Annotated in this window: 92 protein-coding genes, 1 tRNA gene, 1 pseudogene, 1 riboswitch and 1 other annotated feature; of the genes and pseudogenes, 23 read left to right on the top strand and 71 right to left on the bottom strand. The window is 45.2% G+C overall.

Annotation, left to right across the window (positions count from 1 at the left end):
- Nucleotides 1-223 precede the first annotated feature (223 nt).
- From cysS to IV71_RS03390, 4 genes are all read right to left on the bottom strand, one after another.
- Nucleotides 224-1630, bottom strand: coding sequence for a cysteine--tRNA ligase (gene cysS, locus IV71_RS03405; protein ID WP_010691987.1), 1407 nt, complete (start codon nucleotides 1628-1630; stop codon nucleotides 224-226).
- Between the two features lie 78 nt (nucleotides 1631-1708).
- The gene (gltX, locus tag IV71_RS03400) at nucleotides 1709-3205 is read right to left on the bottom strand and encodes a glutamate--tRNA ligase (protein ID WP_010691988.1); all 1497 of its coding nucleotides are present in this window, start codon (nucleotides 3203-3205) and stop codon (nucleotides 1709-1711) included.
- Between the two features lie 101 nt (nucleotides 3206-3306).
- A complete protein-coding gene (gene radA, locus IV71_RS03395) occupies nucleotides 3307-4674 on the bottom strand; it encodes a DNA repair protein RadA (protein ID WP_010691989.1) in 1368 nt (455 codons plus the stop codon).
- 3 nt (nucleotides 4675-4677) lie between these two features.
- A complete protein-coding gene (locus IV71_RS03390) occupies nucleotides 4678-5151 on the bottom strand; it encodes a dCTP deaminase/dUTPase family protein (RefSeq protein ID WP_010691990.1) in 474 nt (157 codons plus the stop codon).
- A gap of 88 nt (nucleotides 5152-5239) precedes the next feature.
- On the opposite strand from IV71_RS03390, the gene IV71_RS03385 reads away from it, so the two are divergent.
- The gene (locus IV71_RS03385; protein WP_010691991.1) at nucleotides 5240-5548 is read left to right on the top strand and encodes a GNAT family N-acetyltransferase; all 309 of its coding nucleotides are present in this window, start codon (nucleotides 5240-5242) and stop codon (nucleotides 5546-5548) included.
- Nucleotides 5549-6158: 610 nt separating this feature from the next.
- On the opposite strand, the gene IV71_RS03380 is transcribed toward IV71_RS03385, so the two are convergent.
- The gene (locus tag IV71_RS03380; protein WP_010691993.1) at nucleotides 6159-7151 is read right to left on the bottom strand and encodes a YeiH family protein; all 993 of its coding nucleotides are present in this window, start codon (nucleotides 7149-7151) and stop codon (nucleotides 6159-6161) included.
- A gap of 115 nt (nucleotides 7152-7266) precedes the next feature.
- Here IV71_RS03380 and IV71_RS03375 point away from each other — a divergent pair, with 115 nt between their 5' ends.
- Nucleotides 7267-8079 carry a LysR family transcriptional regulator gene (locus IV71_RS03375; protein WP_010691994.1) on the top strand — a complete coding sequence of 271 codons (813 nt, stop codon included), beginning with the start codon at nucleotides 7267-7269 and terminating at the stop codon, nucleotides 8077-8079.
- A gap of 152 nt (nucleotides 8080-8231) precedes the next feature.
- Here the strand turns inward: IV71_RS03375 and IV71_RS03370 are convergent, their stop codons facing one another.
- Together IV71_RS03370 and IV71_RS03365 are read right to left on the bottom strand one after the other, a co-directional pair.
- Nucleotides 8232-10355, bottom strand: a complete 2124-nt coding sequence (locus IV71_RS03370; protein WP_010691995.1) for an AAA family ATPase — start codon at nucleotides 10353-10355, stop codon at nucleotides 8232-8234.
- Between the two features lie 28 nt (nucleotides 10356-10383).
- Nucleotides 10384-10635 (bottom strand): hypothetical protein, encoded by a 252-nt coding sequence (locus IV71_RS03365; protein ID WP_010691996.1) that lies wholly within the window; start codon nucleotides 10633-10635, stop codon nucleotides 10384-10386.
- Between the two features lie 200 nt (nucleotides 10636-10835).
- Between IV71_RS03365 and IV71_RS03360 the strand changes: the two genes are divergently transcribed.
- Genes IV71_RS03360 through IV71_RS03350 form a run of 3 tightly spaced genes read left to right on the top strand, consistent with a single transcriptional unit; the run spans nucleotide 10836 to nucleotide 14217 of the window.
- A complete protein-coding gene (locus IV71_RS03360) occupies nucleotides 10836-12014 on the top strand; it encodes a DUF998 domain-containing protein (protein ID WP_010691997.1) in 1179 nt (392 codons plus the stop codon).
- 8 nt (nucleotides 12015-12022) lie between these two features.
- Nucleotides 12023-13471, top strand: coding sequence for a 23S rRNA (uracil(1939)-C(5))-methyltransferase RlmD (gene rlmD, locus IV71_RS03355; protein ID WP_010691998.1), 1449 nt, complete (start codon nucleotides 12023-12025; stop codon nucleotides 13469-13471).
- 38 nt (nucleotides 13472-13509) lie between these two features.
- Entirely contained in the window at nucleotides 13510-14217 is a 708-nt protein-coding gene (locus tag IV71_RS03350) for a YczE/YyaS/YitT family protein (RefSeq protein ID WP_010691999.1), read from the top strand.
- Between the two features lie 51 nt (nucleotides 14218-14268).
- On the opposite strand, the gene IV71_RS03345 is transcribed toward IV71_RS03350, so the two are convergent.
- The 10 genes from IV71_RS03345 to IV71_RS03300 form a co-directional block, all read right to left on the bottom strand.
- Nucleotides 14269-14850, bottom strand: a complete 582-nt coding sequence (locus IV71_RS03345; protein ID WP_010692000.1) for a folate family ECF transporter S component — start codon at nucleotides 14848-14850, stop codon at nucleotides 14269-14271.
- Between the two features lie 34 nt (nucleotides 14851-14884).
- Nucleotides 14885-14980: riboswitch (THF riboswitch) on the bottom strand.
- Nucleotides 14981-15509: 529 nt separating this feature from the next.
- Nucleotides 15510-15605: a putative holin-like toxin gene (locus tag IV71_RS08550; RefSeq protein ID WP_010692002.1), complete on the bottom strand. Its 96-nt coding sequence runs from the start codon at nucleotides 15603-15605 to the stop codon at nucleotides 15510-15512.
- A gap of 223 nt (nucleotides 15606-15828) precedes the next feature.
- Nucleotides 15829-17340 (bottom strand): peptide chain release factor 3, encoded by a 1512-nt coding sequence (locus IV71_RS03335; RefSeq protein ID WP_010692003.1) that lies wholly within the window; start codon nucleotides 17338-17340, stop codon nucleotides 15829-15831.
- 145 nt (nucleotides 17341-17485) lie between these two features.
- On the bottom strand, nucleotides 17486-19363 hold the full coding sequence (locus IV71_RS03330) for an ABC transporter substrate-binding protein (RefSeq protein WP_010692004.1): 1878 nt from the start codon (nucleotides 19361-19363) through the stop codon (nucleotides 17486-17488).
- 119 nt (nucleotides 19364-19482) lie between these two features.
- Complete coding sequence (locus IV71_RS03325) at nucleotides 19483-20370, bottom strand: ABC transporter permease (protein WP_010692005.1); 888 nt, start codon at nucleotides 20368-20370, stop codon at nucleotides 19483-19485.
- Between the two features lie 11 nt (nucleotides 20371-20381).
- On the bottom strand, nucleotides 20382-21347 hold the full coding sequence (locus IV71_RS03320; protein WP_010692006.1) for an ABC transporter permease: 966 nt from the start codon (nucleotides 21345-21347) through the stop codon (nucleotides 20382-20384).
- 2 nt (nucleotides 21348-21349) lie between these two features.
- The gene (locus tag IV71_RS03315; RefSeq protein ID WP_010692007.1) at nucleotides 21350-22342 is read right to left on the bottom strand and encodes an ATP-binding cassette domain-containing protein; all 993 of its coding nucleotides are present in this window, start codon (nucleotides 22340-22342) and stop codon (nucleotides 21350-21352) included.
- Between the two features lie 2 nt (nucleotides 22343-22344).
- A complete protein-coding gene (locus IV71_RS03310; RefSeq protein ID WP_056995011.1) occupies nucleotides 22345-23352 on the bottom strand; it encodes an ABC transporter ATP-binding protein in 1008 nt (335 codons plus the stop codon).
- A 171-nt stretch (nucleotides 23353-23523) separates the two neighbouring features.
- Nucleotides 23524-24789, bottom strand: coding sequence for an MFS transporter (locus IV71_RS03305; protein WP_010692010.1), 1266 nt, complete (start codon nucleotides 24787-24789; stop codon nucleotides 23524-23526).
- A gap of 131 nt (nucleotides 24790-24920) precedes the next feature.
- A complete protein-coding gene (locus tag IV71_RS03300; protein ID WP_029489929.1) occupies nucleotides 24921-26480 on the bottom strand; it encodes an ABC-F family ATP-binding cassette domain-containing protein in 1560 nt (519 codons plus the stop codon).
- A gap of 90 nt (nucleotides 26481-26570) precedes the next feature.
- On the opposite strand from IV71_RS03300, the gene IV71_RS03295 reads away from it, so the two are divergent.
- Together IV71_RS03295 and IV71_RS03290 are read left to right on the top strand one after the other, a co-directional pair.
- Entirely contained in the window at nucleotides 26571-26903 is a 333-nt protein-coding gene (locus IV71_RS03295) for a hypothetical protein (protein ID WP_010692012.1), read from the top strand.
- A 78-nt stretch (nucleotides 26904-26981) separates the two neighbouring features.
- Nucleotides 26982-27054, top strand: a tRNA-Lys gene (locus IV71_RS03290).
- Between the two features lie 41 nt (nucleotides 27055-27095).
- Here IV71_RS03290 and IV71_RS03285 read toward each other — a convergent pair.
- From IV71_RS03285 to IV71_RS03275, 3 genes are all read right to left on the bottom strand, one after another.
- Complete coding sequence (locus IV71_RS03285; RefSeq protein WP_010690423.1) at nucleotides 27096-27704, bottom strand: helix-turn-helix domain-containing protein; 609 nt, start codon at nucleotides 27702-27704, stop codon at nucleotides 27096-27098.
- A 155-nt stretch (nucleotides 27705-27859) separates the two neighbouring features.
- Nucleotides 27860-29446 (bottom strand): C40 family peptidase, encoded by a 1587-nt coding sequence (locus tag IV71_RS03280; RefSeq protein ID WP_010690422.1) that lies wholly within the window; start codon nucleotides 29444-29446, stop codon nucleotides 27860-27862.
- Between the two features lie 234 nt (nucleotides 29447-29680).
- Entirely contained in the window at nucleotides 29681-30682 is a 1002-nt protein-coding gene (locus IV71_RS03275; protein WP_010690421.1) for an NAD(P)/FAD-dependent oxidoreductase, read from the bottom strand.
- 103 nt (nucleotides 30683-30785) lie between these two features.
- Between IV71_RS03275 and IV71_RS03270 the strand changes: the two genes are divergently transcribed.
- Complete coding sequence (locus IV71_RS03270; protein ID WP_010690419.1) at nucleotides 30786-31745, top strand: nucleoside hydrolase; 960 nt, start codon at nucleotides 30786-30788, stop codon at nucleotides 31743-31745.
- 54 nt (nucleotides 31746-31799) lie between these two features.
- Here the strand turns inward: IV71_RS03270 and IV71_RS03265 are convergent, their stop codons facing one another.
- From IV71_RS03265 to IV71_RS03230, 8 genes are all read right to left on the bottom strand, one after another.
- On the bottom strand, nucleotides 31800-32441 hold the full coding sequence (locus IV71_RS03265) for a deoxynucleoside kinase (protein ID WP_010690418.1): 642 nt from the start codon (nucleotides 32439-32441) through the stop codon (nucleotides 31800-31802).
- 144 nt (nucleotides 32442-32585) lie between these two features.
- Complete coding sequence (locus tag IV71_RS03260; RefSeq protein WP_029489738.1) at nucleotides 32586-33722, bottom strand: S1C family serine protease; 1137 nt, start codon at nucleotides 33720-33722, stop codon at nucleotides 32586-32588.
- Nucleotides 33723-33782: 60 nt separating this feature from the next.
- Nucleotides 33783-35474 carry an ATP-binding protein gene (locus IV71_RS03255; protein WP_234781173.1) on the bottom strand — a complete coding sequence of 564 codons (1692 nt, stop codon included), beginning with the start codon at nucleotides 35472-35474 and terminating at the stop codon, nucleotides 33783-33785.
- A 190-nt stretch (nucleotides 35475-35664) separates the two neighbouring features.
- Nucleotides 35665-36378, bottom strand: coding sequence for a response regulator YycF (gene yycF / locus IV71_RS03250; protein WP_010690415.1), 714 nt, complete (start codon nucleotides 36376-36378; stop codon nucleotides 35665-35667).
- Between the two features lie 200 nt (nucleotides 36379-36578).
- A complete protein-coding gene (locus tag IV71_RS03245) occupies nucleotides 36579-37559 on the bottom strand; it encodes a ribose-phosphate diphosphokinase (protein WP_010690414.1) in 981 nt (326 codons plus the stop codon).
- 115 nt (nucleotides 37560-37674) lie between these two features.
- Nucleotides 37675-38487 (bottom strand): Cof-type HAD-IIB family hydrolase, encoded by an 813-nt coding sequence (locus IV71_RS03240; RefSeq protein ID WP_010690412.1) that lies wholly within the window; start codon nucleotides 38485-38487, stop codon nucleotides 37675-37677.
- 152 nt (nucleotides 38488-38639) lie between these two features.
- Nucleotides 38640-41093 (bottom strand): phosphoketolase family protein, encoded by a 2454-nt coding sequence (locus tag IV71_RS03235; protein ID WP_010690409.1) that lies wholly within the window; start codon nucleotides 41091-41093, stop codon nucleotides 38640-38642.
- A 221-nt stretch (nucleotides 41094-41314) separates the two neighbouring features.
- Nucleotides 41315-42043, bottom strand: a complete 729-nt coding sequence (locus IV71_RS03230) for a GntR family transcriptional regulator (RefSeq protein WP_010690408.1) — start codon at nucleotides 42041-42043, stop codon at nucleotides 41315-41317.
- 78 nt (nucleotides 42044-42121) lie between these two features.
- Between IV71_RS03230 and IV71_RS03225 the strand changes: the two genes are divergently transcribed.
- Nucleotides 42122-42619, top strand: a complete 498-nt coding sequence (locus IV71_RS03225) for an aminoacyl-tRNA deacylase (protein ID WP_010690407.1) — start codon at nucleotides 42122-42124, stop codon at nucleotides 42617-42619.
- Nucleotides 42620-42772: 153 nt separating this feature from the next.
- Here IV71_RS03225 and dnaB read toward each other — a convergent pair whose 3' ends face one another.
- From dnaB to IV71_RS03210, 3 genes are read right to left on the bottom strand one after another with little or no spacing between them, the layout of a single operon-like run.
- A complete protein-coding gene (dnaB, locus tag IV71_RS03220) occupies nucleotides 42773-44257 on the bottom strand; it encodes a replicative DNA helicase (RefSeq protein ID WP_010690405.1) in 1485 nt (494 codons plus the stop codon).
- A gap of 2 nt (nucleotides 44258-44259) precedes the next feature.
- On the bottom strand, nucleotides 44260-44712 hold the full coding sequence (gene rplI, locus IV71_RS03215; protein ID WP_010690401.1) for a 50S ribosomal protein L9: 453 nt from the start codon (nucleotides 44710-44712) through the stop codon (nucleotides 44260-44262).
- A 57-nt stretch (nucleotides 44713-44769) separates the two neighbouring features.
- Complete coding sequence (locus IV71_RS03210; protein WP_010690400.1) at nucleotides 44770-46794, bottom strand: DHH family phosphoesterase; 2025 nt, start codon at nucleotides 46792-46794, stop codon at nucleotides 44770-44772.
- Nucleotides 46795-47453: 659 nt separating this feature from the next.
- Between IV71_RS03210 and IV71_RS07905 the strand changes: the two genes are divergently transcribed.
- Entirely contained in the window at nucleotides 47454-47624 is a 171-nt protein-coding gene (locus IV71_RS07905) for a hypothetical protein (protein ID WP_010690397.1), read from the top strand.
- Between the two features lie 244 nt (nucleotides 47625-47868).
- Here IV71_RS07905 and IV71_RS07900 read toward each other — a convergent pair whose 3' ends face one another.
- The 8 genes from IV71_RS07900 to IV71_RS03175 form a co-directional block, all read right to left on the bottom strand.
- A complete protein-coding gene (locus IV71_RS07900; protein ID WP_010690395.1) occupies nucleotides 47869-48033 on the bottom strand; it encodes a hypothetical protein in 165 nt (54 codons plus the stop codon).
- A gap of 358 nt (nucleotides 48034-48391) precedes the next feature.
- The gene (locus tag IV71_RS03205; protein ID WP_010690394.1) at nucleotides 48392-48973 is read right to left on the bottom strand and encodes a hypothetical protein; all 582 of its coding nucleotides are present in this window, start codon (nucleotides 48971-48973) and stop codon (nucleotides 48392-48394) included.
- 39 nt (nucleotides 48974-49012) lie between these two features.
- A complete protein-coding gene (locus tag IV71_RS03200) occupies nucleotides 49013-49315 on the bottom strand; it encodes a hypothetical protein (protein ID WP_010690393.1) in 303 nt (100 codons plus the stop codon).
- Nucleotides 49316-49513: 198 nt separating this feature from the next.
- Complete coding sequence (gene rpsR / locus IV71_RS03195; RefSeq protein ID WP_010690392.1) at nucleotides 49514-49777, bottom strand: 30S ribosomal protein S18; 264 nt, start codon at nucleotides 49775-49777, stop codon at nucleotides 49514-49516.
- A gap of 27 nt (nucleotides 49778-49804) precedes the next feature.
- Nucleotides 49805-50335, bottom strand: a complete 531-nt coding sequence (gene ssb / locus IV71_RS03190) for a single-stranded DNA-binding protein (RefSeq protein ID WP_010690390.1) — start codon at nucleotides 50333-50335, stop codon at nucleotides 49805-49807.
- A 30-nt stretch (nucleotides 50336-50365) separates the two neighbouring features.
- Nucleotides 50366-50665 carry a 30S ribosomal protein S6 gene (gene rpsF, locus IV71_RS03185; RefSeq protein ID WP_010690389.1) on the bottom strand — a complete coding sequence of 100 codons (300 nt, stop codon included), beginning with the start codon at nucleotides 50663-50665 and terminating at the stop codon, nucleotides 50366-50368.
- A gap of 194 nt (nucleotides 50666-50859) precedes the next feature.
- Nucleotides 50860-52227 carry a Na+/H+ antiporter NhaC gene (gene nhaC / locus IV71_RS03180; RefSeq protein ID WP_010690388.1) on the bottom strand — a complete coding sequence of 456 codons (1368 nt, stop codon included), beginning with the start codon at nucleotides 52225-52227 and terminating at the stop codon, nucleotides 50860-50862.
- A gap of 38 nt (nucleotides 52228-52265) precedes the next feature.
- Nucleotides 52266-53513: an MFS transporter gene (locus IV71_RS03175; RefSeq protein ID WP_010690387.1), complete on the bottom strand. Its 1248-nt coding sequence runs from the start codon at nucleotides 53511-53513 to the stop codon at nucleotides 52266-52268.
- A gap of 244 nt (nucleotides 53514-53757) precedes the next feature.
- Between IV71_RS03175 and zwf the strand changes: the two genes are divergently transcribed.
- Nucleotides 53758-55218, top strand: coding sequence for a glucose-6-phosphate dehydrogenase (zwf, locus tag IV71_RS03170; protein WP_033444823.1), 1461 nt, complete (start codon nucleotides 53758-53760; stop codon nucleotides 55216-55218).
- Nucleotides 55219-55270: 52 nt separating this feature from the next.
- Here zwf and IV71_RS03165 read toward each other — a convergent pair whose 3' ends face one another.
- Nucleotides 55271-55849: a cadmium resistance transporter gene (locus tag IV71_RS03165; protein ID WP_010691158.1), complete on the bottom strand. Its 579-nt coding sequence runs from the start codon at nucleotides 55847-55849 to the stop codon at nucleotides 55271-55273.
- Nucleotides 55850-55989: 140 nt separating this feature from the next.
- Here IV71_RS03165 and IV71_RS03160 point away from each other — a divergent pair, with 140 nt between their 5' ends.
- The gene (locus IV71_RS03160) at nucleotides 55990-56556 is read left to right on the top strand and encodes a TetR/AcrR family transcriptional regulator (protein WP_010691157.1); all 567 of its coding nucleotides are present in this window, start codon (nucleotides 55990-55992) and stop codon (nucleotides 56554-56556) included.
- A 1-nt stretch (nucleotide 56557) separates the two neighbouring features.
- A complete protein-coding gene (locus tag IV71_RS03155; protein WP_010691156.1) occupies nucleotides 56558-57415 on the top strand; it encodes an SDR family NAD(P)-dependent oxidoreductase in 858 nt (285 codons plus the stop codon).
- A gap of 51 nt (nucleotides 57416-57466) precedes the next feature.
- On the opposite strand, the gene IV71_RS03150 is transcribed toward IV71_RS03155, so the two are convergent.
- The gene (locus IV71_RS03150) at nucleotides 57467-58153 is read right to left on the bottom strand and encodes an HD domain-containing protein (protein ID WP_010691155.1); all 687 of its coding nucleotides are present in this window, start codon (nucleotides 58151-58153) and stop codon (nucleotides 57467-57469) included.
- Nucleotides 58154-58378: 225 nt separating this feature from the next.
- On the opposite strand from IV71_RS03150, the gene IV71_RS03145 reads away from it, so the two are divergent.
- The gene (locus IV71_RS03145; RefSeq protein ID WP_010691154.1) at nucleotides 58379-60343 is read left to right on the top strand and encodes an ABC transporter ATP-binding protein/permease; all 1965 of its coding nucleotides are present in this window, start codon (nucleotides 58379-58381) and stop codon (nucleotides 60341-60343) included.
- Nucleotides 60344-60389: 46 nt separating this feature from the next.
- Here IV71_RS03145 and IV71_RS03140 read toward each other — a convergent pair whose 3' ends face one another.
- Both IV71_RS03140 and IV71_RS03135 read right to left on the bottom strand, forming a co-directional pair.
- Complete coding sequence (locus IV71_RS03140; protein WP_010691153.1) at nucleotides 60390-60707, bottom strand: helix-turn-helix domain-containing protein; 318 nt, start codon at nucleotides 60705-60707, stop codon at nucleotides 60390-60392.
- Between the two features lie 206 nt (nucleotides 60708-60913).
- Complete coding sequence (locus IV71_RS03135) at nucleotides 60914-61348, bottom strand: hypothetical protein (protein ID WP_010691152.1); 435 nt, start codon at nucleotides 61346-61348, stop codon at nucleotides 60914-60916.
- Between the two features lie 257 nt (nucleotides 61349-61605).
- Between IV71_RS03135 and IV71_RS03130 the strand changes: the two genes are divergently transcribed.
- Nucleotides 61606-62100 carry a hypothetical protein gene (locus IV71_RS03130; protein ID WP_010691150.1) on the top strand — a complete coding sequence of 165 codons (495 nt, stop codon included), beginning with the start codon at nucleotides 61606-61608 and terminating at the stop codon, nucleotides 62098-62100.
- 67 nt (nucleotides 62101-62167) lie between these two features.
- On the opposite strand, the gene IV71_RS03125 is transcribed toward IV71_RS03130, so the two are convergent.
- The 6 genes from IV71_RS03125 to rbsK form a co-directional block, all read right to left on the bottom strand.
- Nucleotides 62168-64012, bottom strand: a complete 1845-nt coding sequence (locus tag IV71_RS03125; RefSeq protein WP_010691149.1) for a pectate lyase-like adhesive domain-containing protein — start codon at nucleotides 64010-64012, stop codon at nucleotides 62168-62170.
- 32 nt (nucleotides 64013-64044) lie between these two features.
- The gene (locus tag IV71_RS03120; protein WP_010691148.1) at nucleotides 64045-65178 is read right to left on the bottom strand and encodes a WxL protein host-binding domain-containing protein; all 1134 of its coding nucleotides are present in this window, start codon (nucleotides 65176-65178) and stop codon (nucleotides 64045-64047) included.
- 78 nt (nucleotides 65179-65256) lie between these two features.
- Nucleotides 65257-65493 (bottom strand): hypothetical protein, encoded by a 237-nt coding sequence (locus IV71_RS03115; RefSeq protein ID WP_010691147.1) that lies wholly within the window; start codon nucleotides 65491-65493, stop codon nucleotides 65257-65259.
- 159 nt (nucleotides 65494-65652) lie between these two features.
- Nucleotides 65653-66276: a signal peptidase I gene (lepB, locus tag IV71_RS03110; RefSeq protein ID WP_010691146.1), complete on the bottom strand. Its 624-nt coding sequence runs from the start codon at nucleotides 66274-66276 to the stop codon at nucleotides 65653-65655.
- An 82-nt stretch (nucleotides 66277-66358) separates the two neighbouring features.
- Nucleotides 66359-66703: a hypothetical protein gene (locus IV71_RS03105; protein ID WP_010691145.1), complete on the bottom strand. Its 345-nt coding sequence runs from the start codon at nucleotides 66701-66703 to the stop codon at nucleotides 66359-66361.
- Between the two features lie 20 nt (nucleotides 66704-66723).
- Nucleotides 66724-67665: a ribokinase gene (gene rbsK / locus IV71_RS03100; RefSeq protein ID WP_234781172.1), complete on the bottom strand. Its 942-nt coding sequence runs from the start codon at nucleotides 67663-67665 to the stop codon at nucleotides 66724-66726.
- Nucleotides 67666-67816: 151 nt separating this feature from the next.
- Here rbsK and rpiA point away from each other — a divergent pair, with 151 nt between their 5' ends.
- On the top strand, nucleotides 67817-68491 hold the full coding sequence (gene rpiA, locus IV71_RS03095) for a ribose-5-phosphate isomerase RpiA (protein ID WP_010691143.1): 675 nt from the start codon (nucleotides 67817-67819) through the stop codon (nucleotides 68489-68491).
- Between the two features lie 69 nt (nucleotides 68492-68560).
- Here rpiA and IV71_RS03090 read toward each other — a convergent pair whose 3' ends face one another.
- Nucleotides 68561-69157 (bottom strand): TetR/AcrR family transcriptional regulator, encoded by a 597-nt coding sequence (locus IV71_RS03090; protein ID WP_010691142.1) that lies wholly within the window; start codon nucleotides 69155-69157, stop codon nucleotides 68561-68563.
- 181 nt (nucleotides 69158-69338) lie between these two features.
- Between IV71_RS03090 and IV71_RS03085 the strand changes: the two genes are divergently transcribed.
- On the top strand, nucleotides 69339-70700 hold the full coding sequence (locus tag IV71_RS03085) for a threonine/serine exporter family protein (protein WP_010691141.1): 1362 nt from the start codon (nucleotides 69339-69341) through the stop codon (nucleotides 70698-70700).
- 57 nt (nucleotides 70701-70757) lie between these two features.
- Here IV71_RS03085 and IV71_RS03080 read toward each other — a convergent pair.
- Nucleotides 70758-72389: pseudogene (locus IV71_RS03080) on the bottom strand (malolactic enzyme); the annotation flags it as partial.
- Nucleotides 72390-72616: 227 nt separating this feature from the next.
- Between IV71_RS03080 and IV71_RS03075 the strand changes: the two are divergent.
- Together IV71_RS03075 and IV71_RS03070 are read left to right on the top strand one after the other, a co-directional pair.
- The gene (locus tag IV71_RS03075) at nucleotides 72617-73270 is read left to right on the top strand and encodes a LysR family transcriptional regulator (protein WP_010691139.1); all 654 of its coding nucleotides are present in this window, start codon (nucleotides 72617-72619) and stop codon (nucleotides 73268-73270) included.
- Nucleotides 73271-73352: 82 nt separating this feature from the next.
- Nucleotides 73353-74243, top strand: coding sequence for a metal ABC transporter solute-binding protein, Zn/Mn family (locus IV71_RS03070; protein WP_010691138.1), 891 nt, complete (start codon nucleotides 73353-73355; stop codon nucleotides 74241-74243).
- Between the two features lie 37 nt (nucleotides 74244-74280).
- On the opposite strand, the gene IV71_RS03065 is transcribed toward IV71_RS03070, so the two are convergent.
- The 15 genes from IV71_RS03065 to IV71_RS02995 all read right to left on the bottom strand — a co-directional run bounded on the left by IV71_RS03065 (nucleotide 74281) and on the right by IV71_RS02995 (nucleotide 90661).
- Nucleotides 74281-74922 (bottom strand): hypothetical protein, encoded by a 642-nt coding sequence (locus tag IV71_RS03065; protein WP_010691137.1) that lies wholly within the window; start codon nucleotides 74920-74922, stop codon nucleotides 74281-74283.
- 6 nt (nucleotides 74923-74928) lie between these two features.
- A complete protein-coding gene (locus IV71_RS03060) occupies nucleotides 74929-75696 on the bottom strand; it encodes a CPBP family intramembrane glutamic endopeptidase (RefSeq protein ID WP_010691136.1) in 768 nt (255 codons plus the stop codon).
- Between the two features lie 117 nt (nucleotides 75697-75813).
- Nucleotides 75814-76491, bottom strand: a complete 678-nt coding sequence (locus IV71_RS03055) for an ABC transporter ATP-binding protein (RefSeq protein WP_010691135.1) — start codon at nucleotides 76489-76491, stop codon at nucleotides 75814-75816.
- A gap of 1 nt (nucleotide 76492) precedes the next feature.
- Nucleotides 76493-77545 carry an ABC transporter permease gene (locus IV71_RS03050; RefSeq protein ID WP_010691134.1) on the bottom strand — a complete coding sequence of 351 codons (1053 nt, stop codon included), beginning with the start codon at nucleotides 77543-77545 and terminating at the stop codon, nucleotides 76493-76495.
- Nucleotides 77545-78051 carry a TetR/AcrR family transcriptional regulator gene (locus IV71_RS03045; protein WP_010691133.1) on the bottom strand — a complete coding sequence of 169 codons (507 nt, stop codon included), beginning with the start codon at nucleotides 78049-78051 and terminating at the stop codon, nucleotides 77545-77547. Before IV71_RS03045 ends, IV71_RS03050 begins: the two co-directional genes overlap by 1 nt.
- Nucleotides 78052-78171: 120 nt before the next feature.
- A complete protein-coding gene (gene argH, locus IV71_RS03040) occupies nucleotides 78172-79557 on the bottom strand; it encodes an argininosuccinate lyase (protein ID WP_010691131.1) in 1386 nt (461 codons plus the stop codon).
- A 19-nt stretch (nucleotides 79558-79576) separates the two neighbouring features.
- Entirely contained in the window at nucleotides 79577-80782 is a 1206-nt protein-coding gene (locus tag IV71_RS03035; protein WP_010691129.1) for an argininosuccinate synthase, read from the bottom strand.
- A gap of 15 nt (nucleotides 80783-80797) precedes the next feature.
- On the bottom strand, nucleotides 80798-81541 hold the full coding sequence (locus IV71_RS03030; RefSeq protein WP_010691128.1) for an amino acid ABC transporter ATP-binding protein: 744 nt from the start codon (nucleotides 81539-81541) through the stop codon (nucleotides 80798-80800).
- Nucleotides 81534-82997, bottom strand: coding sequence for an ABC transporter substrate-binding protein/permease (locus IV71_RS03025; protein ID WP_010691127.1), 1464 nt, complete (start codon nucleotides 82995-82997; stop codon nucleotides 81534-81536). The genes IV71_RS03030 and IV71_RS03025 overlap by 8 nt, the downstream gene beginning before the upstream one ends.
- Nucleotides 82998-83059: 62 nt before the next feature.
- Nucleotides 83060-83287 (bottom strand) — a binding site (T-box leader).
- Between the two features lie 89 nt (nucleotides 83288-83376).
- Nucleotides 83377-84468, bottom strand: coding sequence for a PTS sugar transporter subunit IIC (locus IV71_RS03020; protein ID WP_114636118.1), 1092 nt, complete (start codon nucleotides 84466-84468; stop codon nucleotides 83377-83379).
- Nucleotides 84469-84871: 403 nt separating this feature from the next.
- Complete coding sequence (locus IV71_RS03015; RefSeq protein WP_010691124.1) at nucleotides 84872-86533, bottom strand: formate--tetrahydrofolate ligase; 1662 nt, start codon at nucleotides 86531-86533, stop codon at nucleotides 84872-84874.
- 89 nt (nucleotides 86534-86622) lie between these two features.
- Nucleotides 86623-87306, bottom strand: coding sequence for a CPBP family intramembrane glutamic endopeptidase (locus IV71_RS03010; protein ID WP_010691123.1), 684 nt, complete (start codon nucleotides 87304-87306; stop codon nucleotides 86623-86625).
- 175 nt (nucleotides 87307-87481) lie between these two features.
- Complete coding sequence (locus IV71_RS03005; protein WP_010691122.1) at nucleotides 87482-88063, bottom strand: hypothetical protein; 582 nt, start codon at nucleotides 88061-88063, stop codon at nucleotides 87482-87484.
- Nucleotides 88064-88074: 11 nt separating this feature from the next.
- Nucleotides 88075-89244, bottom strand: coding sequence for a glycoside hydrolase domain-containing protein (locus IV71_RS03000; RefSeq protein WP_158534687.1), 1170 nt, complete (start codon nucleotides 89242-89244; stop codon nucleotides 88075-88077).
- Nucleotides 89245-89356: 112 nt separating this feature from the next.
- Nucleotides 89357-90661 carry a chloride channel protein gene (locus IV71_RS02995; RefSeq protein ID WP_010691120.1) on the bottom strand — a complete coding sequence of 435 codons (1305 nt, stop codon included), beginning with the start codon at nucleotides 90659-90661 and terminating at the stop codon, nucleotides 89357-89359.
- A 289-nt stretch (nucleotides 90662-90950) separates the two neighbouring features.
- Between IV71_RS02995 and IV71_RS02990 the strand changes: the two genes are divergently transcribed.
- Together IV71_RS02990 and IV71_RS02985 are read left to right on the top strand one after the other, a co-directional pair.
- Complete coding sequence (locus IV71_RS02990) at nucleotides 90951-93176, top strand: copper-translocating P-type ATPase (RefSeq protein ID WP_010691119.1); 2226 nt, start codon at nucleotides 90951-90953, stop codon at nucleotides 93174-93176.
- 96 nt (nucleotides 93177-93272) lie between these two features.
- On the top strand, nucleotides 93273-93992 hold the full coding sequence (locus tag IV71_RS02985; RefSeq protein WP_010691118.1) for an MIP/aquaporin family protein: 720 nt from the start codon (nucleotides 93273-93275) through the stop codon (nucleotides 93990-93992).
- Between the two features lie 42 nt (nucleotides 93993-94034).
- Here IV71_RS02985 and IV71_RS02980 read toward each other — a convergent pair whose 3' ends face one another.
- Together IV71_RS02980 and IV71_RS02975 are read right to left on the bottom strand one after the other, a co-directional pair.
- A complete protein-coding gene (locus IV71_RS02980; protein ID WP_158534702.1) occupies nucleotides 94035-94853 on the bottom strand; it encodes an RluA family pseudouridine synthase in 819 nt (272 codons plus the stop codon).
- A 120-nt stretch (nucleotides 94854-94973) separates the two neighbouring features.
- On the bottom strand, nucleotides 94974-97118 hold the full coding sequence (locus IV71_RS02975; protein WP_056995010.1) for an LTA synthase family protein: 2145 nt from the start codon (nucleotides 97116-97118) through the stop codon (nucleotides 94974-94976).
- Nucleotides 97119-97236: 118 nt separating this feature from the next.
- On the opposite strand from IV71_RS02975, the gene IV71_RS02970 reads away from it, so the two are divergent.
- Nucleotides 97237-98016 carry a TIGR01457 family HAD-type hydrolase gene (locus IV71_RS02970; protein ID WP_029489841.1) on the top strand — a complete coding sequence of 260 codons (780 nt, stop codon included), beginning with the start codon at nucleotides 97237-97239 and terminating at the stop codon, nucleotides 98014-98016.
- A gap of 57 nt (nucleotides 98017-98073) precedes the next feature.
- Here the strand turns inward: IV71_RS02970 and IV71_RS02965 are convergent, their stop codons facing one another.
- The 3 genes from IV71_RS02965 to IV71_RS02955 form a co-directional block, all read right to left on the bottom strand.
- Nucleotides 98074-99285 (bottom strand): DUF2075 domain-containing protein, encoded by a 1212-nt coding sequence (locus IV71_RS02965; RefSeq protein ID WP_056995009.1) that lies wholly within the window; start codon nucleotides 99283-99285, stop codon nucleotides 98074-98076.
- A gap of 582 nt (nucleotides 99286-99867) precedes the next feature.
- Complete coding sequence (locus IV71_RS02960) at nucleotides 99868-100410, bottom strand: YbhB/YbcL family Raf kinase inhibitor-like protein (RefSeq protein ID WP_010691112.1); 543 nt, start codon at nucleotides 100408-100410, stop codon at nucleotides 99868-99870.
- 20 nt (nucleotides 100411-100430) lie between these two features.
- Nucleotides 100431-101453, bottom strand: a complete 1023-nt coding sequence (locus tag IV71_RS02955) for a zinc-binding alcohol dehydrogenase family protein (RefSeq protein WP_056995008.1) — start codon at nucleotides 101451-101453, stop codon at nucleotides 100431-100433.
- A gap of 148 nt (nucleotides 101454-101601) precedes the next feature.
- Between IV71_RS02955 and IV71_RS02950 the strand changes: the two genes are divergently transcribed.
- On the top strand, nucleotides 101602-101952 hold the full coding sequence (locus tag IV71_RS02950) for a winged helix-turn-helix transcriptional regulator (RefSeq protein ID WP_010691107.1): 351 nt from the start codon (nucleotides 101602-101604) through the stop codon (nucleotides 101950-101952).
- The last annotated feature ends 212 nt before the right edge of the window (nucleotides 101953-102164 follow it).

Here is a 102164-nt window from a genome sequence, read left to right as displayed (position 1 = left end):
GTCAACTACTTTTTATTGAGTTTTCTTGCCCTTCGACCTTTGCCGAAGCGCTTGTCCTTCGCAAGGAACAATAATTAGTATACTGACTTTCTTCCTCTTGGTCAATGCTTTTTTTCAAAAAAACAAACAAATCATAATTCATCTGTTATACCATTTAAAAAGCTGAGAAACATTCGTTTCTCAGCTTTTTATTTTTGGCATTCACATCAAATTGTTCGTTATTTTATAACCATTCAATGATTTGACCATCGCGACCATCTTTGACAGCTATTCCGTTTTCCCTTAAGGCATCACGCAACTCATCGGATAACGCGAAGTCCTTTTCCTTGCGTGCTTGTGCCCTATGCTCCAAAAGTCGCTTTACTTCGTCCGATAACTGATGCTCTTCCTCAAAATGATCAATTCCAAAAATATGCAGCCAGTTTTGCAGGTGGTTTTCAATCAGTTGCAATCCCGCTGCTGATTCACCTGCTTCAAGCGAACGGTTTGCCAAAGTCAGCGCTTCAAAGACAACCGTTAGTGCGTTCTCCACCCCAAAGTCGTCATCCATCGCGCCAATAAACCGCTCCTCCAACAAGTGCACCTGCTCCGCTAAGTCGGCAGACACCTCCCCCGTATTTCCAGCTTTCTTAGCCACGGCCCGCATCGTCCGGTAAATTTTTGTTAATTCCTGCTGAGCCTGATCCAAACGTGCGCGAGAATAAGCGACTGGACGGCGGTACTGTGTTTTGGCTAAGAAATACCGCAATCCCTGAGGGTCGATGGAGGGATCTTGCAACAAGTCATGAATCGTTACGAAATTCCCCAGCGATTTGGACATTTTCTCGTCGTTAATGTTCACAAAGCCATTATGCAACCAGTAGTTGACGAACGTCTTGCCATGGTAAGACTCAGACTGGGCCAACTCATTCGTATGGTGTGGAAAGACCAGGTCAATGCCGCCCGCATGAATATCAATGGTTTCACCCAAGAGAACGTCGTTCATTACTGAACACTCCAGGTGCCACCCTGGGCGTCCTGGTCCCCATGGCGATGGCCAGGAAGTGACATTCTCACGGACCTCTTTCTTCCAGAGAGCAAAGTCAGTTGGGTTTTCCTTTTCTTCCTGGTCATCCCCATCCAGACGGCCGGCAGCGTTCTTTTTTAATTCGTCCATGTTTTGGTGCGATAACACGGCGTAATTTTTAAACTGATTCGTCCGGAAATAGACGTTGCCGTTGACCTCGTAGGCCATCCCTTCCGCCATTAATTTTTCGACGAAGTGAACCATTTCTTCCATATATTGTGTGGCACGTGGCCGACTAGTCGCTGCCTCCACATTCAAAGCCGCTACGTCTTCCAAAAAGGCATCGGCGTATTTGTCAGCCACTTCTTCCTCAGTTAAGCCTTCCTTTTCACCCTGAGCAATGACTTTGTCACCCAAATCCGTAAAGTTTGAGACAAAATTTACGTCATAACCCCGCCATTCCAAATATTTCCGAATGGTGTCAAAGGCCACGGAAGAACGAGCATTCCCAATGTGGATGTAGTTGTATACCGTTGGTCCACAGAGATACATGCGCACCTTGCCGGGTTCGATTGGTGAAAAGATCTCTTTTTCCAAACTATAGGTGTTGTAGACACTTTGCATGCTTCTGCTTCCTTTTCGACTTTTTTCTTAATTATAACAAAAAGCGAGAACCAACCGGCTCTCGCTTTTATGTGATGATTACCCCTGATACTTAGCGATAACGTCATCCATTGTCTTCAGTACTTCTTCCTTATCTAAAAGAACAAGCAATTCTGGCAAGTTGGGACCTTGAATCTGATGGGTTGTGGCAATTCGGATTGGGTTCCAAAGATCACGTCCCTTGATTTCCAAGTCGTTTTGAATAGCACGAATCGTCTTCATGTAGGTGTCTGCATCAGTATCGTCAGGCAGTGCACGGTACGCATCATTCCAAGCAGCCAAGACCTTTTGACCGGCTTCTGACGTGAGGTAATCCGTCATTTCATCCGTGATTTCACCCAATTGGAAGAAAGGTTCACGCATCAAATCAACAATTTGACGAGTGTAAGAAATACCATCTACTCCGGCAACGTCAATGGCTTGGACTAACCAATCGTGCTTAGCCTTTGCCTCATCTTCCGTGATAAAACCGGCCTTGACCAATTCATCAATCAGTTGTGGCATAATCTTATCTTTTTCGCGACGAATCCACTGGTTGTTAATCCACTCCAGCTTCTTTTGATCGAACTTAGCGTTTGCTTTTGACAAACGGTGCTCGTCAAACATGTTCTTAAATTCTTCAAGGGAGAAGATTTCATCCTCACCCTTTGGTGACCAACCAAGCAAACCAATGAAATTATCAAGGGCTTCAGGTTGGTAACCCAATTCGCGGTACTGCTCCACGAACTGCAGAACATCGTTATCACGCTTAGACAACTTCTTACCAGTTGCTGCGTTGATGATTAGGGCCATGTGCCCGAACTTTGGAATATCCCAACCAAAGGCATCGTAAACCATCATTTGCTTTGGCGTGTTCGACACGTGATCATCCCCACGCAAAACGTGCGAAATTTTCATCAAGTGGTCATCAACCACAACCGCAAAGTTGTACGTTGGCATACCATCAGCTTTTTGGATAACCCAATCGCCACCAACTTCTTTTCCACCAATGGAAATGTGTCCCTTAACGATGTCGTCCCATTCGTAAACCTTTTCTTCAGGCACACGAATCCGAACAACGGGCTTCAATCCCTGCGCTTCATACTTAGCGTATTCAGCTTCACGCTCTTCTTGTGACATTCCCTCGTATTCGTACACATAGTGAGGAGCCTGCTTAGCCGCCTGTTGCGCTTCACGTTCAGCCTTCAATTGCTCTGAAGTCTTGTAGGACTTGTAAGCCAAACCACGCTTCAACAAATCATCGATGTAGGGTTGGTAAATTCCCTGTTCGTTACGTTCTGATTGGCGGTAAGGACCGTATTCACCAGGGTTTTCTGGTGATTCGTCCCAGTCCAAGCCCAACCACTTTAAGTTATCGAGTTGGGACTTTTCCCCGTCAGCAATGTTTCTGGCAGCGTCAGTATCTTCGATACGAATCACAAAAGTACCGTTGTAATGACGTGCAAAAAGCCAGTTAAACAGCGCCGTACGGGCGTTTCCAATATGCAAGTAGCCCGTTGGTGATGGGGCATAGCGGACACGAAAGTCGTCTGTCATGAATTCTTTTCTCCTAAGTCAGCTTAGCTGAAAATTTCTCTTAATTAGTATACAACAAAAAGGCCGTCTTTTCAGTCGAATCCCCGACTTTACCGGGTTTCTCAACCAAGGGCAAGTTGCAAGGCTTCCTTAATCGTGGAGACCCCGATGACCTTTAAGCCATCCGGCACGTTGACTCCGCCTAAATTGTTTTTGGGAACCACCGCCCTGGAAAAGCCAAGTTTCCGCGCTTCCTTCAAACGGCCTTCCAAATCAGTGACCGAACGAACTTCACCAGTCAACCCCAGTTCACCGATGAAAACATCCGATGCCGGTGACTCCTTATCCTGATAGGAAGAGGCAATCGCCACGGCAATCGCCAAGTCAATGGCTGGTTCATCCAGTTTCACACCCCCAGCCGCTTTCAAATAAGCATCCTGATTTTGCAACAACAGGTTAGCCCGTTTTTCCAAAACCGCCATAATCAGGGATACCCGGTTACGGTCCAAACCAGTGGCCGTTCGCTGCGCATTTCCAAAGACCGATGGTGTGACTAAGGCCTGCAGTTCAACCAGGATGGGTCGTTCCCCTTCCAAAGTCGCGACGATGGCAGAGCCAGTCGCTCCCGCCAACCGTTCTTCCAAGAAAATTTCCGAAGGATTGGCCACTTCAGCCAATCCCTTATCGCGCATTTCAAAGATTCCTAGTTCGTTCGTTGCACCAAAACGGTTTTTGACGGCCCGCAAGATACGGTATTTGTAGTGCCGATCGCCCTCAAAGTATAGAACTGTATCGACCATGTGTTCCAAAATCTTTGGACCAGCGATGGCGCCGCCCTTCGTTACGTGACCAACAATGAAAATGGAAATGTTGTTTGTCTTTGCAATTTGTAACAGGTCCGCCGTGACTTCTCGAATCTGCGCCACCGAACCAATCGGCGATGTCAAATCCGGTTCCTGCATCGTCTGAACGGAATCAATGACTAAGAAGTTCGGCTTCAGTTCTTCCACCTGTTTCTTGATTGCCTCCATATCCGTTTCGGGATAAAGGTAAAAGTCTTCCCCACCAACTTCCAACCGGTCCGCCCGCATCTTAACCTGTGTGGCGGATTCTTCTCCCGTCACGTAAAGGACTTTGCCATGGTTAGCCAACTGTCCAGACACCTGTAACAGGAGCGTGGACTTCCCAATTCCGGGATCGCCCCCAATCAAAACAAGGGTACCAGCAACCACACCACCGCCAAGCACACGGTTTAATTCTTGAAGATTCGTGGCGACTTTCGGTGTTTCTTCCAGCGAAACTTGGTTAATTTTTTGAACTTTAGCTGCTTTACCGTCTAGCCCAACTCGCGATTTTCGAGATTGAGTTTCCGGCTGAATTTTTTCTTCAACAAAAGTCCCCCACTCACCGCAGTTTGGGCAGCGACCCAAGTAGCGCGCTGAAATAAAGTCACAGTTCGAACAAATAAATTGTGTTTTCGTCTTGGCCACGAATTAGGCCTCCCCCGTTGATCCAAAACCGCCGGCACGGACAATCTTGATGTCATCTGCATCTTGGTCCGCTAACAAAAACGGCAAGAAAAGTCCCTGGCCAATCCGGTCGCCTTTCTTAATCTGTAAATCTTCATCCCCAAAATTCAAGAACTGGAAGAAAATTTCGCCTTCATTCTTTTCGTTATTGTAATAGTCAGCATCGACTACACCCACACCGTTTGGCATCATCAACTTTTTCTTGATGGGACCAGAGGAACGGGATACTAGCTGCAAGTACTCACCTTCTTGCATGTACGCTTTGATTCCAGTTGACACTAGGACCGGCTTCAGTGACTCTTGCAGGCCACATGCAGGAATGACTTTATCTTCTGCAGCTTCAAAGTCATAGCCCGCAGCTAACATCGTGGAACGCTTTGGTAAGTTCAACCCTGCCTCTTCATATTTTGTGACAACTTCAAATCCTCGTACCGGCATTTCGCGTTCCCTTCTTTTCTGCTAAACTTTACTTACATGATGACTACCATTATACGTCATTATTTTCATTTCAAAAAGGAGGAAGCACATGGCAATCATTCAAAAACCCGGTTGGTTCTACTACGAAAAGGACGGGGAACGTCTGGGAGAAGTTTCCTACTTAAAAGCAGCGCACAACCAGGTCCTCGTCTTGAATCACACCTACGTTGATCCCAGCCTACGTGGTCAAAACATCGCGCGCCAACTGGTCGATGCCGTCTGCGACCTAGCCCGTTCACAAGGCCAAAAAGTTCAACCCGACTGCCGCTACGCGGCGGCACTCTTCAAGCGTTACCAGGAGGATTATGCCGACGTGGCCTTAGAAGATGGTCCCAAAGCCAATTCCTGCTCAATTTAGTTCGTACTTCGATAGAAAAGGACCCCTATCACCACCTTTTTGGCCACTTTTATTTTCTCCATTCGTACTCTTGATTTACATTGATGTTTTTCTTCCATACGGCGTACTCAGCACTTGGTGACACTCAGTGATTTTCTTGCTAGAAAAGTCATAGACTATTTGGGTGGGAAATAATCATTAATTTTGTCGTTTTGAAATCACAGTTTCGAAACGACTTTTTTATTTTTAAAAATGCTACGATGCACACTTCAATACACTTTAAAGAAGTTTGTATCTCATTGTGTTCAAGCCCATTAAACAAGCGTTAGCCGGAACCAAAGAACTAACGGAGGAACTGTATACCGACCTTCTCTGAAATAATCACTCTCTTAATTAGTATTCCCAAAGTGTTGATCATGCCATTGTCCTGCGCATTGAAAAGCAAGATCATCAGCACAGCTTTCTGCAAATACAATTGGCACTGAATACGATTTACAAAGCCTTTCTTGTTGATTTACCTGATGATCATATCGAGCAATGTTTTAGTTAATTCCGCCAACAAAAAAACACGCCTGGCCAATTCTAATTAGCCATCGCGTGTTTTTTCTCTTTCAATTAACTACTTTTGACGTTATAGAACACATTTAATTAGCACCAAGGCCACAATAACCTGAATCAACCCAACCAAAAATCCGTAGGATAGAACCTTCGCACCACTATTTTTAATCGTCTCCCACTTTAAGTTGAGACCGATGGCAGCTAAATTGACAATTCCTAAAAAGCTAGAAGAGAACCGGACGGGCTGTTCAATATAGACTGGTAGCTTCAAAAGTGAATTAACAATGATTAAAAAGATAAAGGCAACGATGTACCAAGGCAAAATACTTGGTTTCTTTTCAACATCAACATCAGTAATGCCTCGCGACTTTGCAAAACGCGCAAAGAACATCACAACAACGACTAAGAGCATCACGCGGATGACCTTAAACAGTGTCGCATAAGTCACCACGCTCGCATTAATTAAGGAGGCAGTTCCTAAGACTTGTCCAACCGATTGCAAAGTCCCACCGACAATGGCCCCCATCTTAAAATTATCATGTGCGAGTAGAACGGGCGCAACCGTTGGCAGCGTGAACAACAGCAACATTCCCGTCAACGACACAGTGGCAATGGTTGTTCTTCTTTGATCGTCCGTTGCCCCAATAACCGGCGAAACACCGGCAATCGCGCTACTCCCACAGACGGCGTTCCCAGCCGACATAAGGAGACTGCTCTTAATGTCGGCTTTAAAGATCAGTCGGCCGACTAAGTAGGCCGTCGTAATGATAATGGCCATGTTAATGACGGCAAAGGCGACACCCCTCAAACCAACGTTTGTCAGTGTCGTCACGGTTAACGTGCCACCGAGCAAGGCAATGGATATTTCAATCGGATACTTTTCGGACCACTTAATGCCCGATGTATACTTTTTGTGTGAAAAAAGCGTGTTGCCCAATATAATTCCAAGAATCATTGCAATACTTTCAGCGCCAACGCTCGGTATGAAGATTGCCAAAACTTGCGAAATGATCGTCACGACCACCACCAAGGCGATTCCTAAATACTGTTCCTTACGTATTTTCAAAATAGTCCCCCATTCATTAATCGACGTGTTTTGAATTAACAAGCTAAGTATGACATAATTATTTTATTCTGTAATACGATTTTAATGCATTGTCTAATCGAAAAGGTCGATTAAAATGATACCGAATTTGAATACCTTTCTAACGGTTTATCAAACCAGAAGTTTCAATAAAGCGGCAGAAATTCTCTTTATATCCCAATCAACCGTGTCAACCCAAATCAAAAAGTTGGAAAACAAGTTGGGACAACCACTCTTCGTTCGTCATAAAAGAGAACAGGTTCGGCCAACCAGTGAAGGGGATCGGCTCTACCCCCAGGCGCTTGAAATAGTCACCAAATGGAACGACATCAAAAACGCCTTTACTAATCAATTAGGCGCAAAGGTTCAAATTGTAGCCTCGCATTCCGCAGCCCATTTAATCATTCCAGACATCATGCCTTTGATTGATAATGACCAGAGCAACATTTCAATAGCCGTTTCAAATTCGAACGATATACTAAGGGCCGTACTAGACGAAAAGGCCCAAATCGGCTTTGTCGAAAAACCCCTGAGTCACGAAAACATTGTTCAACTACCCATTTTCAATGATGAATTGGTTCTGGCTGGTGACTCTTCCAGCAAGACGCTCTTCATTCGAGAATTAGGTTCTGGTGTGCGCTTCTATAGTGACCGATATCTTCAAGAAAGCCATCCTGATCAGCATCTATTGGAAATTTCCGATAATAGCTTGATTCTCGACCTAGTTAAACGAGGTCTCGGCCAGTCCGTCCTCTCTAAAAACTTAATTGATCAAGACACGCCTTATCAGACTTTAGGGCCCCAATTTAAGCGGGAAATCAACCTCATCTATTCAAAGTCTGAAACCAGCTACCAAGTAAAAAAATTCATTTCAGCGATTAATCACTTATTTAAAAAGAAGGATTCCTAATCCAAAGCCTTTTACCAAAGCAAACAGCACTCAGACTACTTTATTTCTCATCATTGATGAAAAAGGTATGTTTTGTGCACAAAAACACGCCTCCAGCGATTTACTTCGCCAGAAGCGTGTTTTTATAATACTTATTTAGAAGTAATTCCTAATTACTTCTTTGCCTTCTTTTCTTCGATGGCAGAGATAACAACCTTACCATCAACCAAGTCGGCGGACAATTCCTTCTTATCAGGGTTGTCCAAGTAGAAGTCCGTTACTTGGTCACGGATTTGTTGCTCGATAACACGGCGCAATGGACGTGCACCAAGGGCTTCATCATAACCATCTTCAATCAAGTGCTCCTTGACTTCGTCAGAGATTGTCAACGTGATATCCTTCTTAGCCAACGTTTCGTTAACATCGTCTAACATCAAGTTAACAATTTGCTTCAAGTCATGCTTCGTCAAAGCCGAGAATTCAACCACACCGTTGAAACGGTTCAAGAATTCTGGACGGAAGAAGTGTGATAAGCGATCCATCAAATCGCCCTTTTCGACTTCCTTGTTACCGAAGCCGGCGTTCGAAGTGGCGATAACAACCGTGTTCTTGAAGTTAACCACGTTTCCTTGACCGTCCGTCAAACGACCATCATCCAAGACCTGCAAGAGCAAAGTCAAGACTTGTGGGTTGGCCTTTTCAATTTCATCCAAGAGGACGATTGAGTAAGGATTACGACGAACTTTTTCAGTCAAAGTGTGTGAGTTATCATCATAACCAACGTATCCGGCAGTGGCACCAATCAACTTTGAAACGGCTGTTTGGTCAGAGTATTCTGACATGTCCAAACGGATAATGGATTCTTTCGTACCGAAGAGATCCTTAGCCAATTGCTTTGCCAATTCCGTCTTACCAACACCAGTAGGTCCGACGAAGAGGAATGATCCAATTGGACGGTTTCCTTCATCAAATCCAGCACGGTTACGACGGATTGCGCGAGCAACCATGTTAACCGCTTCATCTTGACCGATTACCTTTCCGGCCAAGCGCTTGTCAATTTGCTTCAAGTGTTCAATATCTGAAGCACCCATCTGTGAAACAGGAATTCCAGTCAAACGCTCAACAGACTTGGCAACGTCGTTAGGAGTTGCGGTTACCTTCTTGGCTTCCTTTGTCTCCTTCAATTCGTGCTTGATGTCTTTGATTTGCTTCTTGATTGACAAAGCCTTCTCGTAATCCTCTTCGGCTACGACGCGGTCTTGTTCAGCTTGCAAATCAGCCAAACGCTTTTCAAGTGAAACCTTGTCCGTTGCGGGGTTCTTCGCTGACAAGTGAGCGGCCGTCATATCAATCAAATCAATGGCCTTATCAGGCAATGAACGCTGTGGAATGTATTGCACTGAGTAATCCACGGCTGCCTTCAAAACATCATCAGGCAAAGCCACGTTGTGGTGCTTCTCGTACAATGGCGCAATACCCTTCAAAATCTTCAAGGTATCTTCCGCAGAAGGAGCGTTGACTTTCACTTCATTGAAACGACGGGCCAAGGCAGCGTTCTTCAAAATCGTGTTCCGGTATTCGTCTTGGGTAGTGGCACCAATCAATGACAACTCACCACGTGACAAAGCTGGCTTCAAGATATCAGCCAATCCCTTACCACCTTCGCCGTCACCGGTTGAACCGGCACCAAGGATTTGGTGGATTTCATCGAAGAAGAGGACAACGTTTCCAGCCTTCTTAACTTCGTCAATCAACTTTTGAACGTTCTCTTCGAAGGCACCACGGTACTGGGTACCAGCTTCCAACTGAGAAATGTCAATTGAGTAAATCTGCTTGTCTTGGATAGCGGCAGGAACGTCATCGGCAACAATTGCCTGTGCCAAACCTTCGATAACCGCCGTCTTACCAACACCGGCATCCCCAACCAAAACTGGGTTGTTCTTTGTACGACGAGATAAAATCTCAGCCGTCTCTTGGATTTCCTTGTTACGTCCAATCACTGGGTCGAGCAAGCCATCCTTAGCTTCTTGAGTCAAGTTACGGCCAAGCTTTTGGAGCATGCCGTCTTGCTTTACTTTACCAGCTTGTTGACTAGCACGACCGTTCCCGGCAGTTTGTGCTTGGTCCATGTTTGGCAACTTACCTGTTTGCTTGTATTGTGCAAACTCTTCAGGGGTAACTTCCCGTCCGTTGATGAGGTAACGACGGTTTTCAGAGTTCATGCCACCGAGGCCGCCCATCATGTTGTTAAAAATATCATTCATATCTGAGTTAAAAGGATCGTTTTGGTATGCCATAATCTTACCTACCTTTATTTATAGTTTATTATTTGACTCGGTTACTATCATCTTGCACTTCACTATAGCCCTCTTCAAGTTCCTGCAGAACTTGCCACATCGCGAGATGCTGAGCCTTAGCTAATGCATCCAAGTCGCGAACGTTCATCGACGTTGCTTGCGACTGATCTTTATTAAAAGACCGATGGATGGTGGTGTAGCCATATCCTGATTGCTTGGACACTCGATAAATCGTTAACGATTTATCGTCCAAGTAACGCTTAATATTGAATCGAACCATATGCAGCCTCCATTTCACTATTTGCTGTCATATTCTTTACCATCCTGTAACCACCTCAACAATTAGTATAACACATCTGTGTTATAACACAAGTGTGCTATATCTATTTTTTAAAATTTCCATTAAACTAGAAGAAACAATACCAGAAAGCAGGATGCTGACTGGTTTTTCTTTATTTTTCCTATTTAAGAGGTAAGCCCGTGGCGAACAAACGTTTTGAAATCGAACTACCAAAAGAAGCTGTTGATGAGCTCCATCTCAAGGATGGCGAGCAATTCGATATTCAGGTTAGCAACCAAGCCTTTAAAGTCTTACCAAATCGAAAAACGGAACAAAATCAAAACCAGCAACTGTCCATCCGTCGCTTTTTAATTCCCTCTATTTTAGCTAGCGCTTTCTTTGCCTTCTTTACTATTTGGCAAAATGAAAACCTAGTGCCACTGACTGGGACAAACTCCATCGCCACTTGGGTGATTTTCTTAGGCGAAATCACCGGAATGGCGACCTTTATGTATACCCATCTTCAAAGTATCCGGATAATGGTCGATCCAGTCAAGAAAAAAGTCGCCCGCCGCTTGGCCCCAACCCTTTTCTTTTCCTTCGCCCTCATTCAGGCCTTCACTTCCGTTGCCCTCTTCTGGGCCATCGGCTATCTGTTTCAGGCGGCCTCCTTTGATTCTCTAACAGCAACACTCATTTTCTTCATCTTCATTTCGGTCGAAAACTACGTCATGATTTACTCAGCGACGTTAATCTCGACGACTTTCATGATGTTTTTGCTCATTATCACCATTGTTTGTGGTGTTTTGGTGGCCATGGTCACCAATTCGCGCCTCCTCTGGTGGCAGCACAACTTTTCTTTTCTCGGCACGGCCAAGGCTGACTTTTCATGGACTTTTAACGCCACATTGATGGTGGCTGGATTGCTTTGGGCAACCTTAATCGATTACCTCTTTGTCCCCATCCAGAACCGAATCCCCAGAAACTGGCGACTCATTTTACTACGTGCTTTTTTGACTTTTGATGCACTTTGTCTCTTTGCCATCGGCGCTCTGCCAAACGACCCCGGCATTTTGCACATTGCCCATGACACCGCCGCCAATTTTTTGATTCTCGGCACCGGCCTACCGATGATTAGCATCCGCTTCTTATTACCCAATGCCTCACGGGAGTTCTTTATCTTCTCCTTTTCAACGGCTATTGGTATGTTGCTATCCTCGCTTCTTTTTTACGGCATCCATTATTTCTCACTAACAGCCTTTGAAATCTTCGTGCTAACGATGGGCATTTCCTGGCTATTACTACTCATGCAAAACATTCACGAACTGTACGAAATAAAAGACAATACTTATTCCTTTACACTCAAAGCCCTCAACTAGGAGAGATTATGTCAGCATACCAAAAGAACATTAAATCAAAAAAACAAACCGCTAAAGGTCCAGACACTCACCGACGCTACCAGCCCCGTCAGGGCGAGGTTTCTGTCAAAGTCGGTCAAAAGTTTCCCTTAACAATCAAGCGCATGGGCATTAATGGAGAGGGAATCGGCTATTTCAAACGTAAAATCACCTTCATTCCCGGCGCATTGCCTGGTGAAGTAGTTACCGCAAAAGTCACCAAGGTTACCGATAAATACTTAGAGGCCAAGATCGTGACAGTCCGTGAACCTTCGCCTGACCGAGTGGTACCCGAGGACCCTGCCGCTGACCTAGTCGGTGGTTTTGAATTGGCTCACCTCTCTTATCCGGCCCAACTGGCCTTCAAAAAGGACTTAATCGTTCAAGCACTGGAAAAGTTCCAACCAAAAGGCTTTCAACAGATTCAGATTCTAGACACTTTGGGCATGGCTAATCCCACCCATTATCGTAATAAGGCTTCGTTACCAATCCGTAAGCTGAAAGGCCAGCTGACCATTGGTCTTTACAAGCGGGGCACCCATGACTTGGTTGACCTACCCGAAATGGCCACTCAAGATCCTCGTACGCTAAAGATTATCCGCCACCTTGGACAAATTCTTGACAAACATTCACTCTCCTTTTACAACGAAAAAACCAAGAAGGGATTAGTGAAAACACTCATCGTTCGGACTAACGAAGAGGGACAGGCCCAGGCCACCATTGTGACCACGGACGATCGATTGCCAGATGAAGACCTCATTATTCAGGACGTTCAGAAGGAACTACCAGAAGTTCAAGGCCTCTTTCAAAATCTAAATGACGGTAGCAACTCGCTCATTTGGGGTGATGAAACTTGGAAACTCTGGGGATCTGACTATCTAAAAGAGGATATCTTGGGCTTAACGTTTAACTTTTCCCCAAGAGCCTTTCTGCAACTCAACTATGAGCAGATGGAAAAAACCTACGAAGTGGCGCTGTCCGCTCTCGATTTGCAGTCAACCGACCGTTTGGTCGACGCCTACGCCGGAGTCGGTACGTTAGGTCTTTCCATGGCTTACAAAGTCAAAGAAGTCCGCGGGATGGAAATCATCCCCGAAGCCGTGGCCGATGCCGAACTGAATGCTCAAGAAAACGGGATTCAAAACGCCCACTACGAAGTCGGTTCCGCCGACCGCGTCTTTAAGAGCTGGGCCAAGGATGGTTTCAAGCCAACGGCCCTAGTCGTTGACCCACCCCGTCCGGGCCTAGAGGTTGACTTAAAACGCGCCATCCTCAAAGCCCGACCAGAAAAGTTTGTCTATATTTCTTGCAATCCTTCGACTTTAGCACGTGACCTACGGGATTTGGATTCCGCTTACAGGGTTGATTACATCCAGCCCGTCGACATGTTTCCGCAAACGCCACGCTGGGAAGGTGTCGTTAAGCTGAGCTTAAAGTAGACTTTATCACCCTTTTTATTACACAGGAGGCAGTTTACATGCTTAATCATGATGGACAGTACTTCGAGCTTTCCTTCAAACAATTTCTTTTTTATTTCATCCTATCGTTAACGCTCGATGCGCTCGGAAACGGCCTCTCCGTTTCTACCAACTTGGGTTCCGCGCCCTGGACAGCTGGCGCCGCGAACTTAGCTAACGTGACGGGCCTCCCCATCACCTTATTTTTGGCCCTAACAACTGTCTTAGTGGCCGTTGCCAACATGTTCTTTGCTCACAAACTTGATTGGCGCCGCTTCTTCGGAAACATTCTCTTTGGCCTGCTTTTCTCATTTCTGGCTGGCTTCTTTACAGGATTTTTCAATCTTTTCCATCTAGTTGCCTACCCACTCTGGGCCAAAATTATTTTGGACATGATTGGTCTAACCACCATCGGCATTGGGATTTCCATTTACCAGCGCGTCAATGTCATCTTGCATCCCATCGATGATTTGACCAACATTCTCCGTTTTTCTTACTTCCACGGATCAGCACCGAAAGCCCAAATGTCCAACTTCGTCGTTGGAATTATGATTTCCTTAGTTTGTTGGTTGCTTTCCGGAACCGTTGTTGCCCTAAACATCGGAACCGCCTTTGCCTTCTTCTGTCAGGGACCAATCATCGCCTGGTCAGACCGCCATATCTTTCCGATGCTTGTTCACGGAAACTTGGACAAGTCTCATAAGGATATACCACAACAACCCCACTAATCAAAATAAAAGGAAGCCAATCATTAGACATGATTGGCTTCCTTTTTTACCTTATTTGTATTGGAAAAAACGCTTTGATAAATCAAGAACAACCCGATTATTCAATATCCAATAGGTCAACACCAGTTGAATTGGATAAAAAATCACGGACTTCAGCAAGCGTGGTGAAAGCATCCCCATAAATACCGACCATGAATGGTGAGGCGAGTATAAGAACATAATCGCCAGGGTATTAATCACGAGATTAATTAACACCGTAATAGCCAAAACGGCCAGCGCAATGGTTAGCCAAGACAGCTTTTGATCTTGGCGCTCCCGATAAAAGAAAGCACCATAGATTAAACCAGCCAAAGCAACCCCAATCGCCATCACCGGCGACCAGGTCCCTCCCGAGATAAAGGTGACTTTAACAAAGTCCGACAAAACCATGACCAGCATAGTCCAGATGGGACCAAACCACTTTCCCATCAAAGAGGATGCCAGGAACACAAACGAGATTCGAAGAATCTGCGTTGTGATTGATACCCGACCCAAGATGAAGGAAAGGGCGATCAGAGCAGCCAGTAAAACCAGTTGCTGGACGGACAAGATGGGCAGTCCCCACCTTGAAAAACGCGTGCGTGTATTGTTCATATGATTGAACCTCCTCAAAGGAACGTTCACCTGGATTGGTGAATGCGAAACCCGTACCGCACATTAACTGTTTCGTCGCTGGCCCACATTCCGTTTCCAGCGCACTTAACGCACGGGTTCCTACCCCATAAATTGTTGGCGTTCGCTAGCAGAACGCCGCTTCCTATTATAGCAGGTTTTATAAAAGCCCCTCGACCAAAGTCATTTCGAAAAGCTCCTAAAATACCTATGCTATACTAAATAAAACAATCAATACAATATCCCAACTTATAAAGGAGACAATTTCATGAAAAAGTTCCTCGAAAAACACTTTATCTGGTTTTTATTGGCCATCATGGTACTTGAGGGACTCAACTTGTTCAGCCCACTTGGCAAAAATCCGATTATTAGTATTTTCTTCAATCTGGCAATCTTAATCTGTTCCGTCCTTCTTATAATTGGCGTCCGTTCGAATAAGAAGAAATAATTATTAATCACTTCGATGACCATTCGTCATATAGGCCAAGTAACTTGCTAGAGAAAGGGGCTACTATTATAATAAAGGCAAAGGAAAAAGCGACTGAGCGCTAACTCAACCGCTTTAAGTAGACCCACAAAGTGGTGGCGGCCCCTTTTAATAATGACTTAGTAATCATCTCGACCGGTCAAAGCGGAGATGGTTATTTTTTTTGGCTTAACTTAATAAGTTCAACAACTAACGTGATGAGCATGACGATAAGAATCGCAAAAGCTACCACCAGTTGAAGAGTGTCCATCACTGGAACCACCCAGGCACCTCCTTTCCATAGGATTGAACGTTATGGTCGTTGACCATACGCATCACCTCCTCTTAGGGGGAGCGCCACCATCTTCACTTGTCTACTATGCCGTCATTATAGCAATCAAAAAAATAAAAATCATCGATTATCCCTATTATGCCAACGTTTATTGAAAATCTAAGTTTTAAAAAAGGACAGGTTGATTACCTGTCCTTTTCATTTACATCTTTGCTTCCAAATCAACGTCCGGATATTTATCCTTAAACCAATTCAAAGCAAATTGGTTTTCAAAAAGGAAGACTGGCCGGTCATAGCGGTCTTTCACCAAAAGGTTACGTGATGAGGCCATCTTTTCGTCAACCTGGTCTGGGTTGATCCAACGTGCGACCTTTGAACCGATTGGTTCGAATTGAATGGCCACGTTGTATTCGTTTTCCATTCGGAATTTAAACACTTCGAACTGCAATTGTCCGACAGCACCAAGAATGTATTCGTTGGAGTTCCAAGACTTATAAAGCTGAATCGTTCCTTCCTGTACCAACTGGGTGATTCCCTTGTGGTAGGACTTCTGCTTCATGACATCCTTAGCAATGACTTTGTTAAAGTATTCTGGCGTGAAGGTTGGTAAATCAGGGAAAGTCAGCTTTTTCTTACCCGAATAAATCGTGTCACCAATCTGGAAATTCCCGGTATCGTAGACCCCAATGATATCGCCAGGAACGGCATCTTGAACGTTTTCACGTTCTTCGGCCATGAACTGGGTCACGTTGGCCAAACGAAGCTTCTTGCCTGTTCGAGACAATGTGACATCCATCCCCTTCTTGAATTCACCCGACACAATCCGTACGAAGGCGATGCGGTCACGATGTCGGGGATCCATGTTGGCCTGAATCTTAAAGACAAAACCTGAGAACTGGTCATTGGTTGGCTCAATTAACTGATCATCAACCGTTTCAACGGCAGCTGGTTCCGGTGCGTACTGCAAGTATTGCTCCAAGAATTCCGTCACACCGAAGTTAGCCAATGCAGATCCAAAGAAGACCGGGGTCAATTTTCCATGTTCCACGGCATCCTTGTCAAAGTCGTTTCCAGCATCTTCAAGCAATTCCACTTCATCCATCCCCTCAGCCATCACTTCGGGCTGGTCAGAAGCGTTTTTAAACGGAATTAATTCCTTTTGGCGTAGATCGTAAATTCCTTGCAAAATCTGTCCCGAACCAATGGGCCAATTCATCGGGAAGGCTTGGATTCCAAGCGTCGTTTCCAATTCATCAACCAAGTCCAACGGTGCTCGAGCGTCGCGGTCAATCTTGTTAAAGAAGGTAAAGACCGGAATCCCACGCTTTGAGACAATCTCAAAGAGTTTCTTTGTCTGGGGCTCGATTCCCTTGGCCGCATCGACAACCATGACAACCGAATCCACGGCCATCAACGTTCGATACGTGTCTTCCGAGAAATCTTCGTGTCCTGGTGTGTCCAGAATGTTAATTCGCTTCCCATCGTAGTCAAACTGCAAGACAGAAGAGGTAACCGAAATTCCACGCTGCTGCTCGATGGCCATCCAATCAGATGAAGCCAGCTTCTTCGCGCCACGCCCCTTGACCGTTCCCGCTTCACGAATCACACCACCATGGAGCAAAAGTTGCTCCGTCAAAGTCGTTTTACCCGCATCAGGGTGAGAGATAATGGCGAATGTTCGCCTTGTTTTCAATGCTTCTTTAAAGTCTGTCATAATATCCTTATTCTACCGGAAAAAAGCAGCTAGGGCTAGACGCAATGTCTGCCTTAGCTGCTTTTTGTGGATTCTTTATGAGAAGAAATTTCTTTACGAACTTGTCTTTCGTTTAATTTAGAAAAGCTATTCTAACTTAAACCTTTTACTTACGAGGGTTTCCAGACTTCGTTGGGGTATCTGAAGTAACACCAAGTTGAGCATAAAGGTCGTTACCAGCATTTGTTGTCAATCCCGTTGCATTGTCTGATGTAAATCCTGTAACGCGGCCGTTAACCAGTGAAGCGTTTATTGGGGTCGTCGTTGGGATGACGTAAGCGTTATCATCAACAACAGTCTTCTGGAAGTCCTTGATGTCTTGAATCATAGTGCTGTCTGAACTTGCATTATCCGTGTCGCTAAGGTTCTTAGCAACCTTGTCTGAAACAACGTGACCCATGTTGTACTTAGCTGACGTCGCCCAGAGCTGTCCGAATGAAGGAACCGTTCCCTCGGACCAACCGGCAATTGTCACATCCCAATCCTGGTTCGTTCCAGTCGTCATGATGGATGACCAAGTTGCGAAGTCAATTAACTTATCCTGATAGAGCTTTGCATCGATACCAGCAGCCTTCCATGCTGCGATGTAGGCCTTTGCCTGGGCCTCCGATGTTGTGCTTCCAGTACGAGCCATGAAGGTAATTGTCAGTTTCTTACCATCCTTGTAGTAGTAACCATCAGATTCCTTCTTGTAGCCAGCCTTCTTCAGATACTCGCCAGCCTTTTCAGGATCACCTGAAGACTTAGAGTTGTATCCCTTAACGGACTTGTTGTAGAAGTCCTTCTTCAAATCAGACTTTGAAACGATTGTGTTTGTTGCTTCTTGGAAGCCATTTGAGTACTTCTTGGCGATGTCACCAGTGTTCATGGCATAACCAATGGCCTTACGGACGTTCACATCTTGAAGCGGTGTCTGACGATCTTGTACGTTGGTCTTCTTTTCCTTGTCGTAGTGGCCAAGGTTAAAGTATGCTTCATAGTACTGAGAAGCATAAGAACCAACAGAAGCATAGCCCTTCGCATTGTTGTACTTAGCCAACTGATCCTTATTACCATCTTTCCAAAGGGAAGATGGTACAGAAGTAACCACATCAAACTTCTGCTTTGACAAGTCATTTTCAAGCTTTGACTGGTCATCGTTAACATGATACTCAATTCCACTCAGGCGAGCAGCCTTACCCCAGTAATATGGGTTACGCTCGTACTTAACAACAGAATCAGAAGAAACTGACTTTACCTTGAAAGCGCTAAATGACAGTGGGTGCTTCGTTACCTTATCAGAAGTTGCCACCTTATCGTCAGCAACATCCTTCAAATCGTGGTATGGAAGGGCGTATGATGGCACACCATCACCCCAGTTCACACCAGCTGGAAGTGAGCTGTAAGAAACCGTCAACTTCTTGCCGTCTTCTCCGTTATCAAACTTGATTCCAGAGATGGACTTGGCTTTACCATTTTGGAAGTCTTCCATTCCCTTAATTACAAGGTAACTAGAAGTGAAGTTCTGTGATGCCTCTTCGTTCGTTGCAAGCTTTTCCAATGAGTACTCGACGTCCTTGGCCGTCACATCCTTGCCGTCCGACCACTTCAAGTTGTCACGCAACGTGATGGTAACTGTCTTGTTATCCTTGTCAACCTTCATGTTGGCAGGACCGCCATCCTTCACCTTTCCATTACTATCCGTATAGAAAATTTGATTACTTGCAGGTGCTAACTCACTCTGAACAGCTGCTGCCTGAATAAATTCGCTGTACCCGGAAAAAGTAACGGGGTCCGAAGCGTTTCCAGGAGTTGAAACCTTCAAGACGCCACCTTTAATTGGTGACTTAGAGTTTTTAAAATCTCCCTTGAACGATCCAGCTGATACGGCCTTTGAGGCTGTATCATAGCCCTTTGAATTCATGGCGAACACTCCGAAGCCCACAGCAGCAACAATTAATGCGCCACCAACTCCGAAGGCCACCTTCTTTTTTACACTTACCATGTGGTCCTTCCTCCAATAAAATATGACGCGAATCGCTTCAAGTCATTTAGGTTGTTTTTATCATAACCATGTGTCATGAGAATGTCAACATTTTTTAATATTATTTTAATTAAAACGTGTTATTTCATTGTTTGACGCTGATCTAATGCTCTTCGACATACCTGTCCAAGGACAACAAATCCGAAAGTCAGAACAATCAAAATAATTGTTACCGGTACCCAAAGCCACCAACGAGCATAAATCGTCGAGGCCGAACCATTCAAAACTTGCAGCATAGATCCAAGTGAACTAGTTCCGTGCTTTAAACCAAATCCCAGGAAGGTTAATCCCGTTTCAATTCCAATCGAACCAGCCAAAGTTAATGAATAGTCCGAAATGATTGTCGATGAAATGTTTGGCAAAATACCAGAAAAGATAATCTTGTACCACGGTGTTCCAGAGATTTTAGAAGCCTGAACATAATCACGGTTAACCTCTGAAAGTGTCAATGTTCGAACCAAACGAACATTGGCTGGCCAAGAAATGAGTGACAAAATTAAAATCAGAGACCAAATGCCCATTCCCTTTGAAGTGGAGAAGATAATCGCCAAAATCATGATCAAAGGCATAATTAACCAAAAATCAATGATTCGCATGGCTAACCAGTCTGCCCATCCGCCAAAATAACCAATAATCATACCGAAGAAAATGGAAATGGCCGTAATCAATGTCGCCACACCAACTCCAATAATCAGGGAATTCTTAGCAGAAGCAATTAAGGTCAAAATAAAATCGGCACCAGAATCCGTTGTTCCTAAAATATGACCACCTGTCAAAGGTGGCAAATCAGCATTCAAAATATCGGACATTGTTCCGATGTTTGAAGGAACGAAGAATTGTCCAACAAAAATAATAACGAATAAAGTGACCAACATGATGAGAGCGGTCAAACCCAACCCATCGTGTTCAAGTTCGGCTGAGAAGTTTTTAAAAAAACGTGAGCCAAAACGTTGTTTTGATTTTTCCATTTTAAAACTCCTTACTTTACTCGAATACGTGGATCAACCCAGGCAGAAATAATATCTGACAGGAGACCACCAAATAGTGACAAAATTCCTTGAAGCAGCATCAAAGCCGTAATAATCGTGTAATCACGACCTGACAGCGCTTGAACAAAGAGGGCTCCTAATCCTGGATAACCAAAAACAGTTTCAGCAAACATGGCTCCCCCTAGAACACCAGTGATGGAGTAGCCAATTCCAGAAGCAATTGGCAGGAAGGCATTTCGCAGAATGTGCTTACGGAAAACATCCTTAATTTGGACACCCTTTGCACGGGCTGTTCGAACGTAATCCTGCGCTTGTTGATCCAGCAAGTTAGAACGTAGGTATTGAAAGACACTGTTCGTTGAGAACAAGGCAATCGTTAAGGCTGGAAGGAAAGCGTGATAGAGGTTCCCAAAGAAATTCGTAAAGAATCCCTGAGTTTCATCAATTCCTGTTCCAGAACTTGGAAAAATCGGAATAACATAGACAAACAAAACCATCATCACAAAATAAAAGACAAAGGATGGCACGGCTGATGTCAACGTATTCCATACAACCAAGAATTTATCGATACGCTTGTTCTCATTCCGTGCTGAAATAAGTGCCTGGCTCATGGCAAAGAAGTAGGTCAAAATCGTTGCAATGATTCCCATTGAAACAGTTGGCCAAATACGCTGACCAATAATTTCTGAAACAGCAACACCCTTGTTAACGGTGTAAGAAGTACCAAAGTCACCATGGAATACGTTAACAACCCAGCGAACGTATTGTTCGTACCATGGCAAATCAAGACCTGCGGCATGCCGCATTCGCTCAATTGTTGCCACATCAGAGTTAGGGTTCAAGTTTCCGTAAAATGGATCCCCAGGCATTAACTGGGCCAACATAAAAATCAAAATCGAAACGAAGAAGATTTGTGGCAGCATAATTAATACACGCCGTACAATTGTTTTAAACATAATTACTCGTTCTCCTCTCGTACAGCGACAAAGTGTGTACCCGTCCGTTGGACTAAGCCATATGCACGAAGTGGGGCACTATTTTCTTCGTAATAAGCCCACTTCTTCTCATCAAAGTCACGTTCGTTTGCTTCTCGTTCAGCGCGCTTCGCTTCACGACCAGCAACTGTTTGACTTGGAATGGCTGCCAACAGACGCTTTGTATAGATATGTTCTGGATGTTCAAAAATATCTTCCGTCGTTCCAACTTCAACGAAACGTCCATGGTGCATGATTGCAATGGTATCAGTCATGTAACGAACAACACCCAAATCGTGCGAAATGAAAAGGAAAGAAATACCATAAGTCTTTTGAATTTTCTTCATAAAATTCAAAACCTGCGCTTGCACTGACAAGTCCAAAGCCGATACAGGTTCATCCGCAACAATCAACTTTGGGTTTGTTGCTAACGCACGAGCCACGACGATTCGTTGCCGCTGCCCACCAGAGAATTGGAAGGGATACTGACTAACCGTTCGTTCAGGAAGACCCACAATGTCTAGCAATTCAAGCACTCGTTCGTCAATTTTTTCTTTATCAAAGGAACGCTCATTCTCTGATTTTCCAGCACCAATTTTAGCTGGCACTCCAAAATTTTTGAGGGGTTCTGCCAAAATCTCACCAATTGTTTTACGAGGATTCAAAGACGATTGACTGTCCTGGAAAACCATCTGAACTTCCTTGTTAAAATTGATCTTCCTTTTTTGCTTGATTGTCGTGACATCCTGGCCCTTATAAAAGATCTTGCCAGCTGTCGGATCTTCTAATCCAACAATCGTCTTCCCAATCGTACTCTTACCAGAACCAGATTGACCAACCAATCCATATGTCTTTCCTTCTTCAATTGTCAAAGACACATCATCGACTGCCTTGATATAACTAACAATTCGGTTAAAAAAGCCGGCCCGTTCTGGATAGTAGACTTTTAAGTGTTCAATTTTTAGTAAGTCTGCCATGACTAGTCCTCGTTCCTATTTACATCATCAAAGCTAAAGTCCTTCCAAGCTGTTCCACGAACAAAATGGCCTGGTTCCACCTCTTCCATCTGTTCAGGAACATCGGCGTTAACGACTTTTTCGTCTAACCAAGGAACCCGCTGCAAGAAGGAATCCTTATTAAAGTCCATTTCTGCAAGCGATGGCACCGTTCCTGGAATGGAATATAATTCTTCTCCTGGACGCACATTATTGGGATCCGCCTTCAACAGTGAACGCGTGTAAGGATGCTTAGGGTTTTCAAAAATTTGTTCAACCGATCCTTTTTCAACAATTTGACCCGCGTACATAACTGCAACGTCATCCGCTAACTCCGAAACAACGTCCAAATTGTGAGTGATTAGCAGCACTCCAGCATCCTTTTTCTTTTGAATATCCTTAATTAACTCAAGAATCTGCGCCTGAATAATAGCATCGAGGGCAGTTGTTGGCTCATCGGCAATAATCAAATCAGGTTCGTTAGCAAGCGCAATGGCAATCATGACACGCTGACGCATTCCACCTGACAATTGGTGAGGATACTGATCAGCTACTCGTTTTTCTTCATCGATTCCAACATCATTTAGAAGCGTTCGAACACGATTTTTAACTTCTGGGTTGTTCTTATCATGAACCGTAATCGCTTCCGCAATTTGATCACCAATTTTCATCAACGGATTTAGTGATGAAAGCGGATCTTGGAAAATCATTCCCACGGATACGCCACGATAATCATCAAATTCTTTTTCCGATAGTCCGACTAATTCTTTGCCAGCGACCTTAATCGATCCTGACACCTTAGTATATTCTGGATTATGAAGTCCCATAATACTTGTTGCAAAGGTGGACTTTCCAGAACCAGATTCACCAACAAGTGCTAAAACTTTTCCACGGTTAATTGTAAGATTAATACCTGAAATTGCTTTTAAATATTCATTGTTAATTCGAAAATCAACTGAAACATCATTTGCTTCCAATAATTTTTCTGCCATCGGCCATAACTCCTCGTTGGATTTAAAGAAATTATATCATCTATTTTTAATTAAAATCCAGATAAAAAGCTACTTTTTCATTTAAATTTAATAAATAGGCAATAGACTTTATATTAATACGCATTCTTGAACAAAATAAAAAAGCCCATATAATGGGCTTTTTGTCTAATTTCATACAACTGTACTTCTGAAATTCTTAGCCAAATAAATGGTATAGACAAATCCAACCATAATCGTCAGCAACATGGCCAACCAAGCAAATTGATCCGAAATCATTGCAGCAATTCCTGCAACAGCCGGACCAGCTGGAACACCTAAGCCAACAATGGACATAAAGGCGCCTAATCCACCGCCGATTTTATCGTCTGGTAACAAGTGGACAAGGAAAGCATCCAACTTCGGACCAGAAACCCCTTGTAAATAACCGTCAAGTAGAATAGCGACAATTAAAAAATACACCGATGGCGCCCAGAGAAAACTAACGGGAACTAGAGCAAACACAAACATTTCAATGATAAAGTTCTTCTCTAAAGGCATTTTGAACAAAAACGGCATTGGGAAAATAGAGCCAACAATCAATCCAAGCACAAAAGCTGCCTGAACAACACCAATGGTGAAGGCATAATTACCAATGAAAAAATCTGACCGATGAATAAGAGTAATGCTAGCCAAAGTATTTTGATACGAGCCCACTAAGTTAAAAAGAATGAACAGCAAGATAAAATGCTTCATTTGCGGAATCGAATTCACTAGCGCAAAATTTCCTTTCATCTCATGGAAAAAGTTCACTGTGACTTTTCTAAGGGAATCTTTTTCTTCTTTCTCCGCGGGAATGTCATTCACTTTTACATCTTTATCTTCCTTCACTCCACGTAAAATGAAGAACGAAAATAAGTAGGAAACGGCATTAATGACGGTAAAGAGCGCAAAGTCTTGGTGCACGGCAGCTAATAAAATCGCGCCCAGCGGTCCTGCCACTAACTCCATTGTCGAAGTCACCCCAGACTCAAAGCCACGAACACGAGCTAAGTCTTCTTTTGTTGTAAAGCGCTTTAACAAAATCGTTGCTAAGGACATACTAATCTGTGCAAAGAAAGAAGAAGAGAAGATGATCAATAGAACTAGTCCAAAGATTAACCAACTTTCATTGACGTTAATAAAGCAAGACATCACAAGGTAGGCAGCAAATTGAAAAATACGAACCCAAAGCATCCCCTTAACTTTATTCTTAATTCGATCCGCAATGTGTCCAGTTAAAAATGCCAATAAATACGGCAGTGTCAAAATCGTTTCAGCCGTTGCAATGGCCAGTTTTGCGTCTGGCGCTTTCGAGGCATAAACGATGAAAACGATGCTAAACAGTAACGAGCCAACCATGTTGACAATTATGGAAAAGAACATCCGCTGAACGGCCGCCTTTTGTCTAAAAATTATCATAATACTCTCTCATTTTTATCTCATTTATATAGAGTAAATATATGTTATTTAGCATTTTATGTCAATTTATATTTTCTAATACAAAAAAAAGTCATCACACCAATTGATGTAATGACTTTTTCATTTAGTAATTAAGCTTCCGGATTTTCCTTGTAGGACAAGGCCGCCACGTTCAGTGTTTTATCGGCGAGGTCCTTGGTGAAGGAGGTTTCGTGGGAAACGATGATGGCGTTTCCTGGGAAGGCTTTGATGGCCTTGTAAAGGGCGTTTTTCGTTTCTTCATCCAAGTGGTTGGTTGGCTCATCGAGGATGAGGAAGTTGGATGGCTTCATCTCCATGATGGCCAGCTTAACCTTGGTCTGCTCCCCTCCAGACAACTGGAACAGGGGCTTTTGCGCGTTTTCGGCATTGATGCCGGCACCTGCGAGGCGCTGACGCAATTCTTTGGGCATGATGGTTGGAAAGAGGTCCTGCATCGCCTGTAACGGCGTCTGCTGGTCGTTATCCCAGTCCAGGTCCTGATCAAAGTAGTTCACTTTGGCGGATGGTGAGAATTCCACCGTACCACCCAGTTTCGGGATGTCCCCCAGAATGGACTTGATCAATGTTGACTTACCAGCTCCGTTGAATCCAGCAAAGACTAACTTTTCTTCCGTACGAATTGAGAAAGTCACGGGTTCCAGAATTGGCTGGTCATACCCAACGGACAGGTTGGTCACCGTCAAAGCAGCGGCAGACTGTGAGTTCACGTATGGGAAGTTAAACTTCGCCTTCAGGTTCTCCTGAGGTGGTTCCACCTTATCCATCCGGGCCAGCATCTTTTCACGAGAACGGGCCTGCTTCGAAGTTGAGGCACGGGCCTTGTTCTTCGCAATGAATTTTTCAGCCTTAGCAATCTCGTTTTGTTGCTTCTCGTATTCACGAATTTGCTGGTCGGCGCGTTCAGCTTTTTGTCGCATGGCCTTTTGGAAAGAACCACGGTACTTGGTGATCTTTCCGAAGGAAACGTCCGCGATGGCGTTCGTGACTTTGTCTAAAAAGTCAAAGTCGTGGGAAATAATCATTGCCGCACCCTGATAGTCCTGCAAGAATCCTTCCAACCATTCGATGTGGGCCACATCCAAGTAGTTGGTGGGCTCATCCAAAATGATGACGTCATCGTTTTCAAGCAGGAGCTTGGCCAAGATAACCTTGGCACGTTGACCACCCGACATGTGTTCGAGTTCGCGGTCACGGCCAATGGCTTCCAAGCCCAAACCAGAAATCACGCGCTCGATTTCGGTGTCGACATCGTAAAAGCCGGCAGCGTCCAGCTCTTCTTGAAGCCGGCCGGCCTTTTCGAGGAGTTTATCCTCGGCCGTGGCGGCGTACTTCTCGTAGAGCGCCGTCATTTTATCCTGCTTATCGTAGAGATCTTGGTAAGCGGTATGCAAAAAGTCCACCAGGGTCATCCCCGCTGGAATCTCCGCGTACTGGTCCAGGTAACCAATCTTCAGGTTCTTGGCCCAGTCAATCTTTCCCTCAAGTGGCAACACCTGTCCGGTTAAAATCCGGATTAACGTTGATTTACCAGCCCCGTTTTGACCGACAATTCCCATGTGTTCGCCGGCCTGGAGCTCCAGATCCGCCTTATCGTATAATGTTTTTTCTGCGTAGGCCATCGTGAGCCCACTTACTTCTAATAATGCCATAAGCCTAATTCTAGCACATTTTGCCCCATTTCCATAGCAAAGCAGCACGGCATGCCCTATACTAATACGTGATACGAAAGGAAGATCCGAATGAAAGCACGCAAATTAAACAAAAAGACCATTCCCGCCCAAGATAAAAACCGGGCCTACCGTTTCTGGCGGGACGTTTTTGACCTTCCACAGGTCGGTGCACAAAGTGAACGGCGTCTGGCCGTTGATCACGAAGAATTGACTTTTGTTGATGGTCCGGCCGAAGCTGGTTTTGAACTACTCGTTCGCGATCACGAAAGCACCCTTCAGCAACATTTTAAGAACAACTTTGTCTCGGTGTTGCAACGTGAAGAACGCTTTGGTCACAAGGTTGCCTTGACGGTTCAAGACTCCGAAGGAAACCAGGTGGTTGTCGAAGGAAACCTTGATTAATTTCCCTTTTTTTCAGTAAAAATACTTGCCTAGTACTAGTTGTCATGCTACAATAATATCTGTTGTTTGAAACAAACTGGTTAGTTAGCTCAGTTGGTAGAGCAACGGACTCTTAATCCGTGGGTCCAGGGTTCGAGCCCCTGACTGACCATCATAAAAAAAGACCAACACTTCGGTGTTGGTCTTTTTTTATTATTTTTTTGTTCGGAACAATTGCGGAACTTGCGGAATAAAGTAAACCACGCTCATCTTCAAAAACAACGAAAACACACTTCCCATCAACATACCCAATGAAAAACTGGTATTAACAGCTGTCGGAATACCATCAATTTGGCTAATGAAGTATAGGAAAGCAATGGCCAATGCTAGTAGGGCCCACTTATTTCGATAAATCACCACCGGCTTTTGTACCGTTAAATAAAGCGTGATAACTGATACCAATAGAATAATTGCCGCCACGGTTGTCACTTGGCTCGGCAAAGTAACGTAGCGTGACAAAAGACCGATTGCCAAACAGACAATACTGATGCAATAGGCTAATGCATATAGGTACTGTTGCCGGACAGACTGCCGATCAACGCTTTCAAAGTGTGCTAACATTTCTTGATCCTCCTTCAATAATTCATCTAAAGAAACATGATAACGGTCACTAATGGTGACGATATCTTGAATACTGGGGTAACTCTTTCCCTTTTCCCAATTAGAAATTGTTTGTCTGGTTAGATGTAAATCTTGCCCGAGTTCTTCTTGCGTTAGGTTAAAAGTCGTTCGGATTCGTTTGATCTTTTCTCCGATTTGCATGCTGTACGCACCTCCCATGCCTCTAAACTAGCAATAATTGGCTGATTTTGGTAGCAAAAGAAGTTAACATTGCCTTTGTTAACGACTTTTCCCTGCTAATAAGAAAAAACACCAACCGTTTTGTAACAACCGCTGGTGCTTTTCCAAAATTGTTTCTACTGACGATATACTGCGTAATCCATGTTACCACCGTTGTAAGCATAGGCCGTCTGGTAGTTCCAAACCGAAACCGCCGCACCTTCCTGCTCACCGTGTGCGTAGTTAACTGAAATGGCGTTTTGACCATCCGTCATAACCTGAACGTGACCAGCCGATCCCGCCGATGCACCGGGCGTTCCCCAGATGACAATATCGCCACGCTGGGCATCCCAGGGTTGGTTATTGGCAATTAACTGGTACCCGTTTTGAGTAAGATAGTTCGGTAACGTATCCGTATTGTATAGGTATGCCGGCTTCGATGCCCCGGCCTCGTACAACGCTTCGGTCATTGACCCTGAACAATCGGCCGTACCATCGGTCCCATTACGTGAACCGGACATATCATAAGTCAGCTGACCCATGTGGTTGTAGAACCAGTTGATAACAGCTTCGGAATCAACGCCCTGTCCAGTCGTTGTGTTAGCCGTTGGCACTGCTGTCGCCTGGCCAGCCTCATCTGCTCCACCCACCGCAGCGGTCACCTCCGTGTTAGTGGGTGCTGTCGGTTCCTCTTGGTTGGCCACGGCTGGCTCAGCTTGGCCCGCTTGACCAGTGGCAACCGGATTGGCCATTGGCGTAACCACTGGCTGACTCTGCGTTGCATCCGCTGACAAAGTCGTTGGCGCAACAGCAGCAATAGTACTTGTTTGTTGAGCAACAGGCTGTGCAGTTGGCTGTTCTGCCGCTGTCGTTTGGCTAGCTGTTGTCTGCTGTGCCTGTGCTGGAGCCGCTTGGCCATCCGCTACTTCAGCCGTGCTGTTGGTAGCCTCTTGCCCCTGACTGGCAACGGAATTATTGGTCTGTTTCGTGCCAGACTGGCTCGCATTCCCATTCGTCGCGTCCTGTTCCGCTGTGGCCGTGGCTGTTTTCGCGTTTAGCTGAGCAGCCTGTCCGGACTGAGGCTGAGTCGTTTGCGTTGTAGCTTCCGTCGTTTGGTTAACGACCGTCTTCGCCTGCTCAGCACTACTTACCACTGGTTGTACGGCAACTGAAGGCTGTCCTTCCAGGTTAGTGTTCTGACCGTTCGATTGTTGGTTTGCCTCCGTTGACACGGTTGGCGTTCCCGGCTGCACAATCACAAGGTTTTGATCGCCATGACCGAAATCAGCTTGTACCGCTTGCTGGTTATCGTTCAGCAAACCGGCTGCTTGTAGCTTTTGAATCAATTCAGCCTGTTGCCCCAGTTTTTGTCCGGCAATCAGTAAGCCATGGTCGGTCAAGCCGAGTTCCCCTGCGGCCGTATCCGGCGTCGTTTGAAAAGCCTGAGCAATGGCCGAGAGCGTATCTCCCCACTGCACCTGGTAATCAGCTAATTGACTAACGCCCTGCTTCTGCACAGCTTGTTGCACGGTGGCAACGGAATTCGCCGTCCATGAAGTTTGCGTCGTTGTTTTACCATTACCCGTCGACAAGTCATTGGCCGAAGCGGTTGAAAAATTAACGAGCGCACTTCCTGCCATGACAGCACCCGTTGCCGCCAGGGCACTGGCTCCAAGCGAGACAACTTGACGCTGACGAGGCGCCTTTTTCTTTTTGTTCTTCATGTTTTATTCCTCCTTTTGTTTCGAACTAGTCTTCTCCAGCCTAGCAAAATTTCGCACGGCAATTGCTTAAAACAGCCAGTCTTAAACACAGCTTAACCATTTTTGCTAAAAGGAAAAAAGATTAACTTGATCGGAACAAGTTTGGCTTTGAAATCAACCTTTTCTGCTTAACTACTTGACTTTTTACCGATTCATTAAGCACAAAAAAAGCAGCGCAATGCGCTGCGGAATCCGTTAATCTTGTATATCGAGCGATGATGAGTGCCCTGGACCAGCCTGTTCAGGATTGTAATAGGCAATGGCCGCGTTCACAGCCGCCGGTGCCTGGCCAAAGCCCGTGGCAATCAAATCGACGTGATCAGGGTACGACGTGACATCCCCGATCGCAAACAGACCCGGCTGCTTGGTTTTCACATGGTCTTCGACACGCAAGCCAGCCTGGTCCCAATCGAGGTCAATTGCCCAGTGGCGCTCCGCTTGACCGGCCGTTTTGAAACCGTACTGAACGATGAGTCGGTCAACCGTCAACTCTTCGCTCTGTTGATCATCCTTCGGATTGGTCAACGTTAAGACAAGTTGCCCGTCTTTTTTTGCCACCGCCTCACTCACCTTAAAGGGCGTTTTTTTCGTCACCTTGGCCGATGCCAGTGCCTTAACGGACTGTTCCAAAGCTCGGAAGGCCTCCCGACGATGAATCAAGTAAGTTTTATCCGCAACGGATGCTAACTCCGTTGCCAAATCCACCGCTGAATCACCGCCCCCTAAAACCGCAACCGTTTGCCCTTGAAAAGCGGCTAAATCGGGTGCCGAGTAGGAAAGTCCCGCCGTTAATAGTTCCGCTTCGTTTGCCACCTGCAAACGCCGTGGTTCAAAGGCCCCCTTACCAGTTGCCAGAATAACGGACTTACTTTGCAGGATTTCCTCGCCATCATTAATGGTTAATTGGTAGCCACTGTCAGTGCGCACAAGGTCCGTTACGCGACACCCCCGTTGAATCGGTAAGTCGAAGCGTTTTGCTTGCTTGACTAAGCCATCAATCAATTGGCGACCTGTATCGCCAGCCAAGCCAGCCACATCCCAAATCTTTTTATCTGGATAAAGAGTGGCCACTTGCCCACCCAAAGCATCCTGCGCCTCTAACAAGAGCACGTTCGCATCCCGTAGGGAAGCGTAATAACCAGCAAAAAGGCCAACTGGTCCGGCACCAACGACAATAATATCGTACATTTTTGACATTTTTATCCTCATTATACGGAAAAAACCGTTTTTATCTGTTTTTAAACCCAAAAAATCAAGAAATTTTGCTATACTTATTGTACCGAACCTAAGGAGACTTTCAATGGCACAATACAAAATGATTTTAGACCTTGATACCGGTATCGATGATGCTTTAGCCCTGGCCTATGCGGTTGGACATCCAGACATCGAACTAATCGGGATTATCGCTTCCTACGGGAATAACCTAACGGACGTGACGGCTCAAAATTCCCTCAATCTCTTAGACCTCTTGGGAGCGTCTGACGTACCCGTCTTCTATGGTGCCAGTCATTCGACGACCACTGACGACTTTACCGTCATGGAAGTTTCCAAGACGATTCATGGCCAAAACGGTGTGGGTGACGTCGAGGTGCCGACTTCGCCTCGCCAGTTGGCTGAACAGTCCGGCATTGACTTTTTGATTGATGCCGCCCATGAGTTCAAAGACCAGTTAGTTTACTTGCCAACTGGTCCCATGACAAACCTAGCCTTGGCCCTTCAAAAGGATCCAAGCATTGCCCAATTGATTGGTCAAACGACGTTGATGGGTGGGGCGTTAACGGTGCCTGGTAACGTCACTCCGTTCACGGAAGCCAACATTAACCAAGACCCTGAGGCCGCTGACGTTGTCTTCCGAAAGCAAGAAAATCTGACAATGGTGGGCCTCGATGTCACCCTCCGCACGCTCTTAACCAAGAAACATACGGCTGAATGGCGAGCACTGGGGACACAAAAGGGGCAACTCTATGCCGATATGATGGACTACTACATCGACGCCTACTTCAACCTTGATATCGATAAGCGTGGGGCTGCTCTCCACGATCCGTTAGCCGTTGCCGTGGCTGTTGAACCCGACTATGTCGAGACACTGCCACTCAACATGAAGGTAACCACTGACCGTGTGTCCGGCGATTATGGTCGAACAATCGGAAATACCGACAAGCTCTTAGACAAAACCACATCAAAGGCTGCTGTTTTGGTTGACCAAGACCGTTTTGTTTCTGACTTCCAGCAAATGATGCTGACCGTTCTCTCAGATTAAAAATCTTTTCAAATAAGAAAGGCTTCGCCAATTGGCGAAGCCTTTTTCTTTTACTTACTTTCCTGAAACTTCGGCTAATTTGTCGTCAATCATTTGCAAGACTTTTTCACGAGCCGCTGCGTCTTCCACAAAGTTCAGTTCGTCGCCATTAATCAACAACTTAGGGGAACGATCATACTGGTCAAACCAGTTTTCATATCGGGCGTTCAAGTCCTTATAGTATTGATAAAGCTCAGGGTCCTGGTCCACTTGTTCATATGGTCGACCACGTTTGGCGATTCGTTCCAGCATCGTTTCTAACGAAACACGCACGTGAATGAGAAGGTCCGGCGTTTTCAACCGGTTGTCGTCATCCACTTCTTCCAGGACATTGTTGACAAGATCCTTATAAATCTCAACTTCTGTTTGTGTGGCACGACCAAGGTCAGCGTTTAACTGAAAGAGCAACGAGTCTTCGAAAATCGAACGATCGATAATCGCCCGTTCTTCTTCCTGCGCTTCCGTGATTTGGTCCAAGCGACTGTTTAGGAAGTAAACCTGTAGTAAGAAGGCATATTTTTTAGGGTCTTTGTAAAATAAAGGCAGAATTGGGTTGTTATCAACACTTTCATAATAAGCCTTCGCATCAAGGTGTTCGGCTAAAATTTCCGTTAACGACGTCTTCCCCGCACCAATTGTTCCTGCCAATACAATCATGATTTAATCTCCTAAACTTTCACTTTTTTTAGTATAGCAAAGTTATTCGAACACCAGTAGTCTTGACTTTTCGAAATCGCCCTTAACCTCAATCAAAAACGCTCAAGCAGGCTGCCTGAGCGTTTTTTACAGTTTCATGACTTTTTATGATTGTAACGTTTGGTTCAACTTGATTGTTACCGTCTTCTTCTCACTACCACGGTAATACGTCAACTTCACCTTATCGCCAACCTTATGCGTATAGAGCTTCTCGCGGAGATCAGCTTGCGTTGACACGCTCTTGCCGTCAATGCCAACAATCACGTCGTACTTCTTTAAACCGGCCTTATCAGCAGGAGAACCATCATTGACCTTATAGACAACGACACCACCTGACACGTCGGTTGGCACCTTCAACGTCGATTTTTGCTCATCGGCTGGAACCTGTGACAGGTTAATCATTGAAATTCCAAGGGCAGGACGGGTCACCTTACCGTACTTGACCAGCTTATTCACAATGTTGACAACCTGATCGGAAGGAATGGCAAAGCCAATGCCTTCAACGGCCGTCCCCGACGACGAAGAAGACAACTTCATCGAATTAATACCAATAATTTGCCCTGCTAGGTTAATCAATGGTCCCCCAGAATTACCGGGATTGATTGCCGCATCGGTTTGGATAACCGTTGAACCACCATAGTTGGCGTTCGACGTGTCCTCAGAACTTACCAAGCGCTTTGTGGCGGAAATGATTCCTTCCGTTACCGAAGAAGCGTATTCCGAGCCCAAAGGCGATCCAATCGCCAGTACCTTTTGACCAACGGCAATCTTTTCCGAGTCACCAAACGAAGCAGCGGAAAGGTCATCCGAGTCCGCGACTTTTAAGACAGCCAAATCAGTTAACGAGTCCTTCCCCACTAAATCAGCTACCACTGTTTTACTATTGTTGGTGATAATCTGAATCTTAGCCGCGCCATCAATCACGTGATTATTCGTGACGATAAAGGCAGAACCATTCGCCTTCTTATATACCACACCGGAGCCTTCGGACGATTCCGTAAAAGTCGTGCCGGACTTTTTGAAGTTAATGACTGACACAACGGCATTCGCCACCTTGGTATAGGCTGACGAGGCTGTATCGGAGCTATTCAACTTCTTGGTTGTATTGGCTTCGGTTAACACCTTCGAATGGGTCACTTGGTAGTTTTGGTAGATTTCCTGCCCCGCAAGAACAGCCGAACCACCAATCAAACCAGCAAAGGCACCTGCCAAAATCAATTTCGTGAGCTTACTTTCCATAATGCACTCCAAATTTTGCTCTTTTTAGCTTACGAGTTAGCGATTAATTAAAGATTAACGCCATTAATCCTCATCCCACTGCTTGTCCGATGAAAGTAAATCGTCATCTACATAATCAAGCTCTAGTCGGAAGGTTGAGCCTTCCCCTTCTTTTGACTCTACCCAAATTTTACCACCAAATGTCTCAATCACTTCCTTGGAAATGGCCAATCCCAGCCCAGTTCCGCCCATGGCACGCGAGCGAGATTTGTCAACACGGAAGAAACGGTTAAAGACCTGTTTTTGATCCTTTTCAGGAATACCCAATCCCTGATCACGAATGGTGATACGCGCTCTTTTCTTAACTTTTTCAAGCGAAACGGTAATGACTCCCCCGTCGGGAGAATACTTGACCGCATTATTTAGCAGGTTATCCAAGACTTGGATGACCTTATCATGGTCGACATCAATCCAAAGTTCCTCATCGAGAATGTGGCGAACAATTTGTAAGGGCTGACCGTTCTTGTTAGCATTATTCGTCTTAATAATCATGTCAAACCGATTTAAAACAAAGTTTAACAAAGCGTTCAGATTAACTAACTCGGTTTTAACTGACATCGTCCCCTGATCGAGCCGCGAAAGTTCGAGCAAATCCGAGACCATGCGAGACATTCGTTCCGTTTCAGTCTGGATAACCGATAGAAAGGCGTCTAGCGTCTCTGGACTATCCTTGGCGCCATCGATTAAGGCTTCAATGTATGAAGTGACCGTTGTTAGCGGCGTCCGTAGTTCATGCGACACGTTCGAGACAAAGGCCTTCCGCTCGTCTTCGGTCTTCAATTGAACCGTGACATCACGAAGAATCAAGATTAAGGCCTTAATCATTCCCGATGGATCCTTGATCATTGAAATTCGCACTTCAATAATGCGATCCCCCAAGTCGATGGTAAACGGCTTTTTATTTTTGATCAGGTCACGAATGTTTTGGTATTCCGGCATGTTCATGACATCGAAAACCGGTTGACCAAGGGCATCGTACTCATTGACTTTTAAAAAGTTTGAAGCCGCCTGGTTAATGATGGTTAAGCGCCCTCTGGCATCGGTCAACAAGACGCCATCGTTCATGTGATGGAGTACCGAGTAAAGTCGGTTCTTTTCATTCGAAATTAACTCGGTCGACGACGCAATTTTTTGCGACATGACGTTCACTGAACGAGCCAACACGGCAATTTCATTGGAACCAGCAATTTTGTTGACCATGGCATAATCACCAGCAGTAATTCGCGCAGTCTGCTTAGCGATTTGTTCGATTGGTCGTGTCACCGTCCGAGAAAGAACATAGGACAGATAGAGAGAAGCCAAAACGGTCAAAATCCCGGCAAAAATAAAGACCCACATCACGCGACGAGCGTTGGCATAGACTTGATGGAGGTTACCATAGACAACCACCACACCAATGATTCGGCCATCCTCTTTTAGCGGGGTGGTAACAATTACTTCCTGCCCCTTTGCCCGGTCATTTGTTCGAACAGCCCGGTAAGCCGGACTATTGGAAAGAGCAAGCTTCGTGTTAGCATCAAAGCGGGTCGTCATGGCCTTTTGACTTTTCAGACTAACTTGATCGGTAACGATTTTCCCATCTCGATTATAGACAACGACATTATCGACCATTCGGTCATCAAAACTTTTCACGGCCGACGACATGTTGTTTTTTGACTGTTGATTGTCGGTATGAACCAGTCCCTCAATGACCTGATCTTTCAGATAGGTCGGCATCGTCAGTCGTTGACGCGAAGTGAGCAAATCCGAAGACTCAATCTGGTGAACGAAAAAAATCCCGACTGACTCAAATAAAATCACAAAAAAAAGGACAAAGACTAGCGACAGTCTAAAGCGAATCGATTGTAAAACATTAGTAAAAAAATTCATATTCGCGAACTGGCTAAAGCCTTGTCCCCCTCAATTGTCATTGCTGTCCATTTTTTCCGGATGACAGGAAGTATCCGACACCACGGCGTGTTCCCAACCAAACTGGGTGAGAAGGCACGTCTTCAATTTTTTCACGTAAGCGGCGAACCGTCACATCCACAGCACGGACGTCACCAAAGTAGTCATAACCCCAAACTTGACGAAGCAAATTCTCACGATTCATAACCTGACCGATGTGTTGAGCCATGTATGAAAGCAATTCAAATTCACGGTGCGTCAACTCAACATCGACTCCGTCCTTTGTCACCATGTAGGTTTTAGTATGAATCACCAAATTACCTAATTGAATATCGTCCTGACTGGAGGAAGCATCGTTCCCCTGTCCAGCCGCTTGTCGGTTACGTAAATTAGCCTTCACACGAGCAATCAATTCACGGTTTGAGAAAGGCTTCGTGATGTAGTCATCCGCCCCCATCTCCAATCCGATGACCTTGTCGATCTCGGAATCTTTGGCCGTAACCATAATTACCGGCGTCTTGTCCTTTGAACGAATTTGACGAAGTACTTCAATCCCCTCAATTTCGGGCAACATTTGGTCTAAAAGTACCAAATCAGGATGTTCTGAGTGGTACATGTCCAAGGCTTCCTGACCATCACTAGCCGTCACAACCTCGTAGCCTTCTTTAACCAAATTAAATTTAATGATATCCGAAATTGGCTTTTCGTCGTCAACAACTAAAATCTTGTACATAAACGCATTCCCACCTTAAAAATTTAACACATATGGGTTATTGTATCATACTTACAACAATGGTTGATTTTTTTACACAATAACTTCACAAAAAAAGCAGCCGTGCTTAGCTAAAAAAGTCGCAACACCACTGCCTTTTATCTTAAAAAATGAATTAACGTTAACAAAAATCAGAATAATTGTTACGTAACGAACGAGCTTTACTGATTACGACGACGGAAACGGTGCTTGAACAATGGACTGATGGCTTCGTTCATTGACACACGACGAATGGCTTCACCAATCAATTCACCAACTGATACAATTTCCAACTTCTCGAACTTCTTCGAGTCCGGCAAGTTAATGGAGTCCGTCACAATGACTTTTTTGAAAACGGAATTTTGCAAACGTTCTAAGGCTGGCCCCGAGAAGACGGCGTGAGAAGCCACAACATAAACTTCCTTCGCTCCGTGTTCCATCACCAATTGAGCCCCCTGTGTAATCGTTCCGGCCGTGTCAATCATGTCATCAATCATGATGGCTGTCTTACCGGCAACATCACCAACAATGGAACCCACTTCAGCAACATTAGGCTTAGGGCGGCGCTTGTCAATAACGGCCACGGGCGCATCCAAACCAAGCATGTTGTTCAAGTTCCGGGCACGAGTCATGCCACCATGGTCGGGTGACACCACAACAGCGTTTTCCTTATCCGCAATACCCGTTTCAATCAAGTAATCAGCCAACAAAGGCGCTCCCTGCAAGTGATCCATTGGTAAATCAAAGAATCCTTGAATTTGAGCAGCATGAAGGTCTAAGGCCATTACACGAGTTGCCCCCGCACGTTCAATCATGTTGGCGACAAGCTTGGCCGTGATTGGTTCGCGAGAACGGGCCTTCCGGTCTTGACGAGCATAACCATAGTAGGGCATCACAACGTTAATTTGCTCAGCTGAAGCGCGCTTCAAGGCATCAATCATGATGAGCAATTCCATCAGATTATCATTAACGGGCTGTGACGTCGACTGAATGACGAAAACGTTTGCACCACGAACCGATTCTTCAATATTAATCTGAACTTCACCATCGGCAAAGCGCTTAACAGAAATATCCGACAACGGCACGCCAACCTCTGCTGCAATTTTTTCAGCTAAGGGATGGTTTGAAGAGAGTGAAAAGAGCTTGATATTTGACTGTGACATAGATTACTCCAGGAATCCTTTGCAATATTTCTCTTTTATTATAACAATTTTTCCTTTAAATCTGGGTAAAAAAAGACCGATTTTATCAATCAGTCTTTTGGTAAACGCTTTGCTCTCACAAAGCGTACTTTTGAATGGCATTGGCAACACCATCATGATTATTATCCGTTGTTTGAACGTCAGCCGCTTCTTGAATCATCGGTACTGCGTTTCCCATAGCGACCCCAATACCAGCCTGCTGAATCATCGTGATATCGTTTTCTTGATCACCGATGGCCATCGTTTCTTCTGGTTTCACTCCCAGCTTTTCTGCCAGCGCCAACATGGCCGACCCCTTAGAAGCGTCCCTATTCATGAACTCAAGGTTATTCGGTGTCGAGCGAACCACGTTGGCTCGATTCAACAAATCGGCCGGCACGCGACTTTGCACTTGGTCAACTTGATCCTGAGCCCCAATGATAAGCGCTTTAACAAAGCCGGTATTTTGCATTTCAGCCAGCGAGTCAACCACACGTAGGGGGAGTTGCACCACGAAATTTTCCTGTGAAACAAAGACGTTTTGCAACCGATCCAACGTATAGGCACTAACATCCGATTCAAGTTGCAAATAGGCTCCCTGATCTAGGGCAAAGGCCTGGGCCTCTTTGTACAAATCCCAGGAAAGTGATTCATGGTAAACAACCTTTGAGTGATCCGTCGTTTGTGCCATCCCACCATTGTGAGTAATCACGTATTGCTTATCCGAAACAAGACCAAGTTCCTCAATCACGTCCTTAACACCAGTCGCCGGACGTCCTGTTGTAATGACAACATAAATACCTTTTTCTGAAGCCTCTTGAACAGCCTTCTTCACTGCTGGCGTAATTTCACGGTTATCATTCAACAAGGTACCATCGATATCAATCGAGATTAATTTAATGTTTTTCATGGCGAATCCCTTTCCTCAATTAGGGCTATTATAGCATTTATTCCCGTCCATCTGCCTCTTTAAAAAGTCATTCTACGGGTATAAATAACTATTTTATGTATTAAAAAAGAACGAAGCCGGAGCCCCGTTCTTTTTTCAAAATGACGGTTTGCTTACTTCAAAGCAGACCATTGCCACTTCGTGAATTCTTCGATATCACGACCTTCTTCACGAGTAACCTTCATGTGCTTTGCCAAGATGTCATCCATCTTAGTGATGAATGTATCAGCAGCAGCTTGATTGATTACGCCGCGGTCAGAAAGAACTGCGACAGCTTCCTTAGCTTGATGGAAGCGGTCAAGGTGTGAGTATACACGCATGTCATAAGTCGTTGTGATGTCACCATCTTCACGGTATCCGTGAACGTATACATCACCGCGGAACTTACGCTCGAAGAAGAATGATTCAACCAAGTCTTCGTATCCGTGGAATCCGAAGATAACTGGTGTATCAGCTTGGAAGAACTTGTTGAATTCGTCAGCAGACAATTCACGTTCGTCGTTTCCAGCAGCTTCAGACTTCTTTTGCAAACGAAGCAATTCAACAACGTTTACGTAACGGAACTTAACTTCTGGGAATTCTTGGTTAACCAACCAAAGGGCAGCCAACGTTTCGATTGTTGGTTCAGTACCTGCAGATGCGAAGGTAATGTCAACCTTGGCAGAAGGTGCGGTAGAAGCCCAATCGATAACAGCCAAACCTTCGTTAGCAAGAACTTCAGCTTCAGCAGCTGAGAACCATTGCTGACGTGGTTGCTTTGAGATAACCATGTGGTTAACCTTTGAGTGTTCTGAGAACGCACGGTCCATCACGGCCAAAGTAGCGTTACCATCAGCTGGCAAGTACTGGCGAATGAAGTCTGACTTCTTTTCGGCCAAGTGAGTCAACATACCAGGATCCTGGTGAGTGTAACCGTTGTGGTCCTGCTGGAAAGCAGTAGAAGTAGAGATCAAGTTCAATGATGGGTAATCATTACGCCATGCTTGTTCTGAAGCGTGACGCAACCACTTGAAGTGCTGAGTAATCATTGAGTCGACAACGCGGAGGAATGATTCGTATGAGGCGAAGATTCCAACACGACCAGTCAACGTATAACCTTCCAACCAACCTTCAGCTTGGTGTTCAGACAATTGAGCATCCAAGATACGGCCTTCTGGGGCTTCGTATTGGTCGTTTGGTTCCTTCACTTCTTCCATCCACTGACGGTTCGTCGTGTCGAAGAGTGACCACAAACGGTTTGACATGGTTTCGTCAGGTCCGAAGAAACGGAATGACTTAGGGTTCATTTGCATTACCTTTTCAAGGTAAGTTGACAAAGTGAACATGTCCATGTTGCGGTTACCATCTGGCAACAACGTTCCACGGTTGTCAGCAGTAATGTCGTTTGTGTATTCGTGCCAATCTGGCAAGTCAAGATCCTTAAGATCTTCACCGCGCTTACGTCCACCGTTCGTGATTGGGTTAGCAGACATACGCTTGTCGCCCTTAGGAGCGATTGCCTTCAATTCATCCTTCAATGAACCGTCAGCGTTGAACAATTCTTCAGGCTTGTATGAGTTCATCCATTCTTCGAATTGTGGCAAAGTCTCCAAGTTGTTTTGACCAAGAGGCAATGGAACTTGGTGGGCACGGAATGAGTTTTCAATTGGCATTCCCTTTTGGTCCTTACGTGGACCACCCCAACCCTTAGGCAAGCGAGCAATGATTACAGGCCATGCAGGGATTGTACCATCTTCATACTTACCGTCTTCACGGGCAGCCTTTTGGATAGCTTGGATGTCTTCGATGGCTTGGTCAAAGATTGACGCAGCCTTTTCGTGATAAGCCATGTAGTCATGGATGTCGTCGTTTTCGATGAAACGAGCTGAGTAACCAAGACCCTTGAAGAAGTTTGTGATTTCTTCATCTGACATACGAGCAAAGACAGTTGGGTTAGAAATCTTAAATCCGTTCAAGTCCAAGATAGGCAACACAGCACCATCATTCTTAGCGTTCAAGAACTTGATTGAGTGCCATGAAGTCATTGATGGACCAGTTTCGGCTTCCCCATCACCAACAACCGCGAAAGCGATTTGGTCAGGGTTATCCAAAACAGCACCGAAGGCGTGGGACAATGAGTATCCCAATTCGCCACCTTCGTGCAAAGAACCTGGCGTTTGGGCCGTCATGTGCGAACCAATTCCACCTGGGAATGAGAAGCGCTTGAACAACGTTGACATACCCTTCAAGTCTTGTGTAACTTCTGGGTAGTCTTCCGTATATTCACCATCAAGGTAGGCGTTGGTTACCATTACCTGGCCACCGTGTCCTGGACCACCGATGTAGAACATGTTCAAGTCATACTTGTTGATCAGACGGTTTGCGTGAGCGTACAAGAAAGTTTGACCAGAGATCGTTCCCCAGTGGCCGATAGGCTTAACCTTCACGTCTTCAGCTTGAATTGGCGTCTTAGTTACTGAGAACAATGGGTTTGACTTCAAAAAAATCATCCCAGCTGACAGATAGTTGGTAGCACGCCACCACTTGTCAACGAGTTCCAAGTACTCTTTTGAGTTGTAATCAACCATGTAAATAGTACTCCTTTTTCTTTCCACGAAGGACGCTTATGCAATCCTTCGGTTAAATATTTACAAGTATTATTATATCTGCACATTAAATGGGTTTCAAGATAATTGGGGCGATGGAACGAACTTTCTCGATTTTGGTTACACCTGTTTTTATAATTGGACCGTCCCAATTATAAAAAGGACAACTTTTGCCTTTTTGCCCACAAAAGTTGTCCCACTGATCATTCCGAACCAATCGATACGAATGCGTTATAACGTAAGTATTTGTAATGCAGCCGCATGTTTGCGTACTCCAACGGGGTACCATCATCCATGAAGAAAATCCCCTCCATGATGCCAACCGGTTCCGTTTTCTTCAGTTTCAACAGGTGCTGTTCCTCCTCATCGGAAGGTGCGGCCATAATCGTCATGAAGGACCGCGTGACTTTCTTCTGCTTTTCCTTTTCCACGTAGCCATAGATTGACTGGGTCACGTTCTCTTTCTTAAGACCCGGCAGCAGTGAAATGGGCACGTAACCGTACTCAATCATGAAGGGCACCCCGTCCAACTTGCGCAGGCGCTTAATTTCATAAACAAAGTCACCCTCGTTTAGAAAAAGCGCCGACTGCTGTTCCTCATTGGCCTGAATCACACGAAAGTCAAGTAACTCAATGGAGGGCGCCTGTCCATTAATTCGAAAGGAATCCGAAACCCCTAGGTTGGAGCCTTCATGCTGAAAAATGGCCTGATTCTTTAGGTACAAAGGATTCACAAAAGTCCCAGAACCCCTTTTTTTAAAAATAATTCCCTGCTGAACCAGCACCGAGAGGGCACGCTTAATGGACGAACGCGATACCCCATAATCTTCGGCCATGGAGCGCTCATCGGGCAGTTTTAGTTCCGGGTAGGCACCCTGATAAATTTTTGCTTTGATGTCGGCTTGCACCGATACGTATTTTGCTTGTGTCATGGTTTCAGTTTAGCACAAATTGGTCGGACCAGTTTTCCATCTGGTCTCACCCCTTTGCGATTGTGCTAAAATAGACCCATGGCAAAGAAGAAAAAAGACAAAAAAACACTTCCCGAACTTGTTTTAGAAAAGCACGGTGTTTCCTACGAACCGCTACACTTGAACGCTCTTGACCTGACGGAGGAAGAAAAAGCGGCCAAGTTCGCAGAACTCGGCATCCAAGAGTCCGATATCTACAAGACTTTGGCAGCCAAAGGAGATAAAACTGGTCCAATTGTTGCTGTTGTACCACTGACCGAACGGTTGGATATGAAGAAATTCGCCGCCGTTTCCGGCAATAAAAAGGCCCACATGTTACCTGTTAAGGAACTGGAGAAAACAACCGGTTACGTACACGGTGCGAATAACCCAGTCGGTATTTGGCAGAACAAGCATTTTCCGATTTACCTTGATCAACACGCGGAAGAGGCATCCTTTATTCTAGTGTCTGCCGGCGAACTCGGCCGTTCGGATAAACTGAACCCCAGGGATTTAGCGGAAATGATTGACGCTTCCTTTGAAGACTTAACGGAATAATCAGACACTCCTCTGGTCTAAGAGTGGTCAACACGAAATTTCAAAAATACAACATAAAATCACTGATTCTTGATTGACCAAACAAAAAAGAAGCCGAACAAATGATATGTCCTAATTTTAGGGTTCATATCATAAGTTCGGCTTCTTTTTCGATTACCACGAGTTATTCATATTTGCCGGTGGAATGGGTGGCATCCCCGCATCATTGGCTCGGTAGTCCGGCGCCCGATCAGCAAACTTAAAGGTCGGCTTATTAAACATCAAAGTCGCCGTACCCCGTGCACCAGCACGGTTCTTTTCCAAAATAACATCAATCGGCACGGAATCCTGTTCAGGTTCGGCAGGGCCGCCCCCGTCTTCCTCACCGTCATTTCGATAATAATCATCTCGGTAAAGAAAGGCCACGATGTCAGCATCCTGCTCGATTGAGCCTGATTCACGCAAATCCGAAAGAACTGGTCGCTTATCCGTTCGTTGTTCAACACCACGGGAAAGCTGAGCCAATGCGATGATTGGCGTGTGCAATTCCTTCGCCAGCTTCTTGATGGAACGAGAGATTTCGGAAACGGCCTGCTGGCGACTTTCCGTGTTACCGGATTCAATCAATCCCAAATAATCGATCATAACAAGGCCGAGGGGGTGGGGATTTTCATCGCGCTCCTCTTCAGACATGTTCGCCAACAAATCCTTCTCCAACTGACGCAGCTTGGCCGAAATTTGGGCCATTCGGATGCCCGGTGTATCGTCCATATAAATCTTCATGTTCGACAAGGATTGGAGGGCAACCGTTAATGAATTCCAGTCTTCTTCCTGCATCTGACCAGTGGTGATGTGGTTGGAATCAATCGATCCCTCCGCCGCCACCAAACGGGTGACCAAATCAACCGCTCCCATTTCCAATGAAAAGATGACAACGGGCACTTTTTCGGACTTGGCAGCGTTTTTCGCTAAATTCAGCACGAAGGCCGTCTTACCAACGGCCGGACGGGCCCCAATAACAATCATCTGGTCCTCACGGAAGCCGTGCGTCAACTTGTCTAATTCAGGATAACCTGTGGCTAACCCGACAACATCGGACTTGTTTTCCACAGCGGCGGTCAAATTATCATTGAATTCGTCAATAACGTCTTGAATGCGTTGCAGCCCATCATCCCCACGGTTTTCAGCCAACCGGTCAACTTCGTGCGAAACCTCTTCCAAGAGTTCCGTCGAATCTTTGGCCCCGTCATAGGCTAAGGACATGTTTTTCGTCAGCGTCTCAATCAAGCGGCGTAGCACGGCTTTTTCGTGAACGATATCGGCATAATGTTTCAGGTTCGCAGCCGACGCCGTTGATTCAGCGAGTTCAGCCAGGTAGGCAATGCCCCCAACGTTTTCCAACTGCTGGTTCGCGTTTAACTTATCTTGTAAAGTCAACACGTCAATTGGCCGATTTTCAGCGACCAAGGACTGCATGGCTTTAAAAATTTCCTGGTGAGCAGTCCGGTAAAAGTCCTTCGGTTCAAGGATGGCTTCGGCCGTCACCATGGCAGTATCAGAATGCACGTCAAAGAAAATCGCCCCAAAGACGGCTTTTTCAGCTTCGATGTCTTGGGGCGCTTGTCGGTATTCGTTAGCCATTAATGAAACATCGGCCATGATTAACCCTCTTGAACGTGAACACGCAAGTCAGCTTGAACTTGCTTGTGCAACTTCACTGGAACAGTGGTGAAGCCCATGGCGTGAATGGGTTGGTCAAGCAATAACTTGCGCTTGTCCAACTTAACCTGGTATTGCTTTTCCAAGGCTGCCACAATTTGCTTTGAAGAGATGGCACCGAAGAGACGACCGTCCGTTCCGGCTTTTCCTGGAATCGCAACAACGGTCTTCTCGTTTTCGAGCAACTTCTTCAAATCTTCGGCCGCCGCTAATTCAGCCGCTGCTTGCTTTTCTTCAGCCTTTTGGCGACCCTTAACAGCACCCAAGTTCTTGCCAGTTGCTGGTTCTGCTTTTTTGTTCTTGATTAAGAAGTTATTGGCGTAGCCATCGGGAACGTTCTTCACTTCCCCCTTCTTACCACGGCCCTTTACATCTTCCAAAAATACAACTTTCATGCGTGCCTCCCTCTGGGACTATCCCCAATTGCTTTACTCTATTATAACGTAGTTTGCTTAAATTGATGCTTCTTCGGCTTCTTGGCCTTCAATCGCTTTGATCAGTTCTTGATAAGCTTCGTCCGTCGTCACGTCCGCCATTTGCGTAGCAGCGTTCGACAAGTGACCACCGCCACCAAGGTCTTCCATCACTGTTTGAACGTTAAAGTCACCGTTGGAACGTGCTGAAATTCCAACCCGGCCATCTTGGCGCTTCGTCAATACAAAGGATGCCTTCACACCTTCAATTTGCAACAGTTCGTCCGCTGCTTGGGCCGTAATCACCCCGCCATAGACGGTATCGTTGTCCCCAACGGAAATCGCCGTTGCATCACGCACTTCAGCATTGGCAATCAGTTCAGCCCGGGCCTTAAAGTCGCCAAACTTTTCCTTCAAGAAGGATTGAATCAATTCATTGTCGGCACCATTTGCCCGCAAGTAGGAAGCAGCATCGAACGTTCGTGACCCTGTTCGGAGCACAAAGTTCTTCGTATCCACCTGAATCCCACCAAGCATGGCGGTTGCTTCCAGACGTGTGATGGCAGCACCCTTCTGGTTCTGATACTGAAGCAGCTCCGTTACTAATTCAGAAGTTGACGAAGCGTATGGCTCAATATAGGTCAACAAAGGCTTATCAGCCAGCCCATCTTCACCCAAACGGTGGTGGTCAATCACTACTAATCGACCAGCCAACTCATTCAGCAATTCCGGCGCACCGGTTAACTGAGCCTTCGAATGGTCAACCAAAATCAATAGTGATTGATCCGTTGCCCGGTCCAAGGCCTCTTTTTCAGAAATAACCGAAGCACCCAGGTTTTCACCAGGAACTGGATCTTCTGGATCAGCATGCCGAACCGCCCGCAAAAGTGACTGAATATCTGAGAAAATGTGGTCTTCATCAACCACCACAAAGGCCTTTTTATGTCTTGTTTGACTAAAGCGCCAGAGTCCCATGGCGGAACCAATCGCGTCCAAATCGGGCGAACGGTGACCAACCACAAAGACCTGATCGGCCTGATCGATCAATTCGGCAATGGTTTGCGAAATCACACGAGCACGCACTCGCGTCCGCTTTTCCATCGGGTTGGTTGTTCCCCCATAGAAACGGGCCGGTGATTCGTCATCCTTAACAACCACTTGGTCACCACCTCGTCCAAGCGCCAAATCCAAGTTGGTTTGAGCCAATTGAACAAGGGAGTTAATGTCCTTCTCACCGTAAGCAATTCCCATTGACAAAGTCAGTGGTGAATTCTTTTGAGCAGTCGAGTCACGAACCGTTTTAACAACGGAGAACTTATCATTCTCAGCCTTTTGTAAATCCTGCTGATAACCCATCAATAAATAAGTAACCGGAGAAAGTCGGCGAACGTACATGTCGTACTTCTTCGCCCATTCCGTCAGCTGACCAGTGACTTCCGTCCGAAGCATCGACGTCTCTGAATCAGGCATCCCTTCCGTCACTTCTTCGTAGTTATCCACCGAAACAATTCCCGTCACCAGACGGTGATTCTGGAGGTTGGTTTCAAGGGCAACGTTTTCTGACACATCAAGCAGGTAAAGGGTTCCTAAATCTTTTTGATAAACCAACTCAAAGGAATGGTCCAACCAGTTCACCGTGGGGTGACTTTCGTCGTTCATCGCCTTAACCAACGATGGTTCAGAATCCGAAAGCACATCCCCAATCAGATCACGGCCACCCATCATTTCCTGCAAGTAGGGGTTTACCCAGACCACTCGCTCGTCATCCAGCAAAATCACCCCAATCGGCATCTGCAAAACGGCTTCCTGTTGGCCGACTTTGACACGATGAGTTAGTTCTTCCAAATAAGAATCCGAATCTTGACTCGACAGAATCAACTGTCGCACCAAGAACCCGGCCATCACGACCAAAATCAACAGCCATACCAAGGCAAAAATCCAGTTGACCAAAACAGCCAAAACCATGGACAACACAGCCACCAAAGCCGACATTGCCACAGACATGACAAAAGTCTTATTTTGTTGATAGCGGGCTAACGCCCCAATGTTTAAAAAGGTTTTCATGTTTTCCTCAACAATCTTTTATACTTAAGCTCATTTTACCATATTTACCCTTTTCTTAAGAATTTGGTTGGGGAAAGAGACCAGCTGGAGTTTTCTTAGGTAATAAAAAAGCCATCGCTGGCCGGCGATGGTTGCAAAAGAAGGGGTAAGTTCTTCTTAAATAATCTAACGAAATTATAACATCCTTTTTCAGGACGAAGTAAAGCCATTTAGAAGAATCTAAAAGGAAGTAACATCATAAAAAATTTCAACTGGTCGTTGCATTGCCCAATATTGATCATAAAAATTTTTATCCACCAACTAACAATTTTATTCGGAAATTGAATCATCACCCATCAATGAAAACTTTTGGATAGAGAACAAAATATTCCCTAGTTATCTTATCTGTATAACAACACCGATTTTCAAAGTAATGCAAAGTCAGGTAAACTGTTAGTAACAAACAACTCATGGAGCAAGTAAGATGAAGGGAATTTTACAAAATAAAAGGTTATTAGTTACTGTACTCTTTTCAGCTTTTCTGTTCAAAGAATTCGTTCCTCTTCCGGAGTTCGTCCGATGCATATTATTCATTATTCAACTGTCACTGTTTAGCATCCTCATTGGATTGGTAAGTGATAGAACAGACAAGCAGTAGCAAAACACCTTAAGGAGTAAATATGACTAAACAACAAGTACTTGCATGTAAAATCATCATGATTATGGGGATTATTGTAGAGCTAATTTGGTTAGTTATTGATTTAGCGTTAGGACGATTAACCGAAATGACTGTGCCGTCCTCATTACTTGTTTCGCAATCAATGTTATTTTGGATTATTTTTTGGAACTAAAAAAAATAATTCTCATGAAAATTCTCATCAAGGATAACTTCACAAGTAATAAATTGCTATAGGAGGCGGTTATGAGAGCCAGACCAATCTATTGGGAGCGAATTGATCAAGTCGCCTTTTCATAAAAATAAAAAGCGCCCCGATTCCATCGGCGGCGCTTTTTAGCTTGCAATAAAGCAAATTGTGTAAAACACCATCTACTTAATTCTTTTACAAATATGAAAAGTTAGTTATGATGGTGATTTTATTCGTACGTAATCATTCCAATGTAATAAAACCAAAACGAAGCTGACAACTTAACATCTACAATTTTATGACCATTGTCTTGTAGATCTTTTAAACTTTGGTTTATTTTATTATCAAAAGAAGCTGCGGATGTTATGCTGGAAACTGTTTTTGTTTGAATCATTGTTCTCTCCTTGATTGCTATTCTCTAAGTGTACCAATACAAACGGTCAAGTGATGATTTTGATAAGGCACATTATGCTGACTTTGCACTTATTACTTCTTTTCATAAAAGGTACTGGCAAAAAGTGATAGTAAGATAATCAAACAGACAGGCGTAAGTAAATCATTAAATGAAAAACCTCGTACTAGTATCTTTACTATTTCAAATAGATGAAACGTAATTAATAAAAGAGTGCTAACTAAGGCAAGGACAGTAAAAGAATTTTTGTTTTTTAATTGCATAATTAATCCCAGACCGACAACCCAATGAACATAAAAGACCATCGCTAGTCGCTGATGGCCGAACAAAAAGGTAAAACTCACTGCAACTCAACAGGCACTGTGTATCCCGTTCCAATGCGGACAATAAACCATTTATTACTGCGTTTAGTTTGAGAAATGTATGTTTCAAAGAAATTCTTTCGGTAACCTTCATTCTGTTGGTCATCACTAAGTTGCTCGAGCTGTTTTTGAAAGTCACTTGTTTTCACGTAAAAATTGGCAACGTTTTTTATTACAAAATGGATGTACTGGCTTTTGTCCAACTTATCACTGGCAACACGAAATGAGGATGTGACACTAAATAGACCGGTTCCTCCATAGTTTTTACTAGTACATTCTATAACTTCCCTTGAATTTTCAATTGAAGATTCATCCACTGTTTGAATGAGACCTGGCTTTTGCGGTAGTTTTCGCACATCTCGATTAGCTGTCGTCGTTTTACCAATTTTTTCATTTAAGAATTTAGCAATAAATGATCGGAAACTCTGAACAGAGGGATCATCAGGTCTCGTGTAGCGCAAATATAAAAAAACAAAAATCAGTGTGATAACCAAATTGATGGCTGTCGTCAGTAAGTTAACAACAATATCTGCCAATTTATCATAATAGTTAATATTCATGATTCGCTCCAGTTTATAATGGAATCTTAAACACACTTCCTATGCCCAGACCAACAATTCGATGAAGGCAATCGTCACGACAAACCGCACCAGATGATGTTGCCAATGGAAATCATGCAACAGTAAGCCACGAACAACGGCTAAAATTTGGAAAGCAACCAATGACAGGATACTCAGAATAACGAAGTTTGGCCAAGCCAAAAATGTTGCAACTAGAAGTACAATTGCTACTAGATTCGTTAAGTAATTCAACCAGCTTAGATTTGTTTTCTTGGTTTGCCAAGTTGCTAGCATCATTAACGAAGCATAAATTGCTAGCAAAACCCGTATGATTAGTGCCATTCTTCTCTCCTACTCTACTTTCAAATGGTATCCATACGTTTCGTTCAGTCTGAACATGTCCGTATGATTGTTTAAATTATGGCGTACTGCTAAAAGAAAAGCAAATGACACGACCGATAGATCACGTCCCCTTATCAGTCGATTACCCATTCTATGTACAAAAAAAGCGAGACCGTAGTCTCGCTTTTTCTTTTACCATTAGTCTTCAGTAACGAATGGCAACAACGCCATGATACGGGCGCGCTTGATAGCGGCCGTAACTTTACGTTGGTTCTTTGCTGACGTTCCAGTCACACGACGTGGCAAAATCTTACCACGTTCTGAGATGAAGCGTTCCAACAATTCAGTGTCCTTGTAGTCAACGTGTTCGATGTGGTTGGCTGCAATGAAGTCTACCTTACGGCGACGGCGTGGGCCGCCTTGTGGGCGACGACGTTGTGGACGTGCGTTTTGTTCTGACATGAAGATGCTCCTTTCTTAAAAGAATTTTTAGAATGGCAAATCGTCATCTGAGATGTCGATTTCCGAATTTGTGTTGGCTGCGAATGGGTTAGCATTCTGACCAGACGTTTGATTATTAGATTGGCTGTTGCTTGCAAACGGATCAGCTGCGGCGGAGCCGTAGTTGTTGTTACCACCAAACGAACCGTTCTGACCTTGGTCAGCAGAACCATTTTGTGCGCGACGACGTTCAGAATCAGCCTTTGACTCCAACAATGAGAAGTTGTCGACTGAAACTTCGGTCACGTAGACACGTTGGCCGGCGTTGTTTTCGTAGTTACGGGTTTGCAAACGACCTTCGATTGCCACAAGGGCACCCTTACCAGTAAAGTTGGCAAAGTTTTCAGCTGCCTTCCGCCAGATCACGGCGTTAATAAAGTCAGCTTCCCGGTCGCCATTGGCGTTGGTAAAGTTCCGGTTCACGGCAAGCGTGAAGGAACCAACCGCCACCCCAGACTGGGTATAGCGCAATTCCACATCACGGGTTAACCGTCCAATTAAAACAACTCGATTGATCATCTTTTAGGTTCCTCCCGGTGGAATTTCGTTTTACTTTTCGTCTACTTTAACGATCATTTGACGCAAGATATCAGCTGAGATCTTTGCCAAACGGTCGAATTCGTTTGCTGCTTCGTTAGAATCAGCAGTAAATTCAACAACATGGTAAGTACCTTCACGGTAACCAGCGATTTCGTATGCGAAACGGCGGTTAGCGGCCCAGTCAGCTGACTTTTCAATGTTCGCACCGTTGTCAGCCAAGATCTTGTCAAAGCGCTCTACAAGAGCTTTCTTTGCATCGGCTTCCATGTCAGGGCGAATAATGTAAGTTAATTCGTATGCTGTAGTCATCGATTTTTCCTCCTTTTGGTCTCTGGCAACCTGCTGGTTGCAAGGAGTGCGTGCAGAGTCTGCACTCACGTCTATTAAATATACTAAATTTCCACCAATTTAGCAAGGGGTTGCCAAAGGTCCACCTACCTTTTCCTTCCGCACATTAAATGATACGAAAAAAGTCGGTGAGAGCTACCGACTTTTACAAAATATTATGCTTCTTTTTTCGACTGCTTCAAGCCCACACCCGTCAATGCTGACAACAGCGAGAAGACTGGTGACAGTAAGGCTAAGAAGGTGAATGGCACGAAGGACAGCACGGGCACGTGTAGCGTTTGACTAGCAAAGGCTCCGGCAACTCCCCAAGGTACCAAATAGTTGGCAATGGCACCGGAATCTTCCATGGCCCGGGAGAGGGCTAATGGTGAGAGCCCGAAGCGCTTGTAGTCTTCTTTGAAAAGTTGCCCAGGTAACATGGTTGAGAGGTACTGCTCACCAACCAAGAAGTTGGTGGCAATTCCCGTGACCAAGGTTGAAAAGACCAAGGAACGCTGGGATTTGAGTTTTGAAACCAACGGATTCATGACGGCCCGTAGAATACCTAGGTTAGAGAGTAGCCCACCCAAAGCAAGAGCCAACATGATTAACATGATGGTGTCCATCATGGCCACCATCCCCCCACGGTTCAGCAAGGCTGCCAAAGTCGCGTTGTGCGATGTTGTATGGAAACCGTTGACAACCAAGTTCGACCAGGTTTTCAATGAGTGACCAGAAAATAAGTAGTAAGCCGAGCAAACTACCACGTTAATGAGGAGGGAGGGAATGGCCGGCACCTTTTTCATAGCGGTAACGAAAATGAGTAGGATTGGCACAATCGCCCACCAAGTTGGCGTAATCAGATGGGTCATGTCGGACGTCTTCAAGGCGACACTGCCCGCATGAACGCCACTCAGTCCAAAGACGAAGGCGAGCAGCAACGTGACTAGCAAGGCGGGAATCGTTGTCCACATCAAGTTCTTCAAGTGGGCGAAGAGATCGACCTCGGCAACGGCTGCCGCCAGGTTGGTGGAATCTGATAGTGGTGAACTCTTGTCACCAAAAATGGCACCAGAAACCACGAACCCAGCCACAATGGCGGGATTAAAGCCAATGGTTGTCCCAATGCCCATCAAGGCAACCCCAACCGTTGACATGGTGGTAAAAGCGGAGCCAATCATCATCCCCACCAAAGCACAAGTCAGCAAGGCCGTTGGCAAGAACCACTGGGGGTTGATTAACTTAAAGCCGGCCCAAATCATGGTTGGAATGACCCCAGTCCCTAACCAAAGGGCAATCATGGCCCCAATCAAAAGGAAGAGGAAAAGCGGTGCAATCCCGGCTTCAATTCCCTTAATCAAAGCCGCTTGAGCATCCTTGAAGGAAACGCCAGACAGGCGCATCAGTAGAACAACCCAGGCGATGGCCACCAAGAGCGGCGCAATGGGCGCTAATCCAAGGCCGATAATCCCTCCGGCCAAAATAACGACCACGCCAATTAGCAATAGCGTGGCAAATGTACGATTAATTTTATTTGTTGTCATGTTTATCATCCTATTCGTGTTGGACACTTCTCACACGTTTAGTCCGCTTGCGCGACTTTCTTATTTTTTGATACAAAGTAAAGACCAATGTTTACTAACACCATGCCGACAAAGACCGACAGGAACAGACCGGCAAACCAACCGTGATCGAGCATAATGCCCCCATAAACGGGGCCAAGCATTCGGCCGGTCGAAATCATCATGCCGACAAAGCCCTGTGCCTGACCCGAAACGGACTTCGGCGTTACTTGGGCGACCCAGGCCGGCACCTGTGGTGAAGCCAACATCTCCCCCACCGTCAGCAGTTCAAAGACCAAAACAATTTGCCAGAACTGGTCCACGAAAAGCATTAATAGGAAAGAAAGTGCGAAAATCAACCCACCAGCAATCACCGAAATGGCATAGTTGCGCTTGTTGGCCCAGTTTGAAATCATCTTTTGGAAAACGATGATGGTCAACCCATTCAATACCCAAAGGTTGGCATAGTGAGCGGTTGAAATACCGATGCGATGCAGATAAGTCGCCATGACCGTCTCCCAAAGCATGTAGGAAAGGTACATTAATAGAAGAAAAGCTGCAATCCAAATCAGCAGGGCCGTAAATTTCAACTTGGGGCGTTGACCTGACAGAGGCTCAGATACGGTCTCGACCACTTGGCTTTCATCTGAGAGTACCGACTGGTTGTCCGCTTCTTCTTCGGGCAAAACGTCTCCAGCAACGGGATCGGTATCCACGTTGAAGAAGATAGCGACCACAATTCCCAGTGTTAGGTAGAGCAACCCAGCGATTAACATCAACCAGGAAAAGCCATAGTCAAAGAGATACCCAACCACCAGAGTACCCAGAACAACCCCAACGTTTAGCACAATGTACATGTTGTTGAAGACGACTCGTGTGTTTTTCCCAGTCACCGTGGTGGCATAGGCATTTAACAAAGTCGTCACCGACCCGAGACCAATCGACGTCAGCCAAATCAAAAAGGCAAAGACCGGCCAGCCATTATAAAAGAACAGCGTGGTCACCGAGCAAAAGGCAATGGCCGAGGCAATGAGGAGCGAGGGGTAGGCCTTCCATCGGTCAAACAGTTGACCAGCAATGAAAGACCCTAAGACGTTCATCAAAGCCGCCACTAAGAGTACCAAGCCCGATGTCGTTAAAGTCTGTCCCAGCGACAAAGTCATGTGGAGCGTCGTTACCGGCCAAATCATGGCGTGGCCAGTATTGGCGGCCAAGTTAGCAAGCAACAACCATTTTTCATTCAATTTTTTAACCGCTGTTCTTGCCATTTCCCCCTCCAAGCGCTTTATTTCTAGTATAGCATAGGGATGCCGATTCCTTGTGACCTCCCCCATGACAGTCCGTTATCTATTTTAACAGGGGAAAAGCCGAACAGGAAGTGACTTTTCACAAGTGGTTAACAGTGGGAAAGTAAACGTTTTCATCTTTAATCACATTTCCACTTTTCCCACTGATTTTTCGTCAGTAATCGTTTATAATGGAGGGGATAGAGAAAAGAAAAGGGGAATTTTAATGGCTAAAGAATTAAAAACCTTAGTAACGTTTTTCGGTGCAACGGGTGATTTGGCTAAGCGCCTACTTTACCCATCCGTGTTCAACTTGTATAAGAAGGGTTACCTGGTCAATGACTTTGCCATTGTCGGTACTTCGCGTCAAGAATTAACGGATGACGAATACCAAGACATGGTTCGTACTTCAATTTCAGAAGGTCAAGACAAGGACCAAGTGGAAAGCTTTTTGAAGCACTTCTCTTACATCGCTTCGGATGTTACAGAAGCCGAAGGCTACGCCGGTTTGAAGACGAAGATTGAAGAAGAATCTGCTAAGTTCAACGTTGTCGGCAACCGAATTTTCTACCTGGCTGTTGCCCCACGTTTCTTTGGAACGATTGCTCAGTACCTGAAGTCCGAAGGGCTCATGTCGGATGAAGGTTACAACCGCATCATGATTGAGAAGCCATTTGGTACTTCATACGAAACGGCCGAACAATTACAAAACGAATTGACACAAGCCTTTGATGAAGATCAGGTTTACCGTATCGACCACTTCATGGGTAAGGAACTGGTCATGGGCATTGCCCCACTCCGTTTTGGAAATCCAATGCTAAACACAGCTTGGAACAAGGATTACATCAAGAACGTCCAGGTAACTTTGGCCGAAACACTTGGTGTTGAGGAACGTGCCGGTTACTACGACACGGCCGGTGCCCTTTTGGACATGATTCAAAACCACACCATGCAAATCATCGGTTGGTTGGCCATGGAAGAACCAAAGGACTTCTCTGACGTTGCCATCCGCAATGCCAAGAACGCAGCCTTCTCCGCCCTTGAAATTTACGATGCCAAGGGTGCTGATCGCTACTTCGTTCGTGGCCAATACACGGCCAGTGCGACGAATAAGGATCACGTTTCCTATACTGACGAACCTGATGTACCGAAGGATTCACAGACCAACACGTACATTGCTGGTGAATTGCACTTCAACACACCACGTTGGCAAGGTGTACCTTTCTACATCCGTTCTGGAAAGCGCATGGAAGCCAAGACAACTCGGATTGACGTTGTCTTCAAGGCCGGCGCCTTCAAGTTCGGTGGTCAACAGGAACCACAAGAAACGGTTCTTTCAATTGTTGTTTCACCAGATGCCCACATCACAATGTCATTAAACGCCAAGGAAGTTTCCGATGACTTCTCAACGCAGTTGATTGACCTTGGATGGGCACCAACTGATCAGCAAAAGGCTGACACACCTGCCCCTTACGAACGTTTGTTGCACGATGCCATGGATGGTAACGGTTCAAACTTCGCTGACTGGCATGGTGTTGCCACTGCTTGGAAGTTCGTCGATGCTCTTTCTGCTGCATACGCTGAAAACAAGGCACCGCTTTACAAGTACGCATCCGATACAATGGGTCCTAAAGAAGCTGACGAATTACTCGAACGAAACGGCGATTCATGGGTCTTCAAGGGTTAATTTTCCCACTAAAAAAGCGATTCACTCTAACGTGAATCGCTTTTTTTCTGTCTTAAAATAACTTGACGATTAATTCGTAAACATGAACCAAGAAACCGGAATCCAGCAGCACATAGAGTCCAATCAAAATGTAGCAAATCTTCATTAATTTTTCACCGAAACGGTCAATTAATGACGTCACGACTTTGTTATCAGCCACTGCCCGAAGAACAAAGACAATGATTACAGTTAAGACCCCAATGTATAGTAATGTTTCGGCAAAAGTCAGCCAACTTTCACCAAGCAAAACCGGCAGGAAAATCGAAAGATTGCAGCCGGCACATACCGATAAATACGTTCCAAGCACAATCCAAAACGGTGACTTTCCCTTCGCGTCGTCGTCCTCATCGTCATCGTCATCGCGGAAAGCCAAGTAAATTGGTATGAAACCCAGCACACCCAATAACCATTCTGGTAAGAAGGCTTCAAGAACCTGACCCGCAAGAAAACTAGCCATCATTAAGAAAAGGTTCCCAAGCAGGTAAGCCATTAAGACTACTCGAAATGGGTACTTTTTCAAGAGAAAAAGCAACATAATAAAGAAATCGAGGTTAACCGCTAAAAAGGTCAACGTAAGTAATGAAATATTCATTTTCTCCTCTCATATCTAACACATGAATTTTTGTTCATCTTTAATACATGAATATAATATCATATTTTAAAAATGGTGCAACCTCCGCTCGTCATTTTCTAGTCTTGATAAATAACTAAACGTTCAGTTATAATAAAAGCATGCGAAAATATGATAAAGAAAAAGACAAGCGCTTAAAAGACGCACTCATCTCTCTTTCAGCACAGGAGGGTCTTGCTTCACTAACGACGGCCAAGATTGCTAAAAAGGCCGGTATTAGCCCAGCAACTATCTACCTGCGTTATACCAGCAAGGAAGATTTAATTAGTCGAATCTATGAAGAAGTTAAGACAGAATTGCATAGTGGCATAGCGGAAGCCATCTCGACAGAGGCAACCACTGTTGACCAATTACGCGCACTGATTCTGTTCAGCATCAAAAAAACAGTGGAATGCCCACAGGAAAGTGACTTCGTCCGCCAGGCAAGCATTAATCGTTCACTTCTCGATGAAGCGGCACAAAACTTTGTCGAAGAAGAAAACGGCGCCATTGCCGAACTGATGAACAAGCTTGACCAGAGTCCAGCTTTCGTCTACCCAAATCGAGAATCACTCGAAGCCCTGTTGGCTTTTCCAAGCCAGGTTTTCGAGCAAAACCCAAACCAAGAATTAGGCGTTGCCGAAGCCTTAGCAGACATGGCAATTGCCGGTATTTATAAAGGAGAATGACATGACACGAACACTAATCACAGGAGCAACGGATGGTATCGGAAAGATCACGGCAACTAATCTAGCTAAAATGGGGCAGGAAATTATCATCCACGGCCGCAATGAGCGTAAGGCGCAGCAGGTTGTTGAAGAAATTAAACAAGACAGTGGTAACGAAAACATTTCCTACCTCATTGCCGACCTCACAGACATGACCGCCATTCAAGAAATGGTCAACGACTTTTACAAAGAATTTGATCACCTGGACGTTCTCATTAATAACGCCGGTGCGGTTTTAGATGATACCATTGTCAAAACAAAGGATGGCTTGGAAGCGACCTTCGCATTAAACATGATGGCTCCCTTCCTGTTAACTAAGCTCTTACTACCAGCGCTTGAAAAGAGCAGCGATGGTCGTGTGATTAACATGTCATCGGCCACTTATCGCCAAGCTAAACCAAACAAGTCTGATTTCAACTCATTTGAAAACAAATCCGGGCAAAGTCGTTACGGTACCAGCAAACTCTACGTCATTTTGAATACTGAAAGCTGGGCGAAAAAGTTAGCCAGCGAAGGCATTCAGAATGTCACAGTGAACGTTTCCCATCCTGGGGCTGTTGCAACTAACTTTGGACAGAATTCAGACAATGGTTGGCTTAATAATCTCGTTTACAAAATTGCCTTAAAAGTCATGCCAGCCCCTGAAAACGGGGCTATCACCAACACCTTCTTAGCTAGCGACAGCGGGGTGAAAAAGATATCTGGCGCTTTCTTCGACAACAAGAAAAAGCAGATTCAACCAAAAATCAGCGTTGAAGAGCAACAGTTAGCGCAACCACTGTTTGAATACTGTGAAAAAGTTGCCACACAATTTAACTAAAAAAAGCCAGTCTCTCGACTGGCTTTTTTATTCATTAGTACCAAACACCCTTCAGACATTCTCCAAATCAAACGCTTCGTTTTCAAGTAATCCGGTTTCATCATTCAGCGTTTTCAAGAAGGTTTTCATGAACTCTTTTCGCTTCTCTCCTTCGACACGAGCCGCCGGCGTATTTAATTGGGCAGGCAATTTAAAGATTTTTTCGTAAAAATGGTTGACGGAGGGATTTTCGTTCTTACGGTAGGCTGCTTTATCCTTCAGCTCTGTGACCGGCAAGACCTTGGGGTCGGCCAGAACGCGTCCCTTGGCGCCACCATATGCAAAGGTTCTCGCGATGGCAATGGCCCCTAATGATTCAATGCGATCAGCATCTTGCACGTATTGACCAAGTTCGGAAAGCTCATAATGGTGAACCAAATTAGCCGAATAGGACATGTGTTGAATCGTATCCATGACATCAGCAATTTCCTCTGTTGAAAAATCACTATTCGACAGCAACTTTTCCACCTTTTGGATTTGTCCTGGCACATCGTCGACGACTTTGTCATCAATGGTATCGTGCAGGAGCCCCCCCGCACGTAGAACCGCCTCTTCGTCCTCCGTCATGTTGTCGTGATCAGCCAAGAAAAACTTAACCGCCCAGTCACCCACTCGCTGTGCGTGATAAAAGTCATGGCCGGACGCATCCCCGCCCAATGTTTCTTCCGCAAAATCGTAAATCTTCCCTAATTGAACCATGTCGCCCCTCTCCAATTCCATCAACTATCAAAACGTTTTTCTAATTTTAGTATGAAAAATGCTTCATTTCAAGGGAAAGTATTTAAAATCTGAAGAGAAAAAGAATGTTTTTCAAAGCTATCAGGAAAAACGTTCGTTTTTAAGTAGCCAAACTGGTTACCGGACGAGCATGTCCACGCCAAATTTGTTAAACTGGTCTTAATACAGAAAAGAAAAGGAATCCAAATGTCATTTTTAGAGCTTAAAAACATTCATAAGTCCTATTACCTGGGCTCGCAAGAGTTCCCGGTTCTAAAGGGCATCAATCTCGACTTTGACCTCGGCGACTTCGTCTCCATTCTCGGTGAATCCGGAGGGGGAAAGTCCACGTTGATGAACATCATCGGTGGCCTTGACCGTAATTTTGAGGGTGAAGTGCTTGTTGATGGAAAGAAGCTTGATCACAAGCAGGAAAAATCCCTCGACAAATACCGTCGTGAAACAATCGGCTATATTTACCAGTCCTACAACTTGATTTCCCACTTGTCAGTTCTAGACAACGTTTTGGTGTCATTAGACATGACGACTTTGTCAAAGAAAGAACGGGAAGCTCGTGCCAAGGAATTGTTGGTTAAGGTTGGCCTGGAAGGCCAAATCAAGAAGTACCCCAACCAGATTTCTGGTGGACAAAAGCAACGTGTGGCCATTGCCCGCGCCCTGGCATCCGACCCCAAGGTCATCATCGCCGATGAGCCAACCGGTGCGCTTGACTCGCAAAACACCAAGGAAGTCCTATCACTCTTGAACGAGATCGCATCGGAAGGTCGTCTCGTGATTACCGTGACTCACTCCGAAGCCGTTGCCGATGCCGGTACCCGAATCGTTCGTTTGGCTGACGGTCAAATTGAGTCCGACGAACGCATCAAGCCCGCTTACCCTAAGCAGGATAAGGAAATGATTCCGTCTCGAGCACTTCCTCGTCGTGCTTCGATTAAAACGGCCTTCAAACACTTCCGTCATCATCTGGGAACCAATTCACTGATTATTCTCGGCACGGCTATCGGACTTTTCTCTGTTATCTTGTTTTCTGGTCTTGGTAACGGGATTGCCGGCTACATGTCCAGTCAAATCACCAAAGTTGCCAACCCACAGGTCATGTCCGTGAGTCGTTATGTGAAATCAGACGATGATGAGAACAGTGCCTTCTCCGAAAGCAGCAATACACCGGCTTTCACCGCGGCCCAACTCGATCAAATCAAAAAGCAAAAGCACGTTTCAAAGGTTGAATCTTCTTACACAGCCATGAATGCGACCGCTACATACAATAACCAAAACGTCACGATGCGCGCCTTAACAAACTGGACGTCATCCAATTCTGACGATTCCGTTAAAGCCGGACACGCTCCAACCAAGGATGGCGAAATCTTAATTGACCAATCAGCCGTAGCTGAGAAGTTCAATAAGAACAATTATAAGGACTTGATTGGCAAGCAAGTGACCGTTTCCTACCAAGCTCTCAACGCACAACAAGAAAACGTGACCGTTAAATTCACGGCAACCGTTTCTGGAATCGGCCACTCAGATAGCCAGGGTGCCCAGATTAACGCCGTTAACACAACAACCATTCAAAACGCCTTGAAGCAAGCCGGTCTAAGCGCTAATCCGACCGATATTTCTGTTAAGGTGGACGACTTGGATAATGTTGAGGATACAGCGGCTTCCATTGATAAGATTAAGGATGGTTCGAACCGTCTTTACAAGACGTCGACAATTCAAAGTATCATCAAAAAGATCCAGACCTACGTCAACTTAGCAACGTCCATTCTGTCATTGATCGCCGGCATTTCACTGATTGTTTCTGCCCTTATGATCATTGTAACGATGTTCATGTCCGTTGCAGCACGGACCAAAGAAATCGGTATTCTACGTGCACTCGGTGAGTCGAAGCGAGACATTCGCTGGCTCTTTATTTCCGAGTCATTGATTACGGGACTACTCTCCGCTTCCGTTGCCACGTTACTTGCCTACCTGGCACAAGCGGGTATCAACGGTGCGCTGAAGAGTATCGCCAATTACGCCTTCGTCCAAGTCACTACGGGCGACGTCATTACCGCCTTCGTGCTGGCCCTAATCATCTCACTTCTGGCAGCACTCTTACCTGCCCGTCGTGCGGCAAAGCTTAATCCAATTGACGCTTTATCAGCCGAATAAAATCAAAAATCCCGACAAACACAATGTGCTTGTCGGGATTTTTTTACTATATATCAGTCGGTGGTAGTCCATCCAAATACGCTCGAAAGAATGGACAATCAAAAAATACTGCCAATTCTGGGCCATAGAGGTGACAAAAAGTAAGAATCACCAAAAGATCCGGCATCACCTGCCCTGATTCATATTTTGAAATCGCTGATTGCGAAAGGTGCAAACTCGCTGCCACCTGTGATTGCGAATAACCATGCATTAAGCGAGATTTTTTGAGGCGATTGGCCAATTCTTCCTGGACTAACTGACGTAAGGACGTCTCCATCCATTTATGGTCAAATTGGTCAATTGCTGCGGGATGTGCAAGAACCATTTTGCTCCTCCTTTACAATGGTTTCCTGCCTGACTTCCAATTTTCTTCCTACTGTCTGGCCCTATTATAACCAGTCATACTACGTTTTAACAGCAAAAACACGAACAAACGTTCGTTTTATTCCAAACATTCATGCTATCAAACAATCACTGTCAAAGCATATAAAAAAGTCGGTCACACGGACCGACTTTATCAAGTGCCATTAATTAAAAATAAACCCCTGAAATGGGAAAACCAATTGCGACTAAGTAAATGGCCCAACCCCAAAAGAGATAGCTGACGAACGAAACCAGCGTTTGTTGCCATGGATTTTGCCAGAAAAAGCCACGTTTTTCAAAGATTCCTCGGTAAATTTGTTCAATCAACACCCAAACCAAAAAACCCCAAAGCGTTCCTGAACCTGCGGTAATCCCGGTATCAATGTTTGCCCAAACGAGAAAAACGATACTCAACAAGATGGACAACACCAGCATCATCATTTGGCTAATATCAACAAAGGTCCCGCCACCAATGGTTAACGCTTCCGATCGTTTGTCGCCTTCCAACTTAAAAAGTTGCTGAAAGCCGATTCGCACCAGGGCGGACAAAATACCAGCCAGCAAACCAACCCATAACGTATTTAACAATGTTGTTCCAAACATGCAATATCTCCTTCACTTTGCTAATGTCATTCTAGCACTTTTCATGTTATTCACGAAGAATCGACCAATTCTTCAAGCTTTTTTAAATTCGAGGCTTCGAAGTCCAGTTTGACTGACTTTTTGGTATAATTAACTTTTGAAAGGTTCAATAACATCCCCTCAGGGCAGCTGGACCTTTGAGCCAATCAAGCCTATCTGGCTTGTTAAAGTACTTAAGCAGCGACACAAAAAAGTACACCTAAATGGAGGTTTTTCTGTTGAAAGTCAAACGCGAAAACATGGTTGATTACTATACATTTGGTTCCACCGCGGAGCTATTACTTTACTTAGGAATTGAGCGAGAAACGCTCTTTCACCGAGCTAAGTTACGTGGTATCGATTTGAACGGTACCTACACAGAAGAAGATTTGGCTGCCCTCAAACCCGAAAAGAACGCCTACCTTGGTTCTTTGAATGCGGAAACGGAAGCTGAAGTTGAAGTGCTGAAGATGAAACTGCAAATGTTAGAATCTCAGCTAGGTTATAAGAACCAACAAATCGAGGATCGTCAGGAACACATCGACACGCTCAAATCGACGCTCCAAAAGGCCGAACAAAACCTTGAAAAAACGCAAACAACCGTCGACCAGCAACAACACCTCCAGATGGCCACTCTTTCTCAATTGGACAAAGTCACATCACGTGTTCAACGTATCGAAATGGAAGATGAACAAAAGAAGCACTGGTGGTCACGTAAGAAAAAGAAAGATTAACACGAAGTCAGCTCAGGCTGACTTTTTTTGTACAAAAAAAAGAGGAGCTCCTGCTCCTCTTTTGCTTTTAATCAGCACCAACGGCTAGGGTGTAATCAAAGGTTGCTCCCTCGTAATTCGTACCCGACTTTAACGCGTTGGTTGTTTTAAGTAATAAACCGTGGTCATTATCATAGTTGGCTGTGTAATTATAACCAGTGCTATCTTGATTGAACTGGTACCCGGCCGCCATTGACCAAATCGTTATCGGCTTGTCCGAAACAGTCGAAACCGTACCATCATTGCCCTTCCAGAAATAAGAGACAACCCCGTCCTGCTTATTTTTCGTCATGGCAATCTGTACACTAGCCTCAGGATTGGCTTTGGTCGAATTCACCGTAAAGGCCATCCCGTTTTGCCCAGAAATCAAATTTGATAGTCCATAGGACTTCGGCAAGTCATTGGCCGTCAGCGTATAGGCCCGGTTCAACTGGCCCTTTACCAGAGAGACAACCGCTGGGCCAGAGCCAAACTCCATATAGCGAGGGCTCCCCAGCAATAAACGCTGCACAGCCCGACTATAAGCGGGACTAACGTCAAAACTAAAGGAAGTAAAGGAAGTCCCAATACTTCCAGTTGCTGCATCCGTTGTCAAAGAATCCGACCCATCGGCATTTTTCGAAAAACGACCGTTTAGGTTAGATCCGTTAAGATAAATCGTACTACCATAACCAGAGAAAATTTTAGAACCGCCTCGGGCAAGGAAATGAGCATCGTTGCCGAGATTGAGTCCATTGCGGAGCATCCCATCAATGACCGGCGTCGAAGTCGACAGCTTATTAATCAGAAAGGAGCCATTATCCGCTACGTTAATAAACCGACTCCCAAACGAACCGATGTTTAGCCCCCCGGCCGTTGTTAAATCCACCTTGGCGCCTTGACCAACAGTGATGCCGAGATCATTCCCGCGAGACTGAAATAAATTGGTATCGCCCGTATTGCGATTCCCGTTCACAATGAAATTTGCTTTGTCCCCAATGTTCCACATTCGAGAATCAACGGAACCACGGTCAACGTAGCGGGCATTATCAACGTTCCAAATCAAACTCGCCTTATTGGCTACGGATAAAGTCGAGGCAAAGGAACTGGATAAGTAGTGGTAGAAAATATTGCTTTGTTTTGCGTTGATGTTAACAGTCGTTGATCCATCCAAAACATTGACATCGTTGGCCCCATGAATCCAAGAATTCTGTCCGTACTCCGTTGATGGATTGGCTGTCCCAAGCGAAGCCGGGTCTTGCTTTCCAGAACCAAAGTTCTTCCCCGGGGTTCCCGTAATGTTGAAAACATTCTTACCAGAAAACTCGATTCTGCCCTTCCGGTTGACGATTGGTGTCGCGCCGTCGCGTGCCGCCCCGTTCATTTCAGTCACATTATGGTACTGCGTCGTCGCTGCAGCTCCCTTAGATACTTCGAAAATACCGTAGGTAATACTATTAATCCACTGAACGTTTTCCATTCGTAGTGTTGTTGCAGAGGTAACAAGACTACTTTCTGACCAAAAACCTGATCGCTTATCGCCACCGTCAGTAATTTTCACACTCGTTGTCGGGTCTAAAGTAGCAGCAAAAGTCAGGGTGTGATGATTGCCTAAAATCACCAGGCTCTTCCCCTCTTGTATTTCGGTTCCCGTGTAAGCGCTGAAATCACCCGAAACATCAGCCGTTACGTTCAGATAGACAGTTGACTGGTATGAATCCTCATACGCTTCGAACATATCTGACCAAGAAGCAACATTATAATACACTGCCCCAGCATTTCCAGTAACAGACCCATCGGTATCAGTCTGTGGTGTGGTGTCGGCTGAACCACTCAATGAAAGCACGGTTAAAAGGGTTAACAATGCGGTTAGCATCAAAAGCAGCTTTTTCATTGTCTTTCCCTCCTTCCGTGTTAATTAATCAATCAACGGCTTTCCTGATTCGACTTGGAAACGATAACAACATCCATTCCCTCACGACGCATTTGCTTATAGGCCTTATAGGAAATACGACGATTAATTTGCTTCCCCTGTAGGTTTTCGACAACATCCACCATTTTTTTCTGCTTCCGCCAAAGGAAGAACAGAATAATCAACAATGGAATGAGCAACAAGAGCCACAACCAATTATTATTTCGGGTCATTGGGTTCGATGACAGCCAACCCGAAACTGCTGATAAGGAGGACACTTTAAACTCTTTCGTCCAGTGCCAAGTCACGTTGTTTTTATTATCATGAATGGTGATATCCGCCACATAAGTCTTTCCGGACTTTAATTCCTTTGTGGGTACCTGGTAGGTAAAATTGGATCCATTGGCAATCGATTGGTTACTCTGAACATCATTAACCACCGTTGCCGACTCACCCTTTTGGTGGACCTTTACCGTTGAGCTGGCATTCGAAACATAACCATTTTGTTTATTTTGCAAAGCAATGTTAACAATTCCCGATTGGCTTTTTGATTGATAAGAGACTTTCTTTAGGTCTAAATCCGCTTTCGTGACCACATCCGTGTTCGACAACTGAACATAGGTCATATAGTTAAATCGGTTGGTATACCCATTTTGTGCTTGATCAGAACTCGCTACCTGCTTTTGAATGTGGATGCCACCCAACCAAGAACCATCGATTTTAGTTGAAGGCATGGTAACTTGGGCTGGAATTTCCCTTGTTTCGCCAGCCGCCACCGTCACCTTTGCGCTACTTACTTTTAAAATCGAATTCCCGAGACGAAGGGAAGAATTAACGGCATCCTGCACTTCATTAATCGGTCGATTCGCTGACATCACCATGTTACTGCCAGTTTCTGCCTGTGTTGCCGAAATCAAAAAGGTCGCTGGCTTCGTATCGCGGTTAGTTAACGAAACAGCCAGCGTCGTTTTTTCACCGGGATTCAGTTTCAAATCATACCAAGCACGGCTGGTGTCCCCGCGTTCTTTATCACTTTTAACAATCGAGGCATCAAATTTTGAATCCGTTGCGTTATCGGCTGAGACCAGTACTGATGTCAACAAAAACAGACTCATCAGCATGCCCACAGTTTTGATTAACTTTTTCATCTATCACGTCTCCGTCAATATCTCGAAAGAAAAAGCGAACAACTCGTCGCTGCCCGCTATATCATGCCATTGTTTTGCTTAGTCCATGCTTGGGGAAAGCGTGTAGTCAATGGTTCCCTTATATTGACCAGCCTTGATTGTGTTGTCGTTTAACGTCAACAAACCAGTCTTTGGTGCTTCAAAGGTAATCGTTGTGTTTCCTTGAAGACTAGTTGTTCCTTCCGCAACATCATCCGCAAAAACGGACAATGGTGAGATTGCTCCAGCCGTTAACAAAGCAGCAACACCTAAGTTTAACTTTGTAAATGTTTTCATGATGGCACCCTCTTGTTCCTTCTATTTTTACTAATTCCAATCAATAATTATATGATTATAATGACATCTTGTCAATATTACAATCAGGCTTACCAAATTCAAAAAAGCCAGCATCCAAACGTTTTACGATAGGACACTGGCTATTTTTAATGTGGTTGGTTAGGCGAAGTAATGATCTTCTTCCTTGGCGATATTATCCTTAACGGTTGTTGAGTACCAGAACGGCACATGAATCTTACCGATCACGTGTTTCTTCGATACAAAGCCGAAGTAACGGGAATCATTTGAAACCGACCGGTGGTCCCCAAGAACAAAGTAGGAGTCCTTCGGCACTACAGTCTGATTACGGTCACTCACTTTCCAAAGACCAGTTGAAGACAAGGACTTCAAATCCCATGAGGAACCGAATGAAGCGGCTGTTCCAGCGTTTTGCTCGGTTGTACTAATGAAGGATTGGTTCACTTTCTTACCGTTAACGTACAAGACACCATCCTGGTAGGACACTGTATCCCCAGCAACAGCGATTACCCGCTTCACATAGTCTTTATTACCTGCCTTAATTCGCGGATCTTCTTGTCGCGCATCGAAGACAACAACATCCCCACGCTTTAAGTTTTCAGTCTTTTGGACCAAAACTCGTTGCTGATCGAGCAAGTTTGGGTCCATTGAGTCACCAGAAATGGTTACCACATTGATAAAGAAGGTCGTGATCACAACGTAGATTCCTACCCCAATACCAACTGGAATTACCCAATTCCAAATAAATGAGAATATTTTTTTCATAATTATTACCTCGAAGTAAGCTTACACGTTCAAATTTATGGGCGCAAGCGACTTTATCATTTTGAAAGACGAAAACGTTCTGTTACGAACGAACCGTGTTAATCGTGACCAAGTAAGTAGCCCGGTCACGCACTCCTTTTGTTTTGAAGGAGATAATGCCATGTTCCTTCTGCAAATCCGTTAAATCTTGATCCTGCAGGCGTGAAGCGATCAAGCTCAAGGGGTTGGGCCCAGGGAAGGCTTTCGTCCAGTCGATCACGAGGTAATCCTCATACGAAAAACAGAGCACCCGATAATCAAGAACAGGCTCTTCTTCATCCGTCGTTGTGGTTTCTACCATAAAGGACGGACCACCCTCTTCTCGTTCCACAGCCTGCAAAGAAAGCCAGTAGTCCCTCCTGCGCAACTTTAGCTCAGTAATTTTCATCGACTCGCCTCCCCCCTCTTCTAATTTGTTTTTGGTAATTCCGACAAAACAGCTTCTTCATAGGGAATGGAAGGGAGGGCGCCGGCTGAGGCAACTGTAATTGATGAAGCTGCCACTGCATAGCGGATGGCCCCTTCAACGTTATCGAAAGATGGTGACAACCGTGATAACAGTGCCCCAATGAAGGTGTCACCCGCCGCCGTCGTATCAATAGCGGTCGTCTTAATGGCCGGCACCATTACTTCTTTGCCCTTCTTGGATCGGTAGAAAGCTCCCTTATCACCAAGGGTAATTAGCACGTGTTCGAGGCCAAGGTCGAAGAAAAAGTCGGCATTTTTGATTAACGAAGCTCGATCGGTTACCGGGATGTTCGTTATCAAGGCAGCCTCGTGTTCGTTTGGCACAATCAAGTCCGTTTGCTCGAGCAATGACTTGGGCAAGTCTTCTTGATCAGGCACTGGTGCTGGATTTAGCACAGTCGTGACACCCGCTTCCTTCGCCTCTTTAAAAGCCGTCAACGCGGTTTCAAGTGGAATCTCTAGCTGTGTTAGACAAAAATCAGAACCGGTCAGCGCTGCTTTTTGGTCCCAGATGTCCTTGGCTGAAAGGTCCCCGTTGGCGCCCTCATAAACATAGATAATGTTGTCACCCGTTGCTTTCGAGACCGTGATATAGGCCTGACCTGTCTGGAACTTATCCGAGTGCAACACGTATTCAAGGTTTAAATCGTCTTCCTGCACCCGCTGGCTAAGGTCAAAGTCGGCACCGACTTTGGTAACAAAGTTCGCCTTGGCACCGGAGCGGGCAATGGCAACCGCCTGGTTCAAGCCCTTACCACCCATAACTTCTTCTTGATGTTGGCCAATCGAAAGGGTTTCGCCCGACTGCGCCAGCCTATGCACGCGGGTCACGCGGTCGATATTCGTTGAACCGACAATGGTTACTTGCTTTTTCATAGTCATCCTTTTTCCCATCTAATGGGATTGATTTCTCCTCCTATTTTACTAGAAAGACAGGACTTTTCCAGCAAAAATGTACAAAGAAATCGAAGGTGGTTGCGTCGGTCTGCTATAATAGAAATTAGTTTATGTCTTTTTAAATGGAGGGTTTGCTGTGAATGACCATAAAGTAAAAGCTGCTCAAATGGCCGTCGAGTTGATTCCGAATCAGGCCATCGTTGGGCTTGGATCGGGATCGACCGCTTCCATCTTCATCGATTTGTTAGCCAAAAAGGCACACGAAGAGGCAATGGATATCACTTGCGTGGCCACTTCTGGTCAAACCCAGCAGTTGGCCCTTGGCTTTGGCCTCAAAGTCGTGGACATTGATGCGGTTGACCGCATCGATGTCACGGTCGATGGTGCGGATGAAGTCGATCCAAACCTGAACGGCATTAAGGGTGGCGGTGCCGCTCTACTCTTCGAAAAAATTGTCGCTGTTAACTCTCAAAAGAACATCTGGGTGGTTGATTCTTCTAAAAAGCATCCCCGCCTTGGCTCCTTCAAGCTACCCGTGGAGGTAGTTAAATTCGGGGTTCACCACGTCTACAACTACCTAAAGGAACGCGATTTAAAGCCGGTCTATCGGCAGCAAGAGGACGGCAACTATCTCACGACTGATTCGGGTAACTACATTATCGACATCAACATTTCCCGTGTAGATGACTTAGCAAAGTTAGCGGAAGAGCTAAAATCTTTGACCGGTGTTGTTGAGCACGGGCTGTTCATTAACATTTGCGATGTCTTGTTAGACGGTAACACAGGCGAAGCGGTTTACCGAAAAGCCTGATAACCGTTCGCAATCAGTTAATATTAATAAAAACGATGAAAGGGAATGTTCGTTCCTTTTCATCGTTTTTTAGTGGACTTGTTTTTGAAATTGTTCGAATTGACGGTCAATCTGCCGTTCCTGCAACTCACCCGTGAGCGCCAATACGTTCAATCCTTCAATGATGAGCATCAGTTCTTCAGCCAAAAGGCGAACCTTTTCTTTCGGCAAAACACCTTGGTCAGCACCTAAATCGAGCAATGACTGCACCGTTCCTCGCGTAGCATTCACTTGCTTTTGCTTCAGGTGCCGATCTTCTTCGGATTGATGCGTAAAGGAGTATTCATACATTGCACGAATCAACGAAGGACCGCCCGCCGCCAAAACCAGCAAGCGCTGCTTATGCTCGGCTAAATACTCCGCAAAGACGGACTGAAAATCCGGGTTTGATCGCAGTTGCTCCCGCACCAAATCAAACTGATGGACGGAACGACTGCGGATTACCTCAACAAACAGTTCGTCAACGGAGTGGAAATAAAGATACAAACCACCTCGGCTAATCTGACAAGCATCGATAATCCTCTGCATCGTGACTTGTAAAAAGCCTTCTTCAGCGAAGACTTCGCTCGCCTTGGCTAAAATAATTTCCTCTTTGGCTTTTCTTGTTTTGCTCAGCTGCTCTTCCATAGCACCCCTCGACCTCAATAGGCAATTACCTGCTTTCAGTATAATATAATTTTTTCAATTGAAAAAGTCGAGTCAGCTACCCATTCAATGAAGATCCTGGACAAGTAACCAAACTTGAAAAATCACGCTCACAAGCCTATCATAAGGCTATATTCTCAACTTTTAGGGAGTCCAATCAACCATGAACTCAAGCACTAGCCAATCAGCATTAAATGACATTGAAAATCCCGAACGTCTTCACCAGCACATGGCCGTTCGTTGGGAAAAAGTCATTGCAAAAGAAAACAACTCGGCTCGCCACGCCTCGTTACACGTGCGCGCTTCCATTGTTGGTCGAGTCGGCATCATGTTACTTTCGTGCGGAACGGGTGCCTGGCGTGTTCGTGCCGCAATGAACACGGTTGCCCGAGCCCTGGGATTAACCATCTCGGCAGATATCGGTTTTACCGCCATTACACTCACCTGCTTTGATGGGACCGAGTCGTTCACAGAGTCACTCTCATTAGCGGCGACTGGCGTTAACACCCATAAGATGACGTTAATTGAAAAATTTGTTGCTGACTTTGCTGAAAAATATGCCGATAAAAAGCCACAAATCGTACATCAACAACTCGACAAAATCCAAAAACAACCCGGTAATTATTCGGCTTTCATGGCTGGTTTAGCAGCCGCCATCGCCTGTGCTGGTTTCATCTTTTTGCTAGGTGGTGGTCCAATTGAGATGTTTGGTTGCTTTACCGGGGCCTTTGCCGGCAACTTCACCCGCAAGAAATTAGGCGGTCGGCGTTGGAATGCCGTTGCGACAACTGCTCTAGGTGTTGCTGCAGCCTGCTTAACCTATGTGCTGACTCTGTTTATCTTGGGCCAATGGATTCATCTGTCATCCGCCCACGAAGCCGGTTACATCGGCGCCATGCTCTTTGTGATTCCGGGTTTTCCTTTCATCACTTCAATTTTAGACCTGTCAAAAAACGACATGCGCTCGGGACTAGAACGACTGGCTTTCGCCTTAATGATTATCTTCTCCGCCACCCTAATCGGCTGGCTGTTGGCCCTTGTTTTTCATCTGCATCCACAAAACTTTTTACCTCAGGGACTATCGCTTTACCCACTCATCGCCTGTCGTCTAGCCGCTTCCTTCGCCGGCGTCTTCGGCTTCTCAATGATGTTTAATTCCCAACCAAAGATGGCCATTACCGCTGGTCTCATCGGGGCAGTGGCCAACACCACTCGTCTAGAACTAGTTGATCTTTCTCAGATGCCCCCTGCTGCAGCTGCCTTTGTCGGTGCGCTCATTGCGGGCGTGGCGGCTTCACTGCTGAACCGCTACACGGACTTTCCAAGAATCTCACTAACGGTCCCCGCCATTGTCATCATGGTTCCTGGACTCTACATTTACCGTGGTGTGTACAACTTGGGTCTCAATAACATTGGCGCAGGGGCCACTTGGCTCACCAGGGCCGCTCTCATAATGGTCTTTCTGCCATTTGGACTCTACGTCGCCCGTTTCCTCTTTGACAAGGATTGGCGGAAAGTCGATTAAATATAAACACAAAAAAGCCGCCATTACTGGCGGCTTTTCTTTTGCAAAGTTTAAGGATTAGTACTTAGCTTCCCACTTCAAGGCTTCGATGGCAGCCTTAACGTCAGAAATCTTTTCCTTCGTGATGCCTTGGTCAACTGCTGACTGTGCAACAGCGATGGCAACCGTTTCAGAGAACTTTGTCAATTGTGAGACAGGAGGCAAAACAGCGGCTCCTGGCTTCGTACCATCAACAAGACCACCCAATGAGTGGGCAGCGGCTGAAATCATTTCATCATTCAAGACCGTTGCAGTTGAGGCAATCGTTCCAAGTCCAAGACCTGGGTAAACCAAGGCGTTGTTAGCTTGTCCGATATCGTAAGTAACACCCTTGTATTCGATTGGGTCAACGGGCACACCATTGGCAACCAAGGCCTTACCATCAGTCCAGTCAAGCAAGTCCTTTGCAGTTGCTTCAAGCAACTTTGTTGGGTTTGACAATGGGAAGATGATTGGGCGTTCTACGTGAGACGCCATTTCCTGAACGATTTCCTTCGTGAAGGCACCAGGAACAGTTGATGTTCCAACCATGATTGTTGGGTGGATTTCCTTCACAACAGACATCAAATCAGTCAATTGATCAGCATTGGCAAATTCTGAACGCTTGCGAGCAAATGGCTTTTGTTCTGGTGTCAAGTCGTCCATGTCGTCGAAGAGCAAACCTTGCTTGTCAACCAAGTAGATGTGTGACTTGGCTTCTTCTTCTGACAAACCTTCTTGCAACATTTCGTCGTAGATACGTCCGGCGATTCCACATCCGGCTGAACCAGCACCAAATGACAAGTATGTCTGTTCTGACAACTTTTCACCAGTAATGTTCATGGCACCCAATGCAGCGGCCAACGTGATGATACCAGTTCCCTGGATGTCATCGTTAAACGTCGTGATGTCGTTCTTGTACTTGTTCAAGATCTTAGCACCGTTTTGACGGGCAAAGTCTTCCCAGTGCAAGTAAAGGTTAGGGAACGTCTTTTCAGCAGCTTGGACAAAGTCATCAACAAACTTGTCGTACTTTTCGCCGCGAACACGTTCGTGACGGTTACCCAAGTAATTAGGGTTTTCCAACAATTCCTTGTTGTTTGTTCCGTTATCCAAAACAACTGGCAAAACGTCAGCTGGGTTAACACCGGCAGCGGCCGTGTAAACCATCAACTTACCAACAGCGATGTCAACACCGTTAACACCCCAGTCACCGATACCCAAGATACCTTCGGCATCCGTTACAACGATCAACTTGATGTCACGACCGTTAGCAGCGTTCTTCAACGCTTCTTCCATACCTTCTGGTTCGTCAATTGACAAGTAAACCGCGTTTTGTGGGTCAACAAACAAATCTGAGTAGTTTTCAATCGTGTCGGCGATCACGGGATCGTAAACGATTGGCATGAATTCCACCACGTGTTGTGAGAACATGTAGAAGAACAACGTGTGGTTCGTGTTGAAGATTTCCATCAAGAACAAGCGCTTTTCCAAGTCAGATGGCTTTGACTGGTATTGGGCATAAGTTTGTGCTTCTTGTTCTTCCAAAGTCTGCACGCGAGGAGGCAACAAACCGGCTACGCCGAGTTCCTTACGTTCTTCCTTTGTGAAACCTGTCCCTTTGTTCAAGAAGGGATCGTTCAAAATTTCGATTGGTGTCTTCATGTAAGACGAACTCCTTTTTCTCTTTCATCCAGGTCGCATCGTTAGATGCAGTTACTTACCTAAGTTACGAATCAGTTTACGCTGAAAACAGCCATCAGTCAACCTGGAAAGCCCGGTTTTATCGGACAATTTGGCACATTTGTTGCTTTTTGAGTCGTTTTTTCTGATATAATTCTTTTACTTCAACCCTTGTTATTTTTTTAATTTTTTGATTATTTAAAAAGGACAAATTCATGCGCATTCAAGATTTGGAATACTATCTCGCACTGGCCGAACTTGGTTCTTTTTCACAAGTTTCTAAAAGATTTAACATTTCGCAACCAACCGTCTCCCTCGCCATGCAACGTCTTGAGAAAGAATTAACAAGTGAATTGATTTGGCGCGACCCTGGCCACCAAAAAATGGCCTTCACCCATCCCGGTCAAATTCTTTTAGAACATGCCAAAAAAATTGTTCAAGAATACCAGCAAGCACAGGTCGCCATTCAAAAAGAAGCGGAGCAAAAGTTTGCCCTTGGTCTTTCAGAAATGGTTGACTTGGCTTACTACCCGGCCATCAAGGAGCACCTGTCCGACCACTTTTTCACCCACCTTCAAAAGTCCCTCGTCCAACGAAACGAGGGCCTACGCTTGCTCCAAGACGGAAAAGTCGATGCCCTGTTGGTGATTGGTTCCGCCAATCTTGCCGCGCCCTATCGAGTGGAAGAAATTGCTCACCCGGCACTGTTACAACCAAACGGGCAAGCCTTACCAGACTTTACCCTGTCTTTTATCTATCAAGACAGTGGGCAAAGTTCTGAGACAATGACCGCCATTTTATCAGAACTAAAGACGGCAATTCATTCCGCATCGCAAAACGACTTTACCCTTATAAGCAAAACTGAGTAAGCGGTAAAGAGTTGACTATAAGATGAGCGCTCTTCTATGCTTAAGGAGTTGTTTCAACTAACGATTGCATGAAGGAAAAATTATGAAGAAAAAAATCATCTTAATCTCGGGTATGGTCGCCCTTTTAGTTGCCATACTCGCCATTGCACTCTGGCCAAAGTCGTCTGACCAATCAGCCAAAGACGGCAAGTTAACGATTGTGGCTTCCACCAACGTCTATGCCGAATTAGCCAAGACGGTTGCCGGTGACCATGCGCACGTCTCGGCCATCATTACCAAACAATCGGTTTCACCAGAAGACTACGAGCCAACCAACGATGTTGCCAAAAAAGTCTCCAAGGCCGATATTGCCTTTGGCAATGGTCTTGGCTACGATGCCTGGCTCAATAAATTGGCCAAATCATCAAAAAAGACCCAGCTTTTGCTCGTCTCTGACTTGTTGAACAAAGACAGCAAGTCAAATCCACACCTTTGGAACGACCCCGCCAACATGGTTAATGCAGCGCAAAAGTTAGCCAACGAATTGTCAAAGAAGGATCCCGAACACAAGGCTGATTATCAGAAAAACGCAGCTGCCTACAAAGAAAAGCTTCAACCAGTAACCGATAAAATTGCTGAATTAAAAGCAAAAACAGCCGACAAAAACGTTTTCGAGACGGAATCCGTTTACGAATACATGTTAAAGGACTTGGACATGAAGCTAGTCGGTGACGACTTTGCCGAAGCCATTGCCGAAGACTCCGACCCAACGCCAGCGGCCCTGAAGGAAGTTCAAAACGCGCTGACGGAACACAAAGTTGCGTTCGTTGTTCAAAACACACAAACCACAGGTGGTGATGTCGCCAAGTTAGTAAAACTAGCTAAACAGGAAAACATCCCCGTCGTGAACGTCACGGAAACGTCACCAGACAACACCTCTTATGTTGACTGGAAGCTTTCCGAATTGAATCAAATTGAAAAAGCCATTGCTTAATCAAAAAAGGACGAATCGTTAGCGATTCGTCCTTTTATTATGGCGCTGTTGTTTGATTGGTCGGTAGGAAGGTAAACGATTGTGTTGATTTCGATAGATCAAGTAAGTTCGTTAACTGATTCACCTCGTTTACACGACTCTGATAAATGGCAAGCATTTCCGATACATTAACCGAGCCAACTGTCTTCCAATAGGAGTTACTTGGTGTGTAATCAGAAAAAGCCGTTGCCGAGGATTCAATCGTTGCGTAGGAATAAGACCCATCATGATTATCGGTATACATTTCCGCAACAGACGAACTAGCCAATCCACCCTCCCCATCATCAACAACCACAATTTTATCCCGGTCGCCCATATAAACAGAATAATGGGTATTGCTATGGTTATGGAATTGATTAAAAATCAACAAGGCGACTTTTGTAGGGGTGGGTAAGGCGTTGTAGGTAGCCAAATCTGCTTGTGTCGAATTTTGACCGTTATCGGCTGGTTGCTGGGCCGCCGAATCACCACTCGAACTAGTAGAACGAGACGATTGAATCCTTGTCGTTTGGACACTATGTCCCTGCTTGGCTTGATGCTTCGCTCCTTTTCCTTGTCCAATTAAAAAGGCAATCGTTAAAACGAGGCAAAAGCCAATCAAAGTAATCGCAATTTGTCCAAATTTTTTTGACCGAAACATGGTGACCTACTCACCCTCAATTCCGCGAATTCGGCGCGAAAGAACCGGCTCATGCTTCTTCCAGTAAATGAACAAAATGACAATCAACAAAATCTTAAAGTATGAAAAGGCCATCGTCGCATACATGGACAGGTTACCAGTTGCGCCATTCGCCGTTAGAATAAAGTCTTCCACGAAGTGCATGGCAACAGCGGCCCAAATCGAACCCGTTTGAACGTAAATCGCTGCATAAGACAGGCCGGCGATAAAGGCAAGGATGGATTGCAGCAAAACAGAACTGAAATCCATGTGGGTCAAATTCGTAAAGTGCATCAAGGCAAAGGCCAGGTTTGAATACAGGACTCCCTTGACCAAGTTGTGGCGACTGTAGCCGTCCCGCAACAAGTAAACCAGGAACAAGCCCAGTAGCACACCACGGGCCAAGAATTCCTCTGAAAAACCACCCATCATCCCAGTTGCCAGCGCTGTCCAAACATTATCAGCAGACAAGAATGGCAGAACCACAGCCACCATGAAGAGCCAGTAAGCGCCCTCAGAAATGGTCCAACTAGGCTTCAAATAAATTCGTTGCTTGGTAATCAGCGCATTTAAGCCAAGAACGACCAACAATTCGCACATTTTGGCGATAAATTGTGCTGTAAATTGGTCCAGATTAAACTGGTAGAATGCCCAGTTCACGGCTTGGTGAACTAAAACTTTTTGAACAATAATGTCCAACACTAGGAAGCTGACTGTCAACGTCACAAGCTTCTTAAAATCAATCTGTCGATTCATTTTAAATCTCCTCTATACATGTCATAACACTGGCAGTATAGCACAATGCGGTATTAGGCGCTAAAGCAGCAAAGAAAAAGGAGTGATTGCTCTAGACCATGGCGCGAACAAAATCTTCTACGACTTTTCCAATGAAATTTTGCCATCAACCAGCTGGTAGATTCGGTCGGCTTCTTCTTTTAAACGGAGATCATGCGTTACCACGACGACAGCCTTTTCTTCCTTCTCCGCAATGTCTTTCAGCAGGCGTCCAACTTCCTGAACACGTGCGGAATCAAGTGCTGCCGTCGGTTCATCGGCCAAAATAAAGTCTGGGTTAGCGTAAAGTGCTCGGGCAATGGCCACCCGCTGACTTTGCCCACCCGAAAGCTCGCCTGGATACTTGTCTAATAGAGAGGTAATTCCTAACCGATTCAAATCATTATCAAATTGTTTAGGGGGCAAATTGCCGGCTTTTTTTACCTTATCCACCAGTTGGAACTGTTCGGCCACTGTCAAGTAGGGAACGAGACTGTAAGACTGCAAGACGAAGCCAATGTGCTTTAAGCGAAAGTCGTCCGCCGCCTTCCCCCGCTTGCCATCGAAACGGTTCCCGTTAATGAGCACTTCTCCAGAAGTCGGCTGCTGAAGGCCGCCCAAAATTGTCAGCAAGGTCGACTTTCCAGAACCGGAAGGGCCCAAAATGAGCGTTAATTCGCCGGCTTTCGCCTCAAAGTTCACCTGACTAAGCGCTTGTACGCGGTTGGTGCCTGAACCAAACACCTTATTCACATTCTTTAATTCAAGACGTTGCATGCTAACCTCCAATAACCGAAACTGGATCAATCTTTGCAATGATGCGCATTGGAATAACGGCACCGATAATGCCCGTTAAGACCAGAACAACGGCGGTTCCAGTCATCAAAACTGGATCGAAACTCATCGGAACCGCCTTCGGAATCACCAAACCGGTCAAGGCAGACAGGAGCGTTCCCAAACCGACGGAAACAACCATAATCAACACCGTTTGAGAAAGGGTGTTTTGGATGAGGTAGCTGCTTGGTATTCCCTGAGCACGTAGCACCGCCAAATTTTCCAATTTTTGCATCGTCAAGATGTAAAGGAAAATCGCCACGATGACAATTGAAATCACGATAAGGAAGGCAATCATGAACAAGAACGTCTGGTTTTGGGCAGCGTAACCAGGCATTTTATTGAATAGTTCTTTCTTGGAAAGAACCTGTAAGTTGTCATTATCGGTCCTTAACTTTCCCTGACTAACAATGCCGGATCCTGCAAATTCAGAATTGACGCCCTTCACAGCTGGCCATGCGTTCAACGAACCATAGGCCACGGGTGACATATTATAAAGAGCGTTCTTGGCAAAGCCAACCACTGTAAAGGTCTGATTGGAAAGACCCATCGTCACCTTTTGGTTTAATTTGAATCCCTGTTGCTTTAATTGATCAGACAACACCAGTTCAGTATCGTTTTGCAACCAGCGGCCCTGCACTAGCTTGGTTTGCTTTTGAATCTGACTATTATTAGCCAAGCCAATAAAGGTCGCGGACTGACGCGCATCGCCCGCCTTCAAAATTCCCTGAGCCAAGCCCACTTGGTCTTGCTTGGTCGAGGATACCTTCGGCATCTCCTCCTTTGTCAGCATGGACTGCGCCAGGTTCCCGTTGGCATCTTTTGAAAGCAGCACCGACTGACTTTGCCAACTATTGACGGCTGCCGTGTTTTGACTAGCCAATCCCTGTGCCAAAGCAGATAGGATAAAAATGAGATAGGCGATTAGCAAAATCACGCCCATTACTAGCCCGTACCGTAACTTTTCCTTTTTAACTTCGTGTAATGCTAAAAACATTAGGAATTCTCCTTTTCCCATTCTTCTAGTGAGGATAAGCGGCTCAGAATTTCCCCTTTATCCCCAGGATTTAAGAAATACCGCCGAATTAATTCATGAATGGATACTAATACCATCCATTTGTGCAGGTTTTCCTCGCCCGTAGTGATCATTTGGCTTTCACCATTGGCTTCCAAGATCATTTCATTAACCGTGTAGTAATTTTTTAAAAAGTCGCGGTCCGGATTCTTGTCCATGCTTTCAATGAATTGCCGCACCGAGCCGAAGGCGTTTGCGCCCATCATTTGCTGATGCACGCGGATCAGCACCTTACGAAAGACATAGGAGTAGGCATCAACCGGTGTATCAAAGTAGGTGTAAAACGAACCTCGTGAAATACCCGTTACCGCCACAATGTCTTTCACCGAAACCGTTATCAAATCTTTTTCAGAAAAAATTTGATACAAATCCGCTTCCAATTTCCGCCGTTTCTCGTCATTTAATTTATAAAATAGTGGCTTAATCATTTAAACATCCTCCAAATTGACACACTGTCATTTCGTTGACTAGTATAACTCTTTTTGACACAGTGTCAATTAGAAACAAAAAAAGAAACAGAACAATGTTCTGCTTCTCATCTAGTTTTCTTATTGTCGTTGCGCCAAAAGGGATTGTGCAGCGACCACTTCTTTTTCAACATTCGCCATGGCCGTACCACCCGATGACGTCCGCGTATTCACAGCTGTTTGCGGGTCCAATACCACGTAAACGTCTTTATCAATGAGATTAGAAGCCTTCTGCAACTCTTTGAGAGGCATCTCTTCTAACGCTAGTCCCTCTTCGATTCCTTGATAGACGAGCATCCCCACCACGGCGTGGGCTTGCCGGAATGGCAGCCCCTTCTTGGCTAAGTAATCAGCCAATTCCGTCGCATTCGAGTAGTCACCCTTCAAAGCCGCTCTCATCTTGTCCTTTTTCACCGTCATGGTCGAAACCATACCAGTAAAGACTTTCAGTACCGCGATAATCGTGTCAAAAGTCTCAAACACCCCAGCCTTGTCTTCTTGCATATCCTTGTTATAAGCCAAGGGCAAGCCCTTCATTACCGTGAGCAAGCCCATCAAATGACCGTAAACCGCCCCCGTCTTTCCACGGCTCAGCTCAGCAAAGTCAGCGTTCTTCTTTTGGGGCATGATGGAAGATCCGGTTGAATAGCTATCCGACAGTTCCAAGTAGTTAAATTCAAAGGACGTCCAGAGAATCATTTCCTCAGCCATCCGTGACAAATGCATCATCAAAATCGAAGCATTTGAAAGAAATTCTACCGCAAAATCACGGTCTGAGACGGCATCCAAACTGTTGTGGTAAACGTGACCAAAGCCAAGCTGCTCGGCAACAAATTCACGGTCAATTGGGAAAGTCGTGCCGGCCAAAGCAGCGGCACCTAACGGTAAAATGTCGACGTGCTTTTCGTTAAAGGTGAAACGTTCGTAGTCACGCTGGAGCATTTCAAAGTAAGCCAATAAGTAGTGTCCGTAGGAAATGGGTTGTGCATGTTGTAGGTGCGTATACCCCGGCATCAGCGTCCCCACGTTATCAGCCGCTAAGTCAACCAGCGTCGCCTGCAAGTTGCTGATTGCCACCTTGACCACCGGCAGCCGATGCTTCATCCATAGATGAAAGTCCGTGGCTACCTGATCGTTTCGAGAGCGGGCAGTGTGCAGTTTACCGGCCACTGGTCCAATGAGTGCCGTCAACTTGGCTTCAATATTAAGGTGAATATCCTCATTTTTAACGGAGAATTCAAACGTTCCTGCCTCGATTTCTTTTTGAATTTCTTTCAAACCAGTAATGATTTGTTCCAACTCTTCTGCCGTCAAAATTCCCTGCTTGGCTAGCATCGTTGCATGGGCGATCGACCCTTCAATTTCTTCTGCTGCCAGTTGGTAATCAAAGTGGATTGAAGCACCAAACTCATCCACCCAATCCGCTGCTTGACCATGAAAGCGGCCACCCCAAAGTTTATTCGACATGTTTTCCCCAATTCTTTTTCTACTTGTTGCTATGCGTATGATTCACTTGTTCAAAAACCGTTGTTGGTAGGGACCAGAGTTTGATAAAGCCAGCGGCTGCTACTTGATCAAATGAATCGGCATCCGTATAAGTGGCCAAATTTTCGTCGTAGAGCGAGTTCGTTTCGGATTGACGAGCGATGGCCGTCACCTGACCCTTAAAGAGCTTGACTTTGACTTCGCCATTAACCACTTCCTGGCTCTTTTTGATAAAGGCCATGGCCGCATCAAAAAGTGGGGAGAAGTAAAGACCGTTGTATAGCAGTTCCGTCACCTTTTGTTCGATAATTGGCTTAAAATGCGCCAAATCACGTTCCAAAGTCAAATCTTCCAAATCCTTATGGGCCGTCATGATCACCGCTGCTGCCGGTGCTTCATAAATCTCGCGGGATTTGATGCCAACCAGACGGTTCTCAATCTTATCGATACGTCCAATCCCATGCTTACCGGCAACGAGGTTCAGGCTTTCGATAATCGTCACTAAGGACTGCTTTTGCCCATTCACGGCAACCGGTAGTCCCTTTTCAAAAGTCAGTGTCAGTACATCAGTTTGGTCTGGGGTTTCCTCCACGGCTGTTGTCAACGCAAAGGCATCTTCTGGCGCTTCATTCCATGGATTCTCCAAAATGCCCGCTTCATTGGCGCGGCCCCATAGGTTATCATCGATGGAATAGGGCGACTTTTTCCCGATGGGGACAGGAACGCCGTGTTCCTTCGCATAGTCGATTTCTTCTTCCCGCGACCAATGAAAGTCACGGATGGGCGCTTCGATTGCTAAGCTCGGGTCCAAGGCATGAATGGCGGTTTCAAAACGAACCTGATCATTCCCCTTCCCGGTTGAACCGTGGGCGATGGCCTTTGCTCCGGTCTGGTGAGCTAGCTCCACTAACTTCTTAATGATTAATGGTCGGGACAGGGCCGATACCAGGGGATATTTTCCTTCATAAAGGGCATTCGCCTGAATGACCGGGCCAACAAAGTCCTTGGCAAATTCTTCCTTGCCATCAATGACATAGGATTCCACTGCGCCAACCTGCAGGGCCTTTTCTTGAATTTCCTTCAAATTCTTACCAGCTTGCCCGACGTCCAAGACGGCCGCCACCACGTCATAACCCTTATCCTTTAACCAGGGAATGGCAACGGATGTATCTAAACCACCTGAATAGGCTAAGACAATTTTTGTCATGTTGTTTCTCCAATCTTAATCCATCAATACTTGTTTAATAAAGTGCTTCGTTTTTTCTTTCTTAGGGTGACTAAAGAGACTTTCTGCATCGTTTTCTTCAACAATTTGGCCATCGGCCATGAACCAAATCTTATCGGCCACTTGCTTAGCGAAGTGCATTTCGTGCGTCACAATCACCATCGTCATCTTTTCACTGGCGAGTTGCTGAATGACTTTGAGCACTTCCCCAACGTTTTCGGGATCTAAAGCCGAGGTTGGTTCATCAAAGAAGAGCACCTTTGGCTGCATGGCCAGGGCCCGGGCAATGGCCACCCGCTGCTTTTGCCCACCGGACAGGGAATCGGGATAAGCATTAGCCTTCTCTTCCATCCCCACTTGTTTCAAATAGTGCATGGCCTCCTGGTTCGCCTGTTCGTCAGACAACTTTTTCACCCGACGTGGGCCAAGGGTCACATTATCCAAGACCGTATGGTTGGGAAAAAGGTTGAAACTTTGGAAAACCATGCCGATTTTTTCGCCCAGATGGTTCAGCGATTGCTTCCCCGCCTTCGTCAGGTCTTGCCCTTCGAAAACCACCGAACCAGAGCTCGGCGCAGCCAATTGGTTGACGGCACGTAACAAAGTCGACTTACCGGAACCGGACGGCCCGATAATGGCCAGTACCTGGCCCTCGTCGATTTCTCCGTTGATTCCTTTCAAAACCTGGTTCCCATTAAATTCCTTGGTGATGTCTTTTAATTCAATTGCGGCTTTAGTCATGGTTCATTTTCCTTTCAAAGTGGTTCAACAAACGAGTTAGCGTAAAGGTCATCAGGAAGTAAATCACCATGACCACTACGATTGGCGCAACAGCCCGGTAAGTATCGGCCCGAACAACGTTTAATTGGTAAATCAAGTCGGAAACCCCAATGATGGAAACAATCGAACTTTCCTTCACGACCGAAATGAATTCGTTACCAAGTGATGGCCAGATGTTTTTAAAGGCCTGTGGCAAGATGACGAAGCGCATGGTGTCGACTTTGTTCAAACCAATACTCTGAGCAGCTTCCTTCTGTCCCTTATCCAAACTGTTGATGCCACCACGAATGATTTCGGCAACGTAGGCGGCCGAGTTCAAGGCAACGGCAATGATTCCAGCTAAGAGGGCTGGCAAGTTGATAATGGCCCCCAATCCGAAGTAGACAAGCAGGACCTGGACCATCATTGGTGTTCCACGGACAATTTCAATGTAAGCAGTGGCAGGCCATGAAAGCACCTTCCAGGCGGATAGCTTCATCAAAACCAGGAGAATACCGAGCAGAATTCCGAAGATCACGGCCACAACCGCAATCAACGTTGTATTCAAGAAACCGTTATAGAAGTACTTCCAATAGTGCATCATCGAAGTATCTTTGGTATTGTCCTTCATGTACTTCGCAGCCGTCTTCAAGTAATCGTCGGTCAAGTGGTGCTTTTGAATTTTAGCAATACTCTTATTAACAGCAGCGGCTAATGAATCAGATCCTTTGGCAAAGGCAACGGCGGCTCCCGTCTCATTCTTATCCAACGTATAGCCGGCGTTAACCATGGCCAAGTCCTTGTTGTTTTCAACATAGGTAGCGGCAACTGGTGTTTCAACCCCAACGGCATCGAGCTTACCTGACTTCAGAGCAAAGACTAGGTTGGGCGTCTTTTCCATACTTGATAGCGTGCTGTCACTGAAGTACTTCTTTGAGAGGGTCTGTTGCAATGAACCGGTTTGGGTTCCAATCTTGGCCCCGTGCAAGGCTTTGGCACTCTTGTACTTCTTGGCATCCTTCTTTTGAATCAAGAAGGACTGTCCACCGTTATAGTAGATATCCGAGAAATCCACGGACTGCCGACGTTCTTCCGTTGGGTTGACCCCAGTGATGGCCATGTCGACTTTGCCGGTTTGAACCGCTACCAAAGTCGATCCAAAATCCATGTTCATAATCTTCAGCTTCACACCAAGATCCTTAGCGATTTGCTTGGCGACTTCAATATCCATCCCCACATCCTCGGACTTACCATTAATGGTTGCCCGGAACTCAAAGGGTGGGTAGTCTGGTGAAGTTGCCACCTTCAAAACCCCCGCGTCCTTAATCTTTTGCAAGCTGTTATCATCGGCTGACGCCGTCGTTCCCATACCAGCAAATAACATCATGAAGGGCACTAGCAAAATTGCTAGCATGCTCCCTATCTTCGTCTTTCCCATTTTCCTTTTCTCCTCTGTTTTATTGGGCGTAAACAATAAAAAAACGCCCTTTAGTCATTTGACTAAAGGACGTTTACACGCGGTACCACCTTGATTGTGCCCAAAAAGAACACCTCTCATTATTCGATCAAAACTACTAATCGTCAGCTCTTTAATGGGAGCACCCAGCATGGTTTTCATCGCATGCACCATGAGGCGACGTTCGTCTAATCTTACCCTGTGTTTCACACTAACCAACACTTCACTGAGCGGTAAGAAGAAGACTACTACTTCCTCAACAACGTTTTTTATTATTAACTTGTCATTAACTATAACAGAGAATTTTAATTTTGCAACAACTTCATGAGAAAATATTTAATTTATTTTTTATCTTTAACTTTTAAATCATGTCAAGATGGGTCTGACCGGCCTTGATCCAGTTCATCTTACGCATTGCCCAGTAAGTAAAGAATGAGATGACAACTGGGATAATGACAGCAACACCCATGTAGGCAAAGAAGGAAGCGGGTGACTTTCCAAAGAGGGCCAGTGGGACGATGAAGGAGTTAAAGCCGATACCCGCCATCGTGAATGGGACGGTGATGTGGAAAATCATGGTGGCAATTGGGGCAGCAATGGCAGCGCCAATCATTGGTGGAATCAGAATCATTGGGTTCTTAATCACGTTCGGGAACTGAATCTTTGGTGTCACGATTCCTTGGGCAATGGTTGCTCCAATCTTGTTTTCGTGCCATGACATGGCAGGGTATGAAACGAAGACAGCAGTTGTTCCAACAAGGATGGCACCAGCGGCATCAGCAGAAGTAATACCAGTCGCACCGATGGCAACGGCCAGGGCGGCGGCAGAAGCGGGCGTCATTGTCATCGCACCGAAGGCCATGGCAACGACGGCAGTCCCAATGATTGGATTAATGGCAACCATTGACGCGATACTGTGACCAAGCCAAACAAGGAATGGTGTCGTAACAATGGCCAGGTAGTAACCAACAATTGTTCCCACAATGGTCGTAGCAGCCGGCACAATAATCATGTCCAGCGGTGTCTTACCAGACAGCCACTTTCCAAAAAGAACCGCAGCAATTCCAGCAAGCACGGCTGAAATTGGCTGACCAGTCGTCATCACGGCTGACCCAGCAACTTGCGCAGAGGAAAAGCCAGTCATTGTCTTTAAGACCATCGGTGTCGTTGTGAAGAAGACGGCGTTAGCACCGACCGTTGAGGCAGCCATAGCTGAAAACATTACCATTGTGTTCGTCTTCATCTGCGAAGCAATCGCTGCACCAAAGGCGGCTGGCAGGATAACTTTTGTCACCGCACCCATTTGAACCATTGGCCCCCAGTGAATGAAGCCAGCAATCGTTTGCAGTAAGAGCCCCATCCCCAGCGTCACCAGAATGGCGTTCGATACGGCAGCGGATACGTTATAGACGTATTCCTTAACCGATGACTTTTCCGCCGGCTGTTTCTCCATGGCCTGTTCGGCTTGTTCAAAGTCCTTAATGTTCTCTTCTTTTCTTCCGTTAGCAGCCATTGCCGCCTGGTTTCCTGACATATCCATCTTTCTCTTCCTTTCAAATCAAACAAAAAAGTCCCGGTAGTACGTAAACGTAACTACCGGGACCATCATTGGTGAGCAGTTACTAGGTGTCGACACCCTAGTAACTGATTCATACAAAAATCAACTCACTAGGATGTCCATAGCAAGCTCAACAACAAGGCAAATTCAGATGACTTAAATGAAGCGGTATTCTTTGATTGAGAGATAAACATAACGTCATCCTCCTTTCCTGATGTTTTATGATAAATTTATTATAACATGAGAGACGAATTATGCAAAGGAAAATTAAAAATTCTTCATAATTAATGACTTTCTATTAGAAAAGCCCAGTAATCCGGCCTTTTTCATCAATATCAATATCCATGGCTGCTGGGTGTTTTGGTAATCCAGGCATGGTCAGAACGTTTCCAGTCAGAGCAACGAGGAAGCCTGCCCCCAGTTTTGGCACAAATTCCCGCACGTGAATGGTAAAGTCCTTCGGTGCGCCTAACTTTTTGGCATCGTCAGAAAGCGAGTACTGGGTCTTAGCCATGACAATCGGCAACTTATCCCAGCCCTGTTCAGCAAAAGTCGCCAATTGTTTCTTGGCCTTATCCGAGAGTTCAACCCCAGCACCACCGTAGATATTTTGAACAATTTTGTTCATTTTCTCCACGGATGAATCGTTTTCTTCATATAGTGGGGAAAAGTCATGCTTCTCTGCTGCCTTTTCCACCACTAACTCAGCTAAGTCAGTCGCACCAGCGCCACCCTTTGCCCAAACATCGGCCGTCACGGCCTGCGCACCAACTGCTTCCGCAGCTTCGCGTACCATGGCCAATTCCGCTTCCGTATCATCGGTAAAGCGGTTGACTGCTACGACAACGGGGACACCATAGCGTTTCATTGCCTTGATGTTTTGTTGCAGGTTAGCAACACCGGCTTCCAAAGCCGACAGATCTTCCTGCTTCAAATCAGCCAGCGCCTGGCCACCGTGATGTTTCAAAGCACGAACCGTCGCCACCACAACGACCACGTCGGGTTCCTTGCCTAACTTTGGCACCTTGATATCCATGAACTTCTCGCCACCAAGGTCGGCACCGAAGCCAGCCTCCGTCACGGCATAGTCAGCCAAGGTCAAGGCCGTCCGCGTTGCCAGAACCGAATTGGTTCCCTGAGCAATGTTAGCGAAGGGACCACCATGTATGACGGCTGGCGTGTGGGCCAAGGTCTGTACCAAGTTCGGCTTAATCGCATCCTTCAACAAAACCGTAATGGCGCCAGCCACACCTAAATCCTTAACCGTTACCGGTTGCTTGTCAAAGTCATAGGCAACGACAATGTTGTTCACCCGACGCTTTAAGTCCATCAAGTCCGTGGACAAAGTCAAAATGGCCATCATTTCAGACGCAACCGTGATATCAAAACCATCCTCACGGGGCACACCAGAAGTTGGGCCACCCAATCCAATTGTCGTGTGACGAAGAGCCCGGTCGTTAATGTCCAACACGCGCTTCCAAATCACCCGACGTTGGTCAATGTGCAAGGGATTCCCCTGATAAATACTGTTATCTAATGCGGCTGCCAATAAATCATGAGCCGCCGTCAAGGCGTGAAAGTCACCCGTAAAGTGCAGGTTGATGTCAGCCATTGGCACGACTTGGGAATAACCACCACCCGTGGCACCACCCTTCATCCCCATCACAGGACCAAGTGAGGGCTCACGCAAGGCAATCATCGTCTTCTTTCCGACCGCCTGCAGAGCGTCTGCCAGGCCAACGGTGACCGTTGACTTTCCCTCGCCCGCAGGGGTTGGGTTAATCGAGGTGACTAAAATCAGCTTCCCCTCGTGATCTCGCTTCACGTCTTTATCCAGGTTAATCTTGGCCTTATCATAACCATAGGGTTCGATTTCAGATGGGTTCAAGCCTGCCTTTTCGGCGATTTCTGTAATGGGTAAAACTGTCGCCTCTTGGGCGATTTCAATATCGGTTTTCATGGGTTATCTACCTCAGTGCATCTTCCTGTCCAGTATACCGGATTTAAAACGATTACACGAAAAAAAGCCCTTACGGACTTTTTAAAACATTAATGGGCGATAACTAAGGCAAAGTCCCAAAGCCAGTGCATCAAAACACCACCCCAGATACTTCTTGATAAACGGACCGCCATGTACAAACCAAAACCAATGATCATTGTGCTGAAAACCTGCAGGCTCGCCTGAATAACCGGTGCTCCAGCAATAATGTTTGGTAAGTGCCAAAAGCCAAATAAGATAAGGGACAACAAACATGAAATCGGCTCATTAAAACGACGAAGAAATTCAGTCAAGGCAAAGCCACGGAAAACCGATTCTTCGAGTAATCCAACAAAAAAAGTACTCATAAAAGCAAAGAGCAACCGTGCTAAGGAGTTATGATGCCAGTGGTTCAAGATAGCATGTAAATGCTGATAGAGATTAAACAACGAAAAGAGAATCATCGCAATAACAATGATGGCAAAAAGGATTCGAACCCCGCGATGCGCAATCAGAGGTTGCTGCTGGTAAACTTGTCCCAGCCGTTCCATCCTTCTCATCAACAGAAAGAATACCAAATAAGTCAGCGCCATCGGTGCTAACACATGCCAAAAAATCGTATTAGCATCCGCAAACATCGTGTTATACTTCGCCGGTACAAAAACAGAAAAAGCCCGTGAGAGCCCCGTCCACAAAATCGATAAACTAACCGTAATCAGGGCAACACCCCAAAAACTTTTACTTCGTATCGCCATTATTCACGCTCTCCTTTACCCAAACCATAGTATAGAAATTGTAGCATAAATTCAGGTGTGAATTTTTTGGCACTAACCCAAATAAAAAGCCAGCCCCTATAAAATAGAGACTGGCACTATTTGTTAACAAACGACGCTCAATGAGTAAGTTCTTTATGATTACATAAGTTAGTTTTTATAATTTTTCGTAGAAAGAGGTAATCGGAAAAATGTATTTCCTTATTGATCTTTGTTTTCTTTCATATTCTCTTTTTCCCTTACCAATCCACTTTAAAATCAATTTTTGATAAGAACTGTTGGAAATTTCTTTTTTATCAATATCCAAGATAACAATGGAATTACTTTTTGACATATTAACAAAAATGAGCTGAAATACTTTTTCCGTTTCAATGAAACCCCAGCTATAGTAAGACGATCCAGTAGGAATTAAGGCAAATTTTATTAATAATGTCCGATTTTTGTTAAGCCAAAGATTCACATCTCGAATATCATTTAATAATATAATTTCGGTATCACCATTATTTACAATAATTTTATTTAGCTTATGGACAATAAAAGAAAAACGCACGACACATAAATCAACAATAACTGTTACAAGTAAATCAATAAAAGACAAGCCATCAAATTCGCCGTTTTGAAGAATTAATATAGAATAAAAGCTAATAAAAATAACAAAAATAATAAATAATAACTGCCATTTCTTGTTATGAGAATATTCACTCTGCAGCATTTTTATTAGTTTATTATAATTAGCCAAAACAAGCTCCCCTACACACCTGGAATAAAATCTTCAACAAACATAAACAAGATAATCACAAAAATTCCAAAAACGGAAACTTTAGTAGTTACATTTCCTGTAAGTTGATTAGTATCTTGCAATGTTGCGGTAACTGCCCCTGTTAAGGCAAACATTCCCTGTTCGAAAATACTCATACCGCCATTCAGTAATGTTAGCATACTTTGGGCACTTTTTTTAATAAGTACATTTGCTGGATGCGCAATTGTATCGAGTAACTGTTTTCCCATATTATCCCAATTAAATTCAACATCAAAAGCAATCACATCTTCATTGTTAACATCATCTCTTTGGTCTCTAAGGTCCTTATCAGAAAATTCAATCGAAATTTTATTCGCGTATGAAGAACTTTTATTTACTAAAATATTTATTGTTACAAATCCGGATTCTAGGCCTGCTGTAAAGTTCTTCATTGACTCACTCAAATCACCACCAAAGCTAAGACCATTTTTAGCCAATTCCGCTGAAATTGAAGAATCAATTTTGCCATTTTTAATGGGATAAGTAAACGTCAATGGAGTATTTGGATTTAGCGTAGTAACGTTCTTGTAAGAAACTGAAATCTTAATGGATGAATCATTAACTAACACATAAGACTTTCCATTTAATTCAATCTTATGTGATGCAATCAGTTGTTTAATTACCGACCAATTTGAATTTTCAATCCAGTTTATTGGTTTTCGACTATCAATAAGGTTTGTCACTCCTTCGTCTTGGTGAAACACAGCCACCTTGTCACGGCCTGGCAAATCACCTTCTGGACCGGTTTCATCAAATTGATCAAAGGCCCAGTTTAACGGCTGTGAGAATCCTAAGTTCCCTGAAAATCCAGTGGACATGTTGGATACATAGGCATATTTAACGGCTGGCACGGCCTTTGAAACCATTGAGCAGGTGTTACGAGTCCCATATACACCGATTGTGTAGTGGCTCATTACCTTGGCAATGGCAGTGAAGTAAGGAATCGCATGTGCTTCATTTTCATCTTCTGTCATATCGGTATCTACGGCAAAGTAGATGGTATGACCATCTGGAATACCGAGTGCTAACGCTGCCTTCACAGCTTCAGTGGCATCGTGGATTCCGCTGTCATAAGAATAATCGGAAACATCCCCCGTATTATCTTGATAGATTGGAACCAAGCCCAAGTGCGCGTTGATTCACCCGGCCGAAATCATGGGCACTGTTGTGCTATAGAGGCTTATCACTAAAAAAGGCGCAACGATTTAAAATCGTTGCGCCTTTTGTTATGAGTTAGTTGAATGAACGTGACTTTTTCGCTTCCATTACCTGCAAGTAGAACTTAGCTGTTGCAGACGATAGGGCGACAGCAACCGCGAAGATGATGAGGGCGGAGGAATGGAGGTGCGCAATTTCAAAGACCATGAACATGGCCATTAGCGGTGCCTGTTGGGAGGCGGCCAAGAGAGCTACCGCCCCAATGAGAGCGAAGTGCCAGGGCTGGATACCTGGGAGAACACCGGCAAAGACAACGGAGACGACCAGGCCTAGTACAGCACCAAGGGCGATTGAAGGTGTTAGCGTACCACCCGTTCCGCCACCGTAAAGGGTGAGGAAGGTCATGGCAAACTTAGCTAGGCCAAGAATAATGAAGAAGAGAATCAACTGCTCGTTTTCTTGGTGAAAGGCCAGTTGAGCAACCGCACGACCGTTACCCATGATTTCAGGGGCGATCCAAGCGACCATCCCCGTTAGTAGTCCGACTAATGGCATGGTGAGCAAAATGACTTTGCCAGAGGCCTGCTTCTTTTGCGCCCAGGCAAAGCCTTGCTTAGCCCACGCACCAGCGATACCAGCCAGTGGGCCAATCACTAAGGCGGCAATTAAAAGCCAGCGGGAAAAGTCGCCAGAGGCCACCCAGTAATAGGGGGTAAAGCCCTTGGCAATGGAGCCAATCAGGCAGGCAATGGTCGATATCATCAATGAAATCGCGATGTTTTTAATGGAATTCTTCTTTAATAGAAGCTCGACGGAGAAGAGCATCCCCGTAATTGGCGCAATATAAACACCAGCAAAGCCGGCCCCGGCCGCAGCTGCTAACAAGAGCTGTCGGTCTTCATCCGTTAACTTTAAGAAGCCTTTTTTGACCCCAAAATCCTGAACTTGCTGGGAGAGCATCACCCCCAGTTGCCGAGGGGCTAATTCACGCCCAACTGATCCACCCGTTCCGACGTAAAAGATTTGGGTCAAAACATTCAAAATCGTCTTCCAGAAGGGCATCTTTTGCCCCTTCATGGCGCCAGCAATACTAACAATCTTTGGTGCCTTACGCCGAATGGCATACCAGACAAGACCAGCAATCACACCACCAATCGTTACGGAAAGGAGGCGCCGCCAAGCGGGTACGTCCTTCGGGCTGGCTGAATGATAAGATTCATGAAAGTGCATAAAACTATCAGCGATTATGTCCAAAAAATAGGACAAAAGCATGGCCGAAAAACCAATAAAAATGGCTAAGAATATGCTCGTGAAGAGAAGCGAATAAACGTGCTGCCAATCCACCAAGCCTTCTTTTTTTGCTACTTTTGATTGATTCATTTAACTATCCATTCTTTCCTATTAAACTATCGTGACCACTGACGGAATTTTACTTCGCTATTTAATGTACAAAAGTAGGCGCTCAAAAGCAAGGCAACAATCAACCGATAACTATACCAATCTTTTTAATTTTTTGAATCACTAGTTATTTTAAAAGCAACATTTACCACTAGCCTACTGCTTAGCATGTTTAAAATATAATAGGATTGATTCATTCAAAACACTTGCACCTTTTTTATACTTGATTTAAACTAGACCAGTAGATAAGTTACAGCGAAAGGAGTTACTGATGGCTGAAGATAAGCAAAAGAACAATATGCCAAACATGAACCACGGTGACATGAACCATTCTAAGATGAACATGTCGGGTGACAACGATTCAAAGAAGGACATGAACCATGACATGGGTGGTATGGACATGGGTAACATGGACCATTCTAAGATGGATATGTCGAAGATGAACCACGGTGATATGGACCACTCAAAGATGAACATGGACCATGACATGGGTGGTATGAACATGTCCGGCATGAACCACGATATGGGTGGCATGGACATGGGCGGTATGATGAACATGCCTGGCATGATGCACATGGGTATGGACCACGGCGACATGAAAAAGCGCTTTTGGATTAGCTTGATTCTACTTGTCCCACTCGTTTTCATCACGCCATTCATGGGTGTTGATTTGCCCTTCACCTTGACTTTCCCAGGCTCAAACTGGTTAACAGCCATTATCGCCACCGCCATGTACGTGGTTGGAACGAAGCCTTTCTTCACCGGTGCTAAGTCCGAATTAAAGAGCAAGAAGCCCGCCATGATGTCGCTGATTTCAATGGGATTAATTGTGACTTACTGGGTTTCCATGTATTCATTCGTCGCCAACACGTTCTTTGGCCAAATGACAATGGATTACTTCTTTGAATTTGCTAGCCTGGTTGTCATCATGTTGCTGGGGCACGTGATTGAAATGGAAGCAACCATGAAAGCCGGTAGCGCAACGTCAGAATTAACCAAGCTGACACCGCAAACTGCGCACGTCAAGCATGGTGATTCTTTCATGGATATGCCAGTTTCTTCATTAAAGCCTGACATGGAAGTGCAGGTGCAAGCCGGGGAATCCTTCCCAGCTGATGGTGTTGTCCTGGAAGGTTCGTCGCGTGTCGACGAATCCCTCATGACCGGTGAATCAAAACCCGTTAAGAAGGAAAAGGATTCCAAAGTCATCGGTGGTACCATTAACGATGATGGTACCCTGCTTGTAAAGGTGCAGGCCGTCGGTGCTGATTCCTTCATCGGTCACCTCAAGGATACGTTGAACCAAACAGAACAATCTTCTTCAAAGGCGGAGTCTTTGGCGAACAAAGTCGCCGGCTGGCTTTTCTGGGTTGGCTTAACCGCTGCCTTCCTCGCCTTCGTTATTTGGACCGCTATTTCAGGTCCCGCCGAAGCCTTTAACACGGCCGTCACGACTTTGATCATTGCTTGTCCCCACGCTTTGGGATTGGCCATTCCTCTGGTTATTCAGCGGACAAAGGCCATCGCTGCTAAAGATGGTATCTTGATCAAGAAGCACGGCGCTGTTTTGCAAGCAAAGCACCTTGATTACGTTTTGATGGATAAGACTGGTACGTTAACGAACGGTCACTTCCAAGTACAAGACATTCAAACAAAGGATGTTCAAGAAAACGACGCATTGGCTGTTATGGCGGCGCTTGAAAGTCAGTCTTCTCACCCATTGGCTAAGGCCATTGTGCAGAAGGCAACTGATGAAAAGGTCCCTTCAAAGCAGGCTGAAAACGTTCAAACCATTAAGGGCGCTGGTTTAACTGGTGATGTTGATGGTCAGCATTATGCCATCGTTAACGCCCGTTACCTAGATGAACAAAAGATTGCCTACACGGCCATGCAGTCGGACGGATCCGTTTCGTACCTCGTTCAAAATAAGCAGGTCATTGCCGCCATCTCGCTTGGCGATTCATTGAAACCATCCGCCAAAGACTTTGTTAAGGCCTTACAGTCCATGAACATTACACCAGTTATGGTCACCGGTGATGGTCAGCAAACCGCCGATAAAGTCGCTCAAGAATTGGGCATTTCGGAAGTGCGTGCGCAGGTTTCACCTGAAGACAAGATTAACCTTGTTAAGGAGTACCAGCAGCGCGGTAAAGTCATGATGATTGGTGACGGTATCAACGATGCGCCTGCACTGGCACAGGCTGATTTGTCCGTTGCCATTGGTGCCGGTACCGACGTTGCCCAAGCATCCGCTGACGCTGTCTTGATTTCAACCTCTCTTCCAAAGATTATCGATTTGATTAAGTTGGCTCACAATGCCAACCAGAAGGAATTGGAGAACCTCTGGTGGGGTGCTGGTTACAACATCATCGCCATCCCAACTGCCGCAGGAATCTTCTCCTTTGCTGGCATCATGTTAAACCCAATGATTGGGGCCATCGTGATGTCGCTTTCAACCTTAATTGTGGCTGGTAACGCCATGCTTTTGCGGAAATAAATTAAAAATTCCCTTAAAAAACTAATTTTTAACGTTCCTTTATTCCAAGTGCGGTACAATAGGCAATTGTACAGTAAGAATAAAGGAGCTTTTTTTATGCGCAAATATCTCTCAGAATTTCTTGGGACAGCGTTCTTGGTAATCTTTTCAACGGTTGCTTTGATCTATGTTTCAACTTTCTCAATCGGTCAACTCTTTGACGTAATGGCTGTCTTAGGATTGTCCATCGCCATGTTGATGTTCGTCTTCGGGCCTTTCTCAAACGGTGGTCACTTTAACCCAGCCGTTTCATTGGCCGCTGCTTTAAACAAGCAAATTTCATGGAAGACTTTCGGTGGCTACTTGCTATCACAAGTGATCGGTGCCATTGTCGGACTTTTTGTTGCCGTTCAAACGCTGGTCCCTGTGATTAACACACAAATGTCATCGTCATCAACTTCTTCTAGCTCATCATCCGTGAGCGCAACGAAGATTTACGAAACATTGGAACCAGCCGCTTCCGTTGCTTCTTTGCCTGTTTCGTTGACAATCGAAGCCGTCTTCACCTTCCTCTTGGTCTTCGTGACGGTCTTGGCCTTTAAGAAAATGCCAAAGCAAGCACCAGTTGTTGCTGGTTTGACCCTGACTTTGTCAGCTTTCGTTACCTACCCATTGACCGGCGGATTGCTGAACCCTGCCCGTGCCTTTGCCCCAGCCATCATGACTGGTTTGGGATCATCCGCACACCTCTGGTTCTTCCTCTTAATCGAGGTTATCGCCGCTGCTTTGGCCGGTTTGGCCGTTAAGTACTTCGCAAAAGACGAAGCCGCTGCATAAAAGCTTCAATAAAAAGGCCTTCCGCATTCGGAAGGCCTTTTTTTATTGGAAATGTTCCGCTAATTTTACAATAGTTGGTTGATTAGTCCACGGCGTCATAAATGACAGTGCCGTTGACTGCAAATACAATCGGTTAGCCGACCGGCCGCCATACAGGTCATCGCCCACAATCGGATGTCCTGCTGCCGCCAAGTGCAGCCTTAATTGGTGCATTCGGCCCGTTTCTAAATCAAGTTGAACAAGGCTTTCGTGTGTTGAAGCATCCTGGGAAAGCACCTGATAGTGCGTCAGAGCGGGCTGCCCACCCTCCTCCAATGGCCGAATGGCACGCAAACGGCTTTCACTTGGGTGCAGCCCAATCGGCTGGGTAAACGTGCCGACTTTTGTCTTAAAAAATCCGGTAACCTTGGCAATGTAGGTCTTTTTCGCGACTTTATCCTTAATTTGGCGGTTCAGAATCGGGACCGCCAGTGGGTTTTTGGCAATTAATACTAAACCAGAAGTCGCACGGTCCAGCCGGTGCGTCATGAACGCCTTGGCCGGTTGGTTCGCTGATGTACCGTGACTTGCGTCCAGGTAAGCCTGGACAAAGTTTAGCAAGGTGTCTTCCTCCGTCGGCGAATGCGGGTGCATTTTCATCCCCTCCGCCTTATTCACCACCAGGAGGTCCTCGTTTTCAAACACTATCGCCACTTTTTGACTCGAATTGCCCGGGTAGGGTCCCTGTAGGTCGCCATCGTCGATGTCCAAAGTCAGCAAGAGTTCATTCCCCGCCCTCAGTTCTTCAGCCGTTGAAACAATCTGGTCATTGACCCGTATACCGCGTTGTTGCCGGAGCTGCCCGCGGATATGTTTGGGCACAAAAGCACCTTTCAAGTAGGATTTGACCGTTTGACCTGCTTGATTAGCGGCTATTAAAATACGTTTTTGATAAATTCTCTTCATAAGTTTAAAAGAAAAAGCAGGAATTCTCCTGCTTTTTTATTCGATTTGTGCACTGTCGGATTGGTTACTTTCCGCTGCATCCGTTTGGTAATCTCCCAGGGTCGTCTTGTCCCCATTCTTACTGTAGAGAGAAGTCGAATTGGACTGTTGTGATGCTTTTTTCAGTCGCTGAATCGTACTACTCTTCGAATAATCGAAGTTCGCTGCGTCCACGTTTTTAAAGTCGAGCGGGTGATAAAAGCGCAAAAGGTTCTTTTGATTTAGTGAATCCGAAACTGCCAATTTTTCATTAGCATCGGCCTGTAACTTTTTAAAGAGCTTTTGCTGCTCAACCGTTGGTGAAGACACAATGGTATTGGTCCGGCAATCCCAAATTGTACCAGAGATTGAGGCGTATTCCGGCGTAATCCAATCCTTATTGCGCATCACGACTAATTGCGAACGGTTAGTCGATAACAAATCCTGTCCCAATTGCATGTAGCGCTTAGTTGAAATACCCAGCAAGTGCTCAATCGTTGGTGCCACGTCAATTTCACCACCATAAGTCGTTTTCACACCGCCACCCTTCAAGCCGGGCATGTGAATAATCAATGGCGTTCGTTGCAAATTCTCCGTGTCTAAGTCCGTCCATTGGCTCGGATCCTTGCCTAAGAGTGGCGCCAATTCCTGGTTTTCGGTGTTATTAATACCGTAGTGATCCCCATAGAGAACCACCATCGTGTTATTATACAAACCGGACTTTTTTAGATAGTCAAAGAACTCACGAATGGATTGGTCAAGGTAGTGGTTGGTAATAAAGTAATTATCAATATACTTTGAACCAGAATTACTTGTTTGGAAGTTAGGATCCTGGTCTTCTTTATCCAGTTCGAATGGGGTGTGGTTCGTCACCGTCAGATACTTCGCGTAGAAAGGTTGCTGCAGCTGTTCAAGATAAGGAACCGAGTCCTTAAAGAGCAACTTGTCCTTCAGTCCCCAAGCAGTGGAACGTTTACCCGTCGTGTTGAAGTATTCCCCAGAAATCCAGTTCTGATAGCCCATGTTCTTATAAACACGCGTTCGATTCCAGAAAGAACCGTTGTTCCCGTGGAAGACAGCCGAAGAGTAGCCGGCCCGTTGATTCAAGATGGCAGGCATCGCTTGGAAAGTCTGATCATTACCCAATTTCGCAAAAAGCGAGCCCTGTGGAAGCCCAAAGGTTGACGTTTCCAACATATTTTCCGCATCGGAAGTCTTTCCCTGTCCGACTTCGTGGAAGAAGTTGGCAAAGGAAAGCGAATCCGAACTGTGGTAAAGCGAATTCAAAAACGGAGTCACTTCCTGACCGTTCACCTTCCGGTCAATCGAAAATTGTTGGAAGGATTCGAGATGAATCACGATGACGTTTTTACCCTTGGCCTGACCAGCATAGGTAGCGTTCATGTCAGCATAGTGGCTATCAACATATTCCTTAACCGTTTTTAGTTCAGTGGGCTTAGCCGACTTTCGTACCTGAGAAGTTGTAAAGGTATTGTAGGCATCGAGCCCCATGAAGGGACCGAGACCAAGGTACTTAACCAGGTATTCACGGTCAAATTGCCGTGTTAACAGTTGTGGCCGGTCGATATCGGCTAATGTTAAATTAACCATCATGATGAACAGACCAAAAGTCATCAAGAGGGCCCCACGACTCCTTTTCACTATCCGGTTATCTGCTCGAATCTTTTTTCGGAAGAGCAAGTAGAGCAACACGAGAAGGTCAATCCAGAAAAAAACATCCAGATAGCTGAAGGAAACGGCACCGGCGGCTTTGCCTCCCTGATTGACGGAGGAATAGGTCAGAATGGTGTTCACCGACATGAAGTCAGTAAACTCCCGGAAATAGACAACGTTTAAATACAAAAAAGTCGTTAACAGGGCGTTTAATGACAGCATGCCCCCATAAAATAGTGGCTTTTTCTTTAGTAGTAAAGGCAAAGCCATCACCAACATCGTAAAGCCAAGCGGATTAATGATGACTAAAAAGAACTGAAATGGTGTCGAAGCATGTAACCAGCGGAAATCAGTCCCATAAGCAAAGAGCGTTTTTGCCCAAAGTAAAAAGACCATCCAGCCGTAAAAACCAAGACGTGTTTGGCTTTTCTTTCCGGCCCAGATAAGGCCCTTTTTTAACCGCTTTAATTGTTTCTTCAACCATTCCATAATAGATACATTATACCGTTAAACCCTAGTTTTTTCATCGAAAAGCTCTCCCCCTTGAAAGGAATTCTTTTTTAAGGGAAAATAAGAGGCAATGATGTACAGTGATAAGGAGCCATTCATGCCACAATACGATGCTTATTTAATCGATCTAGACGGAACCATCTACCATGGGAAGAACCCAATTCCTGAAGCCAAACGTTTCGTTCATCGCTTACAAGAGGCCAACATTCCCTACCTCTTTGTCACCAACAACTCAACCAAGACCGCAGAAGCCTTTGCGGAGGACCTCACGCGCTTGCACGGTATCAAAACCAGCAAAGAACAGGTTTACACATCAGCAATGGCCACAGCCGACTACGTCGCTTCCGATTCATTCAAAAAAGGCTTGAAAAAAGTCTATTTAATCGGTGAAGCAGGACTAGAGGAAGCCTTTACACGTCCCGAAATTCAGCTCGTTTCATACGACCAGGCTGACTATGTCGTCATGGGTCTGGACCGCTCATTCACTTACCAAAAGCTAATGGAGGCGACGTTCGCCATTCAACGTGGTGCCCGTTTCATTGCAACCAATGCCGATACCAACCTGCCTTCTGAAAAAGGGATGCTCCCAGGAGCTGGTTCACTCGTGGCTGCGCTTAAAACCGCAACAGGAGTCGCACCAACCATTATCGCTAAACCAGAAGCCCCAATTATGCAGGGTGCTTTAAAACGCTTAAACAACCCTAAAAAGCCAATTATGGTTGGGGATAATTATCAAACGGATATTTTAGCCGGTATTCAAAATGGTTTAGCCACACTTCTTGTTTATACGGGCGTTTCCACGAAAGAACAAATTCAACAAAAAGAAATCAAACCGACACACGAAGTGGAGCACTTCGATCAATGGTCTGTCAAATAAAAAATCGCCTGCTGTGACTCAGCCTACTCTTCGCGTCACAATCATCAGGCGATTTTTTTATTTGGCTAATTCTAACAGCCGTTGATTTAGAGCCGGATCAGCAGCGGCTATGTAGAGACCATATTTACCCCGTTTAGCCAAAATGTTTAAAGCGTTTAGCATGAAATCCTGCTTCGCTTTTTCGATGTCCTTGGCGTCTTTTAGGTGGGGCGATTTTTTATAGATTTCTCTGTGGATGACTTTATCAGGGTTCACCCATATTCGGTCATTCTGCGCGTCATATTCAAAGGCCGGGCTCAGCAACAAACCGACCAAGTTCAAATCAAAACCCTGTACCGTATAAATTGAACCAACTTCATTGATTGATTCCGGTCGCCTTGCCCAAGTTAACTCCTGAGGGTCATACTCATCCCAAGGAAGGTCAAAGTCATCCATCACGACGTGGTGCTTGCCACCTTCATCATGGTGAAATCCCGTGGTCGACACAACCCGGGCCATGCCCATTTTTTCGTTTACCCTTTTTAGTTTCGCAAACAAATCGGCAGCACGGTGGAAAATCTCCAAATCATAGCCATTGCGTTCATTCATCTTAGGCAGCGGACGTAACCTTCCTTGAGCAAAATCATCGATCCATGCCTTGACCTGTGGGCTGGCCTGCATTCGGTACTGGAAATCCAAGTGGAATGTTTTATGTGAAACATTTTTAACCACACTATCTAACAACTTTTGGTCCCAGAACATCTTACTCTGGATTACCTGCGCAAAGTCAAAGACCACCACTACGACTTTTGCTAAGCGAATGAGTTCTGTGAGTTGATTGTTTTGCCGAAACTTAATGTAAGGTTCTGGCTTGGTCAACAGCAAATGGCCCTCATCGATGAAAAGCACGTCGAGTTTCTCGCCATTCTTATCCAAGGAATTGATAATGGAAGTGGGCCGTTGATAGTCCTTTTTATAGATATTGGCGTACTTGGCACCCATGTCCTGATAGACTTTTAATAGCTCAGGATGGTTGACCGTAAAAGCCGTTTTCAAACCATAGTAGGGGCTGGTTGGATCCTGCTTGCCATCACGAACTTCTTTAAACAGTCTCGTTAAAATAACGGATTTACCAGTCCCAGCAGCCCCTTCAATAATGGCGACGTGGTGTTCATCAGAAGAAAGAGACGCTTCAATGTAGTTTTTTAAGCGCCCTAATGTTTGAAGCTGATTAGCGGTCAAATCATTACGGTCATAAGCGTCAAGATTTTGATAAATGTTTTCTTTCATAAGTTCAGTATACCTTAGAAGAACCAGCATGTTTTTTAACTTTGACCAAAGGGGCTCTTTTTACGAAATCACCCGGATAATTAGCAGTGACTTTCGAAATTTGAACAACACTCTAATAATCATACCCATATTACACTCTCTTAAAAAAAGAAGCAAAATACGGTAAACTACAAAAAATAACCGCTTTTAAAAAGAGCGTAATTTTAGGGTGATAAAATATTTTATCGTCCTCGATATATTTTTTATCACATTACTAATCGGTCATTACCCGGATAAACGTTCTCATAGAAAATTTCATCAGGAACAATTAATTACACAAAAGTAGCAAGGCTTAGGAAAGCGACTATAAGAACTGTACTAATGCTTTTTGGCCAACATGAGCTGGTTTCTTTATAACAAAAGGACCAACCTCTGGTTTAAGGGGTGGTCCTTTTGTTTTCGCTAATCAACATTGTGTTAACTTATTGATACATATAAAACTTAACTCTCGAATGTAAATTGTGTAGACCGATGCGCCATGTAAGGGAAAAGTAAAACCACACAGTGATTTGGATACTAGACCACACTTTTAGTTGAACTTAACTAAATTTGGGCATAAACAATTTGATATCCACGGGCTAGTTCGTGCCCAATCATGTTGAAGTTCATAAAAGCAGGTGTTGAATCTGGTGAAATATCCAATGTAGGAACGTCTAAAGCAGTCACAACAATATGATATGGATGTGGTTCGTCACCAGCCGAAGGTGCAGCTCCTACATATTGATTCATTCGTGCATCCATCGGCATTGTAATGGCGCCATTAGGTAACTTCTCACTGTTAGCAGAACCTGCATTTTCTGCTAAATATGTAACGTCTGCCGGAATGTCTTTAATTGCCCAATGCCAAAATCCAGATTCAGTGGGTGCATCGGGATCATACATAGTTACTACAATACTCTTAGTTCCCTCTGGAACTTTTCCCCATTGAATTTCTGGTGAAATATCTTGTCCACCTTCAATCCCAAAGATACCCGAATAATTCTTTTTCTCAAAAAAGCCATTTTCAGTCAGTCCTTTGACCGTTACATCAATGTTTTGTGCTTCTTGTAAATTGTTCAATACAACGTCTGTACTTTTAATAGCCATAATAATTTCCTTTTTTAATTTCACTCCCAACCAGTTAAAGTAACTTTCCCAATCATCTTTCCAGATTCCACATCAGAATGTGCTTTTTGCATGTTTGACGCGTCAATTGGCGTGTAACTTTTTGTTGTGATGGGAACCAACTTACCTTCGTCAAATAGATTTGAGAGACGATTTAGGATATGGTGCTGAGAAATCATATCTTCCAATTGATAATATGATTTGCTATACATCCATTCCCAACTAAAAGTAACTCTTTTTTTTGTTAACTTTTGTAGGTCAATTAAGCGACGATTTTCAGTAGACGCTGCAACACAACCATCGGGTTTGATTAGTTCAGAAATTTCATTCCAGTGAGCATCCAAATTGCTTAGGTTCAGAATATAGTCAACGTATTTGAAACCAACTTTTCGCACTTGTTTAACTAAATTAGCATGATGATTAACAACAAAATCAGCTCCCAATTTTTCAACCCACTTAATGGACTCTGGACGAGAGGCTGTTGCAATTACCCGTAGCCCCGCTAGTTTAGCTAACTGAATTGCAATTGATCCAACTCCGCCGGAACCATTAATAATTAGAATGCTCTTACCAACATCTTTTTCATCAATGTGTAGTTTTTCAAATAAAGACTCATAGGCCGTTAGCCCGACCAATGGAATGCCAGCAGCATCTCGATCCTTTAGTGACGTTGGTGCGTACCCAACAATTCTTTCATCAACAAGTTGTTCCCGAGCGTCACTACCTTGACGAGTAAAATCTCCAGCATACCAAACTCGATCACCGACTTTGAACAAGCTAACACTTGAACCAACTTGTGTTACCGTTCCGACTGCATCCCATCCGATAACCTTAGGATGTACTAACTTATTATGACGACCCCCGCGTCGTATAAAAGTATCAACGGGGTTAACAGATATACCATCAACTTTAACCAATAGGTCATGTTCTTCGGGACTCTTAACCTCAGTCATGACATCTTCAAAACTGTGAGTATTTTTGATTGGCAAATGCTCATAAAAACCAACCGCTTTAACTTTTGACATTCATCTTTCCTCCACAACCCGAGTGTATCGCCACTAGATTTCTTTGTGAAGACGTGAATTACTATTCACTTGGTGAATTTAAATTCACCTGACATTTTTAATTAAAGTGATATTATGGATGTAGCTGGACGGGAAGGAGGGCAGAGTATTGAAAAAGTTATATGATTGTGACTTGGGTTGTCCTGTTCAAAACACCTTACAATTCATTTCTGGTAAATGGAAAAGTGTTATTTTGTACCACTTGTTTCAAAACGGCGTGTTACGTTTTTCTGAATTACAAAAAAAATTACCCTATGTATCAAAAAGGATGCTCGCAAAACAGTTGTCAGAACTGGAAAACGATGGAATAATTGACAAACAGATTTACCCCGTTATTCCAATCAAAACGGAATATCGCATCTCATCATTTGGAAGTACTTTATATCCTGTCATTCAGTCAATGGTTATTTGGGGCGATAACTATACAAAAGAAACCAAACAAAAAGAATCTCAAAATTAGCTTTGAGATTCTTTTTGTTTAATCATATTTTTTATAACGAACACTAAAATTTTTCTTGTTTCCTAAATCTATCGTTATTTATTACTCCCGTTAATTACTCTTTGAGCTCAGAATACTAGTTTTAAAATCAATGAGTAAATTAGCTTTACACCAACTTTTACCCACAAAAAAAGCCGACCGAAGTCGACTATCCTCTGATGGGCCATCCTGGA

The sequence above is a fragment of the Fructobacillus fructosus KCTC 3544 genome (assembly GCF_001438695.1).
In the GTDB taxonomy this organism is placed as follows: domain Bacteria; phylum Bacillota; class Bacilli; order Lactobacillales; family Lactobacillaceae; genus Fructobacillus; species Fructobacillus fructosus.
The sequence above is the reverse complement of the archived record's forward strand: the minus strand, read 5'-3'. Positions and strand labels throughout refer to the sequence as shown.

Coding starts and splice junctions, on each gene's coding strand:
- rbsK (WP_234781172.1), bottom strand. CDS start 67,665: ATGACTATGAAAAAGCAAGTAACCATTGTCGGTTCAACGAATATCGAC.
- rplI (WP_010690401.1), bottom strand. CDS start 44,712: ATGAAAGTTGTATTTTTGGAAGATGTAAAGGGCCGTGGTAAGAAGGGG.
- IV71_RS03010 (WP_010691123.1), bottom strand. CDS start 87,306: ATGGCGATACGAAGTAAAAGTTTTTGGGGTGTTGCCCTGATTACGGTT.
- IV71_RS03225 (WP_010690407.1), top strand. CDS start 42,122: ATGGCAAAGAAGAAAAAAGACAAAAAAACACTTCCCGAACTTGTTTTA.
- IV71_RS03240 (WP_010690412.1), bottom strand. CDS start 38,487: ATGAAAAACATTAAATTAATCTCGATTGATATCGATGGTACCTTGTTG.
- IV71_RS03025 (WP_010691127.1), bottom strand. CDS start 82,997: ATGGGAAAGACGAAGATAGGGAGCATGCTAGCAATTTTGCTAGTGCCC.
- IV71_RS03370 (WP_010691995.1), bottom strand. CDS start 10,355: ATGGCATACCAAAACGATCCTTTTAACTCAGATATGAATGATATTTTT.
- IV71_RS02955 (WP_056995008.1), bottom strand. CDS start 101,453: ATGTCAAAAGTTAAAGCGGTTGGTTTTTATGAGCATTTGCCAATCAAA.
- cysS (WP_010691987.1), bottom strand. CDS start 1,630: ATGCAAAGTGTCTACAACACCTATAGTTTGGAAAAAGAGATCTTTTCA.
- IV71_RS03335 (WP_010692003.1), bottom strand. CDS start 17,340: ATGACAGACTTTAAAGAAGCATTGAAAACAAGGCGAACATTCGCCATT.
- IV71_RS03150 (WP_010691155.1), bottom strand. CDS start 58,153: ATGGTTCAATTAGGGAAGATTTACGATTTTGCGGAAGAAACATTGGGC.
- IV71_RS03305 (WP_010692010.1), bottom strand. CDS start 24,789: ATGATAATTTTTAGACAAAAGGCGGCCGTTCAGCGGATGTTCTTTTCC.
- IV71_RS03075 (WP_010691139.1), top strand. CDS start 72,617: ATGCGCATTCAAGATTTGGAATACTATCTCGCACTGGCCGAACTTGGT.
- IV71_RS03145 (WP_010691154.1), top strand. CDS start 58,379: ATGTCATTTTTAGAGCTTAAAAACATTCATAAGTCCTATTACCTGGGC.
- IV71_RS03135 (WP_010691152.1), bottom strand. CDS start 61,348: ATGTTTGGAACAACATTGTTAAATACGTTATGGGTTGGTTTGCTGGCT.
- IV71_RS08550 (WP_010692002.1), bottom strand. CDS start 15,605: ATGGACACTCTTCAACTGGTGGTAGCTTTTGCGATTCTTATCGTCATG.
- IV71_RS03035 (WP_010691129.1), bottom strand. CDS start 80,782: ATGACAAAAATTGTCTTAGCCTATTCAGGTGGTTTAGATACATCCGTT.
- IV71_RS03210 (WP_010690400.1), bottom strand. CDS start 46,794: ATGAAAACCTTTTTAAACATTGGGGCGTTAGCCCGCTATCAACAAAAT.
- rlmD (WP_010691998.1), top strand. CDS start 12,023: ATGTCAGCATACCAAAAGAACATTAAATCAAAAAAACAAACCGCTAAA.
- IV71_RS03200 (WP_010690393.1), bottom strand. CDS start 49,315: ATGGCACTAATCATACGGGTTTTGCTAGCAATTTATGCTTCGTTAATG.
- IV71_RS03090 (WP_010691142.1), bottom strand. CDS start 69,157: ATGGAAGAGCAGCTGAGCAAAACAAGAAAAGCCAAAGAGGAAATTATT.
- IV71_RS03245 (WP_010690414.1), bottom strand. CDS start 37,559: ATGTCACAGTCAAATATCAAGCTCTTTTCACTCTCTTCAAACCATCCC.
- rpsR (WP_010690392.1), bottom strand. CDS start 49,777: ATGTCAGAACAAAACGCACGTCCACAACGTCGTCGCCCACAAGGCGGC.
- IV71_RS02975 (WP_056995010.1), bottom strand. CDS start 97,118: ATGGAATGGTTGAAGAAACAATTAAAGCGGTTAAAAAAGGGCCTTATC.
- IV71_RS03320 (WP_010692006.1), bottom strand. CDS start 21,347: ATGTTTAAAACAATTGTACGGCGTGTATTAATTATGCTGCCACAAATC.
- dnaB (WP_010690405.1), bottom strand. CDS start 44,257: ATGGCCGATGTTTCATTAATGGCTAACGAATACCGACAAGCGCCCCAA.
- IV71_RS03175 (WP_010690387.1), bottom strand. CDS start 53,513: ATGGCAAGAACAGCGGTTAAAAAATTGAATGAAAAATGGTTGTTGCTT.
- IV71_RS03015 (WP_010691124.1), bottom strand. CDS start 86,533: ATGAAAACCGATATTGAAATCGCCCAAGAGGCGACAGTTTTACCCATT.
- lepB (WP_010691146.1), bottom strand. CDS start 66,276: ATGAAAAAAATATTCTCATTTATTTGGAATTGGGTAATTCCAGTTGGT.
- IV71_RS03055 (WP_010691135.1), bottom strand. CDS start 76,491: ATGCAACGTCTTGAATTAAAGAATGTGAATAAGGTGTTTGGTTCAGGC.
- IV71_RS03350 (WP_010691999.1), top strand. CDS start 13,510: ATGCTTAATCATGATGGACAGTACTTCGAGCTTTCCTTCAAACAATTT.
- IV71_RS03255 (WP_234781173.1), bottom strand. CDS start 35,474: ATGCCGACCTATCTGAAAGATCAGGTCATTGAGGGACTGGTTCATACC.
- ssb (WP_010690390.1), bottom strand. CDS start 50,335: ATGATCAATCGAGTTGTTTTAATTGGACGGTTAACCCGTGATGTGGAA.
- IV71_RS03065 (WP_010691137.1), bottom strand. CDS start 74,922: ATGTTTCGGTCAAAAAAATTTGGACAAATTGCGATTACTTTGATTGGC.
- IV71_RS03330 (WP_010692004.1), bottom strand. CDS start 19,363: ATGGTAAGTGTAAAAAAGAAGGTGGCCTTCGGAGTTGGTGGCGCATTA.
- zwf (WP_033444823.1), top strand. CDS start 53,758: ATGGCTAAAGAATTAAAAACCTTAGTAACGTTTTTCGGTGCAACGGGT.
- IV71_RS02995 (WP_010691120.1), bottom strand. CDS start 90,661: ATGAATCAATCAAAAGTAGCAAAAAAAGAAGGCTTGGTGGATTGGCAG.
- IV71_RS03280 (WP_010690422.1), bottom strand. CDS start 29,446: ATGAAGAACAAAAAGAAAAAGGCGCCTCGTCAGCGTCAAGTTGTCTCG.
- IV71_RS03365 (WP_010691996.1), bottom strand. CDS start 10,635: ATGGTTCGATTCAATATTAAGCGTTACTTGGACGATAAATCGTTAACG.
- IV71_RS03230 (WP_010690408.1), bottom strand. CDS start 42,043: ATGACACAAGCAAAATACGTATCGGTGCAAGCCGACATCAAAGCAAAA.
- IV71_RS03345 (WP_010692000.1), bottom strand. CDS start 14,850: ATGAACAATACACGCACGCGTTTTTCAAGGTGGGGACTGCCCATCTTG.
- IV71_RS03285 (WP_010690423.1), bottom strand. CDS start 27,704: ATGCAAATCGGAGAAAAGATCAAACGAATCCGAACGACTTTTAACCTA.
- IV71_RS03275 (WP_010690421.1), bottom strand. CDS start 30,682: ATGTCAAAAATGTACGATATTATTGTCGTTGGTGCCGGACCAGTTGGC.
- IV71_RS03235 (WP_010690409.1), bottom strand. CDS start 41,093: ATGGTTGATTACAACTCAAAAGAGTACTTGGAACTCGTTGACAAGTGG.
- IV71_RS03030 (WP_010691128.1), bottom strand. CDS start 81,541: ATGACTAAAGCCGCAATTGAATTAAAAGACATCACCAAGGAATTTAAT.
- IV71_RS03205 (WP_010690394.1), bottom strand. CDS start 48,973: ATGAATATTAACTATTATGATAAATTGGCAGATATTGTTGTTAACTTA.
- IV71_RS03120 (WP_010691148.1), bottom strand. CDS start 65,178: ATGAAAAAGTTAATCAAAACTGTGGGCATGCTGATGAGTCTGTTTTTG.
- nhaC (WP_010690388.1), bottom strand. CDS start 52,227: ATGACAACAAATAAAATTAATCGTACATTTGCCACGCTATTGCTAATT.
- IV71_RS03375 (WP_010691994.1), top strand. CDS start 7,267: ATGATACCGAATTTGAATACCTTTCTAACGGTTTATCAAACCAGAAGT.
- IV71_RS03390 (WP_010691990.1), bottom strand. CDS start 5,151: ATGCCGGTACGAGGATTTGAAGTTGTCACAAAATATGAAGAGGCAGGG.
- IV71_RS03020 (WP_114636118.1), bottom strand. CDS start 84,468: ATGGAGAAACAGCCGGCGGAAAAGTCATCGGTTAAGGAATACGTCTAT.
- IV71_RS03325 (WP_010692005.1), bottom strand. CDS start 20,370: ATGGAAAAATCAAAACAACGTTTTGGCTCACGTTTTTTTAAAAACTTC.
- yycF (WP_010690415.1), bottom strand. CDS start 36,378: ATGTACAAGATTTTAGTTGTTGACGACGAAAAGCCAATTTCGGATATC.
- gltX (WP_010691988.1), bottom strand. CDS start 3,205: ATGACAGACGACTTTCGTGTCCGCTATGCCCCATCACCAACGGGCTAC.
- IV71_RS03085 (WP_010691141.1), top strand. CDS start 69,339: ATGAACTCAAGCACTAGCCAATCAGCATTAAATGACATTGAAAATCCC.
- IV71_RS02960 (WP_010691112.1), bottom strand. CDS start 100,410: ATGGCTATTAAAAGTACAGACGTTGTATTGAACAATTTACAAGAAGCA.
- IV71_RS03115 (WP_010691147.1), bottom strand. CDS start 65,493: ATGAAAACATTTACAAAGTTAAACTTAGGTGTTGCTGCTTTGTTAACG.
- IV71_RS03070 (WP_010691138.1), top strand. CDS start 73,353: ATGAAGAAAAAAATCATCTTAATCTCGGGTATGGTCGCCCTTTTAGTT.
- argH (WP_010691131.1), bottom strand. CDS start 79,557: ATGTCGAATAAACTTTGGGGTGGCCGCTTTCATGGTCAAGCAGCGGAT.
- IV71_RS02985 (WP_010691118.1), top strand. CDS start 93,273: ATGCGCAAATATCTCTCAGAATTTCTTGGGACAGCGTTCTTGGTAATC.
- IV71_RS02990 (WP_010691119.1), top strand. CDS start 90,951: ATGGCTGAAGATAAGCAAAAGAACAATATGCCAAACATGAACCACGGT.
- IV71_RS03050 (WP_010691134.1), bottom strand. CDS start 77,545: ATGTTTTTAGCATTACACGAAGTTAAAAAGGAAAAGTTACGGTACGGG.
- IV71_RS03270 (WP_010690419.1), top strand. CDS start 30,786: ATGGCACAATACAAAATGATTTTAGACCTTGATACCGGTATCGATGAT.
- IV71_RS03165 (WP_010691158.1), bottom strand. CDS start 55,849: ATGAATATTTCATTACTTACGTTGACCTTTTTAGCGGTTAACCTCGAT.
- IV71_RS03310 (WP_056995011.1), bottom strand. CDS start 23,352: ATGGCAGAAAAATTATTGGAAGCAAATGATGTTTCAGTTGATTTTCGA.
- IV71_RS03265 (WP_010690418.1), bottom strand. CDS start 32,441: ATGATTGTATTGGCAGGAACAATTGGTGCGGGGAAGACGTCGTTAACG.
- IV71_RS07905 (WP_010690397.1), top strand. CDS start 47,454: ATGACTAAACAACAAGTACTTGCATGTAAAATCATCATGATTATGGGG.
- IV71_RS03125 (WP_010691149.1), bottom strand. CDS start 64,012: ATGAAAAAGCTGCTTTTGATGCTAACCGCATTGTTAACCCTTTTAACC.
- rpsF (WP_010690389.1), bottom strand. CDS start 50,665: ATGACTACAGCATACGAATTAACTTACATTATTCGCCCTGACATGGAA.
- IV71_RS02970 (WP_029489841.1), top strand. CDS start 97,237: ATGCCACAATACGATGCTTATTTAATCGATCTAGACGGAACCATCTAC.
- IV71_RS03295 (WP_010692012.1), top strand. CDS start 26,571: ATGAAAGCACGCAAATTAAACAAAAAGACCATTCCCGCCCAAGATAAA.
- IV71_RS02965 (WP_056995009.1), bottom strand. CDS start 99,285: ATGAAAGAAAACATTTATCAAAATCTTGACGCTTATGACCGTAATGAT.
- IV71_RS07900 (WP_010690395.1), bottom strand. CDS start 48,033: ATGATTCAAACAAAAACAGTTTCCAGCATAACATCCGCAGCTTCTTTT.
- IV71_RS03300 (WP_029489929.1), bottom strand. CDS start 26,480: ATGGCATTATTAGAAGTAAGTGGGCTCACGATGGCCTACGCAGAAAAA.
- IV71_RS03105 (WP_010691145.1), bottom strand. CDS start 66,703: ATGAAAATTACTGAGCTAAAGTTGCGCAGGAGGGACTACTGGCTTTCT.
- IV71_RS03385 (WP_010691991.1), top strand. CDS start 5,240: ATGGCAATCATTCAAAAACCCGGTTGGTTCTACTACGAAAAGGACGGG.
- IV71_RS03140 (WP_010691153.1), bottom strand. CDS start 60,707: ATGGTTCTTGCACATCCCGCAGCAATTGACCAATTTGACCATAAATGG.
- IV71_RS03160 (WP_010691157.1), top strand. CDS start 55,990: ATGCGAAAATATGATAAAGAAAAAGACAAGCGCTTAAAAGACGCACTC.
- IV71_RS03060 (WP_010691136.1), bottom strand. CDS start 75,696: ATGAATCGACAGATTGATTTTAAGAAGCTTGTGACGTTGACAGTCAGC.
- IV71_RS03045 (WP_010691133.1), bottom strand. CDS start 78,051: ATGATTAAGCCACTATTTTATAAATTAAATGACGAGAAACGGCGGAAA.
- IV71_RS03315 (WP_010692007.1), bottom strand. CDS start 22,342: ATGGCAGACTTACTAAAAATTGAACACTTAAAAGTCTACTATCCAGAA.
- IV71_RS03155 (WP_010691156.1), top strand. CDS start 56,558: ATGACACGAACACTAATCACAGGAGCAACGGATGGTATCGGAAAGATC.